At 48.2% G+C, this 115,343-nt stretch carries 117 protein-coding genes, 1 tRNA gene, 1 other RNA gene and 4 other annotated features (2 of these 123 running past the window's edge); of the genes, 14 read left to right on the top strand and 105 right to left on the bottom strand.

Annotated features, from left to right (window positions below; genetic code table 11):
* Window positions 1-287, bottom strand: the start of a protein-coding gene (holA, locus tag QWY22_RS08165) for a DNA polymerase III subunit delta (RefSeq protein WP_300983908.1). The gene continues 748 nt to the left of window position 1, outside the view; only the first 287 of its 1,035 coding nucleotides appear in the window; its start codon is at window positions 285-287; its stop codon lies off the left edge, out of view.
* 156 nt (window positions 288-443) lie between these two features.
* Between holA and QWY22_RS08160 the strand changes: the two genes are divergently transcribed.
* The gene (locus QWY22_RS08160) at window positions 444-578 is read left to right on the top strand and encodes a YqzM family protein (RefSeq protein WP_036806444.1); all 135 of its coding nucleotides are present in this window, start codon (window positions 444-446) and stop codon (window positions 576-578) included.
* Window positions 579-623: 45 nt separating this feature from the next.
* Here QWY22_RS08160 and QWY22_RS08155 read toward each other — a convergent pair whose 3' ends face one another.
* From QWY22_RS08155 to QWY22_RS08100, 12 genes are all read right to left on the bottom strand, one after another.
* A complete protein-coding gene (locus tag QWY22_RS08155) occupies window positions 624-2,876 on the bottom strand; it encodes a DNA internalization-related competence protein ComEC/Rec2 (RefSeq protein ID WP_300983907.1) in 2,253 nt (750 codons plus the stop codon).
* 20 nt (window positions 2,877-2,896) lie between these two features.
* Complete coding sequence (locus QWY22_RS08150) at window positions 2,897-3,469, bottom strand: ComE operon protein 2 (RefSeq protein ID WP_053165541.1); 573 nt, start codon at window positions 3,467-3,469, stop codon at window positions 2,897-2,899.
* 84 nt (window positions 3,470-3,553) lie between these two features.
* On the bottom strand, window positions 3,554-4,237 hold the full coding sequence (locus QWY22_RS08145) for a helix-hairpin-helix domain-containing protein (RefSeq protein WP_300983906.1): 684 nt from the start codon (window positions 4,235-4,237) through the stop codon (window positions 3,554-3,556).
* Window positions 4,238-4,326: 89 nt separating this feature from the next.
* Entirely contained in the window at window positions 4,327-5,052 is a 726-nt protein-coding gene (locus QWY22_RS08140) for a class I SAM-dependent DNA methyltransferase (RefSeq protein WP_300983904.1), read from the bottom strand.
* Window positions 5,049-5,387, bottom strand: coding sequence for a ribosome silencing factor (gene rsfS, locus QWY22_RS08135; RefSeq protein ID WP_300983903.1), 339 nt, complete (start codon window positions 5,385-5,387; stop codon window positions 5,049-5,051). Before rsfS ends, QWY22_RS08140 begins: the two co-directional genes overlap by 4 nt.
* On the bottom strand, window positions 5,384-5,959 hold the full coding sequence (yqeK, locus tag QWY22_RS08130) for a bis(5'-nucleosyl)-tetraphosphatase (symmetrical) YqeK (RefSeq protein ID WP_300983902.1): 576 nt from the start codon (window positions 5,957-5,959) through the stop codon (window positions 5,384-5,386). Before yqeK ends, rsfS begins: the two co-directional genes overlap by 4 nt.
* A complete protein-coding gene (locus QWY22_RS08125; protein ID WP_300983901.1) occupies window positions 5,937-6,515 on the bottom strand; it encodes a nicotinate-nucleotide adenylyltransferase in 579 nt (192 codons plus the stop codon). The genes yqeK and QWY22_RS08125 overlap by 23 nt, the downstream gene beginning before the upstream one ends.
* Window positions 6,512-6,811: a ribosome assembly RNA-binding protein YhbY gene (yhbY, locus tag QWY22_RS08120; protein WP_300983900.1), complete on the bottom strand. Its 300-nt coding sequence runs from the start codon at window positions 6,809-6,811 to the stop codon at window positions 6,512-6,514. Before yhbY ends, QWY22_RS08125 begins: the two co-directional genes overlap by 4 nt.
* The gene (gene aroE, locus QWY22_RS08115) at window positions 6,798-7,625 is read right to left on the bottom strand and encodes a shikimate dehydrogenase (protein WP_300983899.1); all 828 of its coding nucleotides are present in this window, start codon (window positions 7,623-7,625) and stop codon (window positions 6,798-6,800) included. Before aroE ends, yhbY begins: the two co-directional genes overlap by 14 nt.
* A gap of 10 nt (window positions 7,626-7,635) precedes the next feature.
* On the bottom strand, window positions 7,636-8,739 hold the full coding sequence (gene yqeH, locus QWY22_RS08110) for a ribosome biogenesis GTPase YqeH (RefSeq protein ID WP_300983898.1): 1,104 nt from the start codon (window positions 8,737-8,739) through the stop codon (window positions 7,636-7,638).
* Window positions 8,736-9,257, bottom strand: coding sequence for a YqeG family HAD IIIA-type phosphatase (locus QWY22_RS08105; RefSeq protein ID WP_367281299.1), 522 nt, complete (start codon window positions 9,255-9,257; stop codon window positions 8,736-8,738). Before QWY22_RS08105 ends, yqeH begins: the two co-directional genes overlap by 4 nt.
* A gap of 38 nt (window positions 9,258-9,295) precedes the next feature.
* Complete coding sequence (locus QWY22_RS08100; RefSeq protein ID WP_300983897.1) at window positions 9,296-10,069, bottom strand: phosphatidylserine decarboxylase; 774 nt, start codon at window positions 10,067-10,069, stop codon at window positions 9,296-9,298.
* A gap of 95 nt (window positions 10,070-10,164) precedes the next feature.
* Between QWY22_RS08100 and pssA the strand changes: the two genes are divergently transcribed.
* Window positions 10,165-10,704 (top strand): CDP-diacylglycerol--serine O-phosphatidyltransferase, encoded by a 540-nt coding sequence (gene pssA, locus QWY22_RS08095; protein WP_300983896.1) that lies wholly within the window; start codon window positions 10,165-10,167, stop codon window positions 10,702-10,704.
* A 52-nt stretch (window positions 10,705-10,756) separates the two neighbouring features.
* Here the strand turns inward: pssA and mtnN are convergent, their stop codons facing one another.
* The 15 genes from mtnN to cymR form a co-directional block, all read right to left on the bottom strand.
* Window positions 10,757-11,458, bottom strand: a complete 702-nt coding sequence (gene mtnN / locus QWY22_RS08090) for a 5'-methylthioadenosine/S-adenosylhomocysteine nucleosidase (RefSeq protein WP_300983895.1) — start codon at window positions 11,456-11,458, stop codon at window positions 10,757-10,759.
* Between the two features lie 66 nt (window positions 11,459-11,524).
* Window positions 11,525-12,238 (bottom strand): YrrS family protein, encoded by a 714-nt coding sequence (locus QWY22_RS08085; protein WP_300983894.1) that lies wholly within the window; start codon window positions 12,236-12,238, stop codon window positions 11,525-11,527.
* Between the two features lie 155 nt (window positions 12,239-12,393).
* Window positions 12,394-12,870 carry a transcription elongation factor GreA gene (greA, locus tag QWY22_RS08080; protein ID WP_036806395.1) on the bottom strand — a complete coding sequence of 159 codons (477 nt, stop codon included), beginning with the start codon at window positions 12,868-12,870 and terminating at the stop codon, window positions 12,394-12,396.
* An 87-nt stretch (window positions 12,871-12,957) separates the two neighbouring features.
* Entirely contained in the window at window positions 12,958-13,581 is a 624-nt protein-coding gene (gene udk, locus QWY22_RS08075; protein WP_300983893.1) for a uridine kinase, read from the bottom strand.
* 30 nt (window positions 13,582-13,611) lie between these two features.
* Complete coding sequence (locus tag QWY22_RS08070) at window positions 13,612-14,223, bottom strand: O-methyltransferase (protein WP_300983892.1); 612 nt, start codon at window positions 14,221-14,223, stop codon at window positions 13,612-13,614.
* A 158-nt stretch (window positions 14,224-14,381) separates the two neighbouring features.
* Window positions 14,382-15,506 (bottom strand): endolytic transglycosylase MltG, encoded by a 1,125-nt coding sequence (mltG, locus tag QWY22_RS08065; RefSeq protein WP_300983891.1) that lies wholly within the window; start codon window positions 15,504-15,506, stop codon window positions 14,382-14,384.
* 221 nt (window positions 15,507-15,727) lie between these two features.
* Entirely contained in the window at window positions 15,728-16,036 is a 309-nt protein-coding gene (locus tag QWY22_RS08060; RefSeq protein WP_036806386.1) for a DUF1292 domain-containing protein, read from the bottom strand.
* Between the two features lie 13 nt (window positions 16,037-16,049).
* Entirely contained in the window at window positions 16,050-16,466 is a 417-nt protein-coding gene (gene ruvX / locus QWY22_RS08055; protein ID WP_300983890.1) for a Holliday junction resolvase RuvX, read from the bottom strand.
* 2 nt (window positions 16,467-16,468) lie between these two features.
* Window positions 16,469-16,735 carry an IreB family regulatory phosphoprotein gene (locus tag QWY22_RS08050; RefSeq protein WP_036806381.1) on the bottom strand — a complete coding sequence of 89 codons (267 nt, stop codon included), beginning with the start codon at window positions 16,733-16,735 and terminating at the stop codon, window positions 16,469-16,471.
* 89 nt (window positions 16,736-16,824) lie between these two features.
* Window positions 16,825-19,449 (bottom strand): alanine--tRNA ligase, encoded by a 2,625-nt coding sequence (gene alaS / locus QWY22_RS08045; RefSeq protein WP_300984351.1) that lies wholly within the window; start codon window positions 19,447-19,449, stop codon window positions 16,825-16,827.
* A 58-nt stretch (window positions 19,450-19,507) separates the two neighbouring features.
* Window positions 19,508-19,717 (bottom strand) — a binding site (T-box leader).
* Window positions 19,718-19,996: 279 nt separating this feature from the next.
* Window positions 19,997-22,459, bottom strand: coding sequence for an SF1B family DNA helicase RecD2 (recD2, locus tag QWY22_RS08040; RefSeq protein ID WP_300983889.1), 2,463 nt, complete (start codon window positions 22,457-22,459; stop codon window positions 19,997-19,999).
* Between the two features lie 22 nt (window positions 22,460-22,481).
* Complete coding sequence (locus tag QWY22_RS08035; RefSeq protein WP_300983888.1) at window positions 22,482-23,141, bottom strand: tetratricopeptide repeat protein; 660 nt, start codon at window positions 23,139-23,141, stop codon at window positions 22,482-22,484.
* A gap of 15 nt (window positions 23,142-23,156) precedes the next feature.
* Window positions 23,157-24,275: a tRNA 2-thiouridine(34) synthase MnmA gene (gene mnmA / locus QWY22_RS08030; protein ID WP_300983887.1), complete on the bottom strand. Its 1,119-nt coding sequence runs from the start codon at window positions 24,273-24,275 to the stop codon at window positions 23,157-23,159.
* Between the two features lie 14 nt (window positions 24,276-24,289).
* Window positions 24,290-25,423 carry a cysteine desulfurase family protein gene (locus tag QWY22_RS08025; protein WP_300983885.1) on the bottom strand — a complete coding sequence of 378 codons (1,134 nt, stop codon included), beginning with the start codon at window positions 25,421-25,423 and terminating at the stop codon, window positions 24,290-24,292.
* Window positions 25,424-25,436: 13 nt separating this feature from the next.
* On the bottom strand, window positions 25,437-25,853 hold the full coding sequence (gene cymR / locus QWY22_RS08020) for a cysteine metabolism transcriptional regulator CymR (protein ID WP_300983884.1): 417 nt from the start codon (window positions 25,851-25,853) through the stop codon (window positions 25,437-25,439).
* A gap of 133 nt (window positions 25,854-25,986) precedes the next feature.
* On the opposite strand from cymR, the gene QWY22_RS08015 reads away from it, so the two are divergent.
* The 3 genes from QWY22_RS08015 to QWY22_RS08005 all read left to right on the top strand — a co-directional run bounded on the left by QWY22_RS08015 (window position 25,987) and on the right by QWY22_RS08005 (window position 28,627).
* Window positions 25,987-27,273, top strand: coding sequence for a replication-associated recombination protein A (locus QWY22_RS08015; protein WP_300983883.1), 1,287 nt, complete (start codon window positions 25,987-25,989; stop codon window positions 27,271-27,273).
* 170 nt (window positions 27,274-27,443) lie between these two features.
* Complete coding sequence (locus QWY22_RS08010; RefSeq protein WP_300982078.1) at window positions 27,444-27,746, top strand: transposase; 303 nt, start codon at window positions 27,444-27,446, stop codon at window positions 27,744-27,746.
* Entirely contained in the window at window positions 27,743-28,627 is an 885-nt protein-coding gene (locus QWY22_RS08005) for an IS3 family transposase (protein WP_300982077.1), read from the top strand. Before QWY22_RS08010 ends, QWY22_RS08005 begins: the two co-directional genes overlap by 4 nt.
* A gap of 253 nt (window positions 28,628-28,880) precedes the next feature.
* On the opposite strand, the gene QWY22_RS08000 is transcribed toward QWY22_RS08005, so the two are convergent.
* From QWY22_RS08000 to hisS, 4 genes are all read right to left on the bottom strand, one after another.
* The gene (locus tag QWY22_RS08000; protein ID WP_036806347.1) at window positions 28,881-29,645 is read right to left on the bottom strand and encodes a tRNA threonylcarbamoyladenosine dehydratase; all 765 of its coding nucleotides are present in this window, start codon (window positions 29,643-29,645) and stop codon (window positions 28,881-28,883) included.
* Window positions 29,646-29,748: 103 nt separating this feature from the next.
* Window positions 29,749-29,933, bottom strand: a non-coding RNA gene (gene ssrS, locus QWY22_RS07995) — 6S RNA.
* A gap of 45 nt (window positions 29,934-29,978) precedes the next feature.
* A complete protein-coding gene (aspS, locus tag QWY22_RS07990; RefSeq protein WP_300983882.1) occupies window positions 29,979-31,763 on the bottom strand; it encodes an aspartate--tRNA ligase in 1,785 nt (594 codons plus the stop codon).
* A 2-nt stretch (window positions 31,764-31,765) separates the two neighbouring features.
* Window positions 31,766-33,052, bottom strand: coding sequence for a histidine--tRNA ligase (gene hisS / locus QWY22_RS07985; RefSeq protein WP_300983881.1), 1,287 nt, complete (start codon window positions 33,050-33,052; stop codon window positions 31,766-31,768).
* 52 nt (window positions 33,053-33,104) lie between these two features.
* Window positions 33,105-33,350: a binding site (T-box leader), on the bottom strand.
* A 116-nt stretch (window positions 33,351-33,466) separates the two neighbouring features.
* Between hisS and QWY22_RS07980 the strand changes: the two genes are divergently transcribed.
* Window positions 33,467-35,017 (top strand): N-acetylmuramoyl-L-alanine amidase family protein, encoded by a 1,551-nt coding sequence (locus QWY22_RS07980; RefSeq protein ID WP_300983880.1) that lies wholly within the window; start codon window positions 33,467-33,469, stop codon window positions 35,015-35,017.
* A 127-nt stretch (window positions 35,018-35,144) separates the two neighbouring features.
* On the opposite strand, the gene dtd is transcribed toward QWY22_RS07980, so the two are convergent.
* The 14 genes from dtd to ruvA all read right to left on the bottom strand — a co-directional run bounded on the left by dtd (window position 35,145) and on the right by ruvA (window position 51,277).
* Entirely contained in the window at window positions 35,145-35,582 is a 438-nt protein-coding gene (dtd, locus tag QWY22_RS07975) for a D-aminoacyl-tRNA deacylase (protein ID WP_074510960.1), read from the bottom strand.
* A 9-nt stretch (window positions 35,583-35,591) separates the two neighbouring features.
* Window positions 35,592-37,784: a RelA/SpoT family protein gene (locus tag QWY22_RS07970; protein WP_300983878.1), complete on the bottom strand. Its 2,193-nt coding sequence runs from the start codon at window positions 37,782-37,784 to the stop codon at window positions 35,592-35,594.
* 80 nt (window positions 37,785-37,864) lie between these two features.
* Window positions 37,865-38,389 (bottom strand): type 1 glutamine amidotransferase domain-containing protein, encoded by a 525-nt coding sequence (locus QWY22_RS07965; protein ID WP_300983877.1) that lies wholly within the window; start codon window positions 38,387-38,389, stop codon window positions 37,865-37,867.
* A gap of 148 nt (window positions 38,390-38,537) precedes the next feature.
* Window positions 38,538-40,070 (bottom strand): glycosyl hydrolase family 28-related protein, encoded by a 1,533-nt coding sequence (locus QWY22_RS07960; RefSeq protein WP_300983876.1) that lies wholly within the window; start codon window positions 40,068-40,070, stop codon window positions 38,538-38,540.
* Between the two features lie 75 nt (window positions 40,071-40,145).
* A complete protein-coding gene (locus QWY22_RS07955; RefSeq protein ID WP_300983874.1) occupies window positions 40,146-40,658 on the bottom strand; it encodes an adenine phosphoribosyltransferase in 513 nt (170 codons plus the stop codon).
* On the bottom strand, window positions 40,649-42,991 hold the full coding sequence (gene recJ, locus QWY22_RS07950) for a single-stranded-DNA-specific exonuclease RecJ (protein WP_300983873.1): 2,343 nt from the start codon (window positions 42,989-42,991) through the stop codon (window positions 40,649-40,651). Before recJ ends, QWY22_RS07955 begins: the two co-directional genes overlap by 10 nt.
* Before the next feature lie 698 nt (window positions 42,992-43,689).
* Window positions 43,690-44,034 carry a LapA family protein gene (locus QWY22_RS07945; protein WP_036806266.1) on the bottom strand — a complete coding sequence of 115 codons (345 nt, stop codon included), beginning with the start codon at window positions 44,032-44,034 and terminating at the stop codon, window positions 43,690-43,692.
* A 161-nt stretch (window positions 44,035-44,195) separates the two neighbouring features.
* Window positions 44,196-46,475 carry a protein translocase subunit SecDF gene (secDF, locus tag QWY22_RS07940; protein WP_300983871.1) on the bottom strand — a complete coding sequence of 760 codons (2,280 nt, stop codon included), beginning with the start codon at window positions 46,473-46,475 and terminating at the stop codon, window positions 44,196-44,198.
* A gap of 66 nt (window positions 46,476-46,541) precedes the next feature.
* On the bottom strand, window positions 46,542-46,862 hold the full coding sequence (locus tag QWY22_RS07935) for a post-transcriptional regulator (protein WP_300983870.1): 321 nt from the start codon (window positions 46,860-46,862) through the stop codon (window positions 46,542-46,544).
* A gap of 273 nt (window positions 46,863-47,135) precedes the next feature.
* The gene (gene yajC, locus QWY22_RS07930; RefSeq protein WP_053165521.1) at window positions 47,136-47,411 is read right to left on the bottom strand and encodes a preprotein translocase subunit YajC; all 276 of its coding nucleotides are present in this window, start codon (window positions 47,409-47,411) and stop codon (window positions 47,136-47,138) included.
* A 34-nt stretch (window positions 47,412-47,445) separates the two neighbouring features.
* Window positions 47,446-48,588, bottom strand: a complete 1,143-nt coding sequence (gene tgt, locus QWY22_RS07925) for a tRNA guanosine(34) transglycosylase Tgt (RefSeq protein ID WP_300983869.1) — start codon at window positions 48,586-48,588, stop codon at window positions 47,446-47,448.
* A complete protein-coding gene (gene queA / locus QWY22_RS07920; protein WP_300983868.1) occupies window positions 48,585-49,637 on the bottom strand; it encodes a tRNA preQ1(34) S-adenosylmethionine ribosyltransferase-isomerase QueA in 1,053 nt (350 codons plus the stop codon). The genes tgt and queA overlap by 4 nt, the downstream gene beginning before the upstream one ends.
* 25 nt (window positions 49,638-49,662) lie before the next feature.
* Window positions 49,663-50,661 carry a Holliday junction branch migration DNA helicase RuvB gene (gene ruvB, locus QWY22_RS07915; RefSeq protein WP_053165519.1) on the bottom strand — a complete coding sequence of 333 codons (999 nt, stop codon included), beginning with the start codon at window positions 50,659-50,661 and terminating at the stop codon, window positions 49,663-49,665.
* 19 nt (window positions 50,662-50,680) lie between these two features.
* Window positions 50,681-51,277, bottom strand: coding sequence for a Holliday junction branch migration protein RuvA (gene ruvA / locus QWY22_RS07910; RefSeq protein WP_053165518.1), 597 nt, complete (start codon window positions 51,275-51,277; stop codon window positions 50,681-50,683).
* Window positions 51,278-51,400: 123 nt separating this feature from the next.
* Here ruvA and QWY22_RS07905 point away from each other — a divergent pair, with 123 nt between their 5' ends.
* From QWY22_RS07905 to QWY22_RS07885, 5 genes are all read left to right on the top strand, one after another.
* The gene (locus tag QWY22_RS07905) at window positions 51,401-51,934 is read left to right on the top strand and encodes a transcription repressor NadR (protein WP_300983867.1); all 534 of its coding nucleotides are present in this window, start codon (window positions 51,401-51,403) and stop codon (window positions 51,932-51,934) included.
* A 278-nt stretch (window positions 51,935-52,212) separates the two neighbouring features.
* The gene (locus QWY22_RS07900; RefSeq protein WP_300982078.1) at window positions 52,213-52,515 is read left to right on the top strand and encodes a transposase; all 303 of its coding nucleotides are present in this window, start codon (window positions 52,213-52,215) and stop codon (window positions 52,513-52,515) included.
* Complete coding sequence (locus tag QWY22_RS07895) at window positions 52,512-53,396, top strand: IS3 family transposase (protein WP_300982077.1); 885 nt, start codon at window positions 52,512-52,514, stop codon at window positions 53,394-53,396. The genes QWY22_RS07900 and QWY22_RS07895 overlap by 4 nt, the downstream gene beginning before the upstream one ends.
* Window positions 53,397-53,652: 256 nt before the next feature.
* Window positions 53,653-53,955, top strand: a complete 303-nt coding sequence (locus tag QWY22_RS07890; protein ID WP_300982078.1) for a transposase — start codon at window positions 53,653-53,655, stop codon at window positions 53,953-53,955.
* On the top strand, window positions 53,952-54,836 hold the full coding sequence (locus QWY22_RS07885; protein ID WP_300982077.1) for an IS3 family transposase: 885 nt from the start codon (window positions 53,952-53,954) through the stop codon (window positions 54,834-54,836). Before QWY22_RS07890 ends, QWY22_RS07885 begins: the two co-directional genes overlap by 4 nt.
* Before the next feature lie 236 nt (window positions 54,837-55,072).
* Here QWY22_RS07885 and pheA read toward each other — a convergent pair whose 3' ends face one another.
* The 30 genes from pheA to QWY22_RS07735 all read right to left on the bottom strand — a co-directional run bounded on the left by pheA (window position 55,073) and on the right by QWY22_RS07735 (window position 82,144).
* A complete protein-coding gene (pheA, locus tag QWY22_RS07880; protein WP_300983865.1) occupies window positions 55,073-55,945 on the bottom strand; it encodes a prephenate dehydratase in 873 nt (290 codons plus the stop codon).
* A 14-nt stretch (window positions 55,946-55,959) separates the two neighbouring features.
* Complete coding sequence (locus QWY22_RS07875; RefSeq protein ID WP_300983864.1) at window positions 55,960-56,412, bottom strand: ACT domain-containing protein; 453 nt, start codon at window positions 56,410-56,412, stop codon at window positions 55,960-55,962.
* A 54-nt stretch (window positions 56,413-56,466) separates the two neighbouring features.
* Entirely contained in the window at window positions 56,467-57,756 is a 1,290-nt protein-coding gene (obgE, locus tag QWY22_RS07870) for a GTPase ObgE (RefSeq protein ID WP_300983863.1), read from the bottom strand.
* Between the two features lies 1 nt (window position 57,757).
* Window positions 57,758-58,273: a Spo0B domain-containing protein gene (locus QWY22_RS07865; protein ID WP_300983862.1), complete on the bottom strand. Its 516-nt coding sequence runs from the start codon at window positions 58,271-58,273 to the stop codon at window positions 57,758-57,760.
* Window positions 58,274-58,375: 102 nt separating this feature from the next.
* Window positions 58,376-58,666 (bottom strand): 50S ribosomal protein L27, encoded by a 291-nt coding sequence (gene rpmA, locus QWY22_RS07860; protein WP_036806229.1) that lies wholly within the window; start codon window positions 58,664-58,666, stop codon window positions 58,376-58,378.
* Between the two features lie 13 nt (window positions 58,667-58,679).
* On the bottom strand, window positions 58,680-59,009 hold the full coding sequence (locus QWY22_RS07855; protein WP_300983861.1) for a ribosomal-processing cysteine protease Prp: 330 nt from the start codon (window positions 59,007-59,009) through the stop codon (window positions 58,680-58,682).
* A 3-nt stretch (window positions 59,010-59,012) separates the two neighbouring features.
* Window positions 59,013-59,321, bottom strand: a complete 309-nt coding sequence (rplU, locus tag QWY22_RS07850) for a 50S ribosomal protein L21 (RefSeq protein ID WP_036806223.1) — start codon at window positions 59,319-59,321, stop codon at window positions 59,013-59,015.
* A gap of 14 nt (window positions 59,322-59,335) precedes the next feature.
* Window positions 59,336-59,418: a sequence feature (ribosomal protein L21 leader region), on the bottom strand.
* 177 nt (window positions 59,419-59,595) lie between these two features.
* The gene (locus tag QWY22_RS07845) at window positions 59,596-60,534 is read right to left on the bottom strand and encodes a nuclease-related domain-containing protein (RefSeq protein WP_300983860.1); all 939 of its coding nucleotides are present in this window, start codon (window positions 60,532-60,534) and stop codon (window positions 59,596-59,598) included.
* 54 nt (window positions 60,535-60,588) lie between these two features.
* Window positions 60,589-61,392, bottom strand: a complete 804-nt coding sequence (gene minD / locus QWY22_RS07840; RefSeq protein WP_036806219.1) for a septum site-determining protein MinD — start codon at window positions 61,390-61,392, stop codon at window positions 60,589-60,591.
* A 1-nt stretch (window position 61,393) separates the two neighbouring features.
* Entirely contained in the window at window positions 61,394-62,059 is a 666-nt protein-coding gene (gene minC / locus QWY22_RS07835; protein WP_300983859.1) for a septum site-determining protein MinC, read from the bottom strand.
* A gap of 99 nt (window positions 62,060-62,158) precedes the next feature.
* The gene (gene mreD / locus QWY22_RS07830) at window positions 62,159-62,704 is read right to left on the bottom strand and encodes a rod shape-determining protein MreD (protein WP_300983858.1); all 546 of its coding nucleotides are present in this window, start codon (window positions 62,702-62,704) and stop codon (window positions 62,159-62,161) included.
* The gene (gene mreC / locus QWY22_RS07825; protein WP_300983857.1) at window positions 62,701-63,585 is read right to left on the bottom strand and encodes a rod shape-determining protein MreC; all 885 of its coding nucleotides are present in this window, start codon (window positions 63,583-63,585) and stop codon (window positions 62,701-62,703) included. Before mreC ends, mreD begins: the two co-directional genes overlap by 4 nt.
* 14 nt (window positions 63,586-63,599) lie before the next feature.
* A complete protein-coding gene (locus QWY22_RS07820) occupies window positions 63,600-64,628 on the bottom strand; it encodes a rod shape-determining protein (RefSeq protein WP_300983856.1) in 1,029 nt (342 codons plus the stop codon).
* A 214-nt stretch (window positions 64,629-64,842) separates the two neighbouring features.
* Window positions 64,843-65,535 (bottom strand): RadC family protein, encoded by a 693-nt coding sequence (gene radC, locus QWY22_RS07815; RefSeq protein ID WP_300983855.1) that lies wholly within the window; start codon window positions 65,533-65,535, stop codon window positions 64,843-64,845.
* The gene (locus QWY22_RS07810) at window positions 65,525-66,136 is read right to left on the bottom strand and encodes a Maf family protein (protein WP_300983854.1); all 612 of its coding nucleotides are present in this window, start codon (window positions 66,134-66,136) and stop codon (window positions 65,525-65,527) included. The genes radC and QWY22_RS07810 overlap by 11 nt, the downstream gene beginning before the upstream one ends.
* A 198-nt stretch (window positions 66,137-66,334) precedes the next feature.
* Window positions 66,335-67,090, bottom strand: a complete 756-nt coding sequence (locus QWY22_RS07805; protein ID WP_300983853.1) for a prepilin peptidase — start codon at window positions 67,088-67,090, stop codon at window positions 66,335-66,337.
* A 76-nt stretch (window positions 67,091-67,166) separates the two neighbouring features.
* Window positions 67,167-67,922, bottom strand: a complete 756-nt coding sequence (locus QWY22_RS07800) for a pilus assembly protein PilO (protein WP_300983852.1) — start codon at window positions 67,920-67,922, stop codon at window positions 67,167-67,169.
* Window positions 67,919-68,752 (bottom strand): fimbrial assembly protein, encoded by an 834-nt coding sequence (locus QWY22_RS07795; protein WP_300983851.1) that lies wholly within the window; start codon window positions 68,750-68,752, stop codon window positions 67,919-67,921. The genes QWY22_RS07800 and QWY22_RS07795 overlap by 4 nt, the downstream gene beginning before the upstream one ends.
* 3 nt (window positions 68,753-68,755) lie before the next feature.
* On the bottom strand, window positions 68,756-69,694 hold the full coding sequence (gene pilM / locus QWY22_RS07790) for a type IV pilus biogenesis protein PilM (protein WP_300983850.1): 939 nt from the start codon (window positions 69,692-69,694) through the stop codon (window positions 68,756-68,758).
* Window positions 69,695-69,724: 30 nt separating this feature from the next.
* Complete coding sequence (locus QWY22_RS07785) at window positions 69,725-70,180, bottom strand: prepilin-type N-terminal cleavage/methylation domain-containing protein (RefSeq protein ID WP_300983849.1); 456 nt, start codon at window positions 70,178-70,180, stop codon at window positions 69,725-69,727.
* Between the two features lie 131 nt (window positions 70,181-70,311).
* Entirely contained in the window at window positions 70,312-71,523 is a 1,212-nt protein-coding gene (locus QWY22_RS07780) for a type II secretion system F family protein (protein WP_300983848.1), read from the bottom strand.
* A 1-nt stretch (window position 71,524) separates the two neighbouring features.
* A complete protein-coding gene (locus QWY22_RS07775; RefSeq protein ID WP_300983847.1) occupies window positions 71,525-72,571 on the bottom strand; it encodes a type IV pilus twitching motility protein PilT in 1,047 nt (348 codons plus the stop codon).
* 3 nt (window positions 72,572-72,574) lie between these two features.
* Entirely contained in the window at window positions 72,575-74,230 is a 1,656-nt protein-coding gene (locus QWY22_RS07770; RefSeq protein WP_300983846.1) for a GspE/PulE family protein, read from the bottom strand.
* 22 nt (window positions 74,231-74,252) lie between these two features.
* Window positions 74,253-75,818, bottom strand: a complete 1,566-nt coding sequence (locus QWY22_RS07765; protein ID WP_300983845.1) for a VanW family protein — start codon at window positions 75,816-75,818, stop codon at window positions 74,253-74,255.
* Window positions 75,808-76,338: a hypothetical protein gene (locus tag QWY22_RS07760; RefSeq protein ID WP_300983844.1), complete on the bottom strand. Its 531-nt coding sequence runs from the start codon at window positions 76,336-76,338 to the stop codon at window positions 75,808-75,810. The genes QWY22_RS07765 and QWY22_RS07760 overlap by 11 nt, the downstream gene beginning before the upstream one ends.
* Before the next feature lie 34 nt (window positions 76,339-76,372).
* Window positions 76,373-77,872, bottom strand: coding sequence for a hypothetical protein (locus tag QWY22_RS07755; RefSeq protein WP_300983843.1), 1,500 nt, complete (start codon window positions 77,870-77,872; stop codon window positions 76,373-76,375).
* Window positions 77,873-77,891: 19 nt separating this feature from the next.
* Window positions 77,892-78,368, bottom strand: a complete 477-nt coding sequence (locus tag QWY22_RS07750) for a PulJ/GspJ family protein (RefSeq protein WP_300983842.1) — start codon at window positions 78,366-78,368, stop codon at window positions 77,892-77,894.
* Window position 78,369: 1 nt separating this feature from the next.
* Window positions 78,370-78,981 carry a type IV pilus modification PilV family protein gene (locus QWY22_RS07745; RefSeq protein ID WP_300983841.1) on the bottom strand — a complete coding sequence of 204 codons (612 nt, stop codon included), beginning with the start codon at window positions 78,979-78,981 and terminating at the stop codon, window positions 78,370-78,372.
* A 222-nt stretch (window positions 78,982-79,203) separates the two neighbouring features.
* Window positions 79,204-80,907 carry a sensor domain-containing diguanylate cyclase gene (locus QWY22_RS07740; RefSeq protein ID WP_300983840.1) on the bottom strand — a complete coding sequence of 568 codons (1,704 nt, stop codon included), beginning with the start codon at window positions 80,905-80,907 and terminating at the stop codon, window positions 79,204-79,206.
* Window positions 80,908-80,947: 40 nt separating this feature from the next.
* A complete protein-coding gene (locus QWY22_RS07735; protein WP_300983839.1) occupies window positions 80,948-82,144 on the bottom strand; it encodes a bifunctional folylpolyglutamate synthase/dihydrofolate synthase in 1,197 nt (398 codons plus the stop codon).
* 74 nt (window positions 82,145-82,218) lie between these two features.
* Here QWY22_RS07735 and QWY22_RS07730 point away from each other — a divergent pair, with 74 nt between their 5' ends.
* The 3 genes from QWY22_RS07730 to QWY22_RS07720 all read left to right on the top strand — a co-directional run bounded on the left by QWY22_RS07730 (window position 82,219) and on the right by QWY22_RS07720 (window position 85,234).
* Window positions 82,219-83,082: an ATP-grasp domain-containing protein gene (locus QWY22_RS07730; protein ID WP_300983838.1), complete on the top strand. Its 864-nt coding sequence runs from the start codon at window positions 82,219-82,221 to the stop codon at window positions 83,080-83,082.
* The gene (locus QWY22_RS07725) at window positions 83,079-83,870 is read left to right on the top strand and encodes an ATP-grasp domain-containing protein (protein ID WP_300983837.1); all 792 of its coding nucleotides are present in this window, start codon (window positions 83,079-83,081) and stop codon (window positions 83,868-83,870) included. The genes QWY22_RS07730 and QWY22_RS07725 overlap by 4 nt, the downstream gene beginning before the upstream one ends.
* Window positions 83,871-84,142: 272 nt before the next feature.
* Window positions 84,143-85,234 (top strand): NAD(P)-dependent alcohol dehydrogenase, encoded by a 1,092-nt coding sequence (locus tag QWY22_RS07720; protein WP_300983836.1) that lies wholly within the window; start codon window positions 84,143-84,145, stop codon window positions 85,232-85,234.
* A gap of 42 nt (window positions 85,235-85,276) precedes the next feature.
* Here the strand turns inward: QWY22_RS07720 and QWY22_RS07715 are convergent, their stop codons facing one another.
* From QWY22_RS07715 to QWY22_RS07575, 29 genes are all read right to left on the bottom strand, one after another.
* Window positions 85,277-85,591: a DMT family transporter gene (locus QWY22_RS07715; RefSeq protein ID WP_300983835.1), complete on the bottom strand. Its 315-nt coding sequence runs from the start codon at window positions 85,589-85,591 to the stop codon at window positions 85,277-85,279.
* A 1-nt stretch (window position 85,592) separates the two neighbouring features.
* Complete coding sequence (locus QWY22_RS07710) at window positions 85,593-85,934, bottom strand: DMT family transporter (protein WP_074511325.1); 342 nt, start codon at window positions 85,932-85,934, stop codon at window positions 85,593-85,595.
* A gap of 22 nt (window positions 85,935-85,956) precedes the next feature.
* On the bottom strand, window positions 85,957-86,538 hold the full coding sequence (locus QWY22_RS07705) for a TetR/AcrR family transcriptional regulator (RefSeq protein ID WP_300983834.1): 582 nt from the start codon (window positions 86,536-86,538) through the stop codon (window positions 85,957-85,959).
* A 275-nt stretch (window positions 86,539-86,813) separates the two neighbouring features.
* Window positions 86,814-89,465, bottom strand: a complete 2,652-nt coding sequence (locus tag QWY22_RS07700) for a valine--tRNA ligase (protein WP_300983833.1) — start codon at window positions 89,463-89,465, stop codon at window positions 86,814-86,816.
* Between the two features lie 73 nt (window positions 89,466-89,538).
* Window positions 89,539-89,760, bottom strand: a binding site (T-box leader).
* 22 nt (window positions 89,761-89,782) lie between these two features.
* Window positions 89,783-90,832 carry an AbrB family transcriptional regulator gene (locus QWY22_RS07695; RefSeq protein ID WP_300983832.1) on the bottom strand — a complete coding sequence of 350 codons (1,050 nt, stop codon included), beginning with the start codon at window positions 90,830-90,832 and terminating at the stop codon, window positions 89,783-89,785.
* Between the two features lie 442 nt (window positions 90,833-91,274).
* Complete coding sequence (gene hemL, locus QWY22_RS07690) at window positions 91,275-92,561, bottom strand: glutamate-1-semialdehyde 2,1-aminomutase (protein WP_300983831.1); 1,287 nt, start codon at window positions 92,559-92,561, stop codon at window positions 91,275-91,277.
* Window positions 92,562-93,542, bottom strand: coding sequence for a porphobilinogen synthase (hemB, locus tag QWY22_RS07685; RefSeq protein WP_300983830.1), 981 nt, complete (start codon window positions 93,540-93,542; stop codon window positions 92,562-92,564). It lies immediately after the preceding gene.
* Window positions 93,539-94,240 (bottom strand): uroporphyrinogen-III synthase, encoded by a 702-nt coding sequence (locus tag QWY22_RS07680; RefSeq protein ID WP_300983829.1) that lies wholly within the window; start codon window positions 94,238-94,240, stop codon window positions 93,539-93,541. Before QWY22_RS07680 ends, hemB begins: the two co-directional genes overlap by 4 nt.
* Window positions 94,233-95,162 (bottom strand): hydroxymethylbilane synthase, encoded by a 930-nt coding sequence (gene hemC, locus QWY22_RS07675; protein ID WP_300983828.1) that lies wholly within the window; start codon window positions 95,160-95,162, stop codon window positions 94,233-94,235. The genes QWY22_RS07680 and hemC overlap by 8 nt, the downstream gene beginning before the upstream one ends.
* Window positions 95,163-95,179: 17 nt before the next feature.
* Window positions 95,180-96,010 (bottom strand): cytochrome c biogenesis protein CcsA, encoded by an 831-nt coding sequence (gene ccsA, locus QWY22_RS07670; RefSeq protein ID WP_300983827.1) that lies wholly within the window; start codon window positions 96,008-96,010, stop codon window positions 95,180-95,182.
* An 85-nt stretch (window positions 96,011-96,095) separates the two neighbouring features.
* Entirely contained in the window at window positions 96,096-97,466 is a 1,371-nt protein-coding gene (gene hemA / locus QWY22_RS07665; protein WP_300983826.1) for a glutamyl-tRNA reductase, read from the bottom strand.
* A 455-nt stretch (window positions 97,467-97,921) separates the two neighbouring features.
* Window positions 97,922-98,503, bottom strand: a complete 582-nt coding sequence (yihA, locus tag QWY22_RS07660; RefSeq protein WP_300983825.1) for a ribosome biogenesis GTP-binding protein YihA/YsxC — start codon at window positions 98,501-98,503, stop codon at window positions 97,922-97,924.
* Window positions 98,500-100,827, bottom strand: a complete 2,328-nt coding sequence (lon, locus tag QWY22_RS07655; protein WP_300983824.1) for an endopeptidase La — start codon at window positions 100,825-100,827, stop codon at window positions 98,500-98,502. Before lon ends, yihA begins: the two co-directional genes overlap by 4 nt.
* 212 nt (window positions 100,828-101,039) lie before the next feature.
* On the bottom strand, window positions 101,040-102,311 hold the full coding sequence (gene clpX / locus QWY22_RS07650; protein WP_036806103.1) for an ATP-dependent protease ATP-binding subunit ClpX: 1,272 nt from the start codon (window positions 102,309-102,311) through the stop codon (window positions 101,040-101,042).
* 299 nt (window positions 102,312-102,610) lie between these two features.
* Complete coding sequence (gene tig, locus QWY22_RS07645; RefSeq protein ID WP_300983823.1) at window positions 102,611-103,924, bottom strand: trigger factor; 1,314 nt, start codon at window positions 103,922-103,924, stop codon at window positions 102,611-102,613.
* A gap of 103 nt (window positions 103,925-104,027) precedes the next feature.
* The gene (locus QWY22_RS07640) at window positions 104,028-105,008 is read right to left on the bottom strand and encodes a tetratricopeptide repeat protein (protein ID WP_300983822.1); all 981 of its coding nucleotides are present in this window, start codon (window positions 105,006-105,008) and stop codon (window positions 104,028-104,030) included.
* A gap of 174 nt (window positions 105,009-105,182) precedes the next feature.
* Window positions 105,183-105,575 carry a transcriptional regulator Spx gene (gene spx / locus QWY22_RS07635; protein WP_224075792.1) on the bottom strand — a complete coding sequence of 131 codons (393 nt, stop codon included), beginning with the start codon at window positions 105,573-105,575 and terminating at the stop codon, window positions 105,183-105,185.
* Complete coding sequence (locus QWY22_RS07630; RefSeq protein ID WP_300983821.1) at window positions 105,572-106,234, bottom strand: TetR/AcrR family transcriptional regulator; 663 nt, start codon at window positions 106,232-106,234, stop codon at window positions 105,572-105,574. Before QWY22_RS07630 ends, spx begins: the two co-directional genes overlap by 4 nt.
* A 149-nt stretch (window positions 106,235-106,383) precedes the next feature.
* The gene (locus tag QWY22_RS07625; RefSeq protein ID WP_300983819.1) at window positions 106,384-106,683 is read right to left on the bottom strand and encodes a TIGR04104 family putative zinc finger protein; all 300 of its coding nucleotides are present in this window, start codon (window positions 106,681-106,683) and stop codon (window positions 106,384-106,386) included.
* Between the two features lie 174 nt (window positions 106,684-106,857).
* Window positions 106,858-106,931 (bottom strand) — tRNA-Arg (locus tag QWY22_RS07620).
* A gap of 135 nt (window positions 106,932-107,066) precedes the next feature.
* Window positions 107,067-107,672 (bottom strand): XTP/dITP diphosphatase, encoded by a 606-nt coding sequence (locus QWY22_RS07615; RefSeq protein ID WP_300983818.1) that lies wholly within the window; start codon window positions 107,670-107,672, stop codon window positions 107,067-107,069.
* Window positions 107,669-108,418 (bottom strand): ribonuclease PH, encoded by a 750-nt coding sequence (gene rph, locus QWY22_RS07610; protein WP_300983817.1) that lies wholly within the window; start codon window positions 108,416-108,418, stop codon window positions 107,669-107,671. Before rph ends, QWY22_RS07615 begins: the two co-directional genes overlap by 4 nt.
* A gap of 80 nt (window positions 108,419-108,498) precedes the next feature.
* Window positions 108,499-109,302: a glutamate racemase gene (gene racE / locus QWY22_RS07605; RefSeq protein WP_300983816.1), complete on the bottom strand. Its 804-nt coding sequence runs from the start codon at window positions 109,300-109,302 to the stop codon at window positions 108,499-108,501.
* Between the two features lie 16 nt (window positions 109,303-109,318).
* Complete coding sequence (locus QWY22_RS07600) at window positions 109,319-109,771, bottom strand: MarR family winged helix-turn-helix transcriptional regulator (protein ID WP_036806084.1); 453 nt, start codon at window positions 109,769-109,771, stop codon at window positions 109,319-109,321.
* A 74-nt stretch (window positions 109,772-109,845) separates the two neighbouring features.
* Window positions 109,846-110,313 (bottom strand): acyl-CoA thioesterase, encoded by a 468-nt coding sequence (locus QWY22_RS07595; RefSeq protein WP_300983815.1) that lies wholly within the window; start codon window positions 110,311-110,313, stop codon window positions 109,846-109,848.
* A gap of 285 nt (window positions 110,314-110,598) precedes the next feature.
* Complete coding sequence (gene sdhB / locus QWY22_RS07590) at window positions 110,599-111,369, bottom strand: succinate dehydrogenase iron-sulfur subunit (RefSeq protein ID WP_036806078.1); 771 nt, start codon at window positions 111,367-111,369, stop codon at window positions 110,599-110,601.
* A gap of 18 nt (window positions 111,370-111,387) precedes the next feature.
* Window positions 111,388-113,136 (bottom strand): succinate dehydrogenase flavoprotein subunit, encoded by a 1,749-nt coding sequence (sdhA, locus tag QWY22_RS07585; RefSeq protein ID WP_300983814.1) that lies wholly within the window; start codon window positions 113,134-113,136, stop codon window positions 111,388-111,390.
* 45 nt (window positions 113,137-113,181) lie between these two features.
* Window positions 113,182-113,796, bottom strand: coding sequence for a succinate dehydrogenase cytochrome b558 subunit (locus tag QWY22_RS07580; protein ID WP_300984350.1), 615 nt, complete (start codon window positions 113,794-113,796; stop codon window positions 113,182-113,184).
* Window positions 113,797-114,432: 636 nt separating this feature from the next.
* Window positions 114,433-115,343 carry the 3' portion of an aspartate kinase gene (locus QWY22_RS07575; protein ID WP_300983813.1) on the bottom strand. 304 nt of this gene lie beyond the right edge of the window, so 911 of the gene's 1,215 nt are visible here — the last part of the coding sequence; its start codon lies beyond the right edge, outside the window — the gene reads right to left on this strand; its stop codon occupies window positions 114,433-114,435.

The raw sequence follows: 115,343 nt of genomic DNA, 5'->3' as shown, positions 1-115,343 counted from the left end.
TTGTGGTCGATTTTCTCTTTGCCGCGTTCCGCCGCTTTTAAGAACGAGGCATTTTTGGCAATGATCAATTTGCGGTCGCTGAAAAATGGAATGGTGTCTGCTTCTTCTATCACATAATCCACCGGCACCTCGTCGAGATCAAAATTGATGAACTCGGGTTCGCCGTCTGTCAGTTTTGTTTTTAATAAATCCAAAGTTTTTTCGATGAAATAACTTTCGGTTCCTGTAATGACGTAAACAGGATCAATTTGTCCGTTTCGAATGGCTTTCCATATTGAAGTGATCATGAATCGCACCTCCTCTCTCTACTATATCGGATTTTCGTGCGTTTTGGTATTTCGACATTTCTGTGTCAGCTTCCATTATCAGCGGATTATCTTCAGTTCAATCTAGATTTTTGTACGCCGTTCAATTATAATAAGAGGGAATTAGGAGGGATAGCAATGAATGAATTTGAACAGAACGTACAGTCGAAGCGCAATGACGCCATCGACGCAGGAATGGGATTTGTTGTATCATTCGTATTTTTTGCGGCTATCTTCATTATTGCGGCAGTAGTGCAATTTGTAGCTCGCTAAATAGAAAAAAAAGTTCCCGCTTAATTGCAGGAACTTTTTTTTATTTCAGCGCATGGTTTGAAGCGTTACCTGGCCGTCTTTGATTTCCATTTCGATAGTGCCAGTATCAGCCGTATTCAAGGTCGGCAAGCCGAGTGCGTTAAAGCGGTCGACCACTTCTTCACTGGGGTGCCCGTAGCGGTTATCGATCCCCGTCGAGAAAATCGACAGCTTCGGTTCCACCAGTTCCAAAAATGCCTGGCTGCTCGATGTCTTGCTGCCATGGTGTCCCACTTTCAAGACGGTCAGTCCGGACAACGCCTGCCCGTATGCCGCTTCCAAATCGCGTTCCCCGGCTTCTTCCAAATCCCCGGTAAACAATGCCCGGTACTCTCCGCTCTCAACCAGCAGCACGAGCGAATCGTTGTTGCCTTCATACTCCGCGTCCGCCGGCGACAAATAGCGGAATGTTGCCCCGCCTTTCGCCCATCCCGAACCCCTTCCCGGAAACCGCACGGCCGCTTCTTTCGCAAACGGCGCGATGTCCCGGATAATGCCTTCCGCCTGTGATCCGGGAGATAAATGGAGTTCTTTGATGCGCAGGTGCGGAAACAGTTCTTCCGCCCCTTCGGCATGGTCCGCATCTGCATGGCTCAATACCAGCACATCGACCGACGACAGCCCGTTCCCTTTTAAATACGGCGCCACAATCTGCCTGCCGACTTCATAGGGCCTGCCCCGCTTTCTGAATTCTTCCGTATCAAAACGCAGGAGCCCGCCGCTGTCAATTACATACACCCCTTGCCGGTAAGGCAATTCAATGACCGCACTATCGCCTTGCCCGACGTCCAAAAACGCCACCTTCAATGCAGGATCGACATACGGCAGCAGTGTGAAAACAACTGCCGGAACGATCAGCACCAGCAACTGCCGATAGCGGAAACCCTGCTCCGCCAAACTGTAAAACAGTAGGACGCTTACAAACAAGGCAACCAGCATCCATGCTCCCGGCTTTCCCGGATTCCACATTTGATATGGCAGCCCGGACAGCCACACCATGAACTTTTCAATCAACGCCCTCAAAGGTTCGTATATTCCAAACGCAATATCAGCTGCCGGCTGGAATATAAACGTCAACGCCAGAAGCACGAGATTTGCCGGCAGAATAAACAGCGTATAAAGCGGCACAAAAAGGCTGTTGACCAGGAAAGCCGACAAGGAAATTTCGTAAAAATGAAAAAGAAGCAAGGGATAGAGCGTCACTTGAGAAATCGCAGTTAGAATTAGGCCACTCTTAATAGCCGATTGGTCTGCTGTTAAAAAGCGGCTGGAGTAAATGATGCCAAACGTCGCCCCGTATGACAATTGAAAGCCGATGTCGTACATCATAAAAGGGTTCCATAAGATAAAGAAGACAAAACTGCCGAGCAGAATATGCGCAATCGAGACGCGCAGGTTAAAAAGCCGGACAGCAAGAACTGCGCTTACCATAAATACCGAACGGAGAACGGAAGGCGCGCCCCCTGCCAAGACTGCATACACCGGCAAAATGCCAAGCAGCAGCACCAGCGCAGTTTCTTTCCGGACCCTAAGCCGCAAGAGCACAAAATACACAATGCCGACAAGAATGGCGACGTGCAAGCCGGAAATCGCAAACAGATGCGTAATGCCAAGCGTCTGGTACATGAGCCGGTCTTCGTTTGCCATGTTTTCCTGCTCCCCAATCAGCAGCGCTTCCGCTTCTGTAGCCAAACTGGACGGAAACGTATTCTGAATATGCTTTTTTAGCCATTGCCGCTGCCGGTATAATTTGCTGATCACCGTCTCTTGCTTCTCCACGCCGATAATCGATTCAACAGCCAGTATGTGCTTCGCCCCGTTATGGTCCAAATACTTTTGCATATCAAAAGAAAACCGATGGGACGGCGGAGATGGGGCTTCGAAGGTGCCTTGAATAAACAGCAAAGATTCAAACAAACTTTCTTCCAGTGCCGCTTTTTCTTCTGCCGTCGCGATGCGGTATTTGGCATAGACACGAGTGCCGCCGTCCAGTCGGGCAAACCCTCTCAGCCCGTCGCCGTCAATGACATAATCACCGTCAAATCGGAGTTCTCCTGCATACGGCTGGCTGTAGTCAAACGAATCCTGGCTGCGAATTTCCTGCAGCAGAAAAAAACCGGCCGATAAGATCGCAATGATTCCCATGTGCAGCAAAGCTTCCCTTTTCCAGCCCATCCAACAAAAAAGCAGCGCCATGAACACAAGGGTTGCCGGTGTTTCATGCGCTGCCAAAGTAGCCAGGACGATTGCTATCGCCAAGTAAAGCCAACTATTCTGATTTAAACTTCGACTTCTCCGAATAATGCGTTCACCCGTTCTGTATAATGGGCCAGTTCTTCTTCGGTGCCGCCTTTTTCACGCAAAGTCTCCAGCATTTCCATGTAGAGCCCCGCTTTTTCAGCACTTAAAAAGTCGATTTTCCGCTCGTCAAATATGACTTGCACCACTTCGACTCCTGCCTGTTCGAACAATTCAATCGCATAGGCATGATTTTTATAGTCTGCCGCGTAATAAATCCGGGCAATGCCTGCCTGAATGATGGATTTTGAACATTGGAGGCACGGGAAATGGCTGACATACATATCTGCCCCGTTCACGCTGACACCATATTTGGCGCATTGCAATAAGGCATTCATTTCCGCATGGATGGTCCGTACACAATGGCCATCCACGACGTAACATCCCTTATCGATGCAGTGGTCGCCGCCTGAAATGGAGCCGTTATAGCCGCCTGCCATGATGCGCCGGTCCCGGACAATCGTTGCTCCGACTGCCAGTCTCGTACAGGTGCTTCTGAGTGCTAATAAATGGCTTTGCGCCATGAAAAATTGGTCCCACGTTATTCGCTTCATCTAATTGCCTCCTGCTTAATAAGTCTAAAATAAGTGTAGCAGAGGGGAAATTTTCGTCAACCGTTCATTGGTCGCATCTCGCCTTCAGTTAACGGTGATGCTGTCTTTCAATTTTTCAAACGTCTTATCGCCGATGCCCGTGACATTCTTCAAGTCTTCGATTTTTTGAAAGTTGCCGCTGTCGGTCCGGTAGGCGATGATTGCTTCCGCTTTCGAAGGGCCGATTCCCGGCAGCGTCATCAGCTCGGCGTCCGTAGCGCTATTCAAATTGACGAGCGCCTCTTTGGCGCTGCCTGCTGCCGCTGCGCCCGGCTGAGCCGTCGGCAAGGCCGCTTCCTCGCCGATTTCCGGCACGTAAATGACCATTTCGTCCACGACTTTCATCGCCAAATTGATTGCTTTTGGTTCAGCCGCTGCCAAAAAGCCGCCAGCCGCGTCAATGGCGTCTGTCATCCGGGAATCCACCGGCAATTCATAAACGCCGGGTTTCGCTACTTGGCCTTTAATGTCGACCATCAAGGTGGTTGGTACTGGATTTTGGGTGGGGGTTTCCGTCTGCTGTGGGGGCTCAGCTTGGATCAAATCAATGGATGCCTGAAGATTTTCTTCCGGTTTTTCTTGGGGATTCAAAAAGTAAAAAGCTAAAAGCACAATTATCGCTGCCGGAATCAGCAGCCAGCCAAACTTGTTCTGGAGTTCGGATAATTTCAGCGGGCATTCCTCTTTTCTCCAGGAAGCAATTAGATAGAAGCTGTCTGAATTGTACATTAATGGAAAGGAATTGTCTATGCTGTTTTTATCGGTATTTTGACATAAAAAACTGCCCGCAAATCGCAGGCAGTTTCTAGTCATTCCTATTATGGTTTTGTCGCATGGAAAAAAATCCGTTCGCTTTCCCCGTCCGGCGCTTCACCGGAAAAGTCAGCCGTAATCGATTCCACTTTAAAGCCTGCCACTTCCAGCCACGCTGTATAGTCTTTGATTTCATAAGTGCGCTGCTCATGCATTTCTTCAAAGCGTTCAAACAAACGGCCCTGGCGGATAAAAAACGTAATGTCGTGGACGACACTATGCGGGTAATCCCCCGGTTCCGTATGCCAAATATACGCGACGTCTTCCCCGTCAAAAACAAACGGGCTGTCCATATAGACTGCATCCACTTTATGGACGGAATGCACGTCAAAGAAAAAATGCCCGCCTTCATTCAAAGCTTCGAACACTTCTTTGAATGTCTGCTGCACCTGTGTTTCCTTTTCCAAATAGTTAAGTGAATCGATGGCAATCGTAACGGCGTCAAACCCGTCCAGACCTTCCAAATTATCCATCGACAACTGCAGTGTCGGGATGCTTTGGCCGGCCTCTTGGAAGCGCTGGCTGGCGATTGTCAGCATTTCTTCCGACAAATCGCTCGCCGTTACATCAAAGCCCACTTCGTTAAAAAGCTGTGAAAGGGTGCCTGTCCCACAAGCCAGATCCAGAATTTTTCCTGACTGGATATGAGCGGCAACCCATTCCACATACTTTTCATACGGGATGTCTTCCATCAGTTCATCATAAACCGATGCGAATTTTCCGTATCTCATATTTCCATTGTCGGTGCTTCTCTCCATAGGCGCTCAAGATTGTAGTACGAACGCTCGTCTTTATGGAAAACGTGAGCCACGACATCTCCTAGGTCGACTAAAATCCAGCGGGCTGCGTCAAATCCTTCAACGCTTTTCACCGGGTTTCCAGCTTTTTCAGACTGGTCGATCAGTTCTCTGGCAATTGCTTGCACTTGGCGATCGGAATTACCGCTGCAAATGATGAAATAGTCGGCAAGCAATGAAATGCCTTCCATGTTCAAAACGACGATATCCTCAGCTTTTTTATCCTCGGCAGCACTATATGCCATTTGTAGTAAAGTTTGTTTAGTCATTCTTTCACTTTCCCTTTCTGTTGCACGAAGTATTGATGACACTTCAGTGAATCCGGATACACCGGTTGATTTTTTGATACCAGGAACTCGATGGTATGTTTAATACTGGCTTCCATCATAACATCCAATCCGTGATCTTGTAATTGACGCAATTCTTCAACACCTGTAAATTTGCGGTTTGGTTCGACCAGGTCGGCAATATAGATGATTTTTTCAAGATCCGACATGCCGGCACGGCCGGTCGTATGGTATTTGACGGCATTCAGCACGTCTTCATCTTCCACACCGAATTCTGTCCGGGCAACATAGGCGCCAACCGGAGCATGCCATAATTCTGCATGGTACTCGAGCAGCAGCGGGTCCATGTTTTCGGAAATGATGATCGATTTCATCCATTCCCGGTCCGAAAACTTCGCCACATCATGCAAAATTGCCGCAATCCGCGCTTTTTCTGCCGGCACATTGAACTTCTCCGCCAAGGCGACAGCTGTTTCCACAACGCCTCTGACATGATTGTACCGATTTTCCGGCAGCCGTTCCTTCACTTTTTCAATCATCATGCTTTGGTCCATATAACCGCTCCTCTCGAATAAAAGCTTCCACTTTTTCCGGCACTAAGAACCTGATGGTTCCTTGTGCAGCGACGCGTTCCCTGAGCATTGTCGAAGACAAATGAAGTTCCGGCGAGTCGATCAGCAAAACCGGGTACATGCTCTCATGCAAATAGCCCGGGCGCCGGATTCCGACAAAGCGGACCATCTGCGCCAGTTCTTCAATCCGGTGCCAGGTAGGCAGCCCTTCGATGCTGTCGCCTCCGATAATGAAATAGAAGGCTGTTTCCGGCTCCCGCTGGATCATCGCTTTCATCGTGTCAAACGTATACGAAACGCCGCCTTGGCTGATTTCAAAATCTTCTACACGGAATCGGCTGTGTCCTTGGGTCGCAAGCCGGGTCATTACCAGCCGCTGCGCTGCATGGGCACCGTGGACTTCTTTGTGCGGAGCAATATAATTGGGCATAAAGCGGACTTCATCCAAACCGACGGCGTGAAGCGCTTCGTTGGCCATGATCAAATGGCCGATATGAGGCGGATTGAAAGTTCCGCCCAATATCCCGACTTTTTTCATTTCGCTCTTGGCAGCTCGATTCGTTTATTGTTGACGGATGGTTTGTAAAGCACGACCGTGTGGCCGATCAATTGGACAAGCTCCGCGGAAGTGCCTTCAGCCAATTGGTTAGCGACATCGTGTTTGTCGTCTTCGTTGTTCTGCAAAATGCTGACTTTCAATAATTCACGCGCTTCGAGCGCTTCTTCGATCTGACGCAGCATGGTTCCGCTGACGCCGCCTTTGCCCACTTGAAAGATGGGATCTAAATGATGTGCTTCGCTTCGCAAAAAGCGTTTTTGTTTACCTGTTAACATAATTGCCTCCTAATTTTTCAGTGATGATTTGAATCATCTTTTCTGTATCGGGCTGGATACCTGTCCATTTTTCAAATGCGATGGCGCCTTGATAAACAAACATGCCAACCCCGTTCAAGGTGGTGCAGTTTTTTTCTTGGGCCGCTTTTAGAAACGGCGTTTCGAGTGGATTGTAAATGATATCCGCTACTAACGAGCCGGTGCTGATCCGCTCAAGCGAGATCGGCAACGCTTCGTCTTTTGCCAAGCCGACCGAAGTCGTTTGGATAATGATGCTGAAATCGCCAAGCGCCGCTTCAGCCTCTTTCAAGGTCAAAGCGGAACTGCCGCAGTCATTTGCCAGTTCCACTGCACGGCGATGCGTCCGGTTTGTAATGGTCACGTCTGTGAAATTTGCACGCTTCAATGCAAAAGCGATGCCTCTTGCCGCGCCGCCTGCACCGATAACCAATACTTTTTCATTCCGAGTGATGGGCTGGGCAGAAAGCGAGCGGACAAAACCGTCGCCGTCCGTATTCCAGCCGACATACTGGCGGCCGTTGTAAGTGACGGTGTTGACTGCATTCATGATGACAGCTGTTTCATCCAGTTTGTCCAAAAACGGGATAACGGACTGTTTATGCGGCAAGGTAATATTAAAGCCGCTGACGCCCAAAGCTTTCATGGAATGAAAGGCGTTTTCCAGTTCAAACGGCTGAACGTGGATAGGTATATAAGTTGCATCGATTCCATGCTCTTCAAACCATAAATCGTGCATAAAAGGCGACAAGGAATGTGCGATTGGGTCGCCGATGACTGCGTACCATTTCTTCATCAAAATCCCCCTAGATCAATGATGGACGTAAAAACACTTCAACGCCTTTAGGCGCATAGGCTGCGACAACCACATTCGGGTGCTGGACCGTAATCCAGCCAAGGCCAGAAAATACGATATCCGTCTTCCCTTCTTTTACCCGGAATTCCCGGCGCACTAACTCAGGGAACTCATCTTTGTACTCAGCAGACGGCGGAGCCAGCATGCCGCCCAAATGCTGTTCGTACAAAGCATCGGCATTATCCAGCTTCGTCCGGTGGATCTGCAGGTCGTTCGCGACATGAACAGTGAAAGATGAACGTTCCCCTTGGATAAAGTCGAAACGGGCAAGCCCGCCAATAAACAGCGTCTGTTCCGGATTCAGCTGGAATACCCGTGGTTTCAATTCTTTTTTCGGCATGATCATTTTCAGTTCGGACGGATGCAAATGATGCGCCAGTTGGTGGTGGTTAATAATTCCCGGTGTGTCGTACATCGATTTTTCGTCATCCAACGGAATTTCGATCATATCAAGAGTGGTTCCCGGAAAATGGGAAGTTGTGATGATATCCGCTTGGCCGGTCGCCTGCTTGATGATGCGGTTGATGAAAGTCGATTTGCCGACATTCGTCGAACCGACAACATAAACGTCTTCTCCTTGGCGGTATTTATCGATTGCTTCCATCGCTTCCGTGACGCCGGTCCCTTTATGGGCACTGACGGTCAAGACATCGATGGGTTTTAACCCCTGTTTTTTCGCTTCCTGTTTCATCCAGTTGATCAGCTTGTGCTGTTTAACGGATTTCGGCAATAAGTCAGCTTTGTTGGCAATCAGCAGGATATCGTTCGATCCGACAAAGCGGTGAAGCCCCGGAAGCCAACTGCCGTTGAAATCAAAAATGTCCACGATTTTCACAATCAGGCCTTTTCGTTCTCCAAGTCCGTTCAGGATTTTCAAAAAGTCGTCATCTGTCAGCGACACCGGCTGCAGTTCGTTGTAATTTTTCAAGCGGAAGCAGCGCTGGCAAATGATTTCTTCTTTTTCTAATGAGGATACGGGTGCATAGCCAAGTTCCCCTGGCCGTTCCGTCTGGATTTGGGCACCGCATCCGATACATGATGGCATTTCGTTCAATTTTCTTCCTCCCACGTTAATTGTCCTTTTTCTTTTAACTTCTTCATGATCCGGCGTTCCATCAAGCGATTAAATCGGGTAAAGAATCCGTCCGACTGCGCCACTGGCAAAACCAGGATTGTGTGCAATTTGTTTAAGTTTCCGCCAAAAATATCCGTCATCATCTGGTCGCCAATAACCACAACCTGTTCGCGTGACACATTCATCAGTTTCAGGGCTTTCCGGAAAGCGCGGCCCATCGGCTTGCGCGCCTGGAAAATAAACGGAATGCCGAGCGGATCGGCAAACGACTTCACCCGCAGCTCTTTGTTGTTTGACACAATGATCACCTGAATCCCTGCTTCTTTCATGGATCTTAGCCAATCGATCAACATCGGCGTCGCGTCCGGCCGGTCCCATTCCACAAGGGTATTGTCCAAATCGGTAATAATGCCGCGGACGCCTTTTTTCAATAGCGACTCCGGCGAGATGTCAAATACACTTTTTACGTATTGACTTGGTATGAATTTTTGATACATCAGTAACCACTCCTGTTTCCCGAACTTAATTCTATTGATTATACCATATGTGCGAGTGCTTCTCCCACCTTGATTCGCTCGCCTGCCCTGACATTTGAAGAAAATTTGATGTGGTTTTCCTCAAAAAACAGCACAACCGTAGAACCGAAACTGAAATAAGCCACTTCTTCGCCTTTTTCCCAGGATTCCCGGGAATTCGTCAGCTGAATCGAATTGACAAACATGGCCCCGACTTTTACAACCAGCAGATTCGCCGATTGGGTTTCCAGTTCCGTGATCAAGCGGTAATTCCCGCTGATTGGCGACTTGCCGTAAAGCAGTCCCGGCCCATTGACCGGATATGATTTTTTTCCCAACACGTATTGTTTGAGGACTTTTCCGCTAGCGGGGCTGTGAATCCGGTGATAATCGGCTGGTGAAAGATAAAGCACGATGTATTTGCCGTTCTGATAGGAATCCGCAAGCGCAGCATTGCCAAGCAGATCTGCAAGCGAATATTGGTGGTTTTTCACAAGAAAACGGATGCCTTCATGCAAATCCCCAAAAATTTCAATTTTCCCGTCTACCGGCGATACAATCGGTTCATCTGCTACCGGCCGGCTTTCCGCTTTCAACGTTCGGATGAAAAAATCATGCAGCGTCGGAAAGGATTCCAACGGATTTTCTATATCAGCTGTCGGTATTTTATAAGTTTTGATATAATTCGGAATCACCCGCCGGCTCAAGGAAGACTGGGTGAAAGAGCGGATCATTCCTGACGTCAACGGTCCGTTCGTCAGTTCAATCGATCGTTGATAGATTTTTTTCTTCACACTGGCACCTCCATTGCTTAAAATAGTCTACCATTTTTTGTTCTTTCACAGTATAATGAACTGAAGAAGTTTACAAAAAAAAGGAGTGTTTTCCATTGCTGATATTAGAACGAATGGATCACACAATTAAAAAACTACGCTCTCAGACAGCAAACATGCTGACAATAGGCAATATGGCTTTCGGCGGGGCGTCCTTAATGGCCGCTCTCAACGAGTTTTACAGCTATAGTGTGCTATTTATTTTTATTGCCGCTTTTCTGGACCGCTTTGACGGCATGGTTGCGAGGAAATTCAACCAGGAGTCCGAACTCGGCAAACAGCTGGATTCAATGAGCGACATCATTTCCTTTGGTGTTGCACCGGCGATCCTGATTTACCAGCTGGTGCTGACTGAGTTTGGTGTGACCGGTATGGTCTTTACTGTCATCTACATCGCAAGCGGTGCTTTTCGCCTTGCGCGTTTCAACATCTCGGAATCCAACGGCTATTTTGTTGGGCTGCCCATCACGGCTGCAGGCACTGTGGTGACCTTGTCTTATTTCGGACTTTCCGTTTTCCCGCCTGTCGCGTATATGTTTCTGTTTATTATTTGTTCCCTATTGATGATCAGCACTTTTACCCTCAGAAAAGTTTAATAAAGATAAAAGCTGGAAGCGTTTTTTACAACGTTTCCAGCTTTTTTTGCATTTACTTGGCTGCCAGCCGTTCTACTACGTTTAATACAATCTCAGTGGAATGCTTCGCAGCAACCGGCAAAAATTCATCAAATGAGATATTGGATTCTTTTCCGGCAATATCCGATAACGCACGGATCACCACAAACGGCACGTTGAATTGGTGGCAAACTTGCGCTACTGCTGCAGCTTCCATTTCAGAAGCTTTCATCGACGGGAAAAACGCTCTGACTTTCTCCACACGTTCCGGGTCATTCATGAAAGAATCTCCAGTCGCAATCAATCCAACACCGTACGGATGCTCTCCCAGCTCTTCCACGGCTTTGACCGCCAAGTCTATCAATTTCTCATCTGAACGGAATGCGGCCGGCAATTGCGGCACCTGCCCCATCTCGTAGCCGAAAACCGTAACATCGACATCGTGGTGGCGAACTTCATCTGAAATGACAATTGCGCCGACTTCAAGCGCCTGGTCAAACCCTCCGGCAGATCCTGTATTGATGACAACATCCGGTTTAAACTGCTGCAAAAGAAGCGTTGTGGACATCGCTGCATTTACTTTGCCGATGCCACTCTTTAACAGCACAACGTCCTGCCCTTTGTATGTACCTGATGTAAATTCACAATTAGCGATTTCGCTCACTTGCGCATTTTCAAGGCTCCCTCTTAATAATTCCACTTCTTCTTCCATCGCTCCGATAACGCCGATTCTCATTTTCCATCGCCCTTTCCCTGTCTAAAATCTTTGCTTTCCAAATTCCTGCATCAAAAAAGACGCCTTTTAATAGGCGCCTTCCAGTGTTTTTAATACATCCATTTTCACGGGTTTCCAGCCTTCGCCATCTTTAAATTCCAGATGGACGCGATATTTTTGTGATTTGTCTTTGGACTGCACGACACCGATCGATTTCTGCGGGCCGCCGCCATTCTTAATCATCATAACATACATATTATCTTGGCTTAAACCGGTGGCATATGAAATGGCATTGATTTTTTCATTCCAGTCGACCGATCCTTTATCATAGACCGATACGTGTTTGCCGGTTTGTTTTGTGCCGACCGGCTCCCAGCTTGTGTTGATGACTGTTTCTTCAACAACCGGATCGCTCGAATCTTCACGTGTAATGGTGCCGCCTGTTACTTTTCCTTCTTCAGCAGCCTTTTCTTCTTTTGCTTTTTCTTCTGCGGCTTTATCCGCTTCTGCTTTGGCTTTCGCTTCTTCTTCAGCTTTTGCGTCAGCTTCTTCTTTTGCTTTTGCATCGGCTTCAGCATCTTCTTCTGGGTTGCTTTCTTCTCCGCTCGTTTGCTGTTCAGTATCTGTTTCGATTGTTACCGATTCCGGCTCTTGGGCACTTTCATCCCCGTTGTCCAGGAAGATAAAAGCTCCGGTAATCACTATCAAGGCAAAGACCACCCCGATCATCCAGTTCAGAATGGAATTTGACCGGTTCTTTTTGTCCAAACGAGAAGGATACGGTTTTTTTTCATTTGTCATCGACTTGCCTCCTCTTCAAATTATTTTAGCATAATGCTCTATTACAAATTTGACGTTTTGACAAAAGAAATGTTTCAATTTCGTGTTATTTAACATTTAAGGTTAAATAAATTTCAAAAAAACAGCCATTCAAATAAAGAATGGCTGTGTATGAATTAAGAAATTGAAACGATTTTGATTTCCATTTCGCCGCCAGGCGTCAACACTTTTACATTTTCGCCAATCGTGCGCCCAATCATGCTTTTCGCGATAGGCGAATCATTGGAAATGCGCCCTTCTAATGGATCTGCTTCTGCAGAACCCACAATGGTGTAAGATTCTTCATCGCCATCCGGCACTTCTACGAAAGTGACAGTTGTCCCTAAACGGACGATGTCTTTATTCAATTCGTTTTCGTTAATAATCACCGCGTTGCGGATCATCGATTCCAACGTAGAAATGCGGCCTTCTACAAATGCCTGATCTTCTTTTGCTGAGTCGTATTCCGAGTTCTCGGAAAGGTCTCCGAAACTGCGTGCTATTTTAATCCGTTCAACGACTTCTTTCCGTTTAACGGTTTTTAGGAATTCCAGTTCTTCTTCCAACTTCAGCTTACCTGCAGCTGTCATCGGAAATTGTTTTTCATTTGCCATTGTTTCCCCACTCCTTCAACTGCTGACTTTGGAAGGTTTTAAGCTACCATCCGTCAGTCTCGTATCATCATATTATAAATTGTCAATCTATTCAAGAATTGTTTTAATTTTTGTAACCATTAAATCAATTGCCACTTCGTTTTGTCCGCCTTCAGGAATAATGACGTCAGCATAGCGCTTGGTCGGCTCGATAAACTGATTGTGCATTGGCCGTACAACGTTCAAGTACTGGTCAATGACCGAATCGATCGTCCGGCCGCGTTCGTTGATGTCGCGCAGCAAGCGGCGGATAATGCGCAAGTCTGCATCGGTATCGACGAATAATTTGATGTCCATCAAATCGCGCAGGCGCTCGTCTTCCAGTACCAGGATCCCTTCGAGGATGATGACATCTTTTGGTTCAATCAAAACGGTTTCGTCAGCCCGTGTATGTAAGGCGTAATTGTATACCGGTTTTTCAATCGGTTCACGGTTTAAAAGTTTATTGACATGCTCAATCAGCAAATCGGTATCGAATGCCAATGGGTGGTCATAGTTTGTTTCCAGACGTTCTTCAAATGCCAGATGGCTTTGGTCTTTGTAATAGTAATCCTGTTCAATCACTACCACTGAGTTTTCTTTGAATACTTCATAAATGGAATTCGTTACGCTCGTCTTGCCTGAGCCCGAACCTCCTGCGATCCCGATAACGACCGGACGGTTTTTAGACATTCTTCCAAGCTCCTTGCAAACTTTTGTTTTTTAGTTGGCTCTTTTTTTGCAGACCATTATGCCATCTCCGACAGGCAGAAGCGCCGTGTCATAAGACGGATGATTCAGCATATGTTCTTTAAAGTTTTTCAAATTCCGGATCATCGTGCGTTTTCTGCGTGGTATGTCCGAAATCTCCTGGTCCGCCAGTCCATGCATATACATATTATCACAATATATGACACCCTGCTCAGACAATAAAGTTTCGTATTTTTCAAAAAACCGTTCGTATTGCCCTTTGGCCGCATCAATGAAAATTGCATCATACTCCCGGTCCAACAGGGACAGGTTCATTTCGAGTGCATCAGCATGGAAAATGCGGATTTGGCCGCCAAATCCGGATTGTGCAATAAACTCTACAGCCTTCTCATAGCGTACGTCATCCCGCTCAATTGTATCGATCTGGCAGCCTGTCAGTTCAGAAGCCATCATAATGGCAGAAAAGCCAATCGCCGAACCGATTTCCAGGATGGACTCCGGCTGTTGCTGCAGCAGCAGACCGGTCAATTCACGGATGCCCTGGTCTTCCATTATGGGCACATGGTGCTCTTCTGCATACGCTTTGACAGCGGTTAATGTCTTTGACAATTGTTCATGGTCCATTGTATTAAAGCTCCTTTTCGCCTGCCGCAAAAATTACAACCAATAATAACATAAAACAAGAAGGAAAGCGAGGTCGCTTCCTTCTTGTCATGTTTTGTCCACTTATTCCAGTACTTGCCGGCCACAAAGCTGCTAATTTTTAATTGGCAGCGCTTTTCTTATTGTCCGATGTACTCATCGCGCTTTTTAAGATGTTCTTCATAAGTCGTAGAGAAATGGTTTTTCCCATCTTTGTCTGCCAGGAAGTATAAATACTCCGTGTCAGCCGGGTCAAGCACAGCGGCAATCGACGATGCTCCAGCAGCGGCGATCGGCCCTGGCGGCAGCCCTTTGTTTGTATAAGTGCTGTAAGGATGCTCGAATTCGTAGTCTTTATTGAATAAGCGTTCCTTATGCTCGCCCATTGCATAAATGACCGTTGGATCCGTCTGCAGCGGCATATCCTTTTCGATGCGGTTGTAGAAGACGCTCGCGATCGTGTTGCGGTCAGAACCCGCTGTCGCTTCTTCTTCCAGCAACGAAGCGAAAGTCAGCAGCCAATGCGGCGTTTTATCCATCTCTTCCAACACGGCCTGGTACTGGACCACGTTGGACTCCGTCGCTTTGATCATGTTCTCGATGATCAAGTCCAATGAAGGGTCTTCTTCGTAAAATGGATAAGTGGCTGGGAATAAATAGCCTTCCAACGCGAAACGGACATTTTCACCTTTGATTTCATCCGTCAGCAAAGCCGGATATTTGACGATCAACTCGTCCACATACGCTTCGTCCTCCATTTTGGCCATGAATTCCTCCGCGCTGTATTTCGTTTTCTTGGCAATGACGTTTTCAGCGATCTGATCCAATGTCAGGCCTTCCGGCACCGTGATGTTAAACAACGGTTCCCGGTAGACTTTCCCGGTTTTCAGGCTCTCGGTGATTTCATCGAGCGTCATAGAAGGCAAAAGCCCGTACGTGCCGGCCTGGAAATCAGCCTGATTTTTAAATTTCACGTAGTATTTGTAGATACGCGCATCTTTGATCAAGCCGTTCTCTTCCAGCAATGCGGAAATGCTGTCGAGATTCGAGCCGATCGGAACTTCGATTTCAACGACTTTTTCTGAATCCGCATCAACCGGTTCCAGTGCGTCGGTGACATAGCTGTATGCTGCAAAAGCGCCAATGCCCAACACGAGCAGCAAAACGACCGTCACGATAAAAACAATCCGACGGACAACTTTCACTTCTTTTTTCTTTTCGCTCATGCGTTCATACATAATTTCTTTTTTCGATTGCTTGTCCACGGGTCCCCCCCCTTAGCTTTTTCCTCTATCCCGTTTGAATGGCCAGCAATTTTCCGCTGGTAAAGCGGAAAACCACTGACCACACATACGCGTTTGGTACTACTCGCCCCCAGTGGAGATCATAAACCCAATGGTTGTAGTTTCTCTTTAACAGTATACCGAATTCCCGGCAAAAGAAAAAGACGGAATCTACGTACAATTCCGTCCTTCTCCTAAGTGGATTAAAGTTCTTCGTTCTCTTCTTCTTCGTCAAGGAACGTATTCAACATTTCTTCAATCATATCCCACTCTGCATCCGTTTCGACCGGGCGAAGTTCTCCGCCTGCAATCTTGCCGTCTGTGTCAGCATTTTCAGTGAAAGAAGAAGCTTGGATTTCGATTTCGCCTTCGTCATCTTCTTCAGCGCCTACCGGGAAATACAAAACATATGATTTTCCGAATTCTTCTGAGTCAAATGTGAATAATACTTCAAATAGCTGCTCGTTGCCGTTTTCATCAACGACTGTAATGTGTTCTTGTCCGTGTTCCATTTGCGTCACCTCATCATTTTTTAAAGTCAAGATAGCCCTGCAAAATCATGACCGCAGCCATCTTGTCAATTACTTTTTTGCGGTTCTTGCGGCTGACATCCGCTGAAATCAGCATTTTTTCTGCTGCCATCGTTGTCAGCCTTTCATCCCAAAGCACCACCGGTATAGCATACGCTTCTTCAAGCAAAGCTGCAAACTTTTCCGATGCCTCTGCACGCGGGCCGATGGAATTGTTCATGTTTTTTGGATAACCAACCACAATTTGGCTGACTTCGTATTGCTTGATTAGTTCGCCCAGGCGCCCAAATCCGAAATCTTCTACAGCTTCATTGATCTTAACTGTCTCGATGCCTTGCGCCGTCCAACCAAGGGCATCGCTGATCGCGACGCCGATCGTTTTCGATCCGACATCCAGTCCCATTATTCTCATGCTTATTCCTCTTTATTCTTTTTGATATAAAACTTTACAAGCTCTTCCAGAATTTCATCCCGTTCAAGTTTGCGGATCATATTACGTGCATCCTGGTGGCGAGGAATATAAGCCGGATCACCTGATAGTAAATATCCGACAATCTGATTGTTCGGGTTGTACCCTTTTTCCTCCAACGCAGCATGAACCTGAAGCATAACCTGCTTCACTTCCTGCTCCATTGATTCATCAGACGGGTTGAATTTCATAGTTTGATCAAATGAGCTCACGACAAGCACCTCGCTTTCGGGTCTAGATAGGAGAAGAGCGCTCTCGCTGTCTGAAGTTTATTATAAACGATATCCAGCATTTATTAAACCTATTTGAGCAAGTTGTAGACAGATTCCAACGCTTCGCCCAGTTTTTCCGGGTTCTTCGCGCCTGCCATTGCCATATCCGGACGGCCGCCGCCTTTGCCTCCGCACTGTTCCGCTACGTGTTTGACGATTTGGCCGGCATGATAGTTCCCGCCTGCCAAATCTTTTGTGACGCCGGCAATCAGCATGACTTTTTCGCCGTCCGTCGCACCGAGTACGATGACCGCTTTTTCGAATTTCTGCTTCAGGTCATCCATGATCTGGCGCAGCTGGTTGTTGTCTTTTGCTTCCACTTTTGTAGAAAGAACCGTAATATCACCGACTTGGCGTGCCGAACTCAGCAATTCCCCAGACTGTGCATTTGAAATTTTCGCCATCAGCGATTCATTTTCGCGCTGCAAGGCTTTCATATCCTGCTGGAAAGTCTGCACTTTTTGGACCAAATCTTTCGCAGAAGACTTCATCAGCCCAGCCGCTTCTTCAAGCGTGCGTTCGCTGTCTTTGAAGTTCTCGTAAGCGCCTTTGCCGGTCACCGCTTCAATACGGCGAATGCCTGCGCCAATGCCGCTTTCCGACACAATTTTGAAGACGCCGATTTCGGATGTGTTGACGACATGGACGCCGCCGCATAGTTCAAGCGAATAGCCGCCGATTTCAACCACACGCACCACATCGCCGTATTTTTCGCCGAATAATGCCATTGCGCCCATGTCTTTTGCTTCCTGCAAATTGTGGTAGCCGGTTTTCACATCGATGCCGCTCCACACTTTTTCGTTGACAATCTGTTCGATCTGCTCGAGCTCTTCTTTTGTTACTTGCCCGAAATGCGAGAAGTCGAAACGCAGGCGGTCCGGGCCGACATATGATCCAGCCTGATTAACATGCGTTCCCAAAGTATCTTTTAATGCCTGGTGGAGAAGGTGCGTTGCTGTATGGTTTTTCACCGTATGGCGGCGTTCGCTTGCATCCACTTGGGCAAATACTGCCGTTTTCGTCAATTCGCCGGTGTCAACCCGGACCGAATGCAGGTTTTGGCCGTTTGGCGCTTTTTTCACGTCCAATACAGAAGCCTGTACCAAATCGTTGCTCAAGCTGCCGCGGTCGGCAATCTGTCCGCCGCTTTCCGCATAAAACGGCGTCCGGTCAAGGATAACTTGCACTTCTTCGCCTTCGTGCGCGCTGTCAGCCAGTTCGCCGTCTTTGATGATGGCTATAATCGTCGCTTCTGCAGCGGTCAGACTGTAGCCGATAAATTCGCTGTCGTCTTTGATGTTGCCAAGCACTTCGGATTGCGTCTGCATCGAATTGACGTTTTGGCGCGCTTTCCGTGCACGGTCGCGCTGCGCTTCCATTGCCGCTTCAAACCCTGCATGGTCGATTGCCATCCCGCTTTCTTCTGCATACTCTTCCGTCAATTCAACCGGGAAGCCGTATGTGTCATATAGGCGGAATGCGTCTTCGCCCGGGATTTCATTGTGCCCTGCCGCTTTTTGCTGTTCAACAACCGATGACAGAATCGCCAATCCGTCGTGAAGCGTTTCGTGGAACCGTTCTTCTTCGAGTTTCATGACACGGATAATAAAGTCCTGTTTGTCGTTCACTTCCGGGTAGAAGTCTTTCATGATGTCGCCGACAACCGGTACCAGTTCAAACATGAACGGTTTTTCGATGCCCAGTTTTTTCGCAAAACGGACAGCGCGGCGCAGCAATCTTCTCAGCACATAGCCGCGGCCTTCGTTGGACGGCAATGCGCCGTCGCCGATTGCAAAAGCAACGGTGCGGACATGGTCCGCGATGACTTTGAAGGCCATATCCGCTTCAGCGTCTTCGCCGTATGTTTTGCCGGAGATTTCTTCGGTTTTATTGATGATCGGCATGAATAAATCCGTATCGTAGTTTGTCGGCACGTCCTGCACGACCGAAGCCATGCGCTCAAGCCCCATGCCGGTATCGATGTTCTGCTTCGGCAGCGGCGTATACGTATGGTCCGGATTGTGGTTAAACTGGGAGAACACCAAGTTCCACACTTCCAGGTAGCGGTCATTCTCGCCGCCCGGGTATAATTCAGGATCGTTCAAATCATTGCCGTAGGTTTCTCCGCGGTCGTAGAAAATCTCGGAGTTCGGGCCGCTCGGGCCTTCGCCGATATCCCAGAAGTTGCCTTCCAAGCGGATGATGCGCTCAGCCGGAACGCCGACTTCGTTCAGCCAGATGCCGTATGCCTCTTCGTCTTCCGGGTGGATCGTCACGGACAATTTCTCCGGCTCAAAGCCCATCCAGCGGTCGTCTGTCAAGAATTCCCACGCCCAGTGGATCGCTTCTTTTTTGAAGTAATCGCCGATCGAGAAGTTCCCGAGCATTTCAAAGAACGTATGGTGGCGCGCCGTTTTCCCGACGTTCTCGATGTCATTTGTGCGGATCGATTTCTGCGCATTGACGATTCTCGGGTTTTCCGGAATTACGCGTCCGTCAAAATATTTCTTCAGCGTTGCCACGCCGCTGTTGATCCACAAAAGCGACGGATCTTCAAACGGCACGAGCGGAGCACTCGGCTCCTGGTCATGGCCTTTTTCTTTAAAAAATTCGATGTACAATCTTCTGATGTCTGCAGCTTTCATCGTCTTCATGGTTTTCATCTGTATTCCTCCTTCAACATAATAAAAAGCCCTCATCTCTTGCGCAAGCGCAAGGGACGAAGGCTTTAGTTCGCGGTACCACCCTAATTACACGGACAAAAAGCTCCGTGTCTCTCATTGGGCCTTAACGCGGCTTCACGGCAGGGATTGGCTGCACTCCGGAGTAGCTTTCTAAAATTGCATGGCGAAGGTTCTTTCAGCCGGGGAACCTATTTCTAAACGGATGCGAATTTTATACTGTCTCCATCAACGTGTTGGTTATTGATTATAGATTGAATTATATAGAAAAAGGAAGCGCTGTGTCAATAGCGACGATTTTTGGCGATGCGACCGGCAGTTTATGAAATACGACCAGTAGTTTATGAAATACGACCAGTAGTGGCGAAAATACGACCAGTAGTCTTGGAAATACGACCAGTAGCGGAGAAAATACGACTCACAAGTATTAGAAAGCTAATAAAAGAAGTGCCGGCAGCCGAAGAAACAATCTTCCAGCCAAAAATTTCCCAACAAAAAAGCGTCCGCAATGGACGCTCTTTTACGCTTCAATAAAATCAGTCGGCTTGACGCCTTCCATACCGATCAGCGGATGGATCAGGTGGGCGTTTTCAGCCGTCAGGCTCACTGGGCCCACCGCTTCTTTTTTCACCGGTGCTGCAGCGGGCTCTTGTGCCGCTTTGCTGTCAGCCGGCGCTTTTGACGGAGCTTCCTGCACTTCTTCCGGTTCTACCGCAGATAGCTGCAGGCGGCTCTTCAACGTTGTCATGCGCTGTGCATCGTCGGTCCGTTCGACGCCGTAGCGGAATACTTGCGGGTCGCCGCACAGGATCAGAAAGTCCTTGCTGCGCGTGATGCCGGTGTAAAGAAGGTTGCGCCGCAGCATTTTCATGTAGCCGCGGACAACCGGCATGATGACGGTCGGGAATTCCGAACCTTGCGATTTATGGATCGAGCAGCAGTACGCGAGCGTCAGCTGGTTCAGATCGGAGCGCTGATACGTCACTTCGATGCCGTCGAACGACGCGACGAGCAGGTCCTGTTTCTCGACCGTTTCTTTCGCTTTCAAGATGGCGATGACTTCGCCCATATCGCCGTTAAAGACGTTGCTTTCGGGCTGGTTGACAAGCTGCAGGATCTTATCGCCGATGCGGTATGTGACATCGCCGAATACCAATTCTTTCCGCTTGCCGTCCGTATTCGGGTTGACCATTTCCTGGATCATGCGGTTGAGCGCATCGATGCCGGCAGGCCCTTTGTACATCGGCGCGAGCACCTGGACGTCCCGGATTGAATGCCCTTTTGCGAGTGCGCTCTTGACCACTTTTTCGACCACTTGCGGAATCTGGTCGGCGCCCGCTTTGATAAACGAACGGTCTGCAGTTTTCGCAGTAATGTCCGCCGGCAGCTGGCCGTTTTTCATCTGGTGGGCGAGTTCGATGATCGACGAACCCGACGTCTGGCGGTAAATGTCGGTCAGTTCGACCGTCGGAATGCGCTTTGATTCCAACAAGTCGCGCAGCACCTGACCCGGCCCGACCGGCGGCAGCTGATCCTGGTCGCCCACGAAAATGATCTGCGCGTCTTCCGGAATGGCTTTTAACAATTGATGTGCGAGCCAAGTATCGACCATCGACATTTCATCGATGATGATCAGGCGGCCTTCAATGTCCCGCTCCGTTTCTTCTTCTTTTTCCTGTCCGTTAAAGCCGAGCAAGCGGTGGATCGTCATCGCCGGCAGTTCCGTCGATTCGCTGAGCCGTTTGGCTGCGCGCCCGGTCGGAGCCGCCAAAATGATCGGGAACGGCTCTTTTTTCTTGGCATAGTCTTTCGGGTCGAGCGACAGGCCATGGAGTTCCGCGTACACTTCGACCAAGCCGCGGACGACCGTCGTCTTGCCGGTGCCCGGGCCGCCTGTCAAGATCATGACGGACGAGTTGATGCTTTGTTCAATGGCCTGCACTTGCGTTTCTGCGTAATTCACGCCAAGCCGCTCTTCTGCTTCGCCGAGCGCTTTCCGCACTTCAGACGCCGGGAACCGGTCGCGGTTTTCCTGCGACGACAGCAAAGTTTCCAGTTTGGTCGCAATGCCGAGTTCCGAATAATACAAAGACGGCAAATAAAGCCGGGTTTCTTCCCCCGCCACTTTGCCTTCTTCATTCAGTTCGATCATCGCTTTGGAAATCATCGGGATCGCAATTTCTTCCTGCTGGCTCGATTCCAGCATCTCTTTCACCATCGGAATCATCGTTTTTGCATCCAGGTAGACATGCCCTTCAGACAAAGACGCCTGGTTTAATAAATGCAGCACCGACGCCTTGATGCGGTCCGGGTGGCTGCCGGTGATGCCGAGTTTCGAGCCGAGCTCATCGGCGCGCTGGAAGCCGATTCCTTCGATTTCTTCAATCAAGCGGTACGGGTTTTTCGTCAATACATCGATCGTTTCTTCGCGGTACGCCTGGTAAATGCGCATGCCGACTTGCGGGCCGAAACCCCAGTCGTTCAATTGGATCATGACCCGCTCCAGCCCCAGATTCATTTGCAGCGTCGAACGGATGGTGTCTTTTTTGTCGTCCGACAAACGCGGCACGGCATCGAGCGCTTCCGGGTCTTCCAGAATCTTTTTGATGGCGTCTTTGCCAAGCTTTTTAACGATTGTTTCCGCTGTCTTCCGGCCAATGCCGTTAAACATATCGCTCGATAAGTAATGGACGATGCCCTGTTCGGTTTCCGGCACTTCTTTCGTGAATGTTTCGACCTGGAACTGCACGCCGTATTTCGGATGATTTTTCACAGCCCCCGTAAAACGGTATTGTTCCTCAAGCGACAGTTTCGGAAAATAGCCCGACACGATAATTTCTTTTTCGGGGTAAGAGGTGTTGGTTTCTTGAATTTTCACTTTGGCGATGGAAAATAAGTTTTGGGGATTGTGAAAAATCGAGACGACAGGACGGCCTAGCACGAATTGCACTTCTTCTTGGAATAAATCAATTTGTCCGGTCATTGATGCCGTCTCCTTTCACAAATTATTGCAGTTTTGAAGCGATCATATCATATGCATAACGCGCCATTTCATTGCGTTCATCAAGCGTGTACGCCTGTTTCAAGTGAAACATGGCTTCGTTGACGCGGTCCGTTGACACCGCGTACAAAACGCCGAGGTTGTAATGGGCATCCGAATGGTTCGGGTCCTGGTCGAGCACTTGCAGAAATTGCGGTTCCGCCAGCTCAAACAATTCCATCGACGCCAGCGTGATGCCATAGCTTAAGCGCGCCTGTGCGTCTTCCGGGTCCAATTCGATGGCACGCTGAAGATACGGAAGCGCCAATTTCGGCTGCTCCAGCTTCTCGAAGCATTTGCCGATCATGAAATGCGCATCTGCGCCTTCCAGCCCGTACTGGACCGCTTTTTCATACAATTTCAATGCTTCCGCGTAGCGTTCAACATTGAAATACAAATTCGCCAGCCCGTAATAAGCGGTAGCGGATGTTTCATCCAGGACGATCGCTTTTTGGAAAAAGCGTTCTGCCCGCTCGACGTCGTCCATCGACGTCAGCACATGGCCAAAGTTGATATAGCCAAGCGGATTGTTCGGTTCTTCTTCAATTGCCTGAGTAAAAGCTTTGATTGCTTCTTCGGTGTTGCCTTCTTGAAGGGCTTGAATGCCGATTTCGTTGTAATTCATCGCTCGTCTCTCCCATTAACCTACATATTCTAAACGTGCACCATTTTTGAAGACACGGTCGATTGTTCCGCCGCCGAGGCATTCTTCGCCGTCGTAGAAAACGACTGCCTGCCCTGGCGTAATGGCACGGACCGGCTCATCAAAAGTTACGATGGCTTCGTCGCCTTTGAAATCTACCGTTACGCCGACATCTGCCTGGCGGTAGCGGAATTTCGCGGTGCATTTCAAGGTACCGGTCGGCGCTGTATCTGAAGTGAAGCTCAAATTGACCGCTGACAAGCTGTCGGAGAACAAGGCATCGTGGTTGATGTTTTGGCCGACATACAAAATGTTTTTATCCAGGTCTTTGCCGATGACGAACCAGGGATCCCCTGCTCCGCCGATGCCAAGCCCTTGGCGCTGGCCGATTGTGTAATACATCAAACCGTCATGAGAGCCTTTTTTGACGCCGTCGAGCGTTTCCATCGAACCGGGTTGTGCCGGCAGATATTGGCCAAGGAATTCCTTGAAATTGCGTTCGCCGATAAAGCAGATGCCCGTCGAATCTTTTTTCGTCGCCGTAGCAAGTCCTGCTTCAAGGGCGATTTCACGCACCCGTTTCTTTTCCATATGGCCGATTGGGAACATCACTTTCGACAATTGGTCCTGGTTTAATTGATTCAGGAAATACGTTTGGTCTTTGTTGTTGTCTTTGCCGCGCAGCATTTTCGTTTCGCCGTTTTCAGCGTGCGCGACTTGCGCGTAGTGGCCGGTCGCAAGGTAATCTGCGCCCAGGCTCAAGGCGTGCTCCAAAAATGCCTTGAATTTGATTTCTTTATTGCACATCACGTCGGGGTTCGGTGTACGGCCCGCTTTGTATTCTTCCAGGAAGTACGTAAATACTTTGTCCCAGTACTGTTTTTCAAAATTGACGGCATAATACGGGATGCCGATTTGGTTGCAGACGCGGATGACATCTTCGTAGTCGTCCGTTGCAGTGCAGACGCCAAATTCATCGGTATCATCCCAGTTTTTCATGAAAATCCCGATGACGTCATAGCCTTGTTCTTTCAATAAATACGCGGCAACCGAAGAGTCGACCCCTCCGGACATGCCGACGACAACACGTGTATCTTGTGGTGCTTTTGCAGTCATTGTTTATCACCTTTTCATTTTAGCGCGAGGCGCTTACTAATTTGAGCTGTCTTGTTGGCAGCTTCTGTTATTTGTTCTTCGGACAGGCCGATGCCGAAACTGAAGCGGATTGAATTCCGCAATTCTTCTGCCCGTTCGCCGTACATCGCCACAAGGACGTGCGATGGGTCGATCGAGCCGGCTGTGCAGGCAGAGCCGCTGGATGCGGAAATGCCGGCTAGGTCCAGGTTCACCAGAAACGACTCAATTTCAATTCCAGGCAGGCTGAGGTTCAGGACATGCGGCATTTGGTTGATGCCGTTTTCCTTGAATTCCAAACCTTCTTCCTGAAGTATGTTCTTGAAAATTTCCTTAAAGCCCCGGTAGGCCGTTTGTTTCTGCTCCATTGTTTGGAGCGAAATCTCCACCGCTTTGGCAAACGCCATGATGGCCGGTACGTTTTCAGTTCCGGCGCGGCGTTTTCGTTCCTGCTCTCCGCCGTATAGCAACGGTGCAAGCTGAGTGCCTTTTCGCTGGTATAAAAAGCCGATGCCTTTCGGGCCGTTCAGCTTATGCGCCGATACGGACAATAAATCCACATGCAACGCTTCAACGTCAATCGGCAACACGCCATATGCCTGCACAGCATCGGTATGGAATGTCACATCGGTATCTTTTAGCAATTCCCCGATTTCCGCAATCGGCTGGACGGTTCCGACTTCATTGTTGCCTAGCATGATGGTCACTAGAATTGTATCGTCCCGCAGCGCATTTTTCACGTCTTCTGCTCGGACAGAGCCATTTTCGTCCACCGGTAAATACGTTACGTCGTAGCCTTCGCTTTCCAGTTTTTCGCATGCATGCAGCACGGCGTGGTGCTCAATGGTAGACGTGATGATGTGTTTACCCGCCTTTTTGGCAGCTGTTCCAAAAATCGCAAAATTATCGGCTTCTGTCCCGCCGCTTGTAAAGACGATTTCCGGATCGTTGGCGTTTATGCTTCTAGCAAAGATCCGGCGCGCTTCATCAAGCGCTTTCCGTGCAACGCGGCCGGTGCCGTGGATGCTTGAAGGATTGCCGTAGACGGTCCCAAGTGCTTGTGAAAAAACTTCAGCCACTTCCGGATGCATCGGTGAAGTGGCCGCATGATCTAAATAAATTTGTTTCATTTTGACTGACTCCTTATATATAAAACATGTAGTTTTCGTTATCGTTGTCCTGTGTTTTTGTTAAATCTTCGATGCTCGTGGTGTCCAAGACGTTTTTGACCGCGTCCCGGATGCGCACCCATAGCTCGCGCTGCGGCTGGGCTTCGTCTTCGATGCCTTCGACCGGCTGGATCGGCCCTTCCAAAACACGGATGACGTCGCCCGCTGAAATTTCTTTCGGATGGCGGGTCAACATATAGCCGCCGTATGCCCCGCGCACACTTTTCACGAGGCCGGAATTGCGCAGCGGCCCAACTAGCTGTTCTAAATAAGCTTCGGATAAATCGTATTCCGCTGCAATTTTGCGGAGCGGAATCGGCCCTTCGCCGTATTGTTTGCCGAGCGCGATCATGATTGTTAAGCCGTAGCGGCCTTTTGTTGATATTTTCATCTTTACACCCCTGAATCAGTTTCCAATTATTCTTCAAAATAGTATATCATAACTCAGCAAAATGGACTTGCAATGACTTTTATTTCGTGAAACGCTATACTGATAGAACGAATGTACGGAAGGAGTCCTTACTTTGCAGAACGAACCTTTAGCTTTTCGTATGCGTCCGCGGACGATCGACGAAGTGGTCGGCCAGAAACATGTAATCGGACCGCATACGGCGTTGTATAAAATGATCCAGAACGGCCATGTGCCTTCGATGCTCCTTTACGGCGACCCGGGAATCGGCAAAACGTCGATTGCCCACGCCATCGCCGGCACGTCGAAATTGCCGTTCATCGCCTTGAACGCCACAACTTCCGGCAAAAAAGACGTCGAAGAAGTGGTCGCCGAATCGCGCATCACCGGCAAAGTCCTGCTGTTTTTGGACGAAATCCATCGCTTCAATAAACTCCAGCAGGATGCCCTCTTGCCCCATGTCGAAAGCGGCGCAATTGTACTGATCGGCGCGACGACGGAAAACCCGTTCCACGACGTCAACCCGGCCATCCGTTCCCGCTGCGGCGAAATTAAGCAATTAAAGCGGCTGACGCATGAAGACATCGTCGAGCTCCTGAAAAACGCGTTGAGCGACGAAAAGCGCGGGCTTGGAAATTACGCGATCGAAATCTCCCCTGCGCAAGTTGAACGCATTGCAGAAGGCACCAACGGCGATGCCCGAAAAGCGCTGACGATGCTTGAATCCATTGTGGTGGCATCAGACGAGCGCGACGGCAAATACATCGTCGAAGACCAGATGGTGGAACAGATGATTAAACGCGTCGGCGTCTTCGGCGACAAAAAAGGCTCGCATTTCTACAATTTGCTGTCGGCGCTGCAAAAATCCGTGCGCGGCAGCGACGTCAATGCAGCGATGTATTATTTGGCGCATCTGCTGGAAAATGGCGATTTGACGGCCGTGACGCGCCGTTTGCTCGTCATGGCCTACGAAGACATCGGCCTCGCCAACCCGCAAGTCGGCGCCCATGTGCTTGCTGCCTGCCAGGCGGCCGACCGCCTCGGCTTGCCGGAAGCACGAATTCCGCTCGCCCAGGCAGTCGCAGAGATGTGCTTGTCGGAGAAATCCAATTCGGCATACAAAGCCATTGACGCGGCCATCGCGGCGATCAATAAAGGCGATACCGGCGACATCCCGCCGCACCTGAAAGACACCCATTACGCCGGAAGCGCTGAACTCGGCCACGGCGGCTATAAATATCCGCATGACACGCCGCTCGGCTCATTCGGCGGCTGGGTCGACCAGGATTATTTGCCGAAAGAAGTGAAGTCGACGGATTACTACCAGCCCGTCATTGCCGGCTCTGAAAAGAAATTTGCCGGCATTTACGAGAAATTGAAGTCATTCCGAAAGAAAAAATAGAACAGCAGCCGTTTCCATCCTTGGAAACGGCTTTTTTGATGGCTTGTCGCTGGCGAAAAGCGCCTTTTCTTTTGGCAATCCGTTTTTATGCGCGTTCAGACTGAGACAATGAACCAAAAGTAGACAAATAGTTTATTGTTCCTTCAAACTTGAACCAAGGAGTGATGACTGTGAACACACGAAAAAGCTATACCTATGAAACCAAGAAGCAGGCGGTAGAACAGTACTTTGAAGGACGATCCGTTAACGAATTAGCCCCCCTCCTGGAGATTCAGAACCCTGCCAATATCCGGCACTGGGCGCGGCTGGTGAAGGAAGCCAAGTCTTTTGAGGTGCTTCGTGAAAAACGCAGAGGGCCACGGGAGTCGGGCAAAGACGCGAAAACAGAATTGGAAATTACCAAAGCTGAATTGGAACGCACGAAGCTTGAAGTGATGTACTTAAAAAAGCTTATTGCGCTCCGAAAGGAGTGAAACCGATCGACCTCGACTTTGTGTTCGTTGAAGAGCACAAGAACCGGTTCCCGATTACAGAGCTCATTGGCATAGTCCAGAACCTGAGCCGCGCGGGCTATTACAAACGGCTGAAAAAAGACCCTGCGCAGTCGCAAACGGAACGGGACCAAGCGCTTTTAAAACAGATGCTTTCGCTCTACGTCACCCATGGTGGGAATTTGGGTCACGAACGGTTTAAGCTGGAGCTCGAGAATGTATACACTCATATCGTCAGTCTCAAACGCATCCGCCGGATGCGGGAAATGTATCGCATGCCGCTCAAGACAGCACGCCGAAAGCCACGTCCTGCCGGAAGCGGCCATGCGGTTATCGATAATCTCCTGAACCGGAACTTCAAGGCCATGCGACCGGGTCTCAAGTTTTCCGTTGATATCAGTTACCTGGAAGTGAAAAAGCCATTCCGGGACTTTATCTACTTATGTGCAATTCTGGATCTATACAATAACGAAATCGTTGCTTACACCATCAGCGACACCCTGGATGTGGATTTTGTCCTGGAGGCCGTTCGTCAGTTGGAAGCACGCGGGTTCGAGAAAGAAGCCCTTCTCCACAGTGATCAGGGCATCCAGTTCACCAGCCATAGCTATCAAGGACTCCTGAAAAAAATGGAACTGACCCAGTCAATGTCCCGTCGGGGCAACTGTTGGGACAATGCGCCGATTGAAAGCTTTTTTGGCAAGCTCAAAACCGAAATGCCCGGTTTCACTGTGCCTGAAACGGCAGCCCAAATGCGCGCAGCAGTAGCCGCCTACATCACGTATTATAACGAGACACGACCGCAACTGAAACTCGGTGCGTCACCGGTTACATACCGCAATTTACAAGCACGGGCCGCTTAAACCGCGCACTTAATCAATAGCCACTTTGAGAAGCGTTTTTAGGCTCGAAGAAATTCGGACGGAAGCGAAATCGGCTCTCCGTCTATAATCGCATATGAGAAAAAACGCCGATAAACTCGTGTCTACTTGACAGGTAGGGAGTCAGACGGATTTATGCGCGTCTGGCGAAATTTATGCGCGTTTAGAAAAATTTATGCGCGTTCAGCCAATTTCGGCACACAAAAGCCGGCTCCACCTGTGAGCCGGCTTTCCATTAATTATTTCTGACGCGTTCGATCGGAATCTCGCGGGTGATGTCGTTGACGACCCAGCTCGCGCAAATCAAGCCGACCGTAGACGGTGTAAAGGCGTTGGAGCTTGGCGGCATTTTCGCTTTGCGGATCGCTGCATCCGGCTTTCCGACGGTTCCGACGACGTCTTCGCGGATGACAATCGGGCTTTCATCGGAAAAGACGACCGGAATGCCTTTGCGGATTCCCGCTTCACGCAATTTTTTGCGGATGATTTTGGCGAGCGGATCGGTATGCGTTTTGGAAATGTCCGCAATGCGGAAACGCGTCGGATCGGTTTTGTTCGCCGCGCCCATGCTGGAGATGATTTTCACGCCGCGCTTGTAGCATTCCTGCATCAAGTGGACTTTGTAGATCATCGTGTCGGATGCGTCGATGACGTAATCCGGGTTGTAGCTGAAGAATTCCTCAAACGTTTCTTCCGTATAAAACATATGTAAAGAAATCACTTCACATTCGGTGTTGATATCAGCAATGCGCTTTTTCATCACTTCTGCTTTGGACTGGCCGACGGTTGAAAGGTTGGCCACCAGCTGGCGGTTGATGTTGGTGATGTCGACATTGTCCTTGTCAACGAGGATGATGCGGCCGACTCCGCTGCGTGCACACGCTTCAGCGGCGAATGACCCCACGCCGCCCACACCCAGCACAGCGACAGTCGTGTTTTTCAATAATTCGATTCCTTCTTTGCCCACGGCTAATTCATTTCGTGAAAATTGATGTAACATGATTTTCCTGCCCTTCACATTGAAAGTTGAGAGATATACTAGGAATTATACACAATTAAAAACCCCCCGACAAATTGCCGGAGGGCGAAAAGTTAAAATAATGGAGAATCCCAATCGTGCCGTCCTTGTGTTGCATATCGTTTTTGAACCCGCTTCTAGCAGGTGGGTGACCTCTCCATCACTTATAACTTCCCCTGAGAGGCATGTTAGCCATGACGAAATCCGGTCTCCCGACGACAAAATGTTGGGTCAAAACTGAATAGCTTAAAACGAACACATCAGGATTCTCTACTACTTGTATGTTAGCACACCTTTTTTAATTGCACAAGAACTTTACTCTGGTACTTTTTCATTATTCTGAACACTGACCGATAAGCTTAATTCTTCAAGCTGCGTTTCGGAAACCGGGCTCGGCGCATCCGTCAGAAGATCGCTGGCGCTTGCTGTTTTCGGGAATGCGATGGTATCGCGCAAGTTGGTGCGCCCTGCAAGAAGCATAACGAGACGGTCGAGGCCAAATGCAATCCCGCCGTGCGGAGGCGTACCGTACTCGAACGCATCCATCAAGAAGCCGAACTGGGCACGGGCTTCTTCGTCCGTAAATCCAAGCATCTGGAACATTTTCTCCTGGATGTCGCGGCGGTAGATGCGCAGCGAGCCTCCGCCTAGCTCATAACCGTTCAAGACAAGGTCATACGCCTGTGCGCGCACTTTCTCCGGCGACGTCGTCAAGATGCCCAAGTCTTCTTCAAACGGCATTGTGAACGGGTGGTGAGCCGCGAAATAGCGCCCTTCTTTTTCATCGTATTCAAACAGCGGCCAGTCCGTGATCCAAAGAAATTTGTATTGCGAGTTGTCGATCAGGCCAAGTTCTTTGCCGAACTTCAGGCGTAAAGCACCAAGTGCATCTGCTACGACCGAAGAAGAATCGGCTACGAATAACAGAAGGTCTCCCGCTTCCGCTTCTGCACGTTCTGTTAACGCAGTGGCTGCATCGCCTTCGAAGAATTTTGCAATCGGGCCTTTCACGCCGTCTTCTTCCACTTTCAACCACGCAAGCCCTTTGGCACCGTAAACTGCTGCAAATGCGCCGAGTGCATCGATGTCTTTGCGTGAGTAGTTGGCTGCTTGGCCTTTGACGTTGATCAATTTGACTTGTCCTCCGCCCTCAACCGCTCCGGAGAACACTTTGAACGAAGAATCTTTCACCAAATCGGAAACGTTGACCAGTTCCAGGCCAAAGCGGACATCCGGCTTGTCGGAGCCGAAACGGTCCATTGCTTCGTTATAGCTCATGCGCTGGAATTTCGGTTCGATGTCGAGGCCTTTGACGTCGCTCATCATTTGGACCATTAAGCGCTCGTTCATTTCCAGAATTTCTTCCATCGATTTGAAGCTCATTTCCATATCGATCTGCGTGAATTCCGGCTGGCGGTCTGCACGCAAGTCTTCGTCGCGGAAACAGCGGGCAATCTGGTAGTACTTGTCGAAGCCAGACACCATCAGCATTTGCTTGAACAATTGCGGTGATTGCGGAAGCGCGTAGAATTCGCCTTCGTGGACGCGACTTGGCACCAAGTAATCACGCGCGCCTTCCGGAGTCGATTTCGTCAGGATCGGCGTTTCCACTTCCAGGAATCCTTCTTCATCCAGGAAACGGCGGATCGATTTCGTAATATCCGAACGCATTTTAAAAGTTTCGTACATCGCCGGACGGCGCAAATCCAAGTAGCGGTATTTCAAGCGCAAGTCTTCATTGACGTCGGTATTGTCTTCAATCGCAAACGGCGGGTTTTTCGCCGCATTGATGATGCTGGCGTTTGTTACCTGCACTTCGACTTTTCCGGTTTTCATATTCGGGTTGATCTGGCCTTCTGCTCTCGCCACAACCAGTCCTTCGATATGCACAACAAATTCATTGCGCAAGGTTTCTCCGACTTTCGTCGCTTCTTCCGAAATTTCCGGGTTGAAAACCACTTGGACGATGCCGCTGCGGTCGCGGACATCCACAAAAATCAATCCGCCAAGGTCGCGGCGTTTTTGCACCCATCCCTTTAATGATACGGGTTGCCCGATAACTGCTTCGTTGACTTCTCCACTATAATGCGATCTCGACATATCTATTCCTCCAATGATTTCTTTTTCGTAATCGTTCCGGCAATTTCTGCGAATGCAACGGTCTGCTGTTCGCCTGTCGCCATTTCTTTCAACGCTACCTGCCCGCTTGCCATTTCCGTCTCGCCCATGACGATGACGTAGCCCGCGCCTTTGCGGTCAGCCGATTTCATCTGGGCTTTCAATTTCCGGCCCGTGTAATCCATATCGGCTGAAATGCCGTTCGAGCGAAGCTCTCTGATGATGCCAAATGCTTTTTTCTTCGATGCTTCGTCCATGGCGATCACGTACACTTCCAGGTTCTGCGACTGGCCGATTTCCACCTTTTCCATTTCCAGCGCCAGAAGCAGGCGCTCGATGCTCATCGCAAAGCCGATGCCCGGCGATTCCGGTCCGCCGAGATCCTCGACAAGGCCGTTGTAGCGGCCGCCGCCGCAAAGCGTCGTAATGGCGCCGAAGCCTTCCGCATCGCTCATGATTTCAAATGCGGTGTGGTTGTAATAATCCAGGCCACGTACCAAGTTCGGATCGATGACATACTCAATGCCAAGTTCGTCCAAATACATTTTCACTTGGTCAAAATAAGCCTGTGATTCCTCGTTCAAGTAATCAGCCAAAGACGGCGCAGTCGCCATCAATGGGTGGTCGCGGTCCACTTTGCAATCAAGAATGCGGAGCGGGTTTTTCTCAAGGCGCGTCTGGCAATCGCTGCAAAATTCGTTGATGCGCGGTTCAAAATGTTTTACTAAAGCTTCTCTGTGTGCGATGCGGCTTTCCGTATCGCCAAGCGAATTCAATACGAGGCGCAGTCGCTTCAACCCGACGGAACGGTAAAGTTCCATCGCCAGTGAAATGACTTCAGCGTCAATCGCCGGATCTTTGGAGCCAATCGCTTCCACGCCGAATTGCACGAATTGGCGCATGCGGCCTGCCTGCGGGCGTTCGTAGCGGAACATCGGACCCGTGTAGAACAATTTCACCGGCTGGTCCGGCAAGCCAAATAATTTATTTTCCACGAATGAACGCACGACAGATGCGGTGCCTTCCGGGCGGAGCGTCAAACTGCGGTCGCCGCGGTCCTGGAATGTGTACATTTCTTTTGTCACGATATCCGTCGTATCGCCGACGCCGCGCTGGAACAATTCCGTGTGCTCGAAAATCGGTGTGCGGATTTCCTTGTATTGGTAAAGGTTGCACAGTTCAATGATTTTCGCTTCGATTTCCTGCCATTTGGCAGACTGGTCCGGCAGCACGTCGTATGTGCCACGCGGTGCTTGAATATTATTGCCCATTTTTTCCACTCCTCCATTTTTCCATACAAAAAAGCCCCCGCCCCTTGCTTGCGCAAGGGACGAGAGCTTTTAATATCAGCTTCCGCGGTTCCACCCTAGTTGATGCCAAAAAGACGGCACCCTCTCATTCCGGGTAACGGCCGGTTCCGTTCCTTCCTAATAAGCGCTTGCGGCGCCTTTCAGAAAAAAGCCTCTAAAGTGTTTTTCATTACAGATCCCTGCAGGAAAGTTTACAGCCCAGGACTTCCCCTCTCTTTTCAGCCAATCTTGCAATTACTTTCTTCGTCATCGGCAAATGTATATAAGTATAATAATCTTAATCTTAAGGACTGCCCCAAACCTTGTCAACCTTTTTTGACAAATGGCCGTTTTTTTTTCATAATACTAAGAGGTGTATATTTTAGGAGGTGCTAGATGAACCGCAAGTGGTTTATTGCCATTATTTTATTCATATTCATGTTTTCCGGAATTTCTCCGGCCCCCGCGGCTGATCCCGCATTTGCTGCAGGAGGCGATGTGGAGATTACCGGCGAAACCGTCAATGTGCGCACTGGCCCCGGCCTTTCTTACGGCGTGATCGGCGAATTTGCCAAAGGCGACACGGTGAAAACGCTGTCACAAAGCGGCGACTGGCTCGAAATCGAAATCGGCGGCGAACAAGGATGGATCGCTTCCTGGCTGACGTCTGGAACGGCATCCGAAACTGCGGAAGTTTCCGGCGTCACTGCTGTTGCAAGCGTCGACCGTCTGAACGTCCGTGCGCAGCCAGACATCTCCGCTTCTGTGCTCGCGCAAATGAATGCCGGCGTCCAGGCAACAATCATCAGTGAAGCTGGCGACTGGGTAGAAGTGGATTTTCAGAACACACGTGGATTTGTGTCAAAACAATACATAAGCACGTCCCAACAGACAGCGGAAAAGCCGGCACCGGCAACTGCTGAAGCCGCTTCTTTTGAAATTGCAGTGGATGTTCTGAATGTCCGCAAAAAACCGGATCTCAGCTCGAAAGTTCAGAAGAGTGTCAATAAAGGCGAAGTGTTCCCGGTCAAATCAACCAAAGATAATTGGGTCGAAATCCAGCTTTCCGAAAAGAAAACCGGATGGGTTTATGCCTTCCACGGCCATTTGTCCGATGAGTCTGCAAGTGCTGTCGAAGAAACGGCAAAGTCAGATGCTAAAAGCGTGACCGTCATTACAAACGGCACCAACCTCCGCTCCGAGCCTTCCACTTCTTCAAGCGTGGTAAGCCGTGCAGATGCCGGCGATAAACTGCAAGTTGCCGAACAAAGCGGCGACTGGTACAAAGTTTCGTTGCCGGACGGCACTGTGGCTTATGTCGCGACTTGGGTCGTAACAAGCGGCGAAGCGGACGCAACGGAAGAAGAAAAAGAGAAACCCGACCGCAAGAAAGGCACGCTTGACGGCTTGACGATTATGCTCGATCCCGGCCACGGCGGCAATGACGGCGGTACAGTCGGCGCACGCAAAACTCTGGAAAAAGATTTGACGCTGCAGACGGCTGAGACACTGTCGCATCATTTGCGCTCTGCTGGAGCGGACGTGGTGCTGACGCGCCAATCTGATACGTACGTCGACTTGCGCAAGCGCGTATCTGCGGCTCATCAAGTCGGAGCGGATGCCTTTATCAGCCTTCACTACGACGCGACGGATGACAGCAGCGTTTCCGGATTTACGTCTTATTATCTGCATGAATTCCAGGAGCCGCTCGCTGCAGCCATCAATTCGGGCTTAGCCGGCAAAATCGAGCTTCGCAACCGCGGCGTCCAGGCAGGGAATTACCTCGTGCTGCGCGAAAACAAGCAGCCGGCCGTCCTGATTGAACTCGGCTATTTGAGCAATTTCAACGACGAACGCATTGTGACGGCGTCGAAGTTCCAGGAACAAGCGGCACTCGGTCTGTACACCGGCATCGTCAACTATTTTGATGCACAATTGGAAAACTAATCGAAAACAGCCTGGGAGAAGAAAATCTCCCGGGCTGTTTTTTTGTAAAATCCTTGCTAAGGCAATTCTCCACTCTTCCGCAACTAAAAAACGGTACAGGAAACACTCCCCTGTACCGATTTTCTTCTTATGATTCCACTAATATCGTCACCGGGCCGTCATTGACGAGCTCGACGTCCATCATAGCGCCGAACACGCCGGTTTCGACTGTCAGCCCGTTATTCCGCAATGCGTCGTTGAATGACTCCCAAAGCGGTTCAGCGGCTTCAGGGCGCGCCGCCGAGATAAAGCTCGGGCGCCGCCCTTTTTTCACATCGCCGTAAAGCGTGAACTGGGAAATGGACAGGATGTCCCCGCCGTTTTCCAGAATCGAATGGTTCATCTTGCCTTCCTCGTCTTCAAACAACCGAAGGCCGGCAATTTTATCTGCCACATATTTGGCGTCTTTTTCTGTATCTTCATGCGTAATGCCGACGAGCAGGACATAGCCGGAATCGATGGCTCCCGTCACCGCGCCGTCCACTTTCACGCTTGCTCGTTTGGATCGCTGTAAAATGACTCGCATAAGTCCTCCTTAGTTCGTAACACGTTTCACCGAATAGACATCCGGAATCTGCTTGATGCGCTCGACCACCCGGTTCAGATGCGAAATATGCGGAATCATGATCGTCATGTTGATGGTCGCGATTTTGTCCGAATTCGCCCGGCCGCTGACAGCGGTGATCGTCGTCTTCGTTTCGCTGACCATGTGCATCACTTCATTGATCAAGCCGGTGCGGTCGTAAGCTTCCACTTCGATGTCGATATGGTAGTCTTTTTTGTCCGGTGCGCCGGCATTTTCCCATTCAACCGGTATCAGCCGGTCGGATTGGTTGGACTGCACATTCGGGCAATCCGCACGGTGCACGGAAACGCCGCGCCCTTTGGTAATAAAGCCGATGATGCTATCGCCCGGTACCGGGTTGCAGCAGCGCGACAAACGGATCATCATGTTGTCGATGCCGCGCACAATAACGCCGGATTCGGTTTGCTTTGCCGGTGCATTGGATTTCATTTCCACCGTAATTTTTTCGATGGCTTCTTCCTGCTCGCGCTTTTTGCGCTGCTTTTCCGCCAGGCGGTTCACCACTTGCTGGGCAGTGATGCCTTGGAAACCAACTGCTGCATACATATCTTCTTCTCCGGCGAAATTGAATTTTTCGCAGACGCGTTTGATGTTTTCGTTTGTCAGCACTTCTTTAACCGGAAATTCCTGTGCTTTGATTTCTTTTTCGATCAATTCTTTGCCTTTTTGGACATTGTCGACACGCAATTGCTTTTTGAAAAATTGCTTGATCTTGTTTTTCGTCTGTGTCGATTTGGCGATTTTCAGCCAGTCGCGGCTTGGGCCAAATGACTGCTTGGAAGTCAAGATTTCCACAATGTCACCGGTTTTCAGTTCGGTGTCCAGCGGCGCCATTTTGCCGTTCACTTTGGCGCCGATGGTTTTATTGCCGATTTCCGAATGGACGCGGTAAGCAAAATCGATCGGCACGGATCCCGCCGGCATTTCGATCACATCGCCTTTTGGGGAGAACACATAGACCATGTCCGAAAACAAATCGTATTTCAGCGATTCCATGAATTCTTCCGCGTTGTCCGATTCGTTCTGGAAATCAAGGATTTCCCGGAACCACGTCAAGCGGGAATCTACGGTATTTTTCGGCATATCGACTTTCCGGCCTTCTTTATACGCCCAATGCGCCGCAACTCCGTATTCCGCGATGCGGTGCATTTCTTCGGTACGGATCTGCACTTCCAGCGGATCGCCCTGCGGACCGATGACCGTGGTGTGGAGCGACTGGTACAGGTTCTGTTTCGGCATGGCGATATAATCCTTGAACCGGCCCGGCATTGGCTTCCATGTTGAATGGATGATGCCCAGCACAGCGTAGCAGTCTTTGATGCTTTCCACTGTGACGCGGACAGCCAACAAATCATAAATTTCGTTAAACTGCTTGTTTTGCAGCACCATTTTGCGGTAGATGCTGTAAATATGTTTTGGACGCCCAAAAAGATCCGCTTTTATGTCGACATCGTCGAGCTGGTTGCGAATTTCATCCATGACATTATTCAAATAAGCTTCCCGCTCTGTGCGTTTCTTTTTCATCAAATTGACAATGCGGTAATACTGCTGCGGATTCAAATAACGGAGCGCTGTGTCTTCCAACTCCCATTTGATCGTATTGATCCCTAAGCGATGCGCAATCGGCGCGAAAATTTCCAGCGTCTCGTTCGCTTTCATGCGCTGCTTTTCAACCGATTGGTATTTAAGCGTCCGGAGATTGTGCAGCCGGTCCGCCAGTTTAATCAAAATGACACGGATATCCTGCGCCATGGCGACAAACATTTTTCGGTGGTTTTCCGCCTGTTGCTCTTCTTTCGACATGTACTTGATTTTGCTCAGTTTGGTGACGCCGTCAACGAGCATCGCCACTTCTTCGTCAAAATCCCGGACGATGTCTTCCCGGCTGACCGGCGTGTCCTCCACGACGTCATGCAAAAAACCTGCAGCCACTGTTGCCGGATCCATTTGCAGTTCGGCCAGTATGCCGGCGACTTGAACCGGATGGACAATATAAGGTTCACCGGATTTCCGGAATTGTCCTTCGTGGGCAACAAGCGCCACTTGGTATGCCCGTTTTATCGTATCAACATGATCGGCATTCATATAAGACGCAACCATTTCGAATACGTCTTCAGGTGTCCTCACTAGATCTTTCGCCATAATTGCCCACCTTGCTTCTGATTTTTCGAAAAGTATATCTTTCTATTATAAAAAACAATGGAGAGAAAAGTAAAGCTTTCTTATTGCTGCTCCATCACTTTAATGAATTCACGCATATAGTCCGGCAAATCTGGCGGCCGTTGGCTCGATACCAAATGGCCGTCCACGACGACAGGTTCATCCAGCCACTCCGCGCCGGCATTCGCCATATCGTCCTTGATGCCTGGCGTACTGGTCACCCGTTTGCCTGTCAAGATGCCCGCTGAAATCAACACCCAGCCGGCATGGCAGATCTGGCCGATCGGCAATTTGTGCTCGTCCATAAACTGCACGATGTTCAACACTTCCGGGAATCGGCGGATCTTGTCAGGCGCCCACCCGCCTGGAACCAGGATGGCGTCATAGTCTTTCGGGCTGATGTCGCCGTAGGAGAAATTGGATTCCGCCGGCACACCGTATTTCCCAATGTACTTTACGCCCGCTTCTTCGCCGGCGATGTCCACTTGCGCCCCTTCTTCCCGCAAACGCAAAATCGGATACCACAATTCCAAGTCTTCAAATTCATGATGCACGAAACTGAGAACTTTCTTTCCGCTCAATCTCACTGGATGCACCTCCCTTTATTGGCTGTTACTTGTTATTTTATCCCTATTTTCAGTGAATTGCTGTTAGAATGCCTAAGTTTATTTTAAATAGTAACACAGCATACACAAATTCGACATTTTTCGCGCAAATATTCGACAAAATCTTTCTCTAAACCGTTTCCAGGCCGACATTCTCCACCACAATCGTTGCATTGCCTTTGCCGCCTTTTACCGGGCGTTCTGCAGAATCCAGGCAGCGGATATTGCGCACCGTCACCCGGTCGCCGCTCCCTAAATACAGGTCGGCTTTCGACTTTTTAAAGCCGCTGATGCGCCCGTTCGTCAGCGACACATCTCCCGCCTTGTACTGGATGGCTGCGGCCGGATGCCCTTTGTAATCGTATGCCGGATCGCCGATAAACAGAAACCGGTTGATCGCCACGTTGCGGAATCCGGACACGACCAGAGCGCGCGGCGACGAACCGGCATACATTTCGGTAAACACCGGCGTTACCGCTACGAGGCGCTGTGCCGCGATATTAAAGGCGGACAAGGAATCCGGATCTTCGGCTGCATGGTGGCCGATGTGGCGGAAATTGAACGAACGGTTGTCGCTGACCGACAAATGGCCGGAAATGAAAACACCCGTCGCGGCGGAACTGGTCGCATGGGCTTTGATCTCCACCCCGCCGAAGCAGCGCGTCGTTGAATTGTTGAGCAGCCACACAAAACGGGAGCCGTCGTCAATTTCAATGCCGTTTGAATTGGAAAAGCCTTTTTTATGCGACCGCCCGCTCGGATCGCATAAATGCGAATTGGAAATGAATATGTAATCGCTATGGTGGGTCGTAATGCCGTCATCGCCGAAGCCCCAGCCATTGACCCGGTCAAGCCAGACATAACGGCTGCCGCCTTTTGCCCGCCGCCCGTCGCCGCCGTAATTGTAGAACGTAGACGAAACGTCAAAGCAGTGAAGCCCCGGATTCACCGCAGCCACTTCTTTCACCCAGCCATACGTAACATGAGCATAGGTCAGGCAGCTGGAAAAATTATTTCCGGCACTCGTATTTGATACATTTCCGAGGCGCTCAACATTCCAATCGAGCCCCAAACGCTCCACCGAAATGTGATGGTTGCCCCGGATAAAATTCCGGTTCGCCAAGAGGCGCTGGCGTTTCGGCGCAGCGCTGTGCAGCTTCAGCACGGTTGCACCTTTTCCTGCTCCCCGGAGCCGCGTCCAAGACGGCAGTTCCAGTTTCCGGACGATGTAAATGCCTTCTGGCACATAGACATCCACCCGTCCATTGCCGAACGCTTTCTGGAATGCTTTTGTGCAATCAGTCACGCCGTCTCCTATCGCCCCGAAATCCTCCACATTTACTTGCCGTGTAAAGGCGTTTTCCAGTTTGGTGTATTGTTCGTCCAGTTCTGTCTTCCATTCCGGAACCACGTCGCCGTTTTCCACCCGTTCGGTGTAGTGATGTGGATCTTCAATGGAATGCTCTTCGGCCAGAAATGACCAGATCCGCTCCAGCCGCGTTTTCTTGTATAAGGAATTTTTGAGGGGTCCATCGTTTGATTTGATTTGGCGGAAAAGTTCCTGCGTTTCGTTGGTCAGGTCTTCAATCGGCTGCGGATCGTTCAATATCGCTGCCAGCAGTTCTTTGTTTTTCGCTGAATCGTGGTATTTGCTTAGCTGCATGTCCATCACCTCTTTCTTCCATACCCGCCGGACTACAAAAAATTCCCCCCGCCAGTAATTGGCGGAGGGAAAAGATTAATACTGCATTAAAGTCATTACGTCATAGCCGTCAAGGTTCTTGCGGCCGTCCAAGTACGTCAGTTCAATCAGGAATGCACAGCCGACAACGATGCCGCCCAGCTGCTCCACCAAATTGATGGTTGCACCGATTGTTCCGCCAGTTGCCAGCAAATCATCCGTAATCAATACACGTTGACCCGGTCTGATGGCATCTTTGTGCATCGTCAACACGTCTTTGCCGTATTCCAAGCCATATTCAGCGCGAATCACTTCACGCGGCAATTTTCCTTCTTTGCGGACAGGTGCAAAGCCGATTCCCAGTGCATACGCAACCGGGCAGCCAATGATAAAACCGCGGGCTTCAGGGCCGACGATGAGTTCTGCATTCACTGTTTTCGCGTATTCCACAATCTGGTCGGTAGCGTATTTGTATACTTCTCCGTTGTCCATAATTGTCGAAATGTCTTTGAAACTAATCCCTGGTTTTGGCCAGTCTTCAACAATTGTTACGTACTGCTTTAAATCCATAATTCTTCCTCCTTGGCAGACACTTTCGCATCAAACCACTCTTTTAAATCCTTATAAGATGCATACAAAAGCTTTTGTTCCAACGCAATTTGCTGCTGGCGCTTCTTGTAAATCGGCGCTTCCGACAAATCCCGCTTGCCTGTAGCTGCTGCAATCTCTGTAAGTCCATTGTTAAGTGTAACAAAACCGAGTTCAAAAAACACCTGAAGCATGAAAAATAATGCTTCCCGCGTCCAGCCTTTGTGCTTCGCTAGCTCATCGCTATGCTTTTTGAAATCGAACGACCCGCGTTTTTTTATGAACGCAAACAGCCACGCAAACTGCTCCCGAGTTGGGATCTGCTCGAAATACTGCGATTCTTTTGCGTAAAAATGGGCATAGATCCGCTTCGGATTAATATGTGTCAAAACTTCGGCTAATTGCTCTTCGGTGTCCGGCAAATCCAGGAGCACCAGATGGAATTTTGGTTCAGCGAGCTCTTCCAGCGTCTCTGGCGTATAGATCGGCTGCTGCAAAAGCGTCTGGAACACGGCAACGGTTTCCGGCTTAAACGCCAGGAAGACCTGCTCTTTTTCCGGAATCAGCTTCGACCAGCGCGACACTTGCCGGATGCCGCGGATGTCGAATAATTGCCATTCATCGGTCCGGATATCTTCGATCATCAGCTGCGGCTTTTTGCGGCCGTTCCATTCGTTGATTTGAAGGTCGCCGATGACATCAATTTTCACATCCGGCGTCAGTTCATCGCCGAGAGGGCCAATGCCGAAACCGACCGCATCAATTGTCGCCGCGTTTTGGGCCAGCTCCATTTTTAAATGATTTTGAGCTGCGCCGATTTTCCGGATGGATGCCACTTTCACTTCATCCAGGAAAAACTTCGGCTTGGCAAATCCCATGCCAAACGGCGCCAAATAGCGCATCGATTCAATCGTTTCGATATCGATTTCTTCCAAGCGGACGGGAATATCAATTTCCACAACGGGAATCAAATCTTCTTCGGTCAAACTCGTTTCCGCCTGCTTGTTCAAACGGTCGCGCAGCGCATCAACATGTTCCATATCGAGTGTCATGCCGGCCGCCATCGGATGTCCGCCGAAATGCGGCAGGATGTCGCGGTTCGCTGCCAGTTCATTGTACAAATGGAAGCCTTCAATGCTTCGGGCGGAGCCTTTAGCTTTGTCGGTTTCCGGATTCAGGGACAATACAATCGTCGGGCGGTAATATTTCTCCACCAGCTTTGAAGCCACAATCCCGACTACGCCTGGGTTCCAGCCTTCCTGCGCCACCACAATGACATGCGGGGGGCCATCCGGATAACGGGCATCCACCTGAGCGGTCGCTTCATCTGAAATCTGCTTGACGATGGCCTGGCGCTCTTTGTTCAAAACATCAAGCCCTCCAGCAAGGCTGCGGGCTTCCGAAGCATCATCGGTCATAAACAATTGCACCGCCGGATCGGCATCCTGAAGGCGGCCAATCGCGTTGATGCGCGGACCGAACATAAAGCCGATCGTTTCTTCCGTAATTTCGCGCTGCTTCACGCCGGACACTTCTGATAAAGCGTCGATAGCCGGACGCGGCGTGTCCCGCAGCGCTTCCAAGCCCATTTTCACGAGAATGCGGTTTTCATCGTGCAACGGCACCAAATCGGCAATGGTACCGATTGCCACCAATTCCACCAGGTGGTCCGGCACTTCTTCATACAACGCCTGGGCAATTTTGAACGCCACACCGACACCTGCCAGTTCACCGAACGGGTAATTGCCTTCGGGATGGCGCGGGTGGACAATCGCCAGTGCAGCCGGCATCGTTTCACCGATGTCGTGATGGTCGCTGATAATGACTTCCATGCCAAGGCTATTGGCAAACGCCACTTCGTCGATGCCGGAAATGCCGTTATCGACAGTGATGATCAAGTTCACGCCTTCATCATGCGCTTCCTGGAATAATTCTTCATTCGGCCCGTAGCCATGCTTAAATCGGTTCGGGATCTTAAAAGAAACATCAGCACCGAGGTCTTCGAGCACTGTCATCATGACGGTCGTGCTCGTAACTCCATCGGCATCATAGTCGCCGTACACTAAAATTTTCTGTTGTTCTTCAATGGCTTGGCGGATGCGCCCGACGGCAATGTCCATATCTTTCATGAGATATGGGTTATGTATTCCGTGTGCGTCCATGTTCATGAAGTTGCGTGCTTCTTCAGCGGTTGTAATGCCCCGCGTCACTAATATTTTGGCCAAAACGGACGAAATGGATAATTCTGTTTGAATCGCTTGCACCCGCTCCATATCGGGAGTGGTCAAGCGCCATCGCTTTTTGGATTCTATCATGTACATTCACTTCCTTACCCGTTCATTATACAGAATTTCCGTGCAGACAAAAAGAAGTTGTCCCAAAAGAAATTTGGGGCAACTTCACAGCTTGTTGAGAAAGAGATAACTTACTAACCGATATTTCGCAACCAGCTCCGCTTGCCGCGGGCGATCCGCCAAGCCTCCTCAGCCGCTGCGAAAACCTTGTGCTCCTGTTTCTGCATCGCTTCGCTAGCTTCGAAACATGGAAGAGCGTTGCATCGCTTCGCTAGCTTCGTCGCAAATGATTGGGCAAAGCCCAATCATTTCTTGCGGGGTCTCGGCTGTCTCGTCGCTTACGCTGCCCCGCAGGCAAGACAATGGCTGAAGCTTGCGAAGCCATGTCTTTGCGACGAGCTTACGCAGGAGCAGTAGGGTTTTCTCCGCTGGTTTGCTTCATATCGACAGTGAACTGTGAATAAAAAGTAAGCCTACTCTTCCACTCTTTCTGATGAAAACAATTCTTTATGAAAAGAGTGGACCGAATGTAGCGGAAAGCGTCCACTTGGAGCGAAATGAATAAAGGCTTCACATGTTTCTCGACGACTTCTTTGCGACGAAGCTAGTGGAGCGATGTAGGGACAGGAGCAATTGTATTCCTCTACAATCCATAAGAAGCAAAGGGGGCTGGCCGATAAGTCAAATAATAGACTTATCGGCCAGCCCCTTTGTTTAGATTAAAGCGTTTGGCGGTCATCGGTGACGACCATCGCTTCAGGATGGACATCGGCTTTCTGGTATTCTGCGATTTCATTTTGCTGGGTGGCAATCAGCGATTCTTTCACCGCTATTTCTTTTTGAAGCGATTTGACTTTCCGCTGCAAAGTGAACATGCGAATGATGGCCACGGTGCCGCTGAGCAAAAATCCTAAAAGAGCGGAAACAAGAATAACGAGAATTAGCGGCCATTGAGCTTCCCCAAATAAATAATTGACTGGAACATTTTCCACATTGGCTACAGCAAAAACCGCGAGCAGCACTGCAAGTATAAGCCCAATGATGGCGAGCGCTTGAAATTTCATCGTGTGCATCTCCCTTCAAAATAAATAAAAAAATGGAACAAGGTCATAAGTTCTATACCCTGTTCCATTTCTTTTATAAACTTATCCACCTGTCCCTAAAAGTCCAATCGGTCCAACTCACACTCAGCGGGGTGAAAAACCCCACTGTGTGAAGTTTGTCGTTATACGACAGGCTCGTCAGAACCCCATTTGTTTTTCTCTTCCAGCTTCTCAATATCGATTGGGCCTTTTTTGATCAATTCCCGTTTTTTCAATACGAGCCATAACTGGGCCGCGATGAAAATCGAAGAATACGTACCGGCAACCAATCCGATCAATAAAGCAAGTGAGAAGTTAGTGATGGAAGGCGCTCCCCATATCAGCAAGGCAATAACAACCAGCACAACCGTCAACACGGTATTGACAGAACGGCCAAGCGTCTGGCGAAGCGATTTGTTGACAATCAATTCCAATTGTTCCACGGAATCAATTTTCTTCATCCGTTTCAAGTTTTCGCGGATCCGGTCAAACGTAACGATGGTATCGTTGATCGAATAACCGACTATCGTCAGCACCGCAGCGATAAAGGTGATATCCACTTCCAGGCGCAGCAAGCTAAAGACAGCGACGATAAAGAATGCGTCATGCAGCAAGGCCACAATGGAAGCGACACCCATGCGCCACTCAAAGCGGACAGCCACGTAGAGGATGATCCCAATTGACGCAATCGCCAAAGCATACACAGCGTTTTTCGCCAATTCCTGTCCGACTGTCGGCGATACAGTGGAGATGTTCGGTTCGTGATTGAACTCTTCCATTGCCGCAGCTTTCAAGGTATTGATTTCTTCCTGGCTGAACTCTTCTACATAGCGCGTCACGCCGATATTAGAGTTGTCGCCAGAAATAACCACGTCTTCAGTTGGATAGCCATTTTCGCTCAGGAAAGATTCTACTTGTTCTTTCGTGACCGCTGAATCTGCAGTGATTTCTACGCGCGTACCGCTCGAGAAGTCAATGCCAAGATTCAGACGGAAAACGCCGATAACAACCATACCGGCTACAATCAAGGCAATCGATGCAATAAAGAATTTATTGCGATGCTTGGCAAAGTCGTAGCGGTCAAAGCGAGTAGAGAGGTCGAGAATTTCCAGGTTTTCTTCCGGCTTATGGACAAGCGATTTCCGGAGTCCGAACAAGCCGACTTTGCCGTCGAGAATGCCGCTGTTGACCAAAAGTCCGAGCAAGATGCGCGAACCCCAGATCGCAGTCAGGAATGACACAAGAATCGAGATGATCAAAAGTGTCGCAAACCCTTTGACGGAGCTTGTCCCGAAAATGAACAACACAACTGCAGCGATCAAAGTGGTGACGTTGGCATCCAAAATCGCTGAGAACGAACTGGCTGCCCCCGCCTTGAATGAATCTTTGACGCTCCGGCCGATCCTCAATTCTTCGCGGATCCGCTCATAAGTGATGATGTTGGCATCGACTGCCATACCGACCCCGAGGACGATGGACGCAATACCCGGCAGCGTCAATACGCCGCCAATCCATTCAAACGTCAGCAAGATCAAGTACACGAACACAGCCAGCGTAATCGCCGCAATCAATCCTGGCAAACGGTAATAAATGAGCATGAACAACAATACAAGGCCGATACCGATTGTAGCTGCCAATATCGTCTGGTCAAGAGCCTCTGCACCAAACTGGGCGCCGACAGAAGTCGAGTAGATTTCTTCCAGGCTGACCGGCAATGCACCGGCGTTCAAAATCCCCGCCAGGTTCTGTGTTTCTTCTACAGTGAAGGCACCGGAAATTTCAACCGATTGCGAATTGATGCGCTGGGAAACACGCGGTGCAGAAACGAATTTCGGATCCGGTTTCGTGAGTTCTTCAGCGTATGAATCCACGCCTTCTTCAAAATCGAGCCAAATAACCAAGACATTGCTTGGCGGCGGCAATTGTGAAATTTCGCTCGTGATTTCAGCGAATTTGCCTGGATCGTTCAATTCAAGGGTTACAACAGGTGCGCCATTTTGGTCAAATGTCCCTGCCGCTCCGCCTTGCTTCAAATCACTGCCGTCGAGCATTACTTCATCTTCCGCATTGCGGAACGTCAAGTTGGCTTCGGTAGACAACAATTCACGGGCTGAAGCCTGGTCTTCCACACCGGCCAATTGGACGCGGATGCGGTTATCCCCTTCAATTTGGATGACCGGTTCACTGACGCCGAGCACGTCAATCCGGCTGGCCAGTGCTTCCGAAGTATCCGCCAATACTGCCGGCGTAATCTTCTGCTCTCCGCCTTCAAGCGGTTTTACTTCGTAGAGAACTTCGAATCCGCCTTGCAGATCCAATCCCAATCTGATGTCTTTTGCAATGGGTAAACTCGTGGGAGCCATAATTCCTATCAAGGCGACGATGATTAGGAAAAAGGCGATTAAACGACCTCTTGCTTTCATATGTAACTATTCCTCCTCAGTGTGAAAAACACAGCACTATCATTATGAAACAGCCGCTTTAAGGTGTCAATTCGAATCAGGCTTTTTTGAAACCGGCCGCAAGAGCTGCTCGAGCTCCGCCAGATTTCCTTCAGCAAAAAAGCTGGCCCCTTTTAACCCTTCCACCTGGTGATAAGCGACAAATTCCGAAGCGGTCGTTCCCATAATATCGTTGACCATTTCATGAAGCCGCATGTCCTCGATATTTTTCTTCTTCCACTTTTTCTTTAAACAGAATTGCCACAATGACTCCGGTGTAACGGTGTCGTATTGCATGTAATGGAATTCAGCAATTTTGCTTTCCAATGCAGGCAGCACCATGTCATATTGATCGGTAAAATCTAACATTTTAAATCTCCTTCCATCCGTTCTTTTCCATTGTATCCGATTGCAGGAATATTGAGAACATTGCTTTGTTTTTTATTTCTAATTTTTTATTGATAATATCAGTTTGTTTTCGGAAGCGCGAAGCTTAAATGTGTAGATTTAAAGAATTCGTTTCAGGCGGCCGCTTTTTGTAGCCATAACTTTAATCATGGGAGCATTCGCTTCGCACTTTTCTTCCATTAGCAAAAGGCCATAGATAAAAAAAATCGCCTTCAAGGTCGAAGGCGAGATTTCTTAGACAGTTGTTTTTGCTGAATCGACGACGCGGGCGATTGCCTGGCGCTCGAATTGCAAACGTGTTCCGTCTGAAACAGTCAGGTAAACCGTTGTGTCATCCACAGCGTCTACTTGGCCGTGAAGGCCTCCGATTGTTACGACACGGTCACCGCGGCGCAATTCCGATTGCATGTTAGCTGTCGCTTTTTGACGCTTTTGTGCAGGACGGATAATGAAAAACCACATTAACAAGAACATCAAGATTAACGGTGATAATGCTACCAAAGTATCCATTTTTCAAGTTCCCCCTTTCACTCTCTCTTTTCTTTTAGAAATTTTTAGCGTTTGGCTTATTGAAACCATAAGCTTCAAAAAATTCTTCGCGGAAATCTCCCAGGCGGTCCTCACGAATCGCTTGGCGTACCTGTTTCATTAAGTTTAACAGAAATTGCAGGTTATGATAACTAGTAAGTCTGATTCCGAAGGTTTCATCTGCACGAATCAAGTGATGGACGTACGCCCGCGTGTAGTTTGTGCATGTATAGCAGTCGCATTTTTCATCGATTGGCGTGAAATCGCGCTTGAATGCCGCGTTTTTGATGTTCAGGCGCCCTGTGCTTGTCATCAGTGTGCCGTTGCGCGCAATGCGGGTCGGCAAGACACAGTCAAACATATCCACGCCGCGGATTGCTCCGTCGATCAGTGAATCCGGAGAACCGACGCCCATCAAATAACGCGGTTTGTCTGCCGGCAGCAACGGCGTCGTGAACTCAAGTGCGCGGTTCATGACGTCTTTCGGTTCGCCGACGGACAAGCCGCCGATTGCGTATCCCGGGAAATCAAGCGATACAAGATCCTGTGCGCTTTGTTTGCGCAGGTCTTCGTATTCGCCGCCCTGGATGATGCCGAACAAGCCTTGGTCTTTTTTGCGGGCATGTGCTTCCATGCAGCGCTCGGCCCAGCGAGATGTCCGCTCGACGCTTGATTTCATGTATTCGTGGGAAGCCGGATAAGGCGGGCATTCATCAAATGCCATCATGATGTCGGATCCAAGGTCGTTCTGGATTTCCATCGCTTTTTCCGGGCTCAAGAACAATTTGTCGCCGTTCATGTGGTTGCGGAAATGGACGCCTTCTTCTTTGATGTTGCGGAATTCGCTCAAAGAGAACACCTGGAAGCCGCCGGAATCGGTCAAAATCGGACGGTCCCAGTTCATGAATTTGTGCAGGCCGCCTGCTTCGCGGATAACATCATTGCCGGGGCGCAGCCACAAATGATACGTGTTGCTCAAAATAATGCCGGCATCCATCGCTTTCAATTCTTCAGGCGACATCGTTTTCACGGTTGCCTGCGTGCCAACCGGCATAAACGCCGGCGTTTCAAATGAACCGTGCGGCGTGTGGACAATCCCTAAACGCGCTCCGGTCTGTTTGCAAGTTTTAATATGTTCATACCATACTGCTTCAGTCATTGGTGAGTCTCCTTTTTCTGTGGTTCAATGAACATCGCATCCCCAAAAGAGAAGAAACGGTAGCGTTCATTCACGGCTTCGTTATAGGCATTCAAAATGTTTTCCCGGTTCGACAAGGCACTGACCAGCATCACCAGCGTCGATTTCGGCAAATGGAAATTGGTGATCAAACCATCAATCGCTCGGAATTCAAAGCCCGGGAAAATGAAGATATCGGTCCAGCCGCTGTCTTCCTGCAGCTTGCCGCCGAATTTTTCCGCTACGGATTCAAGCGTCCGGGTCGACGTCGTGCCGACGGAAATCACGCGGCCGCCTTGTTTTTTCGTATTGTTGATGAGATCTGCCGTTTCCTGTGTAATGCGGTAGAATTCAGCATGCATTTTATGGTCATCGATCGAATCGACCGATACCGGTCGGAACGTGCCCAGTCCGACATGCAGCGTGATAAACGCGATATTAATGCCTTTTGCGCGGATTTCATCGAGCAGTTCTTCCGTAAAATGAAGGCCGGCGGTCGGAGCTGCAGCGCTTCCCCGTTCTTTTGCAAATACGGTCTGGTAGCGCTCCTGGTCTTCCAGCTTTTCACGGATATATGGAGGCAGCGGCATTTCGCCGAGCTGGTCCAGAATCTCGTAGAAAATGCCGTCGTAGATCATTTTGAAATGGCGTCCGCCGTGGTCAAGAAGTGCCGTGCACTCCGCTTTCAATAGCCCATCGCCAAATGAAATGACCGTGCCCACTTTCACTTTTTTCGCAGGCTTTACAAGCGTTTCCCACACATCGTCTTCGACTTGCTTCAACAGCAGCAATTCGATGTGCGCGCCGGTTTCTTCCTTGACGCCCATGAGGCGCGCCGGCAAGACACGCGTATCGTTCAAGACAAGCGTATCCCCTTTGTGCAAATAATCGATAATGTCGCGGAAATGGCGATGGTCGACATCACCCGTTTCTTTATTCATGACCAACAGCCGGCTCGACGTCCGGTCGAGCAACGGCGTTTGGGCAATCAATTCTTCAGGCAAGTGGAAATCAAAATCGTTTACGTTCATTTTTCAAAACTTCCTTTGTTTAGAATCATTCAGGCATTTCCATCTGGAAATGCTCATAAGCGAGCGGAGTGACAATGCGCCCTCTTGGCGTGCGCTGGATAAAGCCGATCTGCAGCAAATACGGCTCGTAGACGTCTTCAATCGTCGTCGATTCTTCGCCGATGCTGGCTGCAATCGTATCTAGGCCAACCGGGCCGCCGCGGAAACGCTGGATCATGCCCATCATCAATTTATGGTCGATGTGGTCGAGGCCGAGCGGGTCGACTTGCAGCATTTCAAGTGCTTGAGACGCCATGTCTTCCGTGATCGTGCCGTTGCCGCGCACTTGTGCAAAATCGCGCACCCGTTTCAACAAACGGTTCGCGATACGCGGGGTCCCACGGGAACGGCGTGCGATCTCAACCGCTGCCTGCGGCGCAATATCCGCTTCAAACAGCTTCGAACTGCGTACCACGATGTCTGTCAGCGATTCCGTGTCGTAATAGTCCAGACGTGCATGCACGCCGAACCGGTCGCGCAGCGGCGCTGACAAGGCGCCTGCACGCGTCGTAGCACCAATCAGCGTGAACGGCGGCAAATCAAGCCGCACCGAACGTGCAGTAGGCCCTTTGCCGACCACGATGTCCAGGCAGAAATCTTCCATTGCCGGATACAGCACTTCTTCAATCGAGCGATTGAGCCGGTGGATTTCATCGATAAAAAGCACATCTCCCGGTTCAAGCGACGACACGACGGCCGCCAAATCACCTGGGCGTTCGATTGCCGGTCCGCTCGTCATTTTCACATTTACTGCCATTTCATTGGCGATGACGGCTGCCAATGTCGTTTTCCCGAGTCCAGGAGGCCCGTACAAAAGTACATGGTCCAAGCTCTCCTCGCGCATCTTCGCCGCTTCGATGAAAATTTCCAAGTTGTGCTTCACTTTTTGCTGGCCAATATACTGCGCCAAATATTGCGGGCGCAGCGACTGCTCAAAGCGCTCATCAAATTCGGAAACTTCGCCTCCGATTACCCGTTCTTCCATGCCGTCCGCCTCCTTTTCATCAGTTTTGTTTCAATAATAATTGCAACGCTTTTTTCATATAGCCTTCTGTGTTCAAATCCAGGTCTTTCAGTTTCGGCTTCACTTTCGCGATTTCGCGTTCGGAATAGCCGAGTGCCCCAAGTGCCAGCATCGCTTCTTCCAGTTCCACGTCGTCATGCGCCAACAAACTGTGCGACACATCGCTTTCGAACGGTTCGCCGAAGAATTCGGCAAGCTTGCCTTTCAAATCGAGAATCATCTGGCGCGCCGTTTTCTTGCCGACGCCCGGGAATTTTACGAGATACGACTCGTCTTCCCGCTCGATCGCTTCAATGACGTGCTGCGGCTGGCCGCTGGCTAGAATCGCGAGCGCCCCTTTTGGCCCGATGCCGGAAACCGAAATCAGCTTGCGGAACAACTCCCGCTGCTCGAGTGTCGGAAAACCGAACAATAGGTGCGCATCTTCCCTAACGTGATAATGCACAAATACCTGCAGTTCCTCTGTTCCGAACGAATACGGATTCGGTGCAAAAATCTGCCAGCCAATCCCTTGCTGCTCCACTACTAAGTATTCCGGGGTCACGCGTGTGACAACCCCTTTTATGTAATCGTACATGTACGTCGCCCTCCAATTTAACTTATTGATTATAGCATATTTGTTCCCCTTTTACGAAATAAACCCGCTATGAAAATAGCCGTGTTAAAATAGAATTACCATTTAAGAAAGCTGGGATTCACTATGACAAAATTATACGGCGAACAGCGCCGGCAAATCTTACTCGAAAAATTGAAAACGTCAAGCGAACCGTTGACCGGCGGCGAACTGGCCCATTTCGCCGGCGTCTCGCGCCAAGTCATCGTCAGCGACATGACGCTGTTAAAAGCACGCAACGAACCGATCATCGCGACAAGCCAAGGCTACCTGTACATGCGTGAGCGCGGCACGGAAACCATCAGCCGCCGCATCGCCTGCCGCCACCAGCCAGAAGACACCGAACGTGAATTGAAAATTCTCGTCGCAGCTGGCGTCACTGTCAAAGACGTATCGGTCGAGCATCCGGTATACGGGGAATTGACAGCGGGCATCCATGTGTCGAACGCTGCAGAAGTCGAAGCGTTCATGCAGCGCGTCCGTGAAACCGGTGCGAGCTATCTATTGGAGCTCACAGACGGCACGCATTTGCACACCATCACCGCACCAAACGTCGCGATGCTGCAAAGCGCGATTGCTGCCATGCGCGAACACGGCTTTTTGCTGGAAGATAACGAATAAGGAATGATGAAAAATCCGGAAACCGGTTGGCGGTTTCCGGATTTTTGTTTTGTGTGCGCTTGCCGGGATTTGTGTGCGTTCAGCGTATTCCGGACACTTTTTCGCCTCCAACTCAACTGCCAAACCCTTTGATTGGTTGCTTTTCGAAAGCGAAAAGTGAAACCGCAAATTTAGAAACGGTTTCTCTAATTTTTTATTTGTGTTTACACTGAGACAATGAACCAAAAGTAGACAAATAGTTTATTGTTCCTTCAAACTTGAACCAAGGAGTGATGACTGTGAACACACGAAAAAGCTATACCTATGAAACCAAGAAGCAGGCGGTAGAACAGTACTTTGAAGGACGATCCGTTAACGAATTAGCCCCCCTCCTGGAGATTCAGAACCCTGCCAATATCCGGCACTGGGCGCGGCTGGTGAAGGAAGCCAAGTCTTTTGAGGTGCTTCGTGAAAAACGCAGAGGGCCACGGGAGTCGGGCAAAGACGCGAAAACAGAATTGGAAATTACCAAAGCTGAATTGGAACGCACGAAGCTTGAAGTGATGTACTTAAAAAAGCTTATTGCGCTCCGAAAGGAGTGAAACCGATCGACCTCGACTTTGTGTTCGTTGAAGAGCACAAGAACCGGTTCCCGATTACAGAGCTCATTGGCATAGTCCAGAACCTGAGCCGCGCGGGCTATTACAAACGGCTGAAAAAAGACCCTGCGCAGTCGCAAACGGAACGGGACCAAGCGCTTTTAAAACAGATGCTTTCGCTCTACGTCACCCATGGTGGGAATTTGGGTCACGAACGGTTTAAGCTGGAGCTCGAGAATGTATACACTCATATCGTCAGTCTCAAACGCATCCGCCGGATGCGGGAAATGTATCGCATGCCGCTCAAGACAGCACGCCGAAAGCCACGTCCTGCCGGAAGCGGCCATGCGGTTATCGATAATCTCCTGAACCGGAACTTCAAGGCCATGCGACCGGGTCTCAAGTTTTCCGTTGATATCAGTTACCTGGAAGTGAAAAAGCCATTCCGGGACTTTATCTACTTATGTGCAATTCTGGATCTATACAATAACGAAATCGTTGCTTACACCATCAGCGACACCCTGGATGTGGATTTTGTCCTGGAGGCCGTTCGTCAGTTGGAAGCACGCGGGTTCGAGAAAGAAGCCCTTCTCCACAGTGATCAGGGCATCCAGTTCACCAGCCATAGCTATCAAGGACTCCTGAAAAAAATGGAACTGACCCAGTCAATGTCCCGTCGGGGCAACTGTTGGGACAATGCGCCGATTGAAAGCTTTTTTGGCAAGCTCAAAACCGAAATGCCCGGTTTCACTGTGCCTGAAACGGCAGCCCAAATGCGCGCAGCAGTAGCCGCCTACATCACGTATTATAACGAGACACGACCGCAACTGAAACTCGGTGCGTCACCGGTTACATACCGCAATTTACAAGCACGGGCCGCTTAAACCGCGCACTTAATCAATAGCCACTTTGAGAAGCGTTTTTAGGCTCGAAGAAATTCGGACGGAAGCGAAATCGGCTCTCCGTCTATAATCGCATATGAGAAAAAACGCCGATAAACTCGTGTCTACTTGACAGGTAGGGAGTCACACCGATTTATTTGCGCTCAGCAGAATTTATTTGCGTTTAAAATGAGACAATGAACCAAAAGTAGACAAATAGTTTATTGTTCCTTCAAACTTGAACCAAGGAGTGATGACTGTGAACACACGAAAAAGCTATACCTATGAAACCAAGAAGCAGGCGGTAGAACAGTACTTTGAAGGACGATCCGTTAACGAATTAGCCCCCCTCCTGGAGATTCAGAACCCTGCCAATATCCGGCACTGGGCGCGGCTGGTGAAGGAAGCCAAGTCTTTTGAGGTGCTTCGTGAAAAACGCAGAGGGCCACGGGAGTCGGGCAAAGACGCGAAAACAGAATTGGAAATTACCAAAGCTGAATTGGAACGCACGAAGCTTGAAGTGATGTACTTAAAAAAGCTTATTGCGCTCCGAAAGGAGTGAAACCGATCGACCTCGACTTTGTGTTCGTTGAAGAGCACAAGAACCGGTTCCCGATTACAGAGCTCATTGGCATAGTCCAGAACCTGAGCCGCGCGGGCTATTACAAACGGCTGAAAAAAGACCCTGCGCAGTCGCAAACGGAACGGGACCAAGCGCTTTTAAAACAGATGCTTTCGCTCTACGTCACCCATGGTGGGAATTTGGGTCACGAACGGTTTAAGCTGGAGCTCGAGAATGTATACACTCATATCGTCAGTCTCAAACGCATCCGCCGGATGCGGGAAATGTATCGCATGCCGCTCAAGACAGCACGCCGAAAGCCACGTCCTGCCGGAAGCGGCCATGCGGTTATCGATAATCTCCTGAACCGGAACTTCAAGGCCATGCGACCGGGTCTCAAGTTTTCCGTTGATATCAGTTACCTGGAAGTGAAAAAGCCATTCCGGGACTTTATCTACTTATGTGCAATTCTGGATCTATACAATAACGAAATCGTTGCTTACACCATCAGCGACACCCTGGATGTGGATTTTGTCCTGGAGGCCGTTCGTCAGTTGGAAGCACGCGGGTTCGAGAAAGAAGCCCTTCTCCACAGTGATCAGGGCATCCAGTTCACCAGCCATAGCTATCAAGGACTCCTGAAAAAAATGGAACTGACCCAGTCAATGTCCCGTCGGGGCAACTGTTGGGACAATGCGCCGATTGAAAGCTTTTTTGGCAAGCTCAAAACCGAAATGCCCGGTTTCACTGTGCCTGAAACGGCAGCCCAAATGCGCGCAGCAGTAGCCGCCTACATCACGTATTATAACGAGACACGACCGCAACTGAAACTCGGTGCGTCACCGGTTACATACCGCAATTTACAAGCACGGGCCGCTTAAACCGCGCACTTAATCAATAGCCACTTTGAGAAGCGTTTTTAGGCTCGAAGAAATTCGGACGGAAGCGAAATCGGCTCTCCGTCTATAATCGCATATGAGAAAAAACGCCGATAAACTCGTGTCTACTTGACAGGTAGGGAGTCAAAATTTTTTATTTGCGTTCAGCACAGGTTTATTTGCATTCAGCATTTTTCGACAAAAAAATTCCCCACAGCACATTCGCTGCGGGGATTTCTTTATGCCTGGTTGCGGTACGTGTAGTACGAACCGAGCGTTTTGACTTCACAGCCGATGGCGGCTAGTTCTTCGAACGCGCCGCGCATCATTGTCGCGCTTTCGTCTTCCAACACATCGATGATAAAGAAGTAATTGCCGAGGCCTGTTTTCAACGGACGCGATTCGATTTTGCTCAAGTTGAGCTGGCGCCAAGCGAATACCGACAGCACCTGGTGCAGGACACCCGAACGGTCGTCTTTTGGCGGTGAAATCATCAGCGTCGTTTTGATCTGGCCTTCATGGCCCGGAACTTCCAGTTTATGATCGGTTTTGGACAGCACGAAAAAGCGTGTGTGGTTAAAATGGAAATCATGGATATCGCGGTGCAGAATCGTCAAGCCGTATTTCTGCGCCGAGAATTCATTGCCAATGGCCGCAATTGGGCGCTCGGGCAGTTCCGACACCATTTTCGCAGCAGCCGACGTCGAGCTGTACTGCTCGAGCGGCGTGTTTTTATATGTATAATATAAAAATTTATGGCTTTGGGCCAATGCTTGCGGATGCGAATAAATCGCTTCGAACGAATCGGCGCTTGCATTGTCCGGGTGCACCAGAAAATGCTGGCCAATCGGCGAAAGGACTTCAGCCGTCACGTATAATTGTGCTTCATGGAACAAGTAATCGACCGTCAGTGAAACCGATCCTTCAAGTGCATTTTCCAGCGGCACGACAGCGTAATCGACGCTGCCTTCTGCCACTGCTTCAATGCATTCAGGAATTGTTGCAAACGGGACCTGCTGGCCTTCCGGAAAAACCCGGAGCGCCGCCAAATGTGTAAACGACGCTTCCGGTCCTAGATATGAAATTCGGTTTTTTGCAGTTTGTCCAGCCATCCAACCACTCCTCTTTATGATGATCCACTTGATACAATATCAGCCGACTCGACGAAATCGAGTTTTTTCAACTGCTGCAGAAAAACATCCAGTTCCATCTCCATCGCCGTTACGTCCAGCGACAGCGTCACATTGGCGCGCCCCTGAATCGGAATCGTCTGGTGGATGGTCAGGATATTGCAGCGGGCTTCCGCTACCGCTTGAAGAAGCGTGGCAAGCGTCCCGGAACGGTCTTCCAATTGAAGAAACACTGTCAGGATCCGCTCGCGCACAATTGAATGGAATGGAAATACCGCATCCCGATATTTATAAAACGCCGAGCGAGACAAACCGGTTTTATTGACCGCATCCAAAATTGACATGCGGTCGCGCTGCAGCAGCCGTTTGACTTCCAGCGTCTTCTGCATCGCCTCGGTCAAAACGTCTTCGCGCACTAAATAAAACCGTTGTTCCGATATATCCTTCATTACTCAACCCTCCAAATAAAGTGCAACTAAAACCGGTTAGGGAGAAATCCCTTATCAGTCCATAAATTCGAATTCAAACTCAAGCAGGCGGACTGTATCGCCGTTTTCAGCACCGCGTTCGCGCAGTGCGTCGTCAATGCCCATGCCGCGCATCTGGCGGGCAAATCGGCGGATCGAGTCTTCTCTTGAGAAATCGGTCATTTTGAATAAACGCTCAATGGCATAGCCCGACAAAACATACGCGCCGTCCGGATCGCGTGTAATGTCGAAACCGTCTGCATCCGATTCGTGTTTGTAGAGAACCGTGCTTTCTGATTCATCCGCTTCTTCGTCGATCAACGGGAATTCTTCTGTGACTTCCAATAGATCGGCGATGGCGTGAAGCAAGTTCGACAAACCTTTGCGGCTCAATGCAGAAATCGGGAAAATGCGGGCATCTTCCGGCAATTTCTCGCGGAATTTCGCCAAATTTTCTTCCGCCTCCGGCATATCCATTTTGTTCGCGACAATCAATTGCGGACGTTCCGTCAAACGCATATTGTATTGCTGCAATTCTTCATTGATTGTTACATAATCCTCGTACGGATCGCGGCCTTCCATTGCGGACATATCGATGACGTGCACGATAACACGTGTGCGTTCGATGTGGCGCAGGAACTGATGCCCAAGGCCAACGCCTTGGTGCGCGCCTTCAATCAATCCAGGAAGATCGGCCATGACGAAGCTGCGGTGGTCTTCTGTTTCGACCATGCCAAGATTCGGCACGATTGTCGTGAAGTGGTATTCCGCAATTTTTGGTTTTGCTGCAGAAACAACAGACAATAGCGTCGATTTACCGACACTCGGGAATCCGACTAGTCCGGCATCCGCCAAAACTTTCAATTCCAAGGTTACATTGCGTTCATAGCCCGGTTCGCCTTTTTCAGACAGTTCCGGTGCCGGGTTGGCAGGCGTCGCGAAACGGGAGTTTCCTCTGCCTCCGCGTCCGCCTTTTGCGATGACCGCAGTTTGGCCATGTTCCACCAAATCGGCAATCGTTTCGCCGGTATCGATGTCTTTAACGACTGTGCCCGGCGGAACTTTGATAAATGTATCTTCGGCTTTCGCGCCGTGTTTATTAGAGCTCATGCCGTGTGTTCCGCGGTCGGCTTTAAAGATCCGCTTGTAGCGGAAATCCATCAATGTGCGCAAACCTTCTTCAACGATAAAGACGATGTCGCCACCTTTTCCGCCGTCGCCGCCTGCAGGACCGCCATTTGGTACATATTTTTCGCGGCGGAACGCAACCATACCGTCCCCGCCGTCGCCACCTCTAACATAAACTTTTACGTGATCGACAAACATATTATCCCTCCATCTGTGCGCGTACCGTGACCCGTAAGCCATCCGGACCGCACTCTTTTACAGCGTGTAAATTTGAAACTTCCGGAATCTCAAAATCCGTCCAGTTTCCGTTCAAAGCTAATTCCATCGTCAACGACTCGCCTTCATTTTTCAAAAGGATCAACCCTGCGTACTCGGCATACGGATCCAGCTTCGGCCCTGCGGTGTGCACGAATTGTTCCAGCACAGCCAGAAACGCCGCATCTTTTTCCGTGATCCCTTTAGTCGCCAGGCACTCCACTTGAAAATGAAATTCCGGGTGCTGCCACTTCGAGAGCAGCAGCCACTCCTCAGTCATCGGCATCTTCAAGCCGGACAACCGGCTCAGATGCACAGCCGCTTCGGCATGCGAGCGAATAATCGCTTGGGCCTCTTCCTGCCGTCCCAGATCCAAATACATATTGATCAATTGCAATTCATTCAAGAAGTCATGGCGCGCATGCCGAAGCGATTGTGCCACCGTTTTCGTCTCTTTCATAAGTCACGTCCCGTTTTAGCTTCTTTTATCAGTATAACAAGATTCCGCGGGAATTTCCTGAAAAAGAAAAAGGGCTGCAAGCGCAGCCCTTTTCGTTTTGTATTAAGCTTCTTGTGCTACTGGGTATACGCTCACTTTTTTCTTGTCGCGTCCGTAACGTTCGAAACGTACGATTCCGTCAACTTTAGCAAAAAGTGTATCGTCTCCACCGCGTCCTACGTTTTCACCAGGGTAAATTTTAGTACCGCGTTGACGGTATAAAATTGAGCCACCAGATACGAGTTGGCCGTCTGCACGTTTTGCGCCAAGGCGTTTAGATTCTGAGTCACGTCCGTTTCTCGTTGAACCTACACCTTTTTTGGATGCAAAAAACTGAAGATCTAATCTTAACATTCTGTTCCACCTCCTAAGCTGTGAAGGTTATTTTAATATATTGCCCATAATCTTGTTCAATCGTTTTTAAGGAAACAATCATCGCACGCACGAGCAATTGAACTTGCTCTTCTGTCTTCTCATCAAGGCCATCGGGAAACACGACTTTTAAATAGCCGCTGCTTTCCTGCTGGATTTGGGGTTCGATTTTCGTCAGCTCCAGTATGGCATTCACCGCTCCAAAGGAGACAGCGGACGCTCCAGCACATACGAGGTCTTGCCCGTGTTCAGCAAAATCCGCGTGGCCCGACATTTCGAAAGACAAAATGCGGTCAGATGTTTCTTTTACGTTTACTCGTATCATGTCTTACAGGTTGATCGCGTCGACAGTCAATTTCGTGTATGGCTGACGATGACCTTGTTTTTTGTGATAGTTCTTTTTCGCTTTGTATTTGAAGACAGTGATTTTCTTTTGCTTGCCGTGTTTTGCAACTTTAGCAGTTACAGTAGCACCTTCAACGAAAGGAACACCAACTTTAGCGTCTTCTCCACCTACGAATAAAACTTTGTCAAATGTGATAACGTCACCAGCTTCTCCGTTCAATTTCTCAACGTAGATCTCTTGGCCCGCTTCAACTTTGATTTGTTTACCACCAGTTTCAATAATTGCGTACATATCCTTGCACCTCCTCTTAGACTAAGACTCGCCTATTCAGGTGATCGGCATTGCTGCGGATTCTTACATAACCTGATTCGAGCGGTTGTAGCACAGGTGCGCTACAAACATAACATTAAAATAATACCATGCGACAAAGGTCGCGTCAACCAATATTTGAAAGTAAGCGGCATTGTTTTGCTGCGTCCGGAGATTTCGGTTTGAGGTGCGGTCTTTCGTTGCTGAGGTGCGGTAAATTGTGCGCGAGGTGCGAAACTTCAACTTTCAGGTGCGTTCACCGATATATACTACTAAAATACGCCTGCAACAGCTCACGCTGCGGCACGATCCAGCGCTTTCCACGTTCGCTTCCTTGAAGCGCCGACTTTTCCAGCAAGCGATACAATAAATATTTATCCTCCACGCCGAGTAATTTATAAGCAAATTGCGTGGGCAGCTCGTCTCCAAAAAGGACTGCGTATTCTTGCAATGTCACTTCATGAGCATCATTGAACGAACAGCTGCATCGCATGCATTTCCATTTTCTATTCGCTCTGCTCAATGAATGGTCCCGGCATTTGGGACACGTAACGCCAAGCCGCAGGGAATCTTCTGAGATTTGATAACGCTCGAACAAATTCGGAAGAAAACGTTTTATGGACAAAGATTTCAACTTTCGGTGCAAGGCCTCAATTTCAAAAGGGCCATTCTTTTCAACCAACTCTTCTAAATAAAAAGGCAAATAGTCCAATGACACCACAGGGTAATTCTTAGGGCCTTCTACCACTCTTCCAGAACGGCTAGCCAAAACAATTACGCCATGGACCGGCACAGCTAAAATTTTTTCCGCAGCTTTCACAGCCCGATGCAATTGCGACTCGGGATTTCTCATACCTTCCAGGCGGCCATCAATCCTCCGGTGAAATTGAAAATTATCGGAATCAAAAAAGAATTCTCCTTTTATATTTTTCACTTCAACCACACAAATAAACCCTTGATGCAATAAAAGAAGATCAATTTGTGCATAGCCTTCTTTATAGGGCAGTGATAAATCCGTTAAGATAATCGGGTCTGCTTTCAAATCAAGTTCCCGTTTCAATAAAGCAAGCGTCCGCGATTCCCCGCTTGCACCTGCAAGTGAGTTTTTCAAGTCAGCGGCAAGGTGCTGCCACGAACGATGGTTCTTTGAGAGCCGTTCTGCTATGATCATTTGCGCCAATAAGTGATCGTTCAAAGTACACCTCCTAAGGTTCGAAAAAACCCCCGCATCTCTGCAGGGGCTCTCATTTTATGATTTCGCGAAAATCGATTTGACTTTCGAGAAGAAGTTTTGGTTTTTCTTGTCCATCGTCATCAACGGCACCGATTCGCCGAGAATCCGGCGTGCGATGTTGCGGTAGCCGATAGCGGCACGGTTTGTCGGATCCATGACAACCGGTTCACCGCGGTTCGAACTCGAGATGACCGATTCTTCGTCGGCTACGATGCCAAGAAGATCGATCGACAAATGCGTTGTGATTTCATTGACGTCCATTGACTCGCCGGAATTCATCAAATGCTGGCGAATGCGGTTGATGATCAATTTCGGCGGCTCAATGTTTTCTTCAAGTTCCAATAGGCCGATGATGCGGTCAGCGTCGCGGACCGCTGAAATTTCAGGTGTTGTCACGACGATGGCCTTGTCGGCGCCGGCAACGGCATTTTTATAGCCTTGCTCGATGCCTGCCGGGCAGTCGATGATGACGAAATCATAATCTTTCTTGAGTTCCGTCACCAATTCTTTCATCTGTTCCGGATTGACATCATTTTTGTCGGCTGTTTGCGCAGCCGGCAAAAGATACAGCATGTCATCAAAACGTTTGTCTTTGACAAGCGCCTGATGCACTTTGCAGCGCCCTTCGAGCACATCGATCAAATCGTAGATGATGCGGTTTTCAAGCCCTAAAATAACATCTAAATTGCGCAAACCGATATCCGTATCGATCAAGCAGACCTTTTTCCCTTGAAGAGCCAATGCAGTTCCGAGATTGGCGGTTGTCGTCGTCTTTCCGACGCCTCCCTTACCTGATGTAATAACTATAGCTTCTCCCACATTAGCTTCCTCCTTTAAACGTTGAAATTTCCGGCCGTAAGAACCGCAATTCCTGTAAACGATCAATGATGATGCTGCCACTCTTATGTAAGTAAGCGCATTCCATTTCCGGTTGTTCCGATAATACCGTTAGCTCATCCGTCATGATTTCCAGCATATCATCAATTTGCAGATGCGTCGCTTCCAGCCACGAGGCAGCGATAACCGCGTCGCGATTGCCATTGGCTCCTGCGTGTGCGATGCCTTTCAGGCGCCCGAGGACGTAAATATTGCCGCCGGCCACTATGCGGCCGTTCGGATTGACGTCGCCTACGACAACGAGGTCGCCGTCCGCTTTGACCACTTGGCCCGAACGGACAATGCCGACGTACGTTTCCGACTGCTGTTCCAATACCCGCTGAGTGCATTCGGCAACCGTTATGATATCGCTTTTCACGCCCACTACCTGCAATTCAGTGCCTTTTTGAGTCACTTCGGTAATTTCTTTGATCTGGGCCTCAGTGCAATAACGATTGCCCAGAGAAATCTGTACTTCCGCACTGCCTTCCAGCGCAGGGTCCGACACCTTTGCCTGCAGCTCTTTCAGCAGATCGGTGTAAGAACACTGGTCGTCGAGCTGCAGTACGAGCCCTTTGTTCGTCCCTTTGATATAGACAAGATTCTTCAAAAATGTGTCACCTGCGCTTCCATAATAATAAACTACAGCATCGGCTAGCGGGCATTCAAGCTCCGCCAGCCAGGGTCTCCCGCTTGAAGAGGCGGGAGTTTATTGATTGTAAAACCGTGACAAGGTCAGGCTTTTTTTCTGTTCGAACATCCGGCGGACCATAACCGACCGGAATGCCCAGCCAAGCACGATCAAAAACAGCAAGTTCGCAATCATCGACGGCAGGAGGCGCATATTCAAAAAAGCGCCGATTGAAATCGAAGTCAGCCCAATCAAGGAGAAAAACTGATACAGCACGAATTCAAATACAACCGTCAGTGCCAATGCGATGATCGTTGCGACCACTAAATTGCGTTCGATGTTTTTCACGATGTATCCTGCAACCACACAAAGTGCAGGATACAAAAACGAATATAGTCCAATTATATCGATGAAGAACACATCATACAAGAGCCCGAAGAATAATCCGTACAGCATCGCGTGTTTTGTGTTGTGAAAAATCGACACAAAAATCAAAAACATGATCAAAAACCGCGGTACGACGTAATAATAGTCTCCATCAATCGTCAATGGCGAAAACATGCCAAACACCGGCTCCAAATAAAACAAGGCGAGGCCGATCAGCGGAATCCAGAACCGTTTCATGATTCATCATCCTTGATCACGCCGTTGTCTTCCCCGTCCACTTCCGGCAATACGCGGTCTGCGATCACCACATGGTTCAGCAATGTAAAGTCGGCAGCGGGTTTCACATAGACAAGCTGCGTCAAACCAAACTCATCAATGGTAATCTCGGTGATTTCGCCGATGACGATGCCTTTCGGGAAAATGCCGCCGAGCCCGCTGGAAGTGACTTGCTGGCCTTTTTCAAGTTTGATGTCGGCGTCAATCCGTTTCAGGAGCAATTCGCGCCGTTCCACGTCATAGCCTTCGATCAAGCCGAAGACATTCTTTTTGCCGCCGATGACCATGGCGGAAACCCGGTAGTTCGGGTTCTGGGTCGAAATCAATTCTACCGTAGCGGTGTTGGGTGTCGTCAAGGTGACTTTTCCAATGAGGCCTTGCGCCGTCATGACGGCCATGTTTTCTGATACGCCATCGTCTGTGCCTTTGTTGATAATCATTTTTTCTTCCCATTGATCCGGGTTCCGGGCGACTACTTGCGCCTGGATCGGGTTATAGCTGCGCAAATCGGCTTCTTTATCAACCAGCGTCTTTAACTCAGTATTTTCCGAGCGCAAGTCGGTCACTTCTGCCTGTACACTTGCAAATTCTTCTAGACGGGATTTCAAATACTTATTTTCTTCATATGTATTCAAAAGAGAGTCTATATTATCGAACATTCCCGTGATAAATTGGGCTGGCACGGAAAAAACCATCTGGCCAGCTCCGACGGCATCCTTGATCATTTGCTCCGGCGCCGACACATTATCGCGGTCGCGAAGCGAAAAAGAAATTAGGGCAACAAGCAGGATAACGCCGAGCAGCAGCAAAATAAGCCGCTTGTTTGAAAAAAAGTGAAACATTGCGGCAATCCTCCTTATTTATGTGATTGCTGGTATCGAAAATCTTCTATATGGTCGAGCGCTTTCCCAGTCCCGATCGCGACGCAATCGAGCGGATTTTCAGCCACAATCACCGGCATATTCGTTTCGTCTGAAATCAGTTTGTCCAGGTTCTTGAGCAAAGCTCCGCCCCCGGTCAAGACGATGCCACGCTCAATCAAATCCGCGGAGAGTTCCGGCGGCGTCATTTCAAGCGTAGATTTTACTGCATCCAGTATCGAAGCCACCGGTTCTTTCACGGCTTCGGCAATTTCTTCAGCACTGATTTCAATCGTTTTCGGAAAGCCCGTCAGCAAATCGCGCCCACGGATTTCCATTTTAACATTTTTTTCTGCATCTGTAACAGTGCGCGCAGACCCAATTGTCCATTTAATCGTCTCTGCCGTGCGCTCACCGATCGTTACATTATAAGCTTTGCGAATGTAGTGGATAATGGCAATGTCCAGCGTATCGCCGGCAATCCGGACCGATTGGCTGGCAACGATGCCGCCAAGCGAAATGACGGCCACTTCAGTCGTTCCGCCACCAATATCGACGACCATACTGCCAGTAGGTTCCCAAATCGGCAAATTTGCTCCGATGGCTGCAGCAAGCGGCTCTTCAATCGTGAACGCTTCCCGCGCCCCCGCTTGCCTGGCCGCATTTTTAATGGCCCGCTTTTCGACGGACGTGATGCCAAACGGCACGCAAATCATGACATTCGGTTTGCCCCATGAGCGGCCGGCTGTTTTCAGCGCGGTCTGCAAATAATGCCGGATCATGAGAGACGTTGTATCGAAATCTGAAATGACGCCGTCTTTCATCGGGCGGATTGCTACGATCGACGCCGGCGTGCGGCCAATCATATTGCGCGCGTATTCCCCGACGGCGACGATATCGCCCGTATTCGTATTTTTAGCGACTACAGAAGGTTCCCGCAGCACGATGCCTTGATTTTTGATAAAAACTAATGTATTGGCCGTACCTAAATCGATGCCTACATCTCTGGATCCGATTCCAAACACATCTTTTCTCCCCTTCTTTAACGCTCTTTAACGGCCAATAAACCCACCTTTTAAAAAAGGTGGAATTGTATGGGGCCGCAAAGTCCGATTCGATAAACAAACAGCCTGCAGAACGCATAAGCTCTGCGGATTGCGGTATCTCATTATAGAAAAAAAGTGGCAGTGCCGATACAATAACTCTCATTATAGCGGATAAAAACCGAAAGGAACAGCCCTACATAAATCCCTTTTCATTCAAGGAAGTAAACTGATGGTCCCCGATGATGATGTGGTCCAATAGTTCAATTCCCATGATACTTCCCGCTTCCATCAAGCGTTTTGTCACGGCGATATCTTCCGGTGACGGCGCCGGATTTCCGGACGGGTGGTTATGAGCACAAACGATTGACGCCGACGACCGGCGCACCGCTTCCCGGAAAATTTCGCGTGGATGGACGATGCTGGCATTCAAGCTGCCAACAAAAATAGTTTGCTTGTGCATGACCTGGTTTTTGATGTTGAGGAACAATACGACAAAATGTTCTTGTTTGAGCGAAGTCATGTCCGCCATTAAATACGAAGCGGCATCTTTCGGGGAACGGATGGTGAATTTCGTATCGGTTTGTTTGGAGGACAAACGGCGGCCAAGTTCAACGGCTGCAAGAAGCTGAACCGCCTTAGCATGGCCAATTCCTTTGATCGATGTCATTTCTTCAATCGTTGCATCTTTCAATCCTTGGATTTGTTCAAAATAAAGAAGCACCCGGTTCGCAAGATGCAAAACCGATTCCTGTTTGGTGCCTGTACGGAGCAGGATCGCGATGAGCTCCTGGTTCGACAAGCTCATCGCACCCTGGCTGACCAGCCGCTCGCGCGGACGGTCAGCAGCATGGACATCACGGATCATCAACGCCTGTTCAATCTGCATGCACACAGCTCCCTTCCAATGAAATATAGCCGGACAGCATCAACTTCTGCGTCAGGCTTGCCAGCGGAAATCCGACCACCGTGTTGTAGTCGCCGTCGATTTTCCGGACGAACAACCCGGACATGGTCTGGATGCCGTACGCGCCTGCTTTGTCGTAAGGATCTTCGGTGCTGGTATAGGCTTCGATCCAATCTTCCGGCAAGTCATAGAACGTCACGCCGGTGATTTCCTGAAAAGTCTGTTCGCTGCCGCCTTTCACAATCGTGACAGCGGTGATGACGTCATGCGTCTTTCCGGACAGCTCGCGCAAATATTCTTTAGCCTGTTCTTTGTTCTGTGGCTTGCGCAAGATCTCACCGTCCAGCACGACCACGGTATCTGAGCCGATGACAACGGCTTCTGGATGCTTTTTCGCCACGTCTTTCGCTTTCAGCAGGGCACATTCAATGACATAGCCCATGGCGGTCTGGAATTTGGATGGATCCGGCTCTTCTTTTAAGCTCGGCACAATCGAAAAGTCGATGCCGAGGCTTTCCAGCAATTCTTTTCTTCGCGGTGATGCAGACGCCAGGATGACCGGCGCGTTGGCTGTAAATCTCATAAAACAATTCCTCCCTTTTCTAGCATCATACCGAAAATCGCCGCAGATGAAAATTGTAGGCAAAAACGCAAAAATAATTTTTGCCCGGGTTTCGGGATCTCAAAAATGAGATTTGGATACTTTCCTGATTAGAAATCGCCTGGCTGTGCGGTTTGGGAAAATATTTTAAGCAAATAAAAAAAGATGAAGCAGTCAGCTTCATCCCCAGAAATTCATATACCAATTCAACATCGCGTCGCCCCAGAAATAGGTGATGACAGCACCAAGTGCAATGGACGGCCCGAATGGCACTGGTGTCTTGCGGTCCTGATTGCGGACGCGCAACTGAATAATCCCCGCAATCGCTCCAATCAGTGAAGCGAAAAATAAAGTCATTAAAGTACCACTTGTACCGAGCACCAGTCCAATAACGAAAAACAATTTGATGTCGCCGCCGCCCATACCGCCTTTCGAGACGATGGCAATCAGCAACAGAATGCCGAACCCGGCAGCCGCTCCGAGCAGAGCGTCCCACCATGGATCAAGCGGAATGAACAACCGCAATGCAAGTAAAACAATCCCGACCGGCAGCAACACTTTATCCGGTATCAACATATACGCAATATCCGACACCGTGATGATGACGAGCAACGAAACAAAGATCAACGCCACAACCAGTTCAGGCTGGAAGCCTAACTGCCAAAACGAAATGGCAAACAACGCTGCAGTGATGGCTTCCATCAGCGGGTAGACCCAGTGGATCTTTTCGCCGCACGAACGGCAGCGCCCCCACAGGAACAAATACGAAAATACCGGCACCAAATCAAGAGCCGTCAACTGCCGGTCGCATTTCGTGCAATGGGACGGCGGAAAGGCAATCGATTCGTTTTTTGGCACGCGCAAGCCGACTACATTATAGAACGAACCGAACACCAGCCCGAATATTGAAAAGAATGCTGTATAGGTAATGAACATAGAAACCCTCTTCACGTTTGAAATTTTTTAAAGCAAAAAGAGAAATCACAATGATTTCTCTTTGGGTATTTCCTTCTTACTGGCCGTCGGCTTCAACATTGACTTCGACGTTAACGTCAACATCTGCAGCGTCTTCAGGAGCAACTACTGCTTCTTCTTCCACTAAACTCGTGCCGTCGTTTTGCGGCAAAGGATTCATCTTGCCCGCTGGTTGCGGCGCATCCACTTTTGGCAGCGTATCAGTTAATGCGATCAAGTCTGGACGGAAATATGCGGAAAAGCTCAATATTACATCGAGTAGTTCTTTTTCCGCTTCCAACGTCGTCACTTCGTCGTTCGCTCCGAAGTCGATCGAGTCTATCACAAGAATGCGGTCCATCGACTCAATTTCTTTGATAAACGTTGTAATGCCTTTGTAATCAGCCGTTTCAAACGTAACGGTCGTTTTCACTTGCTGGAGATTTTCCAATCCTTCAACCGGAACCGGCAAAGTCACTGGTTCTTCGACAATTGTAATATCAGTCAATAGTGAATTTGAAAGCAGTTCAGCTTGTTCGATTTGCAGCACCAACAATTCCGACAAAGGTTCGATCGACACTTTTTGCTGCAATTCACTTGTGCTGATTTTTTCACCTTCCGGAAGATCTTTTAACTGTGTCTGAAGCGCAATTAATACGTCGCGTTCTGAACTTAAAGTTTGTTCCGCCTGCAATCGGGCGTCCTTAGCCGGTGCATAAACCATAAAGTAAGAATAGGCTCCGAGTGCTAGTAAAAAAACAACCGCTAAAACAATCAGCGCTTTTTCTTTCTGGCTTTTCGTTAAGCTGCTCATTGGCCAGTTCCCTCCGTTCCTTCTGGAGTGACAGGCGTTTCTTCATTGACGTCAACGTTAACTTCCGTATCAGTCGCTGGTGTTTCTGTTGTTCCATCTGCCGGTGCTTCTGCAGGTGTCTTCGTTGCAGGAGTTTCTGCTGGCACTTCTTCGACTGGAGGCGCTTCCTCTACAGGTTGTTCAGCAGTGCCCTCTGGAGGCACTTCGCCTTCGACCACTTCTGCCGGAATTCGATCATCGACGAAAATCAATGTATAAGTAGCAAGGTAACGGGGATTTTCGATTACCGCATCTTCATCTTTCTCTACCACTACAGCAGTTTCTCCCTCAGTCACCGTTTCCGTTTCTTCCAACTCTTCCTGAGCAACAGAATCCAAAGTTGCGGATGTCAGCAATTCAGAAGTCTTTAACTGCGCTAAGTAAAACGCTGCTTCCCGTGCGGTATCGAATTGCACCACCAATACCGCTTGGTCCAAGCCTGTATAGGTAAAGCTATCAAAAAAGCCACGTTCAGGTAGTTTCGATACTAAATCACTTAACAAAGGCAAAGTATCAAATTGATAACTTTCCGCCCAGTCAACCGTCACTTTCAATTGCTGCTCTTCGTTCATGCCTTGCTTCGCTTCCAGCTGCTCACGGATTGCTGTTTGTTCAGCTGCAACTTGTACCGATTGGGCCGCGAGTTCAGCACCTTCTTTTTCGTTGGCACTCGCCAGAAATGCAAAAACTGCCCATAAGATGACAGCCAATAACAAAATCGCAATTGCCGCGATAAGAAAAGCGGGACGGTCCCGCTCTTTCTGCGGCAATAAGTTAATATCGACTAACATGGATCACACCTCTTTCAGCGCAAGACCGATGGCGCGGTTAAAACGTCCGGGTACATCATCCGAATCATCAGACGGAATAGCATCAAGTACAACCGGCAAGACCGGCAAAGAAAAACGCTCTTCCAATCGTGCTTGAAGTGCGTCCCAATCGGCCGATTCGCCGTTAAAAATCACTTTCGTAATGCCGAGGTCGCCACCATTCATATTAAAACTATAAAAGTTCGCAAGCTTTTCGGACTCCTCTTCAATCACATCCAAAATCTCGTTCGGATCTTCAGAAATTATTGAACTTAGTTCCAAATCAACCGGCCGCATGAATAGCGGGAAGTGTTCATGAAATACGGAAATCGTCATTTTTTGTGATTGCAAATCAATCAGCATGACATGTTCATCTTCAGTAAAGTCATGCTGCAGATATGCCAACCGATATAATGCTAGCGGCGTGATGTCTGCGACGACCGCTTTCAGTTTGACGCGGTCCAAAACATTTTCATACTCCTGGATGACCGATTCTTTCGAAGCGATGATGATTACTTCCGGGTCTTCGGTTTCGGTATGATAGGGTACCACTTCAAAGACGGGATCTTCGAAAGGCAAGTAAAGCGTTGAACCGATTTCGATGAAGAAATGGCCTTTCAACTCATCGGGTTCAACATCTTCGGGGTAAGGTACTTTGCGGATAATAACGAATTCGTCAGGGGCGAGGAATCGGACTGACTTCTTAGAGAGACCCCACTGATTGACAGCCTTATCGAGTATCGCTTCCAGCGCTTCTGTGTCGATTATTTTCCCGTCTTCAATGATGCCGGCAGGAAGAGCAAGCTCTTCCGCACAGTTTAGTTGAAGTGGAGAATGGGATTTCAGATCGACATGACGAATCGCGTCTTCTTCTATAGTTATGGTCGCGACTCGCGCTTTTCTCGATAAAAACGATAAGGCCATTTTTTCAGCTCCTGATAAGTTTAATTATTTTTAAGGTTTTGCAGTAAAGGCAGCTGTTAACTGAGCATCAGTAATATTTGCTAATGCATTATTAGTCATATTATTAAACTGGTATGTGCCTTGATCTGTTACTACTGTAGCTGTAATTTGATTCCCTGCTGTTAATTTCTTTACTGTTGCTGTAGTAATATTACCAGCATCATCAATAAAAGGAACTAATGTGCCTGATTTTGTACCGTCAGCTGCCACCGCAATGTTTGCTGTTCCATTTTCTGGCGTACCATTCTCTGTAAAGAATAAATTACCGGCAGACAATACCATTTGCGCATCTGATACCGCTGCTTTCTCTCTACTATTATCAATAATATTCCCAATTGCTGGAATAGCAATCGCTGCGATAATTGCGATAATAACGATAACTGCCAAAAGCTCGATCAACGTCATCCCTTTTTGTTCTTTTAACTTCTTCTGAAGAAATTTCTTCATTTTCTTTCCCCCTGTATTTTACATTTTAGCACTACTTTGAGTACACCTTAATTATAACCAAAGTCACAAATTGCGCAATAGCATTTTTCATGTTTTTTAGAATTTATTTCAATTATTTTTGTTATTTATGCCTACATTTGATCCACGTTTTGGAACATATCAAACATCGGCAACATAATAGATAGGATTATAGTCCCAACTAGAGCGGCAAGAACCACAATCATTAATGGTTCAATAAGCGCTTTTAACCGGTCGGTTTCCGCTTCTACTTCTTTCTCGTAAAACTCCGCTACTTTCGCCAGCATATGATCCAGTGAACCGGTCTGTTCGCCAATCGAAATCATGTGTGGAATGAGCGGCGGGAATGCCCAATGGTTTTTCATCGGTTCGGTTAAAGACCCTCCGCGTTCCAAGGAATCCCGGGACGCCAGAATGACTTTGGACATGACGGCGTTGCCGACGACTTTTTCAGTCATCGTCATGGCCTGCAGGATCGGCACGGAACTCGAAAATAACGAACTCAAAGTCCGTGTCATCCGGGCCAATGCCGATTTTTTTAACATCTTTCCAAAAATCGGGATGCGAAGCATGATCGTATCCAAGATCAACGTTCCTTTTTCGTTCCGCTTCATCAGCCAGATGGCACCAGCGAACAACAGTGCGGCCAAGACGATCAAGTACCAATACACTTTGACGAAATCACTCGCTCCCATGACGACTTGCGTCAGCAGCGGCAGTTCGTTCCCCATACCTTCAAACATCTCCGCAAACATCGGCACGATTGATGACAGCAGGAAAATGATTACGCCAATTGCCAAAACGCCAACAATCACCGGATAAGACATCGCCGAAATCACTTTTTGCCGCGTCTGATACGCCTTGTCGTAATGGGTCGCCAATCGGTCGAGCGATTCGTCAATTGTTCCGGACAGTTCTCCCGCCCGGACCAAGTTAATGGTCAGGGGTTCAAAGATTTTTGGGTATTTGGCGAGAGAACTGGACAAGGGATTCCCTTTTCGCAGTTCTTCGTTTATTTCACTTAAGGTTTTGCGCAATGCTTTTGATTCGACTTGCTGAGACAAGATTTTTACGGCATCCACTATGGTTACCCCTGCACGCATCAAGGTCGAGAATTGGCGTAAGAACATGATAAACTGATCGCGTTTAACCGGCGCTCCGAAAGAAATATCTTTTTGAAGCGTTGAAGTTGGCACTTCCCGTATATCGATGACACGGACCCCTTCGTCCCGAAGCTTTTCAACGGCCGAGCGGCGATTATCCGCTACAATAACGCCAGAGCGTATTTTTTTCCGGTCTCGTCCTTCATATTTAAAACTGGCCATATTAGTCTTCACCTACCAGGAATGGTTGCGCAATTTGACGAGAAATGACTCCCTTTTTCAACAATTCCTGCACGGACGTCGACATCATGTGCATACCGGCTGAACGATTCGTTAATATGACGTTTGGTATTTGATGCACTTTCTCCGTACGGATCAAGTTGGCAATCGCCGGATTGTTGATTAGAATCTCAGTGGCGGCAACTCGCCCTTTTCCATCAGCTGTCGGAAGCAAGCGTTGGGAAATAACCGCTTTTAATATTCCGCCAAGTTGCGTCCGTATTTGAGCATGCTGGTTTGGAGGAAATACGTCAATGATCCGTTCCACTGTAGATGCCGCACTCGAAGTATGGAGCGTCCCCATGACCAAGTGGCCTGTTTCGGCTGCGGTAATGGCCGTTGTAATGGTTTCTAAATCCCGCATTTCCCCAACAAGGATGACATCGGGATCTTGACGGAGAGCCGCGCGCAAGCCATTGGCGAATGACTTCGTGTCAAACCCGACTTCCCTTTGATCGATGATGGACGTTCCATGTCTATGCATATACTCAATCGGGTCTTCTAAAGTAATAATGTGTTTGGTTAAATGCTCGTTCATATAGCGAATCATCGCTGCCAGTGTCGTCGATTTCCCGGAACCGGTTGGACCGGTCACCAAGATCAAACCTTGATGCGTTTCTGACAACCGCTTCAACGTATCCGGCATATTCAAATCTTCAATGGTCGGGATTTTCATGGGAATTGCACGGAATGCGTGGGAAATCGATCCACGCTGATGGAATGAGTTAACCCGGAAGCGGGAAATGCCGGGAATGGAATATGAATAATCCATCTCGCCTTTTTCCAAGAAGGTTTCCCACAGCGATTCCGGCATCAATTCCCGGGCGATCTCCTTTGTCATTTCTGGCATCAATCGTTCTTCTCCGTATTGTTTAAGCGAGCCATGCATCCGGAAAACCGGCGGAATGCCGGTCGTCATGTGGACATCCGATACTTTCATCTCAATGGCTGCAGTTAAAACAGAGTCTATATAATTCAGAGTTGTATTCATGGTTTAATCTGTCATGGCAACGCGCAGCACTTCTTCTGTCGTTGTCAGACCCTCCTTCACCTTTAGTAAACCATCGTCAATCAGGAAAATGGTCTTGTTCTTTATGGCCACTTCACGAATTTCAGCTGCCGTTCCGCCGCGGTTAATGATCGTCTTGATGTCTTCGTCGACGACCAGTACTTCATGAATTGCCATACGTCCCCGGTAGCCGGACATATTGCAGCTCGGGCAGCCTTTGCCGCGCGCAATGACATCTACCGTCAATCCGCGTTTGGCGAAAATCTCCTGTTCTCGTACAGTAGCCGGTTGTGCTTCCCGGCAGTCCCGGCACACGCGCCGAATCAGACGCTGGGCTACGACCGCATTGAGTGACGCAGTGACCAGGAACGGTTCGATGCCCATATCCATTAACCGAGTGATGGAAGCGATCGAATCGTTTGTGTGGATGGTACTCAATACTAAGTGACCGGTTAGCGAGGCACGAATCGAAATATCGGCTGTTTCTTTGTCCCGGATTTCCCCAACCATGACGATGTCTGGATCCTGCCGTAGAATGGACCGCAATCCGGCAGCAAAAGTCAATCCGACATTCGAATTCACTTGAATTTGATTGATGCCTTCTAATTGGTACTCCACCGGGTCTTCTACGGTAATGATGTTGACTTCTTCACTGTTGAGTTTATTGAGTGCGGCATATAAAGTGGACGACTTGCCTGAACCCGTCGGCCCTGAAATCAAGATGATGCCGTTCGGCTTGTCGATTTCTCGCAGAAACCGCTGCATATTGATGTCATTGAAGCCAAGCTTGCCAATATCGGTCAAGTTGGCTCCCAAATCCAAAATCCGCATAACGATTTTTTCTCCAAATACTGTCGGCAGCGAAGAAACCCGAAGATCCACTGCCCGAAGATCAACGGTTGTCTTGATGCGTCCATCTTGAGGAATCCGGTTTTCAGTAATGTCCAAATTCGCTAAAATCTTGATGCGGGCCGTCACCATTTGCTGCATCGTTTTCGGCAAGACTTTTTCGGTGCGCAAAGTGCCATCGATGCGGTATCGGACCAAAATCCGATTTTCTTGTGGATCAAAGTGCACATCGCTCGCTTTCAATGAGACGGCATTGGAAAGGATTTGGTTGACTAGGCGGACAATGGGACCGTCGATGTCATCAAGCTCTTCTTCTTGAGTCGTATCTTGCGGCATTTCTTCGAGCATGGCGTCATACGATTCTTCGTCGTAATATTTCGTAATGGTTTTTAAAATGTCCTCTTTCGAAGCAATGGCCGGTTCGATCTGGAAACCTGTGGTCAGACGAAGATCATCAATGGTAAAGAAATCGGTCGGGTCGGCCATGGCGATAAACAGACGATCCCCCTCAGCCCGAAGCGGCACCAATGATTTTCGTTTCGCAAACTCTTTCGGTACCACATTGAACAAGTTCGGATCAAATGGGTACTGGAACAATGTGACGTGCGGTATGCCAAGTTGCTTTTCGAGCGTCTCAATCAATTGATGCTCCGTAATTAGTCCGCGTTGAACCAATGCATCCCCCAATTTTTGGTCAGACTGCTTCGCATCCAACGTACCTTGAAGGTCTGCTTCTGTAATAAGCCCCAACTCGATTAAAATGTCACCCAGTCTTTTTCGCGTTCTCGCCAAATTGATTCCCCCTTATCAATCATTAAGGATTAACTAACTTCCCACTTTTGTCGTATACCGGATCTTTTTCTTTATCGGTATTTGCAGGTGTATCGTTTTGCTGATCATCTGTTTCCGAACCAGCTGCAGGCGTATCGTGGACACCGTCACCGTTCGAGTCGGTATATCCTGGTTGGCCCGGCAGTGGCGTTGTCGGAGTTGGTACTGGCATGTCATGGACACCGTCGCCATTGGCGTCAGTAAATCCGGGTTGACCAGGCTGGGGGGTAACCGGTGTTGTTACCGGCGCGTCATGAACTCCATCGCCGTTCGCATCTACAAATCCAGGCTGGCCAGGAAGCGGCGTTGCGGGGGTGGCGGGTACATCATGGACGCCGTCACCATTCGCGTCAATAAATCCAGGTTGGCCGGGCTGCGGCACAGTCGTCCCAGTTGCCGGTGCTGTTTCTGTTTTGATCAGCGGATAAATTTCAATGCGGTGTACCGGCGGGTAAAAGTCGGTCGAAACTGCATCGACTTTTAATTCTTTGCCGTCTTCCCGAACGGAACGAAGTACATTGATCCGAACCCCTTCACGCCCTTTTTCTCCGATCGTCGAACCTTTTGTCACAAATGCGCTGTATTGTTTAACCAAGCGAGGTTTGATTTTTTGTTCACCACTCGCTAAAATTTCGTATTCATAATTCAGCGGATAACCGGTAAGCATCGCTGTCAGCGAACCGTTATCCATGGATAGATTTAATGTAAATGAGCTGTTGTTGGTGTTCGTAAATACAAAATCGATGCCAAGTGTACGATTGATGGCTGCTTCTTGGCCAAGTGGAACCGCTGCAGGAGCTTCGGCTCCGATGCTTCGTTCATCTACCGAAAAATTCGTTTTCAACACTGCCGAATAAATTGAAGAAGCGATTTCTGTCAGTTCTGCATCGGTTATGTTCGCAAGCTTTAAAGCATTCACAAAATCCAAAAAAGAAAATTGACTGGCTGGCGCAAGCTCGAGCCCGTTTAACGCATTAACAACTGCCATTGCTTCCCCATCTTTTAATGTATGCGTAATCGTTGCTTCCGATACAATTTCACGCGGAACTTCCAGCGTATCATCGCTGATGGCAACGCGTGTTTGTGTTTGGCCATCAGCTAATGCTGTTTCTAATTTATTGGTGATGTTTTCTATATCTGCCTCCGAAAACAGGGCAGACGGAAATTGCTGTGCTAAGAAAGTTTGAGTTGTTTCGGGTTGCAATTGAAACACGAAATTATTTTGTGTTCCACTTTGAGCTTGAGCAATGGTTTCATCCAATAAAATTTCGGCATTCTCTAGCGGATAGCTCGCTGTTGCATCTTGATAAGTTACCAGAAGCTCCGAGCTCGTCCGCCAAGAGTCCACTTGGCCCACAAATAGTTGTTTGGCTTGCTCATGTTCCAAATTCGACACATCGGTTGTTCCGATATACGTATTGTCTTCGAATTCTTCCGTCGGGAAGATCCATGTGTCGACTGCCATTGCCCCCGCATTAGCTACTCCAAAAAATAACAATGCTGATGCGAGTACAAGTGCAAAGGTAATTCCGAATACTTTATTGTTCACCTTGATCTTCCTTCCCGACTGATTTAATCGATTGCATGCCGAACGGTTTTGCCCCAACGAGCTCTTTGACGCGTTCCGGCTCTTTTTCCATTTGTGGCATTTTCACCGGCTCCGGCATTGAAATTTTTTCCGTCACCTGAATGGTTTCACGCACGTTTGTGGCTTGATCTGCAACCTCATTCTTAATAGGTGTTGGTTCTGGTGCAGGATGCAAAGAAGAAGCAGTCGAAATCATTTCTTTCCGACGCGCCTTTCGCTCTTCTTCATCTCTTTCTATTTCTTTCTGTTCTTTTTCCAGTACCTTGATATAAATCAGTGCAGCAAGAAGAGAAACGGCGACAATCGCAAGCAATGACATATACCATGAAAAACTGGATTGCATCAATACTCCTATAGTTGCTGCTGCAAGAGCCCCACCTGCAAGAATCATTCTTCTAGTGAGTGGTACATCTCTAAATCCGAAGAATGCGATAGATAATACAACAGCTGAAATGATAATTAAAAATAATAGTTGAATCATAAAATCCCTCCTAATGCTCCACTAATTTCCTCGCTCAGTAATCGACTTCAAAATCAAAATCGGTATCGATAACGACAGGCGACGAAATAGGAACCGTTTGTGTGCTCTTAATAGCGATTCCGCAGTTATTAATAAATTCCCCATAGTTGGCCGCTTTCTTCACATATAAAGCTGTTCGATTTGCTGCGTCCACTCCTGTAAGTGAAAAAGTTTTTCCTGTAAAGGAATAATAAATAATTCTTCCGCTATTGGTCACTTCTATAGTAGAAGCAAGCCGGTCCAAATCGGACTGGCGAATCTTGTCTATATCCATACAAAGGTGAGTGTAATTGTCAATTTGAAATTGCCCTACTACATGTAAACGCGCATCGTTTCCTGAATCGTTCCCAAGGACCATCAAATTGGTATAGTAAAGATTTTTAATATTCCCACCGATATACAGTTCTTTTAATACAATCGTTTGTTTGGACATGTTTTTACCTAAGTTATTCATGTTTTGGCCTGTTGTTAATGTTCCATTAATAATCAAATTACCGTTTACCAGGTTGTTCATATTGCTTGAAACGCCTGTATCTGTAGCTTTCACAACCACGTTAGTTCCTAAGAAATCGATTGAGTTGCAGTTAGACGAACAGACATTTTTTTGAAAGTCATCAACATGCACCCAAAAATCCATAGGATTTTTTTGAGCTGCTGTAACTTTGGCAATAAATGTCGCCAGTTTTTCGTCTCCTGTCATCTTGCATTCAAATGGAGCTATTGCGGTATTTGCTTTGACCTTTTCTAAAAGGGCGTCACAGGACAGTGTAGGAGGAACCGACTTGAAAATATCAACATATTTAGCATCTTCTTTGCCTGCAATAATTTCCTGCCCGACATTATAAACTTCGCCTTTATTCAAAAATGAATCAGGAATATTAACGGTGAATAAGGAATTCAAAGTTTTAGTGGAACTCACAGCAGCTCCTTTAACCTCGACTTTCACTTCTAATTTGCCATTATGGATGATTTTATCGACCAGTATGCTGCTTATGTTTTCAAGGTCACTTGCTGTATGCGTGACATTTAGCAAGTTCCATTTCTGCGGTGCGTAATTGGTTGAAGTAGAAGTGAATGGCATAGTTTGCGTTCCATTGATTTTGATTAATTCATTGACTTTTGTTAAAACTTTATTCACATACAGCTGTTTCATTTGAAGATCAATTTTTTGTTCCCACGCCTTTCTTTCGGCCGACGTATCACATGCTTCTTTATTAGTAGCGTATAAACAAGCGACAATCTTATCGAGTTCTAAGCGGGTTTGATTCAGCACTTGCTGTTTGATCAAATCCAATGACCTTTCGAAATCTGTCGAGTAATAAAGAATGCCCATTTCAGCGGCTGCAACAGATTGGTTGGAAATATCTACTGTTTTTTCCTGCTTCGCGTTGCTTAAAGTGCCGGACATAAAAGTCGCAGAAATCCCTAATATGAGCACAACTAGTAAAAGAACAATAACCAATGCATACGCCTTATCGTTTTTTACATACTTCATTGTCATTTCCCCTTTAATCCTAATCGGTTAAAATTCTGGTTAAAGTCGTCTGAACTTCAACAGATCGTGAGGGCTTAACAGGATCCGCGACTTTCAACATCAGAACTACATGCTTCTTTTCCGGGTCAATTTTTTCTGCCGCATTCCATTCTTCAAACTTAACGCCATTGATGGTTCCACTGTACAAAAAGTTATTGTCCGTTAGTCGAACAAACCCCGTACAATTTATATTGGCAGGATCCAACTCTGTACATGTATTGGTTTCCAGATGGTCCTCAGCCATTTGAAAGTAATAATGATCACTCCGCCGGTGCTCATTGCTCAACTTTGTGACGATTATATTGGCATCTTGCTGCAATTGGGTTTTAGTGGTTTCTGCTGCTGTATGTTTAAAGCCGATTGATAAAGCTGTCCAAGCTACTGTTGCTATGATAGACACTAATGCCAACGCTGCAATTAGCTCAACTAATGTAATGCCTCTTTGATCTAACTTCATATTAGCTCCCTCCTGTAACAACAGGCGGTTTCTTTGCTATATAACGAATATAAGAATACGTTTCACTACTCATTCGATAACTGCCATCAGGAGAATTTTTATTACTGAAAACTTTCAAATGAATCTTGTACAATTTGGTACGGTCATTTTCAGCACAAGGCACTTTGGTCCCCGTCCCTGACGAAGCTTGTGCTAAAAAGGGGTCACATTGAAGATAGATATCTGTTTCATATCGATATTCGCCTTCACGCTTATATCGTGAGAAAGATGTTCCTGAATAAGGTAAATTCTCAATTGAAGCTGCAGCGTCATGGGTATACCCTAAAATCTCCATTTCAAGTTTAATTTTTTCTTTCTTTAAAAACTCAGGTTCTAGCGAAGTAGGATCGTTTGGACTCGTTACCAGTAATTTCTGCCATTTGGAAACAGTTAATATAGAAGCCATCTCTTGTTTCGCTAAATTCATGGTGTCAAGCTTTGTTTCAGTGCGAGCATTAAACACTGTCATTTGCGGGAAGATGGTTAAGATGCCGATGAAAAAAATGCCAAGAATAACTAGTGCAGCTAAAATTTCAACTAAAGTTAACCCCTTCTCATTCCAAGCCTTTTTCATAGCCCTCTCCTCCACAAACAAATGGCATTATTTTTACATTTTTTTACTATTATTACCCCTTTTTAACCTACTTGCTATTATAAGCTTATTATTGCATTAAATTTATAATTTGGCACCACTTATTTACAGTAAAATCTATTCTTTTTACTAATAAATTAGAGAATACATGTATTTATAATAGGAAAAAAGACCGTAAAATGGTTTAACCCTCATTTTACGGTCTTATTTCGAGTAAGCTGCAACTTTATTTCGCCCGGCTTGTTTAGCTCCAATATACAACGCACGATCTGCATTGCGCAAAAGGGCGTTCGGTTCATCGCTATCATCTGGTGCTGTTGACACACCAATGCTTAAAGTAATATGAATGTTTTCGATACTGCGTTCCATGTCTAAATCGCGTTGAATTTGAAAATCATGCATTTCAATTTTCTTACGGAGATTTTCTGCAAACAACAGCGTAAGATCTTTGCTATAATTTTCAAACATGATAACAAATTCTTCTCCGCCGTAGCGGGCAACAATTCCTTCTTGTCCAACTTCCGCTTCTAAAATTCTAGCAAGACCCATTAATATATCATTTCCGCTTTGGTGGCCATATTCATCATTAATCGCTTTGAAATGATCAATGTCCACCATCACAAGCGATAAATTTCCTATAGCTCCAGATTTAACTTTTTCCATACTTTTCTCTAATGCTTCATCTAAATAACGATAATTGTAAAGCTTTGTCAAACCACATCGTTCACTTTTGGCAATTGCTTTTTGAACATAACCTGCTTTTTCAAGTGACACAGCAAAATATGTGCTTAAAAAATCCAGTATTTTTAGCTGATGGCTCTTGAAAGCATACTTCTTTTTGGATGCCAACATCAAGACACCTTCAATTTTGCTATTCCGGGCAATCGGTGTACACATGATGCTTTCAGTCTCGTTCGGGATATATCCTGTGACAATATCTTGCCATTCATTTTTTTTGTTGTAAATGATAGGTGCGTTGTTGACAATGACACGGCCAGCAATCCCTTTGTAATAACGAAGTGGCGGAATCTCTCGATGTTTAAATTCCTGATGTTCAAACATGCGAAGCATTAATAGACTTCCACCTCTGTAATCTATCACATAAGCATAATCAACATTGAACATTTCGGATACTTGAATGACAAATTGATCAAGTACTTCATCAGCTGTCAGCCTTGCCGCTAGCTGATGGCCAATTTCCCCTGCTTTTTGCAAATCATTGTTGATCAGTTGGGTGTTGTTGTAAAGTTTCATCACAGCAGTCATGATGAGAAACGGGATGCCGAGTAAGAGCAGCGCCGAAACGCCGATGTAAGCTTCTGAAATATACAATGCGATGGCATACGGGAAGAGAATGAGCGTCAATGCAAAGTCCCATAAGGCATCAATAGAGAAGAATTTCGCCTGGCTGCCCGTCAAACGATCATATGAGTAGTAAATGATCTGATTGGAGAAAACAGACACCAACTGGAAGATCAATCCATAAAACAGAATGTGCAGCAAATCAAGGGAACCGATTTTGCCCCCTGCGCCTAAGTAGGCTAACCCTGAAAAACAGGAGATCAGGAAAAACATGATCGAATTAAACGGAATCCGCATTGTCATCGGTTCGTCGGTCCGGCTTCTGACCATAACGATTAACATCATCAATTGTGAAATTAGAATTTCAACAAAGATGCCGTATTTCAGAAAGACGGCGATTGTCACCCATTGAACGAGATAAGTTGAAGCGCCGTTGATGTTCATTGGCATCAAGCAAGTAAGAACGAAAAAAAGCACATATGCTGCCAAATGCCAGGGGTCTATTTGAGGCGTCGGAAAGATCTGATGGACTAAATATAGTCCGGGCGGCACAAGCAGCAGCCAGAAGATCCATAAAGCCCAGCGGTTTTTGCTGATACGCGTCATTTCTTCACCCCCTGTATGTCTGTAACTGCAGCTTTCTTTCTCATTCAACAGGTTCTTGGTAGTTCTTAAACATGTTGAAATGATTGTTTCGAAGCGCGGACAGTAAGTAAAGCGAGCCCGTGACTATTGTCACTACCTCTTCTTTTGATACAGGTAATATATCACAATTAGTTATAATTGTCTTTATTTTACTTCTACTTTCTTCAAACAAAATTTTGGCAGGCAGTGCACGTTCATTGTCAAAGTCGATGAACGTAAAATGGTCGCTGATTGTTTCCAGCTGGCGCAGGATGTTGGCGTATGATTTATCTTTCATCAGCGCCATGACGATTTGAATTTTTTTATCGGGATAAACTTCCTTTATGGTGTCAACGAGCGCGTTGACGCTTGCTTCGTTGTGCGCGCCGTCCATAATGAGATTCGGATAGACTTCTTCAAAGCGGAACGGGATGAACGCCGAAGCCAGTGCCGTTTCCGCTAAGTTGTGGTTGAATTTCAACAGCAGCATTTCTTTCGCCGCTTCGAGCGCCAAGCCGGCATTTTCTTTTTGGTGCCGGCCTTTCAGCTTCAATTCGGTGTTGATTTGTTTTTGGGGCTGAATCAGTTCGGCATGCAAGGCATCTGCTTCATCCCGGATGACCCGTTCCGCCGCTTCCGGCAAGTTACCGATGATGATCGGTTTCCATTTTTTTATAATTCCAGCTTTGTGCCAAGCAATATTTTCCAGTGTGTCGCCTAAAAAAGCCGTGTGTTCATACGAAATCGATGTGATGATCGATAGTATCGGATTGATGACGTTCGTGCTGTCGAACCGTCCGCCCATCCCTGCTTCGATAATGGCGATATCCGGTTGTTTTTGTTCAAAAACCAAAAACGCTGCAGCTGTCAACAATTCAAAATCGGTCAGCGGAGTTTTGATATCGGCCAAACGGGACATTGCTTGATCCATGTCTTCTTCGGTCACCGCTTTGCCGTCTACCTGGATCTGGTCGTGCAGGTCTTCGATTCCCGGCGAAAAGAAATTGCCCACGGTCAATCCGTGTTTGTGCAGGATGGCGGATAGGAAAGCGCCGGTCGAACCTTTGCCATTCGTTCCGGCGATATGTATAAAGCTGATGTTTTGATGAGGATTGTTTAATTCCGCAAGTGCGGCGGTGATGGCTTGAAGACCTGGTTTGATCGAAGCATCTGTTTGGATGTTCCACTTGTTCTTATAGAAATTGAGTCCATTTATCATGATTTCGGCCTTCCTTCCCCGGTAAACGTGATACACTTTTTTTAAGTTAATTATAGCATGAAGGTGGAATAGAAATGACAACATGTTGGGTGATCTATAACGGAAGTTTGGTTTCGGATAAATTCGCGGACCAGGCTCATTTGGTAGCAGAAGCGGCACAACGCGCAGGCGTTGAAACACGTATAATGAAGAATTATGAAATTCTGATGGATCTGGAGAACGATGCAGCGCTGCCCGATTTTGCGGTGCTGCTCGATAAAGACATCCTTCTTGGGTATTTCCTGAAAAGCCGCGGGGTGCCGGTTTACAACGACCCGGCGATTATTGATCTGTGCGACAATAAAGCCACGCAGTACATCCAACTGGCCGCATCGGGACTCCCTATGCCGCGGACGATTATAGCGCCGAAAGTCTACCCGAATTTCTCGATTTTGGACTCCGGCTATTTTGAACGGATTATCGAACAATTGAAGTTTCCGATGATCATTAAAGAAGGCCACGGCTCGTTCGGCATGAAAGTGTATTTGATCGAAGATAAAGCAGCTTTTTACGAAAAAGTGGAAGCGCTTCGCGGCATCGATTTTGTGTTTCAGGAGTTTATCGCTTCGAGCCGGGGCCGCGACATCCGCGTCAATATCGTTGGCGGCGAAATCGTCGCTTCGATGTACCGCCATTCGGAAACAGACTTCCGGGCGAATATCACAAACGGCGGGAAGGCGTCTCCTGTCGGGTTGACGGAAATCCAGAAACAGATGGCACTCGATGCGGCGGATGCTGTTGGCGCCGTTTTTGCCGGCGTGGATTTGTTGTTTGGTGAGAATGAGGAGCCGCTTGTGTGCGAAGTGAACGCAGCTGCCCACATCCGCAACATCCTGAATGTGACCGGCGTCAACGTGGCGGATGCCATGATCGCTTATATATTGGAGGACTTGCGATGATTGTTTTGTATGACACTGCAGATGCGGTGCGCAATGCCGGGTTTATCCAGGAGCTGCAGAAGTTCGGGGAATTCCGGCTCGTGCAGTGTAACGATTGGACAGAAGAGGGTTTATTGGGTTTAGCGGAGACTCTTCAAGGCCAGCTTGTGCTGTTTCGGGTGCGCTGTCCGGAAGCTGCGCGCTTTTTGGAAGACCGCGGTGTGTTTCTTGTCAACCGGGCAGAAGTGAACCGTGTGGCCAATGACAAATGGCAAAGCTTTCAACTGATGCAGCTGCTCGGCGTGCCAGTGATTCCGACTTACCGGGAAGCGCAGGCATTTCCTTGTGTGGTGAAGACAGCGGACGGGCACGGCGGGACGGAAGTTGCGATTGTGGAATCTTTGGACGAAATTCCGTTTGAGTCGGAATCGCTCGTTTTTCAGCCGGTGGTGGACCATACGGCGGATGTGCGCGCCTATGTCATCGGCAACGAAGTGGTCGGTGCTGTAAAGCGGAGTTCGGTGGATGGGTTCAAAGCGAACTACTCGCTTGGCGGTTCTGCCGAGAAGTACCTGCTTTCCGCGGCACAGGAACAAGATGTGCTGAAAATTGCACGGGCGCTAAACGGCGATTACATCGGCGTGGATTTTTTGCTGCTGCCAGATGGGCTTCATGCGTTCAATGAAATCGAAGATCCGGTCGGTGCGCGATCATTTTATGAAACGCATGATGAAAATATTGCAGAGTTGCTGGTGGAACATTTGAGAAAAATTGAAAAAGAACGGCCGTTTCGGCCGAAAGAGAAATAAGTTATCAGCCTGCTTTTTGCGGGCTTTTTTTATTGGATTCTCTTCCTTGAGTAGTATTTTTGCAGTTTCGGCCTGAGTTACTACCTTTTTTTATGAGTTGCAACCTTTTCATACTGAATTGCACCCTCTCCCTCGTGAATTACACCCAATTTCATCTGAGTTCCAACCTAATTACTATGAAGTCGAATTTTACACCGGTTCATTATCTAGGACTAAGCTTCTCAAAAGCGGGTATCTTACTAATTGGACAAAAAATTACTAGGAGGGATTCGATGAAGATTCAAGCAGCGGTAACACATGGGTTAGGAGAAGAGTTTAAGTTTGAGGAAGTGGAACTGGGCGAACCGAAAGACCATGAAGTGCTTGTAAAAATAGTCGCTTCAGGGGTTTGCCATACGGATGCCGTGGCAAGAGACCTTGGATTGTCTCCTTTCCCCGCGGTCCTTGGCCACGAAGGATCTGGGGTTGTGGAAAAAGTCGGGTCAGCAGTGACTTCGATTGAAGCCGGGGACCATGTTGTGCTGTCATTTGCCTACTGCGGACACTGTGAAAACTGCCTGACGGGACATCCTACGGTTTGCCTGAACTTTAATGAGCTGAATTTCGGCGGCAAGATGCAGGACGGCACAAACCGGATTCATCACCATGACCACGCCGTTTCCACTTTTTTTGGCCAATCGTCTTTCGGCACGTTCGCCGTGACGAATGAACGGAACGTCGTGAAAGTCGACAAAGAAGTCGATTTGACTTTGCTTGGTCCGCTTGGCTGCGGCATCCAGACAGGCGCTGGGACCGTACTGAACCGCATAAAGCCCGAATTCGGTTCGTCGATCGCCGTCTTTGGCAGCGGGGCTGTCGGATTGAGTGCGGTAATGGCAGCGAAAATTGCCGGCTGCCTCAACATCATTGCGGTCGACATCCATGACAACCGACTGGAACTTGCCAAAGAACTGGGTGCTACGCATACATTGAACGGAAAAATTGTGGATGTCGTCAACGAAATCAAAGAAATTACGGGCGGCGGCACACATTACGCAGTAGAGACGACCGGTGTCCCTCCGGTTGTGAAACAAGCCATCCATTCATTGCGTCCTCTCGGTTCCTGTGCCATTGTCGGAGTGACACCGGAAATCACGTTTGATGTCCACAACGACATTATGGCGGAAGGCAAAACGGTGATGGGCGTCATCGAAGGCGATTCAATTCCGCAAGTCTTCATTCCCCAACTCGTCGCTTATTACAAACGCGGCATGTTCCCTTTTGACAAGCTGACTAAAGTGTATGAGTTCGAACAGCTTAACGAAGCGTTCGAGGACTCCAAAAATGGCTCGACCATCAAACCGATTGTGAAAATCGGCCAATAAAAAAGTGGTCCTGGAATTCGTTCCAGGACCACTTTGCATTTATTAAGAAGTCAAACGCAGCCCGACGACCGCTGCAACAATCATGGCGATAAAGGCGATGCGCTTCCAGTCTTTTGATTCGCCGTAAACAAACATGCCGAGCAGCGTGCCGCCTACCGTTCCAATGCCGGTCCAGACCGCATACGCAATGCCCATCGGCAAGGTTTCCATTGCCTGCCCAAGCAAACTGAAGCTGACGATGAATCCACCGATCAAAATCGCATAGGAGGAGAGCTTTTTGTGTTTGACGACACGGTTCATGCCGATCACGCCTACTACTTCAAACAAGCCGGCTAATATCAAGTATACCCAAGCCATATTAAATTACCTCTTCTTTCTTTTCGGGATCTGCAGTAACGAGTTTCAGTCCGAGAACGCCTGCCAGCAGCATACTGATGAAAAACACTTTTGTCCAGCTGAACGGTTCGCCGAAAACGACCATTTCCACGATGACCGTCCCGGCGGTCCCGATGCCTGTAAATACCGCATATGCTGTAGCGACCGGCACTTTTTCCAGCGCTTTTAAAAGTACGACGAATGAAATGTAAATGAGGACTGCGACGCCTACCCATTCCATCCATGAGTTCGCGTATTTCAATCCGGTCGCCCATAATATTTCAATAATGCCCGCTGCGATGACGAGTATCCAATGCAAATTCATATCTTTTCCTCCGTTACTCTGTTTAAACTTTCGATATCCCGCGCCAATAGAAATGCCAGGAAGCATCCAATCTTTTAGTCAGCCGCTCCGGTCCGCCGTACAGCATTTCCACAAAAATCCCGTCCAGTACGCCCAGGAACGCGGCCGTCGCCCGCTTTACATCGATTGATGCATCAAGCTGCCCTTCTTTTATTGCGTTTTCCAGAATTGGCTCCAGCTGTTCTTCGAGCGTATCAAGATACAGATAGACTTTTTCCATCACTTCGTCGTACAAATGCCCAGGCGGGAAAAAGGAATTGCGCAGCCAGAACTTCGTATCGGCATTTTGTTCGTAGCGGATTTTGTGGTGCACGAGAAAATCGTACAGAAATTCTTTGATTGGTTTAGTCTGGTTTTGTTCGATGAATTCCGTAATAGAAGCGAGTTCGTTTTCTACTACGTCGTTCGACACCTGAAGGAACAATTCGTCTTTCCCTTTAAAGTGGGCGTAGATCGATTGCTTTTTGATGCCGACTGCTTCGGCAATATGCGCCATCGAGGTTCCTTCGTAGCCATGTTCAGCAAAGCGGTTTAAAGCCGCTTCTTTTAATTGGTTGACTGTCATAATTCTTCCGACCACCTTCCGACCGTTCGTCAGGTATAAATATATCAAATCGGTTTTCGAATGTCAATCTTCGCGTATCGGGAAAAGTTCGATAGAAATCTTGGAAACTTCGATAGAAAATGTTAAAACTCCGATAAGAACTTCGATAACGCCGATAGAAACTTCAAAAACTTCGATAGAAATCCTAAAAACACCGGTTAACGACAACCAGCTTTGCACGCTAGAGAATCCGCACATAAAAAAACCGCTCTCCCGAAGGAAAGCGGTTCGTCAATTTACAGGTTTTTCAACTCTTCGATGCGTTTTTCGACTGTGGCGTGTTTCTCCAGGTAGTCAGCTTCTTTTTTGCGTTCTTCCGCAACTACCGCTTCCGGCGCTTTGGAAACAAAGCGTTCGTTCGACAGTTTGCCTTGAACGAGTTTCACTTCTTTTGCCCATTTCTCAAGTTCTTTATTCAAGCGTGCCAGTTCTGCGTCAATGTCGATCAAGCCTTCAAGCGGCATAAACAATTCGGCGCCTGATACAACGGCGGACATTGATTTTTCCGGTGCTTCGATGCTTTCGCCGATCGTCAAAGTTTCCGGGTTGCAGAAACGTTCGATATAGGCGGCGTTCTCTTTAAGAACCGCATGAATACCCGCGTCTTTTGCGGAAATCGTCAAGGCTACTTTCTTGCTCATCGGCGACTGAACTTCTGCGCGGATCGTACGAACAGCTGTGATGATGTCCATCAACAGCTTCATGCTCGAAGACTGGCTTTGGTCGGTCAACGACTCGTCCACTGTCGGCCAAGCAGCAACTGTAATCGATTCGCCTTCGTGCGGCAAGTTCTGCCAGATTTCTTCGGTGATGAATGGCATAAACGGATGCAACAGGCGCATCGTGTTATCGAGTACATACGCCAGAACCGAACGCGTCATTTTCTTCGCGTCTTCGTCTTCGCCGTACAATGGCAGTTTCGCCATTTCGATGTACCAGTCACAGAAATCATCCCAGATGAAGTTGTAAAGCGAGCGGCCCACTTCACCGAACTCGTAGCGTTCTGCGAGATGCGTCACTTGTTCGATGGTTTCATTCAAACGGGTTAGGATCCATGAATCAGCAACAGAGCGCTTGCCGGAAAGATCGATTTCCTCGTAAGTCATGCCGTCCATGTTCATCAACGCAAAGCGTGACGCATTCCAGATTTTATTGGCAAAGTTCCAGATGGATTCCACTTTCTCCATGGAGAAGCGCAGGTCCTGCCCTGGGCTTGAAGCGGTTGCCAGGAAGTAGCGAAGCGAATCCGCTCCGTATTCCGCAATAACGTCCATCGGGTCAACGCCGTTGCCGAGTGATTTCGACATTTTGCGTCCTTCTGCGTCGCGCACCAAGCCGTGGATCAATACGTCTTTGAACGGTTTTTCTTCCGTGAATTCAAGCGCTTGGAAAATCATGCGCGATACCCAGAAGTAAATGATGTCGTAGCCGGTAACCAAAGCATCTGTCGGGTAATAGCGTTTCAACTCATCGCTATCTTCCGGCCAGCCGAGTGTCGAGAACGGCCATAATGCGGAAGAGAACCACGTATCAAGTACGTCTTCGTCTTGCGTCCAGTTTTCCGCGTCTGCCGGCGCTTCCATTCCTACGTAAATTTCGCCGGTTTCATTATGGTACCAAGCCGGAATCTGGTGGCCCCACCACAGTTGGCGCGAAATGCACCAGTCACGGATGTTTTCCATCCAGTGCAAGTATGTTTTTTCAAAACGGTCCGGAACAAAGTTGACACCGTCTTCGCCGTGCTGCAGGTCAATCGCCTGTTTCGCCAATGGCTTCATGTCAACAAACCACTGTGTCGACAGATAAGGCTCAACCACTGCCCCACTGCGTTCCGAATGTCCAACCGAATGCAGATGCTCTTCGATTTTGAATAAAACATCCATGTCCTGCAAGTCTTTAACGATTTGCTTGCGGCATTCGAAGCGGTCGAGCCCCTCGTATTTGCCGGCATTTTCGTTCATCGTGCCGTCTTCGTGCATAACCAGTACGCGTTCCAAATTGTGGCGATTGCCGATTTCAAAGTCATTCGGGTCGTGTGCCGGGGTAATTTTCACAGCGCCGCTTCCGAATTCCATGTCTACGTAATCGTCTGCGACAATTTTCATTTCGCGGCCGATAATCGGCAATGTTACCGTTTTGCCGATCAAATGCTGGTAGCGCTCATCTTTCGGGTGAACCGCTACCGCTGTATCGCCAAGCATCGTTTCCGGACGCGTTGTCGCGATTTCAATATAGCCAGAACCGTCTGTCAGCGGGTAGCGCATATGGTAGAACGCACCTTGTACGTCTTTGTAGATAACTTCAATATCCGAAATCGCGGTTTTCGTCGCCGGATCCCAGTTGATGATGTACTTGCCGCGGTAAATCAGTTTCTTTTCGTAAAGCTTTACGAATACTTCCTTAACCGCATCCGACAAGCCGGCATCCAAGGTAAAACGTTCGCGGGAATAATCAAGTCCAAGGCCCAGTTTCGACCATTGTTCACGAATATGACCTGCATACTCATCTTTCCATTTCCACGACTCTTCTAGGAACTTCTCGCGCCCTAAATCGTAGCGGGATTTCCCTTCTTCTTTCAATTTGCCTTCTACTTTTGCCTGCGTGGCAATTCCAGCATGGTCCATTCCCGGAAGCCATAGAGCGTCAAATCCTTGCATGCGCTTCATGCGCGTCATGATGTCTTGCAGCGTTGTATCCCACGCATGGCCCAGGTGAAGTTTCCCCGTTACGTTCGGCGGCGGAATCACAATCGTGTACGGCGTTTTGCCGCTTTCGGGTTTCGCTTCAAAGAATTTGTTGTTGATCCACCACTCATAGCGGCCTTTTTCAATCGCTTGCGGATCGTACTTCGTCGGCATTTGCGGGGTTGTCGGCGTTTGTTCAGTCATTGAAATTCCTCCTTTATGTTTGTGTTGCCTTGAGAGAAGGCTTCCCGGAAAATAAAAAAAACCCCTTCGTCTGTAAAAGGACGAAGGAGTTGTTCGCGGTACCACCTTTATGCACAAGTCAAAATAAACCTGGCTCTCAAGTTCGATAACGGATTTCACATCCGGTTCCCACTACTCACGTTTCACAGGAACTGCTCCGAGGTGACATTCAAATGCTGGTTCATGAAAACCTCTCACCACTCGGTTTTCTCTCTGAAATGTACGCACATTTTACTATCCTCATCAACGCATCAAATATATACTTTCATCCATTATACTCAAGCTCCGCTTTTAGCGTCAAGTTTTTTCACAATATAGGCAACAATCGGCGATGCCACGAGCAAAATGAAAAACAGCCGGAACAATTGGAAACTTGTGATGAGCGCCACATCCCCGCCGGTCGCGAGCGCCGTAATCGCCATTTCCGCAATGCCGCCAGGTGCTGCACTCAAAAAGAAATCCAGGAAGATATAATCCGGCAGCCATCTGGCCAACAGGTAGGCAATGAATGCCGTAAAACTGATGAGCAGTACATTGTTGAGAACGATCGCTGTGCCCAGGCGCACCGTCAACTTGTCCCCAATCCCTTCCATCTGCAAGCCAAGGCTCGCCCCGATGCAAATTTGCGCAAAAGCAGTCAGCCAGTACGGAATATCAATCAAGATATCCCCTGTTACTGTCTGGACAATGGCCAGCGTCAAAATCGGCGCAAGGATTTCCGCAGCCGGGAAACCAATGCGCTTCATTCCAAAGTACAAAATGACACCGACGAGTAAGCCGACAAAAACGGCTACGGGTGCAAACGTAAATGTCTGCACGGTGAGTTCGCCTTGTTCCCTGCCGGTAAGAAACACCGTCAGAAACGGAACAATCGTCACCACCATGAAAATCCGGATGGTCTGCATCATCGTTACGACGGTGAGATTCGCCGAAGGGATGTCTTCCGCGATGACGACCATCTGCGCAAGGCCTCCGGGAATCGAACCAAGCAGGCTCGTCGCCAAGCTTTCATTGACCATTTTCTTGAATAACAGGCCGAGCGCTATCGATAAGGAAACAACCGAAATCGTCATGAACGCCATATACGGCAAGTCCAACCACATCAATAAGACTGCGTCGCGTGTAAACGACGAACCGATTTGGACGCCGAGTAGAATCAGTCCAGTCGTGCGCAGTGATTTGGGCCAAAACAATTTGAGGCTCGTAAATTGGCTGATCAGCAATATGGTGAACATCGGCCCGAGCAGCCACGGCAAGAAAATGCCGAGCGTTTCGAACAGCCAGCCGGCAAGCGCGGCAATCCCGGCTGTCCTTAAGAATATGTACATCTGCATCCCTGCCTTTCGCTTTCCGAAATACTGTTACTTTCTATCGTACAGGAAATGGTGCTTGAAATCTTGTAATTGGGAGAAAATTTTTGGGGAGCTTCAAATTCTTCTTTTATTCAAAACCGAAAAGATTAGGGATGCCGGCTTTTCGCCAGCGAAAAGCGAAAGTGCCGGTTTAGTTGCGGCAACCTCTCCTTTTCTTGCAGCAGCATCGATGGAGCAGGAGAAATTCTTAGATTTGATTGCCATGAGGTTGATATATGGATTCTACGAGCGCTTATCGACGTCCTATGATCACTCTACCTGATTCTATGGTCACTGATCAGGGTCTATGATCACTCAGCCATAGTCTATGGTCACTTACCGCGCTTCTATGATCACTCGCCCTAATTCCACAAAAAAAAGCCCAACCGCTATCAAAGCGGCCGGGCTAAATCTACTATTATCTCGCTAATTTCGCAAATACGGTATGGAAAGCTTCTACTGTTTTTGCGATATGCGCTTCGGTATGCGCTGCTGACAGGAACATGCCCTCGAACTGGGAAGGCGGCAGGAAAATGCCTTCTTCCGCCATCAAGCGGTAGTAGTCTGCAAACAGTTCCGTGTCCGATGTTTTTGCTGAATCGAAGTCGACGACGTCTTCATTCGTGAAGAAGAAGCCAATCATCGAACCGGCGCGGTTCACCGTGTGCGGAATGTTGTATTTCTCAGCTGCTGCACGGAAACCGGCTTCAAGCTGATCGCCGCGCTGGACGAAAGTTTCGTACGTTTCTTCATTTAAACGGGATAAAGTTTCATAGCCTGCAGTCATGGCTAGTGGGTTGCCGGACAGGGTGCCTGCCTGGTAAATTGATCCGCTTGGCGCCACTTGCTGCATGATTTCGCGTTTGCCGCCGAATGCGCCGACCGGAAGGCCGCCGCCGATGACTTTTCCAAGGCAGGTCATATCCGGCGTGACGCCGAAATGGCCTTGTGCACAGTTGTAGCCGACACGGAAACCGGTCATGACTTCATCAAAGATCAAGATCGTTCCGAATTCGGTCGTCAAATTGCGCAGTTCTTGAAGGAAACCTTCTTTCGGCGGCACGACGCCCATGTTGCCGGCAACCGGCTCTACAATGACAGCCGCGATATCGTCGCCGAACTCTTTGAACGCCATACGCACACTTTCCAAGTCGTTGTAAGGAACCGTGATCGTGTTTGCCGCAACCGATGCCGGAACTCCTGGGGAATCCGGCAATCCGAGCGTCGCAACGCCAGAACCTGCTTTGATCAGCAAGCTATCCGCATGGCCGTGGTAGCAGCCTTCGAATTTCAGGATTTTATTCCGGCCGGTATAGCCGCGCGCCACGCGCAATGCACTCATCGTCGCTTCCGTACCGGAAGACACCATGCGCACCATTTCAATAGAAGGAACACGTTCCATTACAAGTTTCGCAAGTTCATTTTCAAGTAAAGTCGGTGCGCCGAAACTTGTTCCGGATACAGCCACTTCCTGGATCGCTTTGACAACGTCCGGATGGGAATGGCCCAAAATCAGCGGTCCCCAAGACAAGACGTAGTCGATGTAAGTGTTGCCGTCGATGTCCGTAATCGTTGCGCCGCTGCCGGATGCCATGAAAATCGGGTCCATGTTAACGGATTTGAATGCACGGACCGGCGAATTGACTCCGCCCGGCATTAATTTTTTCGCTTCTGTGAATGCTGCAATCGAATTTTCGTATCCCATTTATTTCTCCTCCAGCCAACGTGCCGCGTCTTTTGCATGGTACGTCATCAGAATGTCTGCTCCTGCCCGTTTCATGCTAAGCAAAGTTTCAAGAACCATTTTCTTTTCATCCACCCAGCCGTTCAAAGCGGCCGCTTTGACCATCGCATATTCGCCTGATACGTTGTAGGCAACGATCGGAATATCGAAATTGTCGCGTACTTCACGGACGATGTCGAGGTAAGAAAGAGCCGGTTTTACGATCATGAAGTCTGCGCCTTCTTCGATGTCCGAGCCCGCTTCGCGAAGTGCTTCCAAGCGGTTCGCCGGGTCCATCTGATAGGTTTTGCGGTCACCGAATTGCGGTGTAGAATGCGCTGCTTCACGGAACGGTCCGTAGTAAGCAGATGCGTACTTCACGCCGTAGCTCATGATCGGTGTGTTTTCAAATCCAGCCTGGTCCAGTCCGTAGCGGATTGCCGCTACAAAGCCGTCCATCATGTTCGACGGTGCGATGATGTCTGCACCAGCTTTCGCCTGCGATACAGCTGTACGAGCCAGCAGATCAAGCGACTCATCGTTCAAGATCACGCCGTTTTCGATCACGCCGCAATGGCCATGGTCGGTGTATTGGCATAGGCACGTATCGGCAATGACAACCAATTCCGGGTGGCGCTGTTTCGCAAAACGGATGGCTTCTTGCGTGATGCCGTGGTCGTGGTAAGCTTGCGTTCCGACTGCGTCTTTTTCATTCGGCACACCGAACAAAATAACGGATGGAATTCCAAGGTCTACAACTTCGTCCAATTCTTCGCCAAGGCGGTCCAATGAAAAATGGAAAACACCCGGCATTGATGAAATTTCATGTTTAATATTTTCGCCTTCTACGACGAAAATCGGATAAATGAAATCTTCTTTGTGCAAGCTTGTCTCGCGGACCATTGAGCGGAGGTTGGCAGATCCGCGCAAGCGGCGTCCGCGGTTGAATTTCAAATCAGTCATTTGTTAAAACTTCCTTTCGCGATTTCGTTGATCACTTCGATATACGTATATTTCTTTGGAATAAAATCCACCGTTCCGCCTTGCTTCTGGATAGCGGCTTCAGTTACGTGCCCGATGGCGGCAATGCGGATTCCTGACCAGCCCCCGCCGGCTTCGCGGTATGCGGCCACAGCGGACGGACTGGCAAAAATCACGGTTACGCCTTTTAAGGCTTTTAATTTCTCGGCATTCTCTATTTTAAAGCTCGTTTCGTAAATAATCCATTCATCCACCTTCAACGGCATCGATGCAATGGTATTTTTGGCGAGCGACCCTTTGATGAAAAGACAGTCCGCGTTGCCCGCTACAGCCGGGAATTCCTGAATGAATACATCGGCACTGTAGATGCTTGGCATAAAGCTGACGGTGTAGCCATGCTGCTCCAAAACACCCGCCGTCTTTTCCCCCACTGCGGCAATCTTCGCATCCGTCTTGATGTGCAGTTGGCAAAAAGCGTCTGCACTGTTGCCGCTCGTAAAGATTAACCAGTCATAACGTTCGAAATCCGGCAGTTGCGACTGCCGGACTGAAGTTTTTATGAGCGGTAAGTAGAGGGCTTTAGCGCCCAGTTTCTCTGCATATTCAACCGCTTCCTGCGGCTCGTTGGAACCGGTGAAGACGACGGTTTCGCCTCTTAATGGAAGATTAGCTTCACACATGGTTCTCGGCTTTTACTTTTTGGATTAATTCGTAGCCGCCTTGTGCGCTGATGCGCTCGGCAACGATGCGCCCAGCTTCGATCGGGTCGCGGCTCACGGCTGTTTCTTTATACACTTCATCGGCTTCCGGAGAAGAAATGAGGCCGGTAAACGAGATTTCACCATCTGCAACTGTTGCATAGCCGGCAATCGGCACTTGGCAGCTGCCGTCCATATCGCGCAGGAATTTGCGCTCGGCATGGACCGCCAACGCTGTTTTTTCGTCGTTAACTTTTGCCAAAGCTTCCAATAGTTCCGTGTCGTCTTCGCGGCATTCGATGCCAAGGGCACCTTGGCCAATCGCCGGCAGGCAGTCTTCCACTTCAAGGAATTCCGTTACCAGGTCATCTTTCCAGCCCATGCGCTTCAAACCTGCAGCAGCAAGAAGGATGGCATCAAATTGGCCGGATTTCAGCTTTTCCAGGCGCGTGTCAATGTTTCCACGGATCCACTGGATATCCAGGTCTGGACGCATCAACAAAAGCTGCGAACTGCGGCGCAGGCTGCTTGTTCCGACAACTGCTCCTACCGGAAGGTCCATGAATTTCACGTGGTTATTTGAGATAAAAGCGTCGCGCGGGTCTTCGCGTTCCGGTACACAACCGATGACAAAGCCTTCCGGAAGCACTGACGGCATATCTTTCATGCTGTGGACAGCGAAATCAATTTCTTTATCTTGCAAAGCCTGCTCGATTTCTTTTACAAACAAACCTTTTCCGCCGACTTTGGAAAGCGTGACGTCTACTATGCGATCGCCTTTTGTGACGATTTCTTTGATTTCAAATTCAAACGGTGCTCCAGACGCTTTCAATTTATCGATAAACTGCCCCGTTTGCGTTAACGCGAGCTTGCTTCTTCTTGAACCTACAATAATTTTTCTCAAATGAATCCTACCTTTCTTTAATACCAAAAATGAAATTCAGACAACCGGCTCCCGAGGAAGAAGTTGATGAGTAAAAGCAAAAACGCATAAATGTGCGCCAATGCATAAGACATGCCGTTCAAATTGCCTTTTCGGTGGCGGTATAACACCCAGCTGTAAATAAGCAGCAGGATGAACGATCCGACGATTTTCATGTCGAGCAGCGAAAATTCCGCCAATGAGATGACGGCCCATTGCAGGCCGAGGACCAGCGACACGAACAGCAGAGAAATTCCGACAAGAATGGAAATCGTCATACCCAGTTCCGTCTGGCCGAGCGACGGCAAATTGCTCCACTGCTTCGTCCACTTTTTCTTTTTCAACAAGCGGTACAAAATGAGGTGCAGCGCCGAGAACACGAACGACAGTGAAAAAGCGACATACGACAGAATGGCGAATGTAATGTGGATAAACAACAATTCCGAAACCAGGTCCTGCCCTGCCGGCGACTTTTCAATTTGCACCGGCGCAAATGTATGGATAGTCATAAAGATAAATCCGATGATATTGATGAAAAACACCGCAAAATCAAAGCGGTAAAAAATTCGCAGCACAAGCGACAACGTCACCAGCAGCCACGCATAAAAATAGATCCCTTCAAACAAAGTCAGGATCGGGAATCGCTGCGTTTCGATGATGTACAAAACGAGGAATACGGTCTGCATAATCCATACGATGCCAAGCAAGCCCATCGCAATGCGGCTTGCTTTTTTCTCTTTATATAAGTAATCAATAAAATAAAAAACAAGGCTGACAGCATATAGAATAACCATAGCTTCATGCAGCCTTGCCATTGTTATATCAGCCATCCCATTCCCCTTCGTTTCCATAATTAAAGGCGTTCCCGCATCTACATTTTAGCATATAGATTCGAAAACGCCTCTTTCAGAAAGCTTAAAATGAATATCCGGGAGTTTCTTGTTTTTGAACGTTCTGTTCTTTATTGGTTGCCGCCTGTTTCTGCGGAGCTTTCAGTTGTTTCGCAATTTCCACTTGCACATCTTCTTCGATGCCAAAAATCTGCTGGAACAATTCAAGCTGCTCGCGTGATTTCGGTGCGCCGGCCATTTCTTTTGCCTGCAAAATCGGCTCTTTCAGCAATTGGTTGATGATCGATTTCGTATGTTTGTTCAGGATTTTCTTTTCACGGTCGGTCAAGTCCGGCATTTTGTTTTCAATGCTGGCCATCGTTTCCGCCTGTATGGTCAATGCTTTTTGGCGCAAAGCGGAAATCACCGGTACGACGCCAAGCGTTGTCAGCCAGTCGTTGAACTGCTGCGCTTCGTGGTTGACCATCGTCATGATTTCGCCAGCTGCGCGTTCCCGCTCAGCCAGGTTCGCTTCGACAATTCCTTGCATATCATCGATATCGTACAAGAACACATTCGACAATTCCGAGATGCGCGGATCCACGTCGCGCGGCACTGCGATGTCCACCATGAACAACGGCTTGCCTTTGCGAAGTTTTTCAACAAACTGCATCAATTCGTAATCGATGACGTAGTCCGTTGCACCTGTCGACGAAATCAGGATATCCGCCTCTAAAAGTGCGCATTGCAATTGGTTCATCGGCACTGCACGGCCGTTGAATTTTTGTGCCAAGTCTTCGGCTTTTTCAAACGTACGGTTGATGACCGTCACATTGTCTGCGCCGCTGCCCTGCAAGTTCTTAATGGCCAGTTCACCCATTTTGCCCGCGCCTAAAATAACGACCCGTTTGTTTTTCAACGTGCCGAAAATTTTCTTGCCCAGCTCAACAGCCGCATAAGAAACCGATACGGCATTCTCGCCGATTGCTGTTTCGGAATGCGCCCGTTTCGCCAATGTCACGGCCTGCTTGAACAATTGGTTGAAAACCGTTCCGGTCGTGCCGTTTTCCTGTCCAGCAAGGAAGCTGTTTCTCACTTGGCCAAGAATTTGGGTTTCCCCAAGCACCATTGAGTCGATGCCGGCCGTCACACGGAACAAATGCTCAACTGCTTCTTCCTGCTCGTGGACAAATAAATACTGCGAGAACGCTTCTTGGGACAGACCGAAATAATCCGCCAAGAATTGCTTCACATAATAGCGCCCCGTGTGAAGCTGATCGACCACCGCGTAGATTTCTGTCCGGTTGCAAGTAGACACGATGACATTCTCCAATATGCTTTTTTGTTCTTTTAACGCCTGCATGGCTTGTGGAAGTTCCGATTCGATGAATGAAAGCTTCTCGCGGATTTCCACCGGTGCAGAGCGATAATTCACCCCGACTACTAATGTATGCATGGGATCAAAACACCTTTCACGTTCATATTTCAATATAAGTAAGTATACCACTTTTGTACTGTTCTAAGCTTTGTAATTTGTGAACAAGCAATGAATGTATGTTTATTTATAATTATTATAATGTAAGTTTATCAAAGCGACAGACCACTAACAAGCATAACGCTCTTAGTCGAAATAGTGCGAGAACTTAGGCGCAGCGCGGGTCCGTATTGGTGCTTTTCCGGTTACGCGGCGTTGGGAGTTGAGGATGGCTTGTGAATTGGGCGAGCCGAGATGTTTATCTGCGGTGTTCTAAATTTATCTGCGGTACGCTAATATCCAGCCCCATTCAAAACCAGAAACCCTTTTAACTGCCTGCTTTTCGGCGAAAAGCGAAAGTGCCCTTTACTTGCGGCAAAGCCCCATTCTACTTTTTTCCATAAAAAAAGCGCAGCCTCAGCTGCGCTTCCTTCACGTTACATTCTTTTTTCGATTTCCGCCCAAGCGGCTTCTTTGCCAAGACCGGTTTCGGATGAAAAGACGATCAATGGATCGTTTTTGTCCATTTCGAGCGTCTGGCGAACCACTTTTTTGTGCTTCTCCCATTTGCCTTTTGGAATCTTGTCCGCTTTTGTGGCAATGATGATGCATGGAATATCAAAATGCTTCATGAAATCGTACATCGCGATATCGTCCCGGCTCGGTGCGTGGCGCAGATCGACGATTTGGATTACCGCACGCAATTCCTCACGTCCGGTAATGTAGCGCTCGATCATTTTGCCCCAAGCTTCGCGTTCCGATTTAGAGACTTTGGCATAGCCATAGCCTGGTACATCGACGTAAAATAATTTTTCTTCTATTTTATAGAAGTTCAGCGTCTGCGTCTTCCCCGGTTTTGAGGAAATGCGCGCCATGCTTTTGCGGCCGATCATTTTATTGATGAACGACGATTTCCCGACGTTCGAACGGCCCGCTAAAGCGAATTCGGGCAGGCCGTCTTCCGGATACTGATCCGGGCGGACGGCACTGATTACAAGTTCTACATTATTGACTATCATTCGTTTGCTCCTTCTAATGCGATTTCCAGCGCTTCATCCGCCAGCGAAACGAGTTTGAACGTCAATTCTTCGCGGACACTTTCTGGAATGTCTTCAATATCCCGCTCGTTGTCGATCGGCAGGATGATTGTTTTCAGTCCGGCACGGTGAGCGCTTAAAGTTTTCTCTTTCACGCCGCCAATCGGCAGAACGCGGCCACGCAAGGTGATTTCACCCGTCATGCCGACTTCGCGGTGGATCGGGCGTTTCGTCAGCGCAGATACCAGCGCCGTCGCAATCGTAATCCCCGCAGAAGGGCCGTCTTTTGGAACAGCGCCTTCCGGAACGTGTATGTGGATATCATTCGACTCGTGGAAGTTCGGGTCGATGCCCAGTGACTCGGCGCGTGCTCTGACAAACGACAGGGCCGTCTGCGCCGATTCTTTCATGACATCTCCCAGTTTCCCGGTCAACTGCAATTTGCCTTTGCCCGGTGACAGCGATACTTCGATTTGAAGCGTATCGCCGCCGACAGTTGTATACGCAAGGCCGGTAGCCACGCCGACTTGGTTGACGCTTTCTGCCATGCCGTAGCGGAATTTGCGTTTGCCGAGGTAATCCTCGATGGCATCCGCCGTTACCACCACTTGCTCTTTTTCGCCTGCCACAATCTGTTTCGTCACTTTCCGGCAAACCGAAGCGATTGTGCGCTCGAGTCCACGGACACCCGCTTCCCGCGTATAATAGCGGACCAGGTTAAGCAGTGCACTTTCTTCAAATTGCAGCTGTTCTTCAGTCAAGCCATGTTCTTTCAATTGCTTCGGCGCCAAATGGTTTTTCGCAATCATTTGTTTTTCCGCTTCTGTGTAGCCCGCAATTGTGATGACTTCCATCCGGTCGCGAAGCGGCCCTGGAATGGAACCCAGATCATTTGCAGTGGCAATGAACAGCACGTTCGATAGATCATACGTTTCTTCAATGTAATGGTCGCTGAACGAATTGTTTTGTTCCGGATCCAATACTTCAAGCATTGCCGACGATGGGTCTCCCCGGAAGTCGTTCGACATTTTATCGATTTCATCCAGCAAGAACACCGGATTGACTGTGCCTGCGCGTTTCATTCCTTGGATGATGCGTCCCGGCATCGCGCCGACATAGGTCCGGCGATGGCCGCGGATTTCTGATTCGTCACGCACCCCGCCAAGCGAAATGCGGACAAAGTTGCGGTCAAGCGATTCCGCAATCGATTTCGCAAGAGAGGTCTTCCCTACACCTGGAGGGCCGACAAGGCAAAGAATCGGTCCGCGCAAGGAATTGGTCATCTGTTGGACAGCCAAATATTCCAGCACGCGTTCTTTGACGCTTTCCAATCCATCATGGTCACGGTCGAGCACTTCTTCCGCGTATTTGATGTCGAGGCGGTCTTCTGTCGCTTCTGACCATGGAATCGTGACAAGCCATTCGATGTAATTGCGAATGATGCCGCTCTCTGCTGCTGCAGACGGCAATTTTTCGTAGCGGTCCAGTTCTTTCAAAGCCGCTTTCTCGGTTGATTCCGGCATGCCGGCGTCTTCAATGCGTTTCTTCAAATCAACGATTTCACCGGATTTGCCGTCTTTGTCGCCAAGTTCCGTTTGGATGGCCTTCATTTGTTCGCGCAAATAAAATTCTTTTTGCGTTTGTTCCATCGATTTTTTCACGCGCTGTGAAATGCGCTTTTCCAGATCGATCACTTCTTGTTCGTTGTGAAGGCGCGCAATCAGCATCTCAAGCCGCGTGTTGACGTCAAACGTCTCCAGCACTTCCTGCTTTTCGTTCACTTTCAGCGGCAAATGCGAAGCAACCATATCGGCCAGGCGGCCCGGTTCTTCGATATCGGCTACCGTGTTGTAAGTTTCGGTTGATACTTTTTTCGAAGCTTTGGCGTATTTCTCGAAATGCTCGAGCAGCATGCGCATCAAGGCATCCTGTTCCGCTGTGCGCTCCGGCTCATCCGGGAAGGAAGTGACTTCCACGACGGTGAAAGCTTCTTCTTCCTCGTAATTTTTCCATTGCCCACGCTCCAGGCCTTCCACTAAGACGCGGATTGTGCCGTTCGGCAGTTTCAGCATCTGTTTTACATACGCGAGCGTTCCGATTTTTTGCAGATCGTCTTTTTCAGGCTGCTCAATGCTCATTTCTTTTTGGGTTGCCAAAAAGACAATATTGTCTTCAAGCATTGCCTGTTCTAAAGCGGCAATCGACCGATCACGGCCGACATCAATATGAAGCACCATTGTCGGAAATACGAGAAGCCCTCGCAGCGGCAATAATGGTACACGTTTGGTTACTTTTCTCTTAGCCATTAGGGAGTTGCACCTCCGATTATTTTCGTCAAAAAAACAAGCTGACCCCGTACGCGCGGATGTGCACGATCAGAGTCAGCCCGTATCATCCTTTTTTACTCACTTTCCCCTTACACCGCACTCCCGATTGCTCGGGAGGAAGCAAGAGTCAAAGTCTGATTGGTTAAACACCCCACCATGGAGCAAAGGCTCACATAGAACGGCGTTTCACATTATGCGGATGTTTTTTCGTTGTCTTTTTCGTCGTATTCAGAGCCATCTTCTAAGATGAGTCTCGGCATTTCGTTTTTTGTCACCGTGTCTTTTGTGATGACGCATTCGACGATGTCTTCGCGTGAAGGCAAGTCGAACATAACTTCAAGCATGATGTTCTCAATGATTGAACGGAGTCCGCGGGCACCTGTTTTGCGTTCAATTGCCAATTTCGCAATTTCCACCAAGGCGTCTTCTTCGAACGTCAATTCGACATCGTCAAGTTCCATCATTTTTTGGTATTGTTTGATCAATGCATTTTTCGGCTCAGTCAAAATCTGAACTAGTGCATTTTCATCCAATTGCTCAAGGCTCGCCAATACCGGCAAACGGCCGATAAATTCAGGAATTAAACCGAACTTCAGCAAATCTTCCGGAATCAATTGGCTAAGAAGCGACTTCTCGTCCAGTTCTTCTTTGTTTGGATCTGCACCAAAACCGATGACTTTGTTGCCCAAACGGCGTTTGATGATTTGATCGACTCCGTCAAATGCACCACCGACGATGAACAAGACGTTCGTCGTATCGATTTGGATAAATTCCTGATGAGGATGCTTGCGTCCGCCTTGTGGGGGAACGCTTGCCGTTGTGCCTTCCAGGATTTTCAGCAATGCCTGCTGAACGCCTTCACCTGATACATCACGTGTGATGGACGGGTTTTCGGATTTGCGGGCCACTTTATCGATTTCATCGATATAGATGATGCCTTTTTCCGCGCGTTCCACATCGTAGTCTGCAGCTTGGATCAGCTTCAAGAGGATGTTCTCAACATCTTCCCCAACATAACCCGCTTCAGTTAACGAAGTTGCATCTGCAATTGCAAACGGCACATTCAGGATGCGCGCTAAAGTTTGCGCGAGCAAAGTTTTCCCGCTTCCTGTCGGCCCAATCAAGACGATATTGGATTTCGACAACTCGACATCATCGATCTTGCTGTTGGAATTGACGCGTTTGTAATGGTTGTATACTGCTACAGCCAAAGACTTTTTCGCTTTTTCCTGGCCGATGACATAGCCGTTAAGAATGTCCAAAATCTCTTTTGGTTTTGGCACTTCTTTGAATTCCACTGCTTCTTCTGTACCCAGCTCTTCTTCTACGATTTCCGTACAAAGCTCAATACATTCGTCACAAATATATACACCCGGTCCTGCAACCAGTTTGCGAACCTGTTCTTGCGGTTTTCCGCAGAATGAACATTTTAAATGGTCTTTTTCATCATTGAATTTGAACAATGTATTCACCCCTATTCAAGCCATAATATTACAAGATTATGCTTATTGTAGCAACTAATTAGAATTACTACAAAAAGAATGCTTCGTTAATATTTGCTTTACTAATCTTCGTCTGAAGGTTTTCAGCAAAATCCCTCGGTTTGCCATGAGCAGCACCGCCATTTTGCCGTCTACCTCTTAAAAAACCATAGAATCGTTCAAGTACAGCAACAAGTTTATGTAATTCTTATTTTATTCTATGTAGAGGAAAACAAGGCACGTCGCCGTGCCTTGTTTTCTATGAAGCTTATGTGTGTTGATTATTCAGCGTCTTCAACGTTTTCCACTTCAGTTGTGATCTTAGCGTTTTCCACTAGGAATTCAACTGTGTTTTGCATGCGGATGTCGTTTTCAAGCATTTCAGTGCCGCCTAAAGCAGTTTTGATTTGCTCGATGTCCATATTGAACTGGCCAGACATTTTTTCAAGTTCTTTGTCGATGTCTTCTGAAGTGACTTCCATGTTCTCTGCTTCAGCAATTGCTTCAAGCACTAGAGATACACGTACGCGCGTTTCAGCATCGTCATGCATTTGAGCACGCAAAGCTTCTTCGTCTTGGCCTGAGAATTGGTAGTAAAGGTCAAGGTTCATGCCTTGCTGAGTCAAACGCTGTTCGAATTCCTGCATCATGCGGTCCATTTCAGTGTGGATCATGGCATGCGGAAGGTCGATTGTTGCATTTTCAGCTGCTTTTTGAACTAGCTCGTCGCGAAGTGCTGCATCCGCGTTTGCTTTTTTCTGTTCAGCCAATGTTTCTTTCATTTTTGTGCGAAGCGCTTCTAGGCTTTCAACTTCTGGGTCGATTTCTTTAGCGAATTCGTCATCAAGTTCTGGAAGCTCTTTTGCTTTTACTTCGTTTACTTTCACTTTGAACGTTGCAGCTTTTCCTGCAAGTTCAGCAGCATGGTATTCTTCAGGGAAAGTGACTTCAACGTCTTTTTCTTCTCCTGTTTTTGCACCGATCAATTGCTCTTCAAAGCCTGGGATGAATGAGTTTGAACCGATTTCAAGAGAATAGCTTTCTCCCTTGCCGCCTTCAAAAGCTTCTCCATCAACAAAACCTTCAAAGTCGATCACTGCAGTGTCGCCTTCAACGATTGCTTCGTCTTCTTTAACAGCAAGCTCAGCAAAACGTTCTTGGTTTTCTTTTAATTGGTTTTCGATTTCTTCGTCAGTTACGTCTGTAGCTGGCTGAGAAACTTCAAGGCCTTTGTATTCGCCAAGCTGAACTTCCGGCTTAACCGTTACTTTAGCTGTGAACACAAGCGGCTGTCCTTTTTCAAGAGTGACAATATCGATTTCCGGGCGGTCAACCGGGTTAAGGCCTGCTTCTTCAACAGCGTTTGCGTAAGCATCCGGCAAGATGAAGTCTAGGGCATCCTGGTAAAGTGATTCTGCGCCAAAGCGCTGTTCGAACATCTGGCGTGGCATTTTCCCTTTACGGAAACCTGGTACGTTAATTTCTTTAACGACTTTTTTGAACGCTTTGTCCAATCCTGCATTTACTTCTTCTGCAGATACTTCTACTGTAAGTGTTCCTGTGTTACCTTCTTGCTTTTCCCATTTTGCTGACATTTATAAGCCCTCCAAACATTTTCTACAAAGTCATATTACCCGTTTTATACGAATTTTGACAACTTCAATATTATAGCATAGATGCCACTATGTTCAACTATTTCTACCCATTGCGCAACTCAAACCATTGTTCGGCATGAAAAATCAGGCTCAACAGTTCCGAGTCGCCGGAAAAATTCATTTCTCCGGTGAACAATTGGTCCAGGTAACTAAGATAGACGTCTGCCACTTCCGCTTCATCGTATCCATCCCATTGGAACGGATAAAACAAATAAATGTGGCGCTCAAATAATTCCTGGACCATCTCCAGGCGGGTCGGATCTTTTTCCAGCATCTCTTCCATCATCCGTTTGATGTCTTGGACGCGCGGATTGTTGATCGGATCCGGCAGATTCGCTACTGAAAACTCCTTTTCGTAATGGAATTTCTCCACCGTCACACGGGCTTTCACTTTCTCCTGGTGGAGCATGAACAATATGTATGTCTTCGCCAATAAATCGGTTTCCGGATGCTGCACAATTTCAACCAAGCTAGATTTCAACATGTCGTAGCTTGCCGGCGGCAAATCCATGATCAGCCTTTCCTGCTGGTGCGGAGACAGCTTGACGAAATTTTCCGGCACGTATTGGGTAAGGTCAATTTTCACATGGGCTTTTTTCGCCGCAATGCGCTCATTCAAATCACGCAGCTGCAGAAACTGCGCCAGCCGTTCTTCCGGCAGGACTTTTTCTTCAATCAGAACTTCAATCATTCGTTCCGCTTCTTCAAATTCCCGCACTTGCATTAAAATGCTTATGTATAATTCCATTGTCTCCAGGTAATGCACAGGACCAACTTTCAGCAGCTCCCGGCACACTTCAAGCGCTTCCTCGTATTCCCCCAACTCAAACAAGCAATATGCATATGCACCCAGTGCCCCGGCATGTTCCGGTTCATAAGACAGCACCTGGTACAGCTTATCGCGAGCGTCTTCGTAATTCTCTTCTTTCAGCAGCGCCATGCCTTCCGTCAGCAAGCGATTGATTGTATTCGGAAATACGATTACGTTGCCTTTGCGCTGCAGCTCCCTATATTTTTTTCGCATAAAAACACCCCGTTTGTACTGTCTATCATACCATACCGGGATTTTGCGGGAAAATAAAATAACAGGCGTTTTAGAAATTTTAGCATGGAGAAACCCTCCTCCATGCTCCTTTTTCGGAAATTGCCGGTCTTTCCATACAACCAAAAACAAGGAGCCTGTGTGGAAGGCTCCTTGTTACATACCTAATAAAGTTTGGAATTGATTTGTACGGAACCAGCGGGGAAGAAATTGGCGAATTTCATCATCGTTATAGCCGACTTGCAGCTTTTTTCCATCATGAAGGATAGGCAGACGCAGCACACCGGGGTTATCTTGGATGACTTGATACAATTGGGGCATCGATAAACTGTCGAAATCGAGTTTTAACTTCTTAATGGCATAAGCTTTTTTTGAAATGATTTCTTCGGTGCCTTCGTTGGTTAAAGACAGGATTTCCTGAATTTCTTCAATCGTAATCGGGGTAGTGGAAATGTTTTTCTCGACATATGGAATATTGTACTCGTTGAGCCAAGCAATGGCTTTCCGGCAAGAAGTGTTGCTCGTTGCGGTAAATAGTTTTGCTTTCATCTGTTCACGGTCCTTTCCATATCTTTTATTTTTCCGGAGCGCATTTGTTCAATAATGTCCGGCGGAAACAATGTCCGGCAAAATACTTTGGCAAACTCTTTATAATCCACGGATACGCCTTCATTCTTACGGTTTTGAAGCTTTTCCATCATCGACTGCAAGCACCAAGTCAAAGTTTCGATGTCAATGTCCGGCCACATGAGCCCTTTTTTCTGAAGCGTTTGCAGATGGTCAAGCACTTTTCCCTGCATGTGCATTTTTGCTTCATTGACCACTTCGGCAAGTTCAGCATCTTTCAATAAAAGTTCCGGCATCAGCTTCCGCAGGTTTTTTTCATTGATCTTGTGGTAATGCATTTCCAAGCGACCCGCCAACAGCTTTTCCGGGTCCCCGCTTTTCCATTCCAAATCGAGAGGCATCATGGAATCTATCTGGTTGTCGATCAGCGTCATCAGCAATTGCCGCTTATCGGAAAAATACCGGTAAAACGTTCCCGTCGCCACTTTCGCATGGGCCGCAATTTCTTTCGCTGTTGTATGTTCAAATCCTTTTTCATTGAATAGCAGTTTCGCACTTTCAATCAATGCTTCTCTTTTCTGTTTTGAACGCAGTTGTTTTGGAAACGTCGGGAAATCTCCGACAAGGTTTTCGTGCTGCATTTCCTCACCTCATAGATAAGAATAACACGCCAACCCCCAAAACATGAACTCTGGTTCATGTTTTATTCATCTTTTTTTGCAGAATTGCTTCACATTTTCGCCAATAAATAAAAAAAAGACCAAGTTTTTTCCTTGAGCCGGGAACCTCCCTACCAAAGAGGCTCTTCTTCACTCGAAAGTTCGGTAAGAAATGGCATAAAGACCATACTGGCAATAAAGAATATGAAGATAAGGGTGATGTTAAAAAGCGGTTCGATCGATGTCACGGCATTCAATAAAAGCGGCAAAAGGATTACCAGATTGAGCAGGCTGATTCTTTTCCGTGACTTTTTGGATATGTACTGTAATTTCCCGCATATTGGACACTCTAGTTTATTGCTCAAAGTGAAAGTCTTTTTTATCGTTTGTTTCCAAGTCCACCGGGTTCTGCAATAGCTGCATATTGGCATTGGGATCAACTCCTGTTACTTTATAATACGAACAGAAGCCGAAATGGTTTCATTTTCCAGCCATTCCTTGAAAACTATTGCCCGCAATCGGGATACTATTATTGCTGAATACGCAAATAAAAAAAGCCTTGAAGCGTTTTGCTTCAAGGCTTTCTTTTATGTACATTTCTATAACGTCCCAGGAGAGATTCGAACTCCCGACCGACGCCTTAGAAGGGCGTTGCTCTATCCAGCTGAGCTACTGGGACAAGGCTTTCTTAGCAGCCAAACTTCAGCGCCCTCTTACGATGGACGTTTGAGCTTTTCTACTGAAAGACAATTTTAATTATAGAAATGATTTCCGGAAAAGTCAATGCTATTTTAAAAAAACATTAAAATAAATGTTATTCGTTTGATAGTAACCATTCAGGCATTGCCTGCTGTAATTTCTGTAAGGCATTGCCGCGGTGTGAAATGGCCGCTTTTTCTTCCGGCTTCAATTCCGCCATGGCACGCCCTTCTGAAGGCACCCAAAAGATCGGATCGTAGCCGAAGCCGTTTTCGCCGCGGCGCTCAAGCAAGATTTCCCCTTCGCATGAGCCTGAGAAAGTGACGGTTTTCTGGTTCGGTGCCGCAACTGCTAACACACAACGGAAACGGGCAGTGCGTTCGTTTTCCGGAACCTCTCCCAATTTCCCGAGCACTTTGTCGATATTGGCATTGTCGTCTTTCGGCTCGCCGGCGTAGCGTGCAGAATAAACGCCAGGTTCGCCGTTTAAAGCATCAATCTCAAGTCCCGAGTCGTCTGCGATTACCGGCATTTGAAGTGCTTCCGCAGCCCCTTCAGCCTTCAGAATCGCGTTCTCTTCAAACGTAACGCCTGTTTCTTCAATGTCCAAGTCTTTGGCAACATCCTGCAACGTTAATACATCATAACCAAACGGACGCAGCAAGGCTTCAAAATCTCTCGCTTTCCCTAAGTTCTGAGTAGCAATCAATACTTTTTTCATAGACTTGATTTCACCTCTTCGCCTACACGATTGGCCAATTCGCCAAGCACTTCTTTTTGTTTCGAAATCAATTGGCGGATTCCCGATTCGCCAAGATCGAGCATTTCATTCAGCTGTGCACGTGAAAACGTCGCTTCTTCGCCTGTTCCCTGAAGTTCCACAAAATGGCCAGCTCCTGTCATAACAAGGTTCATATCGACTTCTGCAGATGAATCCTCCACGTAGTTCAAGTCTAAAATGGCTCCGTGTTCCGCGTTGATGCCGACGCTTGTTGCCGCTAAGAAATCGGTTACCGGAAATGTGGTTAAATTTAATTTTCCGATAGCCATCGTCATCGCTACAAAAGCACCGGTGATCGAAGCGGTGCGTGTGCCGCCATCTGCCTGGATTACGTCGCAGTCGATCCAAAGCGTGCGTTCGCCCAATTTCTCGAGGTCAACCACTGCGCGCAGTGCACGGCCAATCAGGCGCTGGATTTCCATTGTCCGGCCGCCGATTTTTCCGGCAGAAGACTCACGGCGGTTTCGGCTATTGGTTGCCCGCGGCAGCATTGAGTATTCAGCGGTGACCCATCCCTTGCCTTGCCCTCTAAGGAATGGCGGCACTTTGTCTTCAATGGTCGCTGTGCAAATTACTTTCGTCTGCCCGACCGTGATCAACACCGATCCTTCCGGGTGGATCAAATAATCCACGTCCATCTGTACCGGACGCAATTCGTCTGTTTGTCTTTCATCTATTCGTGTCATGTTAAAATTCCTCCTCGTATATGCTTACCTAGCGTATCATATTTGCTCTTCTACAGCCAAAAACCTGACAGCCGGAGCTATCAGGTTTTTGGGAACCGAATGGAATGGATGACGGGTTCTTCGATCTTCAGCCATTTCTCGATAATGGTCTGAAAAATCGGCAGCGAGCCGGATGTATAGAAATGATGCACCGGCGGCCGTTTCCAGTCAGCGAATTTTTGGGCGAACCGGAGATGCCGTTCCACATCTTTCGCTGTTTCCTGCGCAGAGGACACCACTTGAACCCCTTCTCCAAACACTTCTTCGATGAAGCCCTGGAGGAGCGGATAATGGGTGCATCCAAGAATCGCCGTATCAAAGGTTTCTCCTTCAATTTGGGACAGTGTTTCCCCGACCATTTTGCGGGCAAATTCCCCTTCGTATTCGTCACTTTCCACAAGCGGCACAAATCGCGGACAGGCAAGCTGAACCACATGCGCTGACGACACCAGCGACTTGATTGCTTTTTCATACGCACCGCTTTGCACCGTTCCAAGCGTTCCAAGAACAGCAATATTCTTGGATGAAGAGTTTTTCACCGCCGCCCGGGCACCCGGGAAAATCACCCCGATTACGGGAATCGGCAGTTTCTTTTGCAGCGAATTCAAAGCTGCTGCTGTTGCGGTATTGCAGGCGATGACCAGCATTTTGATCCGTTTCTTCATCAATGCCTGTGCCATCTGCCACGTGTACTGCTTGACTTCCTGAAGGGATCTCGGGCCATACGGGCACCGGGCATTGTCCCCTATGTAATAAATCTGTTCATTTGGCAGGAGTTTCATAATTTCCTTTGCAACTGTCAATCCGCCTACTCCTGAATCAATTACTCCAATTGGCGCATTCACGTTCATCGCCTCAATTCTATTTCATGTTGTTGTGAAGTTTCTCAAGCAAGAATGATAATTGCTCCACTTCGTCTCCGTCGAAATCAGCGAGAACATTTTCCAAATAATCCTGGCGTTTCTTAATTACTTCTTCAATGATGCGTTCGCCTTCTTTTAACAGCTTAATGCGTACGACGCGTCGATCCTGCTCTTCACGGATGCGGACAACCAATTCGTTCTTTTCCATGCGGTCGACCAGATCCGTCGTTGTACTGAATGCCAGATACATTTTATTGGAGAGGTCTCCAATGGTCATGTCCCCATGCTCAAAAAGCCATTGCAACGCAACAAACTGCGGAGGAGTAATGGTATAGGAATTTAAGATTTCCCGGCCTTTTTGCTTGATGATGCCGGCGATATACCGAAGTTCTTTTTCCAGAAACGCGATCCGTTCCGGATCATGGAGATTCGTTTGGTTGTTATCATTCATTGAAATCAACACTCCTTGGCTACGATCTACTATAACTATAGTGACGCTTTTTTATTCATAACGCAAGAACTCACTTAATTTTTCGAAGAAATTAAGCGTTTATTTGTGAAAAGTTCTTTCTCTTGTCCGGTCCACGGATGGCCTTTGCCGGTTTTTTTCGAAATCTGCACCATCGCTCCGCGGCCGGTAAAGCAGGTCTCCCCTTTTTCATTGGTGACCCAGTAATGCACGTCGATTGAAGAATTGCCGACCGACTCCACTTTAACGTGAACTTCCAGCTTTTCATCGAAATAAACCTGCTGGGTGTAATCCACTTGGATATCCGCCACAACCGGGAACAACTCATTGCCGCCTGTCAGCCAGCTTTGCATCAAGCCCAGTTCTTTCATGTATTCGATGCGTGCAAATTCAAAATACGTAATCGGTACAGTGTTATTGACATGCCCAAACATATCCGTTTCCGAGAAACGGACCTGAACCGGCGCTGAAAAATGAAATCCTTTTTTCCACTCCTTAAAATCCTTGATGTAAGCTGCTTTCATAAATGAACCTCCACCCATCTCTTTGTTTTTTTAGTATAGCAAATATTCCGAAGGGAAGGTTGCGGCATTTGTCCTATAAACAAAATAAAAACCCTGCCGAGGCAGGGTTTTGGGTCGTAGTAGACGATAAGAAAAGGAAGAAGTTTCTCCGCTTTTCTTGTTGTCTAGCTGCAGTGCCCAGATTCTAGGGACATAAGCCACTCCGGCTGTGCGGCTGAAAACACGCCGCTTCGCCAGATCGTCTTATGCCCGTCGAATCTGCACGGGCACTTCCGCTTTTCTTTACTAGTCCACCATTCTGTCGCTTCCGAAGAAGTTGCGGAACATTTGAACAGTTGTGTCGCGGTTCAAAGCAGCGATTGAAGTTGTCAAAGGAATTCCTTTTGGACAAGATTCAACACAGTTTTGAGAGTTACCGCAGCTTGCTAATCCGCCTTCGCCCATGATGGCATTCAAGCGGGCGTCTTTGTTCATGGCGCCTGTTGGGTGCGCATTCATAAGACGTACTTGTGAAAGTGGAGCTGGTCCGATGAAATCGGATTTATCGTTGACGTTCGGGCATGCTTCCAAGCATACGCCGCAAGTCATACATTTAGACAATTCGTAAGCCCATTGGCGTTTGCGTTCAGGCATACGCGGCCCTTCACCAAGGTCATGAGTTCCGTCAATCGGAATCCATGCTTTGACTTTTTTCAACGAATCGAACATACGGCTGCGGTCAACGACCAAGTCGCGGACTACAGGGAATGTCTTCATCGGCTGAAGGCGGATCGGCTGTTCCAATTGATCGACAAGTGCTGTACACGACTGGCGTGCTTTGCCGTTGATGACCATTGAACATGCGCCACACACTTCTTCCAGGCAGTTCATGTCCCATGTTACAGGAGTGGTTTTTTTCCCTTCCATGTTAACTGGGTTCCGGCGAATTTCCATCAATGCCGAAATGACATTCATGTTCGCACGATATGGTAATTCGAACTTCTCCATGTACGACTCTTCGTTCGTGGAGTTTCTGCGTTCGATTTCAAATATAACCGTTTTTGCTGCTTCACCCATGGTAAAATAGCTCCCTTCTTAGTGTTTCGCTGAGTAATCACGTTTACGAGGCTCAATCAACGAAACATCGACGTCTTGATAAGAGAAAATCGGCGCGTCGTATCCATTAAATTTCGCCATCGTTGTTTTCAAAAATTCTTCGTCGTTGCGTTCCGGGAAATCAGGCTTGTAATGAGCGCCGCGGCTTTCGTTGCGGTTTAATGCTCCAAGAGTGATCACTCGTGCTAAATGTAGCATATTTTTCAACTGACGTGTAAACATAGCGCCTTGGTTGCTCCAAAGCTGCGTATCGGTAATGCTGATGTGGTTGAAACGCTCAAGCAGCTCCTGGATTTTTTCATCCGTCGCTTGCAGTCGATCGTTGTAGCGAACAACGGTTACGTTGTCCGTCATCCATTCGCCAAGCTCTTTGTGAAGTACATACGCATTCTCTGTACCGTCAAGAGCAAGGATTTCTTCCCATTTGCGCTGCTCTTCAGCAACTGCACGTTCGAAAATGTCTGAAGGAAGGTCTTCTGCAAGAACTTCTAAGCCTTCGATATACTCCAATGCGTTCGGCCCTGCTACCATACCGCCGTAAACAGCAGATAGAAGCGAGTTAGCACCTAGACGGTTTGCACCGTGCTGGGAGTAATCACATTCACCGGCAGCAAGAACGCCCGGAATGCTTGTGAACTGATGGTCATCAACCCATAAACCGCCCATTGAATAGTGGACAGCCGGGAAGATTTTCATCGGTACTTTGCGAGGGTCATCACCTGTGAATTTCTCGTAAATCTCGATGATGCCGCCTAGTTTAATGTCCAATTCTTTTGGATCTTTGTGTGATAGATCCAAATAAACCATGTTTTCGCCGTTGATTCCTAGCTTTTGGTTAACACAGACATCGAAGATTTCGCGTGTTGCGATATCACGAGGCACTAAGTTACCATAAGCTGGATATTTTTCTTCCAGGAAGTACCAAGGCTTGCCATCTTTATACGTCCAGATACGTCCGCCTTCACCGCGTGCAGATTCGGACATTAGACGAAGTTTATCGTCTCCTGGAATTGCTGTCGGGTGAATTTGGATGAATTCGCCGTTCGCATAATACGCGCCTTGCTGATAAACGATGGAAGCTGCAGATCCCGTGTTGATGACCGAGTTTGTTGATTTGCCGAAGATGATCCCCGGTCCGCCAGTTGCCATAATGACAGCATCCGCACGGAAAGCTTGGATTTCCATCGTAGTCATGTTTTGTGCAGTAATCCCGCGGCCTACGCCTTGGTCATCCAGCACCAGGCCAAGGAATTCCCAGCCTTCGTATTTTGTAACCAATCCGCTCACTTCGTGGCGGCGAACTTGCTCGTCTAGAGCGTAAAGCAATTGCTGGCCTGTTGTCGCGCCTGCGAAAGCTGTTCTGTGGTGCATTGTTCCGCCAAAACGGCGGAAGTCAAGAAGTCCTTCCGGAGTCCGGTTGAACATAACGCCCATGCGGTCAAACAAACGGATAATCGCTGGTGCAGCATCCGCCATTGCTTTAACCGGACGCTGGTTCGCTAGGAAGTCTCCACCATAGACCGTATCGTCAAAGTGAATATCCGGTGAATCTCCTTCACCTTTTGTATTTACAGCCCCGTTTATCCCGCCTTGAGCACAAACCGAGTGGGATCTTTTAACTGGGACGATCGAAAATAAATCAACGGGTGAGCCTGCTTCGGCTGCTTTAACAGCTGCCATCAGTCCTGCAAGGCCGCCCCCGACAATAATAAGTTTGCCTTTCGCCATTTCGGTATTCACTCCTCTTTTAATTCACCAATAATCCAATCGTTCTTAAACGAACGCGAATAAAGCTCTGATACCAATAATTGAAAGCACAACAAACACTAGAAGCGTGAAATAAGTTGCGCCGCGTTGAGCTTTTTCAGACTGCGTGATTCCCCAAGTAACAAGGAAAGACCAAAGTCCGTTAGCCAAGTGGAATGTTGCCGCTAGAACACCGACAATATAAAACGCTAACATTAATGGATTGCTTAAAATGTTTTCCATCATGTTAAAGTCCGCTTCAGCCGCATTGCCGATCGCAACTTGGAAACGAGTTTCAAACACGTGCCATGCGATAAAGATCACAAGGAAAACCCCTGTATAGCGTTGTGCTGTGAACAATGCATTGCGCATGTAGCTGTATTTGCCCACATTGTGTTTTGAAGTAAACGCTATGTATAAACCGTAGAAAGCATGATACAACAACGGTAAATAAATAACGAAAATCTCCAAGAAGATGACGAATGGAAGATTCGCCATGAAGTGAGACGCATTATTGAATGACGATTCACCCTGCGTTGCAAAATGGTTGACGATTAAGTGCTGCGTCAAGAACAGTCCGATCGGAATAATTCCGAGTAAAGAGTGTAACCTACGCAATAAAAATTCTCGATTTTCCAAAATTTTACCTCCCTCAAGACATTGTTACGCAGCAAAAAAAAGACAATCGTTCAAAGACGAAAGCTTTTTCTAACTGCCTTACATCATGATACAAAATTATGACATATTTATTGTACTCTCCGATAATAGGAGCGTCAAGGCAACCGAAGGTTTTTGTCTATGATTCTTAATCATAATTTATTATATTAAAATCAAATTTTCATCCTTTTTGAAAACGGTTCCTTTTTCGCTGCTTCAGCCTCGAATTTTACTGTTAATGACATAGAGACTGTTTGGTCTGGAGATACTAGAGGAATATGCTATTCTATTTCTGTTTGTAGAATGTGAATTTTATCACAAAAAATATACTTCAGCTATTCTGGTAAGGATTAAGCTATTTTTTTCTATACTCCTATAACAATTCTGCTTTACCGCGTTAAAAGGGAGATGCATTGTCATTTTTCTGACATATATAATAACATGGCAGTCTTTATCTTTGTTCAAACTGGCCATTTACTTTCGTAATCCGGTCCAATCCACTAAATGAAATCCTCTGTTCTTCTTTGCTCCAGCAGAAGGCAAACCCGAACCGCTTAATACATGGGCATCAGCAAAACAAAAAAGCGCCCGCTCACGAGCGGACGCTTTCCCTCTATTCGCTTATTCCGATAAGCCGAATGCATCGTGCAGCGCATTGGCGGCTTCTTTCATATCCGTTCCCGGTACGACGACGGAAATTTTAATTTCCGACGTACTGACCATTTTGACTGGAATGCCCTGGACTCGGAGAATGTCGAACATTTGCGCCGCCACGCCAGGATTGGAAACCATGCCGGAACCGACAATGGAAACTTTTGATAAGCCGACTTCGTAATTCGCCGCTGAGAAGCGGATGTCTTCCTGGAATTCGTTCAGTACGCGTTTTGTTTCTTCGAGGCTTTCTTCTTTGATGGAGAAAGACACCGACGGCGGAAATTCGTCCGTGATGCTTTGCACAATGATGTCCACATCAATGTGGTGTTCGGCCAGCTTCGTAAAAATATTGGCCAGTGAACCATTGAACGGTTTTTTATACGAAACGGTTACCCGTGCAATGCCCGGTTCAAATGCAACGCCGCGAACGATTAAGTTTTTCTCCACAGTGATCACCTCTTGTATGATTGTGCCCGGTTCGTCCGAATAGCTGGCTCGGACGGATAACGGGACTTTATTGTTTTTCGCAAATTCTACAGCACGCGGATGCAGGACGCCTGCACCCAGATTGGCAAGTTCAAGCATTTCGTCATACGAGATCTGCTCAAGTTTGCGTGCGCCGGTCACGGAACGCGGATCGGACGTGTACACACCGTCCACATCGGTATAAATCTCGCATTTGTCTGCACCAAGTGCGGCAGCGAGCGCCACAGCAGTCGTATCAGAACCGCCGCGGCCAAGCGTCGTAATGTTGCCGATCCGGTCCACTCCCTGGAATCCGGCAACCACACAAATATAGCCGTTATCAAGCACCCGTTCCAGCCGCTCGGTGTGGATGGTTTCAATGCGGGCGTTGCGCGGAACAGATTCCGTTTCAA

The sequence above is a fragment of the Planococcus liqunii genome, from assembly GCF_030413595.1.
In the GTDB taxonomy this organism is placed as follows: Bacteria; Bacillota; Bacilli; order Bacillales_A; family Planococcaceae; genus Planococcus; species Planococcus liqunii.
The sequence above is the reverse complement of the archived record's forward strand: the minus strand, read 5'-3'. Positions and strand labels throughout refer to the sequence as shown.

What these genes read in the sequence shown, in the direction of transcription:
- spx (WP_224075792.1), bottom strand. Translation starts at nt 105,575, where the DNA reads ATGAAAGCAAAACTATTTACCGCAACGAGCAACACTTCTTGCCGGAAA.
- hemL (WP_300983831.1), bottom strand. Translation starts at nt 92,561, where the DNA reads ATGGGATACGAAAATTCGATTGCAGCATTCACAGAAGCGAAAAAATTA.
- QWY22_RS07785 (WP_300983849.1), bottom strand. Translation starts at nt 70,180, where the DNA reads ATGAAGAAATTTCTTCAGAAGAAGTTAAAAGAACAAAAAGGGATGACG.
- QWY22_RS07680 (WP_300983829.1), bottom strand. Translation starts at nt 94,240, where the DNA reads ATGTGTGAAGCTAATCTTCCATTAAGAGGCGAAACCGTCGTCTTCACC.
- QWY22_RS08085 (WP_300983894.1), bottom strand. Translation starts at nt 12,238, where the DNA reads ATGACAAATGAAAAAAAACCGTATCCTTCTCGTTTGGACAAAAAGAAC.
- radC (WP_300983855.1), bottom strand. Translation starts at nt 65,535, where the DNA reads ATGCAGATTGAACAGGCGTTGATGATCCGTGATGTCCATGCTGCTGAC.
- QWY22_RS07780 (WP_300983848.1), bottom strand. Translation starts at nt 71,523, where the DNA reads ATGGCCAGTTTTAAATATGAAGGACGAGACCGGAAAAAAATACGCTCT.
- QWY22_RS07735 (WP_300983839.1), bottom strand. Translation starts at nt 82,144, where the DNA reads ATGATAAATGGACTCAATTTCTATAAGAACAAGTGGAACATCCAAACA.
- QWY22_RS08160 (WP_036806444.1), top strand. Translation starts at nt 444, where the DNA reads ATGAATGAATTTGAACAGAACGTACAGTCGAAGCGCAATGACGCCATC.
- QWY22_RS07955 (WP_300983874.1), bottom strand. Translation starts at nt 40,658, where the DNA reads ATGGATTTAAAGCAGTACGTAACAATTGTTGAAGACTGGCCAAAACCA.
- QWY22_RS07865 (WP_300983862.1), bottom strand. Translation starts at nt 58,273, where the DNA reads ATGAAAGAGACGAAAACGGTGGCACAATCGCTTCGGCATGCGCGCCAT.
- QWY22_RS08060 (WP_036806386.1), bottom strand. Translation starts at nt 16,036, where the DNA reads ATGGAACACGGACAAGAACACATTACAGTCGTTGATGAAAACGGCAAC.
- QWY22_RS08105 (WP_367281299.1), bottom strand. Translation starts at nt 9,257, where the DNA reads ATGTATCAAAAATTCATACCAAGTCAATACGTAAAAAGTGTATTTGAC.
- ruvA (WP_053165518.1), bottom strand. Translation starts at nt 51,277, where the DNA reads ATGTACGATTACATAAAAGGGGTTGTCACACGCGTGACCCCGGAATAC.
- mnmA (WP_300983887.1), bottom strand. Translation starts at nt 24,275, where the DNA reads ATGACTGCAAAAGCACCACAAGATACACGTGTTGTCGTCGGCATGTCC.
- sdhB (WP_036806078.1), bottom strand. Translation starts at nt 111,369, where the DNA reads ATGGGTGAAGCAGCAAAAACGGTTATATTTGAAATCGAACGCAGAAAC.
- yhbY (WP_300983900.1), bottom strand. Translation starts at nt 6,811, where the DNA reads ATGTTAACAGGTAAACAAAAACGCTTTTTGCGAAGCGAAGCACATCAT.
- QWY22_RS07615 (WP_300983818.1), bottom strand. Translation starts at nt 107,672, where the DNA reads ATGAAAAAAGTATTGATTGCTACTCAGAACTTAGGGAAAGCGAGAGAT.
- QWY22_RS07935 (WP_300983870.1), bottom strand. Translation starts at nt 46,862, where the DNA reads ATGTTAGATTTTACCGATCAATATGACATGGTGCTGCCTGCATTGGAA.
- greA (WP_036806395.1), bottom strand. Translation starts at nt 12,870, where the DNA reads ATGGCAAATGAAAAACAATTTCCGATGACAGCTGCAGGTAAGCTGAAG.
- hisS (WP_300983881.1), bottom strand. Translation starts at nt 33,052, where the DNA reads ATGGGCAATAATATTCAAGCACCGCGTGGCACATACGACGTGCTGCCG.
- QWY22_RS07805 (WP_300983853.1), bottom strand. Translation starts at nt 67,090, where the DNA reads ATGTTCATTACCTATACAGCATTCTTTTCAATATTCGGGCTGGTGTTC.
- QWY22_RS07720 (WP_300983836.1), top strand. Translation starts at nt 84,143, where the DNA reads ATGAAGATTCAAGCAGCGGTAACACATGGGTTAGGAGAAGAGTTTAAG.
- ruvX (WP_300983890.1), bottom strand. Translation starts at nt 16,466, where the DNA reads ATGAGAATAATGGGACTGGATGTCGGATCGAAAACGATCGGCGTCGCG.
- QWY22_RS07695 (WP_300983832.1), bottom strand. Translation starts at nt 90,832, where the DNA reads ATGTACATATTCTTAAGGACAGCCGGGATTGCCGCGCTTGCCGGCTGG.
- hemA (WP_300983826.1), bottom strand. Translation starts at nt 97,466, where the DNA reads ATGCATACATTAGTAGTCGGGGTGAATTATCGCTCTGCACCGGTGGAA.
- udk (WP_300983893.1), bottom strand. Translation starts at nt 13,581, where the DNA reads ATGTCTAAAAACCGTCCGGTCGTTATCGGGATCGCAGGAGGTTCGGGC.
- queA (WP_300983868.1), bottom strand. Translation starts at nt 49,637, where the DNA reads ATGAACGTAAACGATTTTGATTTCCACTTGCCTGAAGAATTGATTGCC.
- QWY22_RS08000 (WP_036806347.1), bottom strand. Translation starts at nt 29,645, where the DNA reads ATGTTACATCAATTTTCACGAAATGAATTAGCCGTGGGCAAAGAAGGA.
- QWY22_RS07875 (WP_300983864.1), bottom strand. Translation starts at nt 56,412, where the DNA reads ATGAAGGATATATCGGAACAACGGTTTTATTTAGTGCGCGAAGACGTT.
- QWY22_RS07755 (WP_300983843.1), bottom strand. Translation starts at nt 77,872, where the DNA reads ATGAAGTATGTAAAAAACGATAAGGCGTATGCATTGGTTATTGTTCTT.
- pheA (WP_300983865.1), bottom strand. Translation starts at nt 55,945, where the DNA reads ATGGCTGGACAAACTGCAAAAAACCGAATTTCATATCTAGGACCGGAA.
- QWY22_RS07795 (WP_300983851.1), bottom strand. Translation starts at nt 68,752, where the DNA reads ATGTTAGTCGATATTAACTTATTGCCGCAGAAAGAGCGGGACCGTCCC.
- QWY22_RS07640 (WP_300983822.1), bottom strand. Translation starts at nt 105,008, where the DNA reads ATGCGAAAAAAATATAGGGAGCTGCAGCGCAAAGGCAACGTAATCGTA.
- secDF (WP_300983871.1), bottom strand. Translation starts at nt 46,475, where the DNA reads ATGAAAGCAAGAGGTCGTTTAATCGCCTTTTTCCTAATCATCGTCGCC.
- QWY22_RS07705 (WP_300983834.1), bottom strand. Translation starts at nt 86,538, where the DNA reads ATGACAGTCAACCAATTAAAAGAAGCGGCTTTAAACCGCTTTGCTGAA.
- tig (WP_300983823.1), bottom strand. Translation starts at nt 103,924, where the DNA reads ATGTCAGCAAAATGGGAAAAGCAAGAAGGTAACACAGGAACACTTACA.
- hemB (WP_300983830.1), bottom strand. Translation starts at nt 93,542, where the DNA reads ATGACTGATTTGAAATTCAACCGCGGACGCCGCTTGCGCGGATCTGCC.
- QWY22_RS07740 (WP_300983840.1), bottom strand. Translation starts at nt 80,907, where the DNA reads ATGACGCGTATCAGCAAAAACCGCTGGGCTTTATGGATCTTCTGGCTG.
- rph (WP_300983817.1), bottom strand. Translation starts at nt 108,418, where the DNA reads ATGACACGAATAGATGAAAGACAAACAGACGAATTGCGTCCGGTACAG.
- QWY22_RS07625 (WP_300983819.1), bottom strand. Translation starts at nt 106,683, where the DNA reads ATGCCAATATGCAGCTATTGCAGAACCCGGTGGACTTGGAAACAAACG.
- QWY22_RS07905 (WP_300983867.1), top strand. Translation starts at nt 51,401, where the DNA reads ATGACAAAATTATACGGCGAACAGCGCCGGCAAATCTTACTCGAAAAA.
- QWY22_RS07710 (WP_074511325.1), bottom strand. Translation starts at nt 85,934, where the DNA reads ATGAATTTGCATTGGATACTCGTCATCGCAGCGGGCATTATTGAAATA.
- yihA (WP_300983825.1), bottom strand. Translation starts at nt 98,503, where the DNA reads ATGATAGTCAATAATGTAGAACTTGTAATCAGTGCCGTCCGCCCGGAT.
- tgt (WP_300983869.1), bottom strand. Translation starts at nt 48,588, where the DNA reads ATGACTGAAGCAGTATGGTATGAACATATTAAAACTTGCAAACAGACC.
- dtd (WP_074510960.1), bottom strand. Translation starts at nt 35,582, where the DNA reads ATGCGAGTCATTTTACAGCGATCCAAACGAGCAAGCGTGAAAGTGGAC.
- QWY22_RS07730 (WP_300983838.1), top strand. Translation starts at nt 82,219, where the DNA reads ATGACAACATGTTGGGTGATCTATAACGGAAGTTTGGTTTCGGATAAA.
- QWY22_RS08035 (WP_300983888.1), bottom strand. Translation starts at nt 23,141, where the DNA reads ATGAATTACAACGAAATCGGCATTCAAGCCCTTCAAGAAGGCAACACC.
- QWY22_RS07980 (WP_300983880.1), top strand. Translation starts at nt 33,467, where the DNA reads ATGAACCGCAAGTGGTTTATTGCCATTATTTTATTCATATTCATGTTT.
- QWY22_RS07855 (WP_300983861.1), bottom strand. Translation starts at nt 59,009, where the DNA reads ATGATACGAGTAAACGTAAAAGAAACATCTGACCGCATTTTGTCTTTC.
- QWY22_RS07810 (WP_300983854.1), bottom strand. Translation starts at nt 66,136, where the DNA reads ATGAGATTTACAGCCAACGCGCCGGTCATCCTGGCGTCTGCATCACCG.
- obgE (WP_300983863.1), bottom strand. Translation starts at nt 57,756, where the DNA reads ATGTTTGTCGATCACGTAAAAGTTTATGTTAGAGGTGGCGACGGCGGG.
- QWY22_RS07745 (WP_300983841.1), bottom strand. Translation starts at nt 78,981, where the DNA reads ATGAAAAAGGCTTGGAATGAGAAGGGGTTAACTTTAGTTGAAATTTTA.
- QWY22_RS08150 (WP_053165541.1), bottom strand. Translation starts at nt 3,469, where the DNA reads ATGAAGCGAATAACGTGGGACCAATTTTTCATGGCGCAAAGCCATTTA.
- QWY22_RS08070 (WP_300983892.1), bottom strand. Translation starts at nt 14,223, where the DNA reads ATGGACCATGAACAATTGTCAAAGACATTAACCGCTGTCAAAGCGTAT.
- QWY22_RS07945 (WP_036806266.1), bottom strand. Translation starts at nt 44,034, where the DNA reads ATGAAATTTCAAGCGCTCGCCATCATTGGGCTTATACTTGCAGTGCTG.
- ccsA (WP_300983827.1), bottom strand. Translation starts at nt 96,010, where the DNA reads ATGGCTGATATAACAATGGCAAGGCTGCATGAAGCTATGGTTATTCTA.
- QWY22_RS07600 (WP_036806084.1), bottom strand. Translation starts at nt 109,771, where the DNA reads ATGAATGATAACAACCAAACGAATCTCCATGATCCGGAACGGATCGCG.
- QWY22_RS07630 (WP_300983821.1), bottom strand. Translation starts at nt 106,234, where the DNA reads ATGCAGCACGAAAACCTTGTCGGAGATTTCCCGACGTTTCCAAAACAA.
- recJ (WP_300983873.1), bottom strand. Translation starts at nt 42,991, where the DNA reads ATGATAGAATCCAAAAAGCGATGGCGCTTGACCACTCCCGATATGGAG.
- QWY22_RS07595 (WP_300983815.1), bottom strand. Translation starts at nt 110,313, where the DNA reads ATGAAAGCAGCTTACATCAAGGATTTTAAGGAGTGGAAAAAAGGATTT.
- QWY22_RS08145 (WP_300983906.1), bottom strand. Translation starts at nt 4,237, where the DNA reads ATGTACAATTCAGACAGCTTCTATCTAATTGCTTCCTGGAGAAAAGAG.
- yqeK (WP_300983902.1), bottom strand. Translation starts at nt 5,959, where the DNA reads ATGGACCAAAGCATGATGATTGAAAAAGTGAAGGAACGGCTGCCGGAA.
- QWY22_RS08125 (WP_300983901.1), bottom strand. Translation starts at nt 6,515, where the DNA reads ATGAAAAAAGTCGGGATATTGGGCGGAACTTTCAATCCGCCTCATATC.
- lon (WP_300983824.1), bottom strand. Translation starts at nt 100,827, where the DNA reads ATGGCTAAGAGAAAAGTAACCAAACGTGTACCATTATTGCCGCTGCGA.
- aspS (WP_300983882.1), bottom strand. Translation starts at nt 31,763, where the DNA reads ATGTCGAGATCGCATTATAGTGGAGAAGTCAACGAAGCAGTTATCGGG.
- alaS (WP_300984351.1), bottom strand. Translation starts at nt 19,449, where the DNA reads ATGAAGACGATGAAAGCTGCAGACATCAGAAGATTGTACATCGAATTT.
- QWY22_RS08025 (WP_300983885.1), bottom strand. Translation starts at nt 25,423, where the DNA reads ATGAAACAAATTTATTTAGATCATGCGGCCACTTCACCGATGCATCCG.
- aroE (WP_300983899.1), bottom strand. Translation starts at nt 7,625, where the DNA reads ATGAAGAAATGGTACGCAGTCATCGGCGACCCAATCGCACATTCCTTG.
- recD2 (WP_300983889.1), bottom strand. Translation starts at nt 22,459, where the DNA reads ATGACCGGACAAATTGATTTATTCCAAGAAGAAGTGCAATTCGTGCTA.
- rsfS (WP_300983903.1), bottom strand. Translation starts at nt 5,387, where the DNA reads ATGACTAAACAAACTTTACTACAAATGGCATATAGTGCTGCCGAGGAT.
- mreD (WP_300983858.1), bottom strand. Translation starts at nt 62,704, where the DNA reads ATGAAACGGTTCTGGATTCCGCTGATCGGCCTCGCCTTGTTTTATTTG.
- QWY22_RS07715 (WP_300983835.1), bottom strand. Translation starts at nt 85,591, where the DNA reads ATGGCTTGGGTATACTTGATATTAGCCGGCTTGTTTGAAGTAGTAGGC.
- QWY22_RS07775 (WP_300983847.1), bottom strand. Translation starts at nt 72,571, where the DNA reads ATGAATACAACTCTGAATTATATAGACTCTGTTTTAACTGCAGCCATT.
- rplU (WP_036806223.1), bottom strand. Translation starts at nt 59,321, where the DNA reads ATGTACGCAATTATTGAAACTGGTGGTAAACAAATCAAAGTTGAAGCG.
- mtnN (WP_300983895.1), bottom strand. Translation starts at nt 11,458, where the DNA reads ATGAGAATCGGCGTTATCGGAGCGATGGAAGAAGAAGTGGAATTATTA.
- QWY22_RS07725 (WP_300983837.1), top strand. Translation starts at nt 83,079, where the DNA reads ATGATTGTTTTGTATGACACTGCAGATGCGGTGCGCAATGCCGGGTTT.
- pilM (WP_300983850.1), bottom strand. Translation starts at nt 69,694, where the DNA reads ATGGCCTTATCGTTTTTATCGAGAAAAGCGCGAGTCGCGACCATAACT.
- rpmA (WP_036806229.1), bottom strand. Translation starts at nt 58,666, where the DNA reads ATGTTAAGATTAGATCTTCAGTTTTTTGCATCCAAAAAAGGTGTAGGT.
- QWY22_RS07800 (WP_300983852.1), bottom strand. Translation starts at nt 67,922, where the DNA reads ATGAGCAGCTTAACGAAAAGCCAGAAAGAAAAAGCGCTGATTGTTTTA.
- QWY22_RS07760 (WP_300983844.1), bottom strand. Translation starts at nt 76,338, where the DNA reads ATGATTCAACTATTATTTTTAATTATCATTTCAGCTGTTGTATTATCT.
- QWY22_RS07700 (WP_300983833.1), bottom strand. Translation starts at nt 89,465, where the DNA reads ATGACTGAACAAACGCCGACAACCCCGCAAATGCCGACGAAGTACGAT.
- QWY22_RS07960 (WP_300983876.1), bottom strand. Translation starts at nt 40,070, where the DNA reads ATGCAGCTAAGCAAATACCACGATTCAGCGAAAAACAAAGAACTGCTG.
- QWY22_RS07750 (WP_300983842.1), bottom strand. Translation starts at nt 78,368, where the DNA reads ATGAAGTTAGATCAAAGAGGCATTACATTAGTTGAGCTAATTGCAGCG.
- ruvB (WP_053165519.1), bottom strand. Translation starts at nt 50,661, where the DNA reads ATGGAAGAACGGGTAATCGGAGGCGAAGTTTCCGAATTTGATGAGCGC.
- mreC (WP_300983857.1), bottom strand. Translation starts at nt 63,585, where the DNA reads ATGTTTCACTTTTTTTCAAACAAGCGGCTTATTTTGCTGCTGCTCGGC.
- yajC (WP_053165521.1), bottom strand. Translation starts at nt 47,411, where the DNA reads ATGGATACTTTGGTAGCATTATCACCGTTAATCTTGATGTTCTTGTTA.
- QWY22_RS07970 (WP_300983878.1), bottom strand. Translation starts at nt 37,784, where the DNA reads ATGGCGAAAGATCTAGTGAGGACACCTGAAGACGTATTCGAAATGGTT.
- QWY22_RS08140 (WP_300983904.1), bottom strand. Translation starts at nt 5,052, where the DNA reads ATGAGATACGGAAAATTCGCATCGGTTTATGATGAACTGATGGAAGAC.
- cymR (WP_300983884.1), bottom strand. Translation starts at nt 25,853, where the DNA reads ATGAAAATATCAACAAAAGGCCGCTACGGCTTAACAATCATGATCGCG.
- sdhA (WP_300983814.1), bottom strand. Translation starts at nt 113,136, where the DNA reads ATGGCGAAAGGCAAACTTATTATTGTCGGGGGCGGCCTTGCAGGACTG.